The sequence below is a fragment of the Actinomadura rubrobrunea NBRC 15275 genome (assembly GCF_001552235.1).
Classification (GTDB): Bacteria; Actinomycetota; Actinomycetes; order Streptosporangiales; family Streptosporangiaceae; genus Spirillospora; species Spirillospora viridilutea.
The window spans coordinates 1-86,538 of the sequence record NZ_BCQU01000017.1; the positions used below are offsets into that span (position 1 = coordinate 1).

Here is an 86,538-nt window from a genome sequence, read left to right on the forward strand (position 1 = left end):
GGCCTCGCCCGGCGGCCGCGCCGCCGCGGCCCGCCGAGCGGGCGCCCGGACCCGCGGCCGGCGGATGCGGTCACCAGACGGCGCGGACGAGGCTCTCCTGCAGCATGGTCAGCCAGTCGTAGGCGGCGAACATGGGGGCCCGCGGGTCGCGCGGGTCCAGCTCGGCGGCCTCCTCGTACCACTCCTCGGTGATGTCGAGGCGGGTGCCGAGGGCCAGCCGCACGTCGTTGAGCGCCCGCAGCCAGATCTGCGCCTCCTCCTCGTCCAGGACCGCCTCCCGGCCCCGCTCGAGGGTCTTCAGCACCGTCCGGGCGGCCTCCCGCTTGCCGTCGCGCAGGCCCATCTCGGTGTAGCGGCGGAACTCCCCGGCCGCGCGCTCGTCCTCCTGGTAGGCGTCCGGGAACAGCCGCGCCAGCACCGGGTCGTCCGGCGGCGCGGTGCGGTCGGAGATCCCCACGGCGGCCAGCTCGTCGCCCGGCCCCGGCGCGTCCTGCCCCAGCAGCTCCAGCAGCTGCTCCATCAGCGCCCGGACCAGCGCCGCCTCCTCGGCTTCGAGCCGCACGCTCACGCCGCCGCGCACCTTCTTGACCGCACTCATGGATCTCGATTCTCGGTCGTGTCGCCCGCGGCCGCCGCCCCGCCGCGATCGTGTCGCTTCCTCGGGCGGCGCCGCGGTCAGTCGTCTCGCTTCACCGTCGCCCACAGGCCGTAGGAATGCAGGATCTCCACGTCCCGCTCCATCTCCTCGCGGGTGCCGTTCGCGACGACGGCCTTGCCCTTGTGGTGGACGTCCAGCATGAGCTTCTCGGCCTTGGGGCGCGGGTACCCGAACACCGTCTGGAACACGTACGTGACGTAGGACATGAGGTTGATCGGGTCGTTCCACACGATCGCCAGCCAGGGCCGGTCGGCGCTCTGGTCCTCGCCGACGTCCGGCCGTTCCAGCTCGACCGGTGCGGGTGCTGTGCTCATCGGCTCCTCACGTCTCCCTCGTTGCCTCGGAGTCGATTCCGCCCACCGTTGCCGATGCTATGCCCGATGCCGCCCGTCGCCCCCCGGACAGGCCCGGCGGACGAGGCCTGCATATCCATGGTGCACACACCGAGCCTTAAGGTTCCACTTGTGGACCTTGCAGACGGCACGGCACTGCTGACCGACCATTACGAGCTGACGATGCTGCAGGCGGCGCTGCGCGAGGGCACCGCGGGACGCCGCGCGGTGTTCGAGGTGTTCGCCCGCAGCCTGCCGAACGGGCGGCGCTACGGCGTGGTCGCCGGCACCGGACGGCTGCTGGACGCGATCGAGCGATTCGCCTTCGACGAGGACGCCCTGGAGTTCCTCACCTCCCGCGGCGTGGTCGACGAGCCGACCGCCGAATGGCTGGCGGACTACCGCTTCACGGGGAACGTGTGGGGCTACCCCGAGGGCGAGTGCTACTTCCCCGAGTCGCCGATCCTGACGGTGGAGGGCACGTTCGCCGAGGCCGTCCTGCTGGAGACGGTGGTGCTGTCGATCCTGAACCACGACTGCGCGATCGCCTCGGCGGCGTCCCGGATGGTGCAGGCCGCGGCGGGCCGCCCGCTGATCGAGATGGGGTCGCGCCGCACCCACGAGCAGGCCGCCGTGGCCGCCGCCCGCGCCGCCTACATCGCCGGCTTCGCCACCACGTCCAACCTGGAGGCGGGGCGGCGCTACGGGGTGCCGACCGCCGGCACGGCCGCGCACGCGTTCACCCTGCTGCACGACAGCGAGCGCCACGCCTTCAAGGCCCAGCTGGCCTCCCTGGGCGAGGGCACGACGCTGCTGGTCGACACCTACGACGTCGAACGGGCCGTGCGCACCGCCGTGGAGCTGGCCGGGCCGTCGCTGGGCGCGGTGCGCATCGACAGCGGCGACCTGGCCGTCATGGCGCGCCGCGTCCGCGAGCTGCTCGACTCCCTGGGCGCCGCCGACACCCGGATCGTGGTCACCGGGGACCTGGACGAGTACGGCATCGCCTCCCTCGGCACCGCGCCCGTCAACGGCTACGGCGTCGGCACGTCCCTGGTCACCGGGTCGGGCGCGCCCACCGCGTCCCTGGTCTACAAGCTGGTGGCGCGGGCCGACGGAACCGAGCCGGACGCCCCGATGCGCCCGGTGGCCAAGCGGTCCACGGGCAAGCCGACCCGCGGCGGCCGCAAGCGGGCGATCCGCCGCAGGGACGCCCGCGGCACCGCCACCTGCGAGCTGATCACCACCGGCGAGCCGACGCCGGGCCCGCGCGACCGGCTGCTGCAGGTCCCGCTCATCCGGGACGGCGAGGTGGTGGGACGCGAGCCCCTGGACGCGGCCCGCGAACGGCACGTCCGGGCCCTGCGGGAGCTTCCGCCGACCGCGCTCCAGCTGTCGCGCGGCCTGCCCGCCATCCCCACCGAAATCGTCGACGGCGGGCCGCGCCCCATGGAGTAGCGTTCGCGTTGTCTGGGGACATACCGGGGGAACTCACCGAGGAGCGCTCATGGGCAAGGCTCTGATCATCGTTGACGTCCAGAACGACTTCTGCGAGGGCGGGTCGCTGCCGGTCGCCGGCGGCGCGGACGTGGCCGCCGCGATCTCCGAGCACGTCGCCGCGCGCCGCGGCGAGTACGCCCATGTCGTCGCCACCCGCGACTTCCACCTCGACCCCGGCGACCACTTCGCGGACGAGCCGGACTTCGTCGACACCTGGCCGCCGCACTGCGTGATCGGCACCCCCGGCGCCGACTTCCACCCCAACCTGGACCTCGCGCCGATCGAGGTGGTGTTCAGCAAGGGCCGCGCCGACGCCGCCTACAGCGGCTTCGAGGGCGTGACGGACGACGACGTTCCGCTGGCCGAGTGGCTGCTCGCGCACGGCGTGGACGAGGTCGACATCGTCGGCATCGCCACCGACCACTGCGTGCGCGCCACGGCCGTGGACGCCGCGCGCGCCGGGCTGCGCACCCGCGTGCTGCTCGACCTGACCGCGGGCGTGGCCAAGGACACCGTCGACCGGGCCCTGGAGGAGCTGCGCCGCGAGGGCGTCGACCTGGTCGGCAGCCCCGTCACCCGCGCCTAGCGCCGGATCAGTACCGGCGCTTGGCGGCCCACTCGCGGATCTTGGCGATGCGGCGGCGGACGTCCTCGGCGCTGGCCTGCGCGACCGCGGGTCCGCCGCAGATGCGGCGCAGCTCGGCGTGGATCACGCCGTGCGGCTGGCCGGTGCGGTGGTTCCACGCGCCGACCAGGCTGTTGAGCTCCTTGCGCAGGGCGTGCAGGTCCTCGGCCGCGGTGCGGTCGTCGGCGCCGTCGTCGCGCGGGTCGCCGGTCTTCTTCTTGCGCCGGGCGCGCAGCTGCTCGGCCTGCCGCTTGCGCAGCAGCGCGCTGACCTGCTCGGGCTCCAGCAGCCCCGGGATGCCGAGGAACTCCTCCTCCTCGGCCGACCCGGGCGTGGCCTGCAGGCCGAACTCGCCGCCGTCGTACAGCACCCGGTCGAACGTGGCGGACGCCTCGACGGTCTCGAAGGTGAACTGCTCCCCCGCGGCGTCGGGGTTGTCCCGGCGCCGGTTGGCCTCGGCCAGCAGCTCGTCGTCCAGGCCGTCCTCGCGGAGGGGGCGGTCGAGCACGTGGTCGCGCTCGGCCTCCATCTCGGCGGCGTGGCTCATCAGCGTCGGCACCGACGGCAGGAACACCGAGGCGGTCTCGCCGCGCCGGCGGGCCCGCACGAAGCGGCCGATCGCCTGGGCGAAGAACAGCGGCGTGCTGGTGGAGGTGGCGTAGACGCCCACGCACAGCCGCGGGATGTCGACGCCCTCGGACACCATCCGGACCGCCACCATCCAGCGGTCGTCGGAGGCGGCGAACTGCTTGATCTTCTTGCTGGCGGTGGGGTCGTCCGACAGCACCACGGTGGCGCCCTGCCCGGTGACCGACCGCAGCAGCGCCGCGTACGCCCGGGCCGCCTCGTGGTCGGTGGCGATGACCAGGCCGCCCGCGTCGGGGATGGCGCGGCGCAGCTCGGTGAGCCGCTTGTCGGCGGCGACGAGCACCTGCCGGATCCAGTCGCCCTTCGGGTCGAGCGCGGCCCGCCACGCCTGCGCCATCTGGTCCTGCGTGAGCGGCTCGCCGAGGGTGGCGGTCAGCTCCTCGCCCGCGCGGGTGCGCCAGCGCATCTCGCCCGCGTACGCCAGGAACAGCACCGGGCGGACGACCCCGTCGGCCAGGGCCGGGCCGTAGCCGTAGGTGTAGTCGGCGCGGCTGCGCCGGACGCCGTCGGGGCCCTGCTCGTACTGCACGAACGGGATGGGGTTGACGTCGGTGCGGAACGGCGTGCCCGACAGGCACAGCCGCCGCGTGGCGGGCTCGAACGCCTCGCGCACCGCGTCGCCCCACGACAGGCCGTCGCCCGCGTGGTGCACCTCGTCGAAGATCACCAGGGTCTTGCGGGCCTCGGTGCGGTTGCGGTGCAGCGCCGGACGGGCCGCGACCGTGGCGTAGGTGACGGCGATGCCGTGGAAGTCCTTGCCGACGCGGCCCTGGGCGTTCTGGAACTCGGGGTCCAGCTTGATGCCGACGCGCCCGGCGGCCTCGGCCCACTGCCGCTTGAGGTGCTCGGTGGGGCACACGACGGTGACCCCGACCACCACGCGGCGGTCGAGCAGCTCGCGGGCGAGCCGCAGCGCGAAGGTGGTCTTTCCGGCGCCGGGGGTGGCGACGGCGAGGAAGTCGCGCGGGCCGGTGCCTCCGCCCGCCCGGAAGTACGTCTCCAGAGCCTGCTGCTGCCAGGCACGCAGGGACGAGGCGGTCCCCCAGGCGGCCCGCTCCGGAAAGGCGGGGGGCATGCTGGAAGCGGCGAAGGTGCTCACGGTTATCGAAGGCTACCGAGATCCACCGACAGATCACGCCTTACCGCGCGCCGACTTCGCTCGGCGCGGCTCGCGGTACGCCGCCCACGCGGCGCGCAGCCGCCGCCCCTGACCGGCGGTGAACTCGCGCATGCAGTCGTCCCATCCGTAGTTCATGAAGTTGCGCACAGGGTCGGCGCCGCGTTGGGGGCAGGTGTCCTTGTGCCGCGGGCACGCCTCGGCCGGCGTGCTCTCGTAGGGGGTGTCGGCCACGCCGTCGCCGGGGGTCTGGCACCCGTTCTCGAACGTGTGGAACAGCCCGAGCCAGTGCCCGACCTCGTGGACGATGGTGAAGCCGCGGTCGAAGTGCCGGTACGTGCCGCCGGTCACACTGCGGTAGTCGACGACGACGCCGTCATTGCGGGGGTCCTGCCGGTACCACTGCGGGAAGGTGGAGAAGCCGAGCACGTCGACGCCGACGGCGGCGGTGAACAGGTTGAGGGTGCCGGGCCCGCCCTTGCGCAGCCGCTTTTTGATGGCCCTCTCGTACACGTGCGGCCGGAGGAACCACGCGGGCTGGACGGTGACGCGGTAACTGGCGAGCCGGAACCTCAGGCCGGTGTCGGCGCCGCCCCACTTTCCGCCGTACGCCGCGTTCAGGGTGGCGATCTGCCGTTTGGCCTTGGCCTTGGACAGGCGTCCGTGCCTGCCGTCGGTCAGGACGTGGAAGCGGACCGGGACGACGATCCGCCGGGCGCGGCGCCATCGGGCCTCCAGCATCCGCTCGTCGTCGGTGCCGTACTCGGCGCGCAGAGTGCGGCGCAGGTCGTCGAGCATCGCCTGGACCTGGGAGCGCGAGAGGTCGGCGCGATCGTGCACGGGCGGCCCGCCGCTGCGGCGCAGGACGCCGCGCACCGGGCGGGCGTGTCCGGACGTGTCGCAGGCGGCGGTGTGCGACGTCGCCCGGACCACAACCGGGACATTACTGGAAGTAAGCGTGCAGACACAGACGGTAGTCACCAGAGAGCAGCAGAAAGCCTTGCCGAGCCGCTTCATCGGTCCCCCGAATCGGACGTTGTGATCTCGCGACCGGAAATTCCCCGCCGGTCGCGAGATCACGCACGCCGCCGCGCCACCGTGCCGGACGCCGCTCGGGTCACGGCGCCGCGACGCGGCCCGCGCTCACTGCTCCCCGTCGTCGCCCTTCTGCAGAGAGTCGTAAATCTCCTTGCATTCCGGGCATACCGGGTACTTCTTGGGGTCCCGGCTGGGCACCCAGACCTTGCCGCACAGCGCGACCACCGGAGTGCCGGTCACCGCGCTCTCGGTGATCTTGGCCTTCTTGACGTAGTGGGCGAAACGCTCGTGGTCGCCGTCGCCGTGCGAGAGGTCCGGCCGGACGTCGCCTTCCGGAAGGATCTTCGTGCTCACGTGGCCTCCTCGCCTAGCGGCTCCGAAGCCGCGTCCGCAGGGGTGCTGTGCTCATCGTGCCTCGATCGGACGAACCGTGCTCGATCCGACGGGACCGATCCGACCGGGCGGTCCGGCCGAATCGATCGGACTGGCTCGGCTCCGCGCCGCCGGACGGCCCGGCGCCTCGCTCAACCTCACCTTAATTGAGCGTCGGGTCGTCGGGGAAAGTGGAGACGAACGCCAGGTCGCCGCCCTGGCGGCGGAGCACCTCCCGCCACAGCCGCTTCGGGTCCCCGGCGAACACGTCGCCCGCCTCGGCCGGGACCACGTACCAGGCCCCCTCCTCGATCTCCGCGCGCAGCTGCCCGGCCGCCCACCCGGAGTACCCGGCGAACACGCGCAGCTGCAGCAGCTCGGGCGCCAGCAGACCGGGCGGGGCGTCCAGGTCCACCAGGCCCACCCGGGCCACCTCCGACCCGCCGTCCAGGGCCCGCCAGCCCAGCGGTTCCCCCTCGCCGGGCAGCCGGGCCAGCGCCAGGGCGTTGTCGAGCGCCACGGGGCCGCCCTGGAACACCACGGAGGGCCCGGTCACCAGCTCCGCCCACGGCGGCAGCACCCGGTCGACGGGCACCTCGGTCGGCCGGTTGAGGACGACGCCGAGCGTGCCGCCGTCGACGTCGTGCTCGACCACCAGGACGACGCTGCGCCGGAAGTTGGGATCGTCGAGCTGGGGGGTGGCCACGAGCAACTGCCCCACCCTGATGCCGTCTTCCATGGCAACCATGATGCGTTGCCCGCACCCCCGGCGGCACGCCCCCCGCGCCGTTAGCCTGTTACGCATCCCTATCGCGCGGGGTATTCGGCACAGCACGGGACCCGGTGAAGAATGATCTACTCCAGATCGTCGAGCGCCGGGGATGAGCCGACGGGCCGGGAGGAACGCGATGCAGCTGCCGAGAGTCCTCATCGCAGCGGTCTTCTTCGTGATCGGACTGCTGATCGCGCTGCCCTGGCTGTCCGACGTCACGGGCATCACCCGGTCGAGCGCGCCGGTGGGTTCGACGTCGTCGCCGACTCCGGGCGACTCCGGTTCGCCGAGCCCCTCGCCGACGGGCACGCGCACCGGCCGGGGCGAGGCGGGCCCGTCGCCGAGCCGCAGCGCCTCGCCGGATCCGACCCGCGCCACGGGCGTCCCGGCGCCGGCGGACGCGCCGCTGGCGGTGACGATCGGGGCGGTGGACTGCCCCGCCCGCACCGTGGACGTGACCGTCCGCAACACCGGCGAGGGCACCGAGGACTACGCCATCGAGCGCAACGACGGCTCGGCCGCCGTCGCCGGCCGGCTCGCCCCCGGCGCGTCCCGCACCACCGTGCTCACGCTGCGGGAGGACCGCCGCACCCGCGTCGAGGTCACCTGGCGCAACCGGCCGGTGCGCAAGCGGACGATCACCGCCGACTGCCGCCGCGCCGCCCCCGCGCCGAGCCCGACCGACGAGCTGCCGCACACCGGCTCGGACTCCGCGGTGCTGTGGGCGCGCGCCGCCACCGGGACCGCCGCCATGCTCACCGGCGCGATCATCTTCTGGTACGGCGGGATCTGGCCGCGGCGCCGCGAGCAGATCTTCGCCAAGAAGTCCGGCGGCGAGTGACCCCGCGCGCCGGGCGGACGCCCCGGCGGGCCGTCAGGCCTCGGTGCGGGGGCGGCCTCCGGCCGCCTCGCGGACGGCGCCCGCCACGCGGCTGCTGACCTCCGGGTGGAACACGCTCGGCACGATGTAGTTGGGGCCGAGCTCCTCGTCGGTGACCACCTCGGCCAGCGCCTGCGCGGCCGCCAGCAGCATGTCGTCGGTGACCCCGTTGGCCTGGGCGTCCAGCAGGCCCCGGAACACGCCGGGGAACGCCAGCACGTTGTTGATCTGGTTCGGGTAGTCGCTGCGTCCGGTGGCGACCACGGCGGCGTGCTCGCGCGCCTCGTCCGGGGACACCTCCGGCTCGGGATTGGCCAGCGCGAACACGATCGCGTTCTCGTTCATGGTCGCGATGTCGGCGCCGGTGAGGATGCCCGGGGCGGACACGCCGATGAACACGTCGGCGCCCTTGACCGCGCCGCGCAGGTCGCCGGCGTAGCCCTCGGCGTTGGTGTGCGTGGCGATCCAGCGCAGCGAGTCGTCCAGGTCGTCCCGGCCCAGGTGCACCGCGCCGCGGTAGTCGCACACCACCACGTTCTTCGCGCCCGCGTGCAGCAGCAGCCGCAGGATGGCGCTGCCCGCCGCGCCCGCGCCCGCCATGGCGATGCGGACGTCGCGCAGCTCCTTGCCGACCACGCGCAGCGCGTTCTTCAGCGCCGCCAGCACGCAGATCGCGGTGCCGTGCTGGTCGTCGTGGAAGACGGGGATGTCGAGCAGCTCGCGCAGCCGGGCCTCGACCTCGAAGCAGCGCGGCGCGGAGATGTCCTCCAGGTTGATGCCGCCGAACGCGGGGGCCAGGATCTGCACGGTCCGGACGATCTCGTCGGTGTCCTGGGTGTCCAGGCAGATGGGCCAGGCGTCGATGCCGGCGAACCGCTTGAACAGCGCGGCCTTGCCCTCCATGACCGGCAGCGCCGCCTCCGGGCCGATGTTGCCCAGCCCCAGCACGGCCGACCCGTCGGTCACCACGGCCACGCTGTTGCGTTTGACGGTCAGCCGGCGCACGTCCTCGGGGTTGCGGGCGATCGCCAGCGACACCCGCGCCACGCCCGGGGTGTAGGCCATGGACAGCTCGTCGCGGGTGCGCAGCGGCACCTTGGACTGCATCTCGATTTTGCCGCCCAGGTGCATGAGGAAGGTGCGGTCGGAGACCTTGTGGATCGCGACGCCGTCGATCCGCTCCAGGGCCGCGACGATCGACTCGGCGTGCTCGGTGTCGCGGGTGGCGATGGTGACGTCGATGCGCAGCGTCTCGTGCCCGGCGGTGTTGACGTCGAGCGCGGTGACGATGCCCCCGGCGTTCTCGACCACGTGCGTGATCTGGCTGACGGCCTTGCCGCCGGCCGGCACCTCCAGCCGGACGGTGATGGAGTACGACACGCTGGGCACGCTGGCCACGTCACTGCTCCCTCTGCTGTGGGGTCCCTCTTCGTCGGCACATCGTCCCACGTCAGGACGGTGTGCGCGGTTCGGCCGCCCCGGACTCGCGGTGTCCCGCGGGTACCGCCTCACAACGCCAGGGCCGCGGTCGCGACGAGCCCGACGACGGTCGGCTCGGGGATGCGGGTGCTGTCGATCACGAGGTGGTAGTGCCGCGGATCGGCGGGGTCGGCCCCGTAGAAGTGCTTCACGTAGGCCGCCCGGGCGCGGTCAGTGCCTTCGAGGATACGCTCAACATCGCGATCGGAGGGCGCGGTCGCGGCGCTCCGCCCCGCGTCTTCACCGGCGCCCTCACCGGCGCCCTCGCCGGCGCGCCGCGTCCCGGCGCGCAGCTCCGCCCTGGCCCTGGCCAGCCTGCGCGCGCGGGCGCCGTCCAGGCGGACGTGCAGCGCGTGCGGCTCCTCGGCGAGCACCAGCGCCCCGGCGCGGCCGAGCACCACGCCGCCCCGTCCGCGCGCGATCCGCCGGATGGCCTCCTCGGTGCGGGCCACGAACTCCTCGTCCGGGATCACGCCGCGGTCGGGCAGGTGGACGTCCATGCCGCCGAGCGAGACGCCGGGCAGGCGCGCGGCGCCGGCCAGGATGCGGGCGAGGCCCCGCTCGGCGCGGCCGTCGTGGGCGAGCGCCTCCTCCAGCGAGCAGCCGATCTCGGCGGCGACGGCGGCGGGGATGGCGCGGTCGACGAAGGGCAGCCCGAGGCGTTCGGCGACGGCGGAGCCGATGGCGGCGCCTCCCGCGCCGAACGCGGCGGAGATGGTGACCACGCGCGCGGCCATACCATCATCATTCCCATTTCGGACATTTCGCCCGCCGGGCGCTCCCCGACCCGGCCGCCGACGACCGAGCCGTCGGCGCGCCGGATCGCGTCCGAACGCCGGCCCGCCGCCGGACCGCCGCCGGGCCGCCGCCGGGCCGCGGACCGCCGGGCCGCCGAGACCGCGGAAACGTCAGAAGAGGGCCGTCTGCAGGCTCCGGCGGGCCTTGCCGACCCGGGGGTCGTCCGGCGGCAGCAGCTCGAACAGCTGCAGCAGGTGCTTGCGGAGGGTGTCGCGGTCGTCGCCCGCGGTGCGCCGCACCGCGCCCACCAGGCGGTCGAAGGCGGCCTCGGCCCGTCCCGCCACCATCTCCACGTCCGCGGCCACCAGCTGCGCCTGGACGTCGTCGGGCTTGGCGTCGGCGTCCCGCAGCGCCTGCTGGGCGTCGACGCCGCGCACGCGCATGCTCACCTCGACCAGCGCCAGGCCGCGCTTGGCACCGGCGTCGGCGGGGTTCTTGTCCAGCAGCCGCTGGAACGCCGCCTTGGCGCCGTCCAGGTCGCCCTTCTGCAGCGCCTCCTCCGCCTCCCCGTACACCTGGTCGGCGGCGGACTTGCCCTGCCCGGCGCCCGCGCCGCCCTCGGGGGCCTCCGGCAGAAGGCCCTCCCTGCGCAGCGCCTCGAAGAGCTGGTCGATGGCCTGGCGCACCTGCGGCTCGGGCGCGGCGCCGTTGAGGAACGGCAGCAGCTGGCCCGCGACCACCGCGGCCACGAACGGGATGCCGCGGATGCCCATCTGCTGCATGTAGGCCGCGAGCTGCGGGTTGGCGTCGATGTCGACCTTGGCCAGGACCCACTTGCCGGCCGCCTCGTTCGCCAGCTTCTCCAGGATCGGGCCGAGCTGCTTGCACGGCCCGCACCACTCGGCCCAGAAGTCGACCAGCACCGGGACGCTGCGCGAGCGTTCGACGACCTCTGTGTTGAAGGTCTGGTCGGTGACGTCCACGACGTACGGGCCGGCCGCGGCGCCGTTCGCGCCCCCGCCGCCGCCCGCGGCCTCGGCGGCCGCCTGACGCTCCCGCTGCCGCTTCGCGGCCGCCTGGACGGCTCCCAAGTCGATGGCCCCGTACAACGAAAAGTCCCGAGAAGGCATGGGTCCATCCTGCCCCATCGGGTGCCCTCTCCGTACGCCCGTCCGCCCGCAGCGGACCCGCCCGGCGCGGCGGCGCCGAGGATCTCCGCCGCCGTCCGCCGGCCGCGTCGCGGGCGCGCCGCCGCCGGACGGCGGGGCCGGCGGGCCGGCGCCATCCCGCGAATCCCGCCACGGGGATCCAGGCTTGGGGACCGCTCCGGCGCCTTTCCGCGGCTTTTCCGATATGTCGGCGGGCGCCCGGAGCGCGCTCCTCCCGCGCCGCTTTCGGACAGAGCGGAACAACGCCTCGAATTCCCGCCTTGGCGCACACGGCAAAGAATCCAGACCGTTCCGCGCGGCAGCAAAAAGACGGCTGACAGCTATCGCCAAGCGCGGTTATAGTCGCGATGTCGATGCATGGCGCGACGGCAAAGAGGCGCGCCGCCCGGGCCCGCGACGGGTTCGGAGAAGGCGCGGACGCGGCATCGGAGGAGACGCCGGCCGGCGTCGCGCGGCGGGGGCACGTCCCGCGCATCCGGCCGCACCGTCCGCCCGCGGGGAGCGTCCCGCAGTAACGGCACGACGCGACAACGGGGGGTAAGAGTTTGATCGCGGAGCATTCCGCGATCGTGGCCCGAGGGATGGGGGTCCGCCGCGGGGGGCGGTGGCTCCTGCGCCCGGCGGCCTTCGGCATCGCCGGGGGCGTGACCGGGCTGGCCGGACCGCCGGGTACCGGTAAATCCACTCTGCTGGCCACGTTCGCGACATTGCGCAGGCCTCAGGCCGGCGCGCTGCGGATTCTCGGCCGCGATATCGCCGATTCCGCGGATTTGCGCGCGGTCCGGGCGCGGATCGGTTATCTTCCGGGGCGATTCCGCGGGGCGGAGAATCTGACCGCCGCGGAGTTCGTCTCCTATGCCGCGTATTACAAAGGAATGCGCGGCGCCGACGCGCGGGCCGCGCTGCGGCGCTTCGACATCGCCGACGTCGCCGCCACCGAGCTGGGGCTGCTGCCGCCCGACGTGCGGCTGCGGGCCGGACTGGCCGCGACCTGCGTGCACGAGCCCGAGCTGGTGCTGCTGGACGACCCGCTGGGCGTCGCGTCCGCGCGGCGCGGCGCGGGGGCGCTGCGCAGAAGGGCCCTGCGGCGGGGCGGCGGGGCGCACGCGCGTGCGGCCGCGGCCGGTCCCGGCGCGGACCCGGCGGACGTCGCGGCCCTGGCCGAGCTCATGCCGCTGCTGCGCTCGCTGGCGCCCACGGTCGTGGTCACCGCTCCCGACCCGCAGCTTCTGACCGGGTGGTGCGACCGGCTGCTGGCGCTGTCCCGGGGACGCATCACCGACCTGCCCGCCCGTTCGTACCGTCCCGTCCCCAGCCTGAGCGCCCGGGACGCGGCGGCCGCGGCGGACGAGTCGCGGACGGGCCGGCCGGAGGTCCCGCACGACCGCGACCCGCGCGACCGGGCCCCGCGGATCGCTCTGGGGACGGGCGCCGGTGTCTGAGCTCGGCCGCGTGTCCGAGCTGGGCCGGGTGCTGCGCCTGGACGCCCGCCGTACGGCGCTGCTCGTCGCGGTGCCGGCGCTCACCGGCGTCGGGACGGTCACGGCGTGGCTGAGCCTGGGCCCCAACGTCGCCTATTGGGACAACGCCGTGGCGGCCCTGATCAACACGGTGCGCGTGCTGGGCCCGGCGGCGGCGTGCCTGGCCGCGTGGGCGGCGGTGCGCGAACGCAGGATCGACTACCTGCGCGACCTCACCGCCCGTTCCCCGGCCACCGGCCCGCTGCTGGACCTGATGTTGCTGACCGCCGCCGCGCTGGCCGCGTACGGGGCCGTCACGGTCGTCATCGTCGTGGAGACGCTGATGCGGGACGAGGCGGGCCGTCCCCACCCTCTGGGGGTGGCGGCGGGGGCGTCGGCGCTCGTCCTGCACGTGGTGTTCGGCTACCTCGGCGGGCGGGTGGTGCCCCACCCCGCGACGGTCACGGCCGTGGCCGTCGCGACGTGGCTGTGGGCCCTGCTGCGGTCACCGGGGTCGTCCTGGTGGAGCCTCCTGCCGCCCGCCGCCCTGCCCGAGGTGCAGTTGTTCACGGGCCTGCGCACTCGTGTGCTGGCCGAGCAGACGGCGTGGTCGCTGGGGCTGGCCGCCGCGCTGGTGCTGGCCTACGTGGGGTGGGCCACCAGGCGCGGCCTGGTCGCCGTGCCGGTGGCCGCCGCGATGGCGCTCACCGGGGCGGGCGCCGCCGGGCTGCGTTCCTCGCACGGGCAGGCCGCGGCGCCCGCACCCGTGACGCTCGCCTGCCGGGAGTGGCCCCTCACCGTCTGCGTCCACCCGGCGCTGCGCAGCGCCCTGCCCGCCCTGTCGAACGCGGCGACGCCGCTGGCGTCCCGCCTGGCGGGCACGCCGGTCGCGTTCACCCGAGTCGAGCAGCGCCCTGAGCAGGAGCCGCCGCGCGTCGCGCACGGCGTCGCCATCATCCATCTGAAGGACCTGTCCCCCGGGTTCGCGACGCGCGTGCTCCGGCAGATCCAGGACGCGCTCGTCGACGCCCGAGCGTGCGCGACCTCCCCCGACCCGATGGCCGCCGAGTACCGCTCGCTGGTCGACGCCTGGCTGCTGGGGGCCGAGCCGCCGGTCATCACCGACACCGAGGCCGCACGGCGCTTCAACGGATGGCGCGAGGAGACGCGCCGCGCCTGGCTGCGCCGCCACTACACCGACTACCGGCACTGCGCGCTCGGCCCCGGCCATTTCCGGCCGTCCTCCGCGCGGCCGCAGCGCCATACCGCCGCCCAGCTGCGGCGGCGCTCCCCCCGTCCCGCTCCCGACATCGCGCCCCGCCCCGCAGGGGCGCCCGGCGGCTGAGGTTCTCCGCGTGACCACGTCGAGCCCCCGAGCCCCGTCGTGGTCACGCGGAAGCCGGACGACGTCTCAGGCGGCCTCTTCCGCCGGCGCGCGGTCGCCGGCGGGCCGGATCCAGTACCGCTCGACCAGGAACGGGGCGACCGGCAGGACCGCGGCGATGAGCGCGACGACCGTGCGCTTGAGGGTCCAGCCGAGCTGGTCACGCGTCACGAACACCAGGCCCACGTAGGCCATGAACAGCACCCCGTGGATCGGCCCGACCACGGACACGCCCTGCGGCATGTCGCTCAGGTACTTGAGCGGCATGGCGACGAGCAGAAGCAGCAAGAACGACGCCGCCTCGGCGATCGAGACGGCTCGGAGAGCGCGCACGATGTCCACGTCCGGCCAACGTACCGGGACCGGGCCGGGTTTCTGCCGCGGCTATGGTCCTGATCACAACCCGCGCGGTCGGCCCGGAGGGCGATGCGCCCTTCCGGACGAGAGGAGCGGACGGGGGCGGCGGACAGGGTGACGGACGGGGCCGCCGGGAATGTCCTTCGCATGGCACGCTCGGACCCTCCCCCGACCGGCGACGCCCCTGAGCCGCGGCCGACGGGCGCCTCCCGGCGACCGTCCCGCCGCGGACTCGGCGCGGCCGTGCTGCTCGTCGCGGCGACCGTGGCGGTCGTGCTGGTCGCCCAGCAGGCGCTGCGCCTGCTGCCCGACTCGCTCAACCCCTTCGAAGAGGAGACCAGGGACCGCAGCGGCCCGGTCCTGCTGCAGTCCATCCGCGACCTGTCCCGCTACGAGGCCGCCAGCGGCAGCTTCCAGGTCATCGTGGACCTGGAGAAGGACGCCCGGTTCCTGCCCGACGCGGTGCGCGGGCGCCGCACGCTGTTCATCGGCCAGGGGTCGGTCGACGCCTACATCGACTTCTCCCGCATGGGTTCGGGCGCGATCGCCGTCAACGCCGACCGGACGGCCGCCACCGTGCGGCTGCCCCGCGCGCAGCTCGCCGCGCCCGCGCTCGACGTCGAACGCAGCCGCGTGTTCGCCGTCGAACGCGGGCTGCTCGACCGGGTCGGCGACTTCTTCAGCCGCAACCCGGCCGACCAGCGTCAGCTGTACGTCCTGGCCAGTCAGAAGATCCAGCAGGCGGCCGCGCAGAGCGGGCTGCGCGAACGCGCCGAGCAGAACGCCAGGCTCATGCTGGAGAACATGCTGCGCACCCTGGGCTTCACGACCGTCACCGTGCGGCTCGCCGCGCAGTGACGGGCCGTCCCCCGCCGGCGCGTCATGTGGGCGGCGGGACGCGGCGCCTCAGGAGGCGGGGACGCGCACGATGAGCGCGTCGCCCTGACCGCCGCCGCCGCACAGGCCCGCGGCGCCGACGCCGCCGCCGCGCCGCCTCAGCTCGAGCGCCAGGTGCAGCACGATGCGGGCGCCGGACATGCCGACCGGGTGGCCGAGCGCGATCGCGCCGCCGTTGACGTTGACCTTCTCCGGGCCGACGCCGAGCTCGCGCATGGACTGCACGGCGACCGACGCGAACGCCTCGTTGATCTCGACGAGGTCGAGGTCGGCGACGTCCAGCCCCTCCTTGGCCAGGGCGTGCTTGATCGCGTTGGCCGGCTGGGCGTGCAGCGAGTTGTCCGGCCCGGCGACGTTGCCGTGCGCGCCGATCTCGGCGAGCCACCGCAGGCCCAGCTCCTCGGCCTTGGCCTTCGACATCACCACGACCGCGCAGGCGCCGTCGGAGATCTGCGACGACGACCCGGCGGTGATGGTGCCGTCGGCGGAGAAGGCGGGGCGCAGCCGGGCCAGCGTCTCCACGGTGGTGTCGCCGCGCACGCCCTCGTCGGCCGAGAAGACGACCGGGTCGCCCTTGCGCTGCGGGACCTGCACCGGGACGATCTCCTCGTCGAAGATCCCGTTCTTGATCGCGTCGGCGGCGCGCTGGTGCGAGCGGGCGGCGAACTCGTCCTGCTCCTCGCGGGTGATGCCGTGCCGCGCGTTGTACCGGTCGGTCGACTCGCCCATCGAGATGTGGTCGAACGCGTCGGTGAGCGCGTCGTAGGCCATGTGGTCGAGGACCTCGACGGACCCGTACTTGTACCCGCCGCGCGACTTGGGCAGCAGGTGCGGCGCCTGCGTCATCGACTCCATGCCGCCGGCCACCACGATCTCGAACTCGCCCGCCCGGATGAGCTGGTCGGCCAGGGCGATCGCGTCCAGGCCGGACAGGCACACCTTGTTGACGGTGAGCGCGGGGACGGACATCGGGACGCCCGCCTTGACCGCGGCCTGGCGGGCCGGGATCTGCCCGGCGCCCGCCTGGAGCACCTGACCCATGATCACGTACTGCACCTGCTCGCCGGTGATCCCCGCGCGCTCCAGGGCCGCCTTGATGGCCAGGCCTCCCAGGTCGGCGGCGGAGAAGTCCTTGAGCGAGCCCATCAGGCGGCCGATGGGAGTGCGGGCTCCCGCAACGATCACGGACGAAACGGTCATGACAGGGGCCTCCCCAGACGTAGGCGGCGACGTTTGCCACCATACCCAGCAGGACTGTTTCGTCCTGGGGGCGGCCCCAGGCGTCCGTCCGCCGGACGGGGAGCGGAGGAGACACGCGCATGCTGACCCGGATCGACCACATCGGCATCGCCTGCCACGACCTGGACGCCACGGTGGAGTTCTACCGGTCCACCTACGGCTTCACCGACGTCCACTTCGAGGTGAACGAGGAGCAGGGCGTCCGCGAGGCCATGCTGAAGATCAACGACACGGGCGACGGCGCGGCCAGCTACCTGCAGCTCATCCAGCCGATCCGGGAGGACTCGCCGGTGGCCAAGTGGCTGGCGAAGAACGGCGAGGGCGTGCACCACATCGCGTTCGGCACCGACGGCGACGTCCAGGACGAGGCGGACGGCATCGCGGCCAAGGGGGTGCGCGTGCTGTACGAGGCCCCGCGGCGCGGCTCCATGGGCTCCCGGATCAACTTCCTGCACCCCAAGGACTGCCACGGCGTGCTCACCGAGCTCGTCGAGAAGAAGGCCTGAGCGGGCGGGCGGACGCGTTCGCGGCCGGCGCGCGGGCGGGGCGGTGCGGCGCGCGCCCGGGCCGGCGCGGTGTCCAGGGCGCGGCCCCGGGGTGGTCTTCGGCGCGCCCCGCAGATCGTGATGCGTTCGATACCACCGGCCGCGATCCGGCGGGACTCGGCTCGATCTGTAACGGTTCCGACACGTTTGGTCGTTTCCGAAGGAGACGCCCACGTATCGAGGGCCTCGCAGGGCTGAACGACAAAACCGACAAACTGCGCAGCGCGTCAAGATGAGCCCCCAACACGGCAGTGGCGGGAGTACGCTTCTTTCGCCGGATGAGGTCTGGGGCCAGCGGGCCCGTTCAGCCAGGCGATCAACCGGTCCCGGAACCCCACGTAGCCCCGTCACATCAGGATTGAGCCCTATGCAGTCCGACATCGACGCCCAGCTCAGCAACTTTTTCGAGGAAACGCCCCCGCGCGAGTTCGACGTGGTGCTTCGCGGCTACGACCGGCACCAGGTCGACGAGCACATCAAGGCGCTCGACAACGAGGTTCGCCAGGCCCGCGAACGAGAGCAGGCCCTGCAGCGGGAGTTGTCGGACGCGCATCGCCAGCTGCAGGAACAGGAGCGCCCCACGTACTCCGGCCTCGGCGCCCGCATCGAGCAGCTGCTGCGGCTCGCCGAGGAGCAGGCCACCGAGCTGGTGCAGGCCGCCCGCTCGGAGGCCAACGAGATCAAGGCCGCGGCCAAGGTGGACGCCGCCGAGCTGCGCGCCACCGCCGAGAACGAGGCCGCCGAGCTGCGCGCCACCGCCCAGCGCGAGTGCGAGGACATGCGCCAGGCCGCCGAGCGGGAGGCCGAGGAGGTGCGCACCGCGGCCCGCCGCGAAGCCGACGAGCTGACCTCCACCACCGAGCGCGAGGTGGCCAAGCTGCGCGCCACCGCCGACCACGAGGTCGCCGAGAAGCGCGCCGCCGCCGAGCGCGAGATCGCCAAGCTGCGCACCACCACCGAGCGCGAGGTGGCCCAGCTGCGGGCGTCCACCAAGCGGGAGCGCGACGAGATCCTCACCACCGCCAAGCGGCAGGCCGACGAGATGCGCGCCCAGGCGCAGCGGATCCTGGAGGAGAGCGAGGCGCAGCGCGCCCAGGCCGAGGCCGAGTTCGAAATCCAGCTGGCCGCCCGCCGCGAGGAGGCCGACCGGCAGGACGCCGAGCGGCACGCCGCCGCCCAGGCCGCCACCCAGAAGCTCGTCGCCGAGGCCGAGCAGCGCGCCGCCTCCGCCGAGCAGCGCGCCGCCAAGGCGACCCAGCAGGCCGAGCAGACCCGGCGCGAGGCCGACGCGCACGCCAAGCAGCTGCTGGCCAACGCGCGCAAGAACTCCGAGCAGATCATCGCGGAGGCCAAGGCGCAGGCCGAGCAGCTGCTGGCCGAGACCAAGGCCGAGGCCGACCGCATCCGCACCGCGGCCCAGCGCCAGGTGGACGAGCTGACCCGCCAGCGCGACAGCATCACCAGCCACCTCAACCAGCTGCGCCAGCTCATCGGCGGCGTGGCCCCGGCGATGGGCGGCATGGAGGAGATCTCCGCTCCGGCCTCCAAGCCCGAACTGTCGGAGCCGGCCAAGCCCGCCTCCTCCTCCCAGGGCCAGCAGTCCCAGGCCAAGCAGCAGCCCGCCAAGAGCCAGGCCAAGAAGTCCGACGAGGAGGACGAGGACTGGTGGCAGGAGTGACGGCCCGCTCCTGACCGTCCGCCGCGGCCGGGTCCGAATCGGCATCCGACGAAAAGCCTGGAGGCGTCGTCCTGCCTCTAGGCTTTTCGTCATGTCCACCGGCGAACGCGAGGGCCGCCGCCGCTCCGCGCGAACGGCCGCGGCCTTCGCGTACCGGCCCGACTGACCCAGAAGGAGAGCGGCGTGCCCGAGCAGACGCCCCACAACGACCGGACGGCGGCCCCGACCGACACGGGCGGGTCGAACGCCGAACCCTCGGTCGCCTCTCCTCGCACCGCCGCGCCCGTCGCCGTGGAAGGCGCCCCCGACGGGGCGGGCGCCGCCGACACACCGGGCGCCGCCGCCTCCGCGGCGGGCACGGCGTCCACGACGACCGCGACGGACCGGCCCGGCGACGACGCCGACGCCACGGCCGGCGACGGGGCCGGCGACGGGGCGGGGGCGCAGGCGGAGCCGCGGCCGGACCCGGTGACGGACGTGGACGCGCGCCGCCGCGAGGCGGGCGTGGACGAGACCGCCCCGTTCGGGCGGCTCGGACGGCCGCTGGCGCAGACCCATCCGTTCGTGTTCGGCTTCACCGGGGCGCTCGGGGTGCTGACGGCCTGGCTGCTGGTCCAGGCCGTCATCAGCGTGAGCCAGGTGATCGTGCTGATCGTCGTGTCGATGTTCCTGGCGGTCGGGCTGAACCCGGCCGTGGAGGCGCTGCAGCGGGCCAGGATCCCCCGCGGCGCGGCGGTCGGCCTGGTGTTCCTGGGCGTGGTGCTGGTGTTCGTCGGGGTGGGGTTCGCGGTCGTTCCGCCGGTCACCAAGGAGATCAGCAACTTCATCGACCACGTCCCCACCTACATCAGCCAGCTGCAGAGCAACCGGCAGATCCAGGAGTGGGACAAGCGGTACCGGCTGCTGGAGAAGCTGCAGGAGACGGTGACCAACCCCAGCTTCGGGCAGGGCGCGGCCGACGGTCTGCTCGGGGCGGGGCGCGTGGTGGTCAGCGGCGCGTTCAGCACGCTGACGGTGCTGATCCTGACCCTGTACTTCCTCGGCTCGCTCCCGACGATCAAGTCGTTCTTCTACCGGCTGGCGCCGCGGTCGCGCCGCGCCCGGGTGGCGCTGCTGGGCGACGAGATCCTCGGCCGGATCGGCGGCTACGTCGCCGGCACCGTCATGGTGGCGCTGATCGCGGGCACCGCGGCGTACATCTTCCTGATCATCGTCGGGGTGCCGTTCGCGCTGCCGCTGGCCATCACGGTGGCGTTCACCGCGCTGATCCCGCTGGTGGGCGCGACGATCGGCGCGGTGCTGGTGAGCGTGGTGGCGTTCTTCGACGGCCTCGGCACCGGCATCGCCTGCGTGGTCTTCTTCGTGGTCTACCAGCAGGTCGAGAACTACCTGATCCACCCGCGGGTGATGAAGCGGGCGGTGGACGTGCCGCCCGCGGTGACCATCATCGCCGCGCTGATCGGGGGGACGCTGCTGGGGTTCGTCGGCGCCCTGATCGCCATCCCGACGGCCGCCGCGGTGGCGCTGATCATCCGCGAGGTCGTGCTGCCGCGCCAGGAGAGCCTGTGACAGAGCCTGTGACAGGACCTGTGACAGAGCCTGTGACAGGGCCTGTGACGGAAACTGTGACGGGGCCTACGACGGGGCCCGTCACCGCGCCGCGCGGGTCAGCGCGGCGGCGAACTCGGCGACCGCGTCGTTGAACGCGTCGGGCCGCTCCACCGTGCACAGGTGGCCGGCGCCCGGGACGACCAGCAGCTCGGCGTCCGGCAGGGCGTCGGCCATGGCGCGCGCCTCGTCCTGGACGGCCAGGGCGTCCTCGTCGCCGACGACGACCAGCGCCGGGACGGTCAGCCCGCGCAGCGTGTCGAAGGCGGGGCCGCGCGCGGCCATGGCGCGCTGGGCCCAGGCGGCGGCGCGCGGCGGCGCCGCCTGCACCAGACCGCGCACCCGTCCGTAGACCAGGGGCCGCTGCCGCAGGGTGGTGGGTCCGACCAGGCGGGGCAGCACCTCGTCCACCAGCACCTGCACGCCGCCCTCGCGGTCGAGGCGCTCGGCCTGCCGCAGCCGCTCCCGGCGGACGGCGTCGGTGTCCGCCGCGGCGCGGGTGCCCGCCAGCACCAGCCCTTGGACGAGGTCGGGACGGCGGCGGCACAGCGCCATCGCCACGTACCCGCCCATCGACGCGCCGCCGATCACGGCCCGGGTCACGCCGAGGCGCCGCATCACGGCCGCGACGTCGTCGGCCATCGCGTCGATGGACGGCTCGTCGGTGCCGAGCAGCGAGCCGCCGAACCCGCGCAGGTCCGGGGTGATCACCCGGAACCGGTCGGCCAGGCCCTCGCGCTGGTCCAGCCACATCGCCGACGACAGCGGGAACGCGTGCAGCAGGACCAGCGGCGTCCCGGCGCCGACGTCTCGGGCGTAGAGCTGCACGGACATGGCCTCACCCCTCCCGTCTCCGACCGGGCCCGTGCCGTTCACACCATGGCCAGGCAATCCTCACCCCCGGGACGCGGCCCGCGAGAGGATGTGGCCGCCACTGGCCGCGCGTTTGTGCACTAATGCCGGTCCTGCCGGTGCGCGAGCGGAGTCAGTAGCGGGGGGCGCCTCGCCCGCGGTGCGGGCGGGGGCCGCGCCGGTCGCGGGCCTGCCAGCACGGCCGGTGCCAGTGCCGCCGGTCGTCGGCGCCGCCGCGCTCGTCGGCGGGCCAGGCGACCACGTGCGGCACGCCCGGCGGGATGAGCTGGTCGCACCCGGGGCAGCGGTACGACTTGACGGAGTTGGCGCCGGCGATGGCCTGCACGATCCAGTCGCCGTCGGGGCCCTCCTCGACGCGGCGGTTGAGCCCCCCGAAGGAACCGGCGCCGCTCCCTTTCCGACGAGGGGGTCCGGGAGCGGCGCGGCGGTTCCTCCGGGGGCTCATGGCGTCCAGGATAGGGGCGGGGACGGGACGCGGCTCCGGGTCAGCGCAGGGTCCGGCGCCCCGCCCGCACGTGCTCCTCCAGCAGCGGGGACGGCGCCAGCGCGGCCTCGCGGGTCTCGGCGTAGAGGGCGCGCAGCACCGTCACGGCGCGGTCGATGCCGAGCCGGTCCAGGTCGGCGACCGGACCGCTGGGGTAGCCGCAGCCGAGCGTCATCGCCGCGTCGATCGCGTCGGCGTCGGCGTACCCGGCCGCGAGCATGGCGGCCGCGTCGTTGAGGTAGGGGAAGCGCAGGGCGTCGACGATGAACCCGGCCCGGTCGCGGCAGCGCACCGCGGTGAGGCCCAGCGCGGCGAGCAGGGCGGCGGCGCGGTCGGCGACGCCGGGCGCGGTCAGCGCCGTCGTGGCGACCTCCGCCAGCGTGCCGCCGGTCTCGGGCAGGTGCAGGCCGACCGTGTCGCCGGGGCGTCCGGTGGCGGCGGCGTGCTCGATGACGGGTCCGGTGGCGGACGCGACGGCCAGCACGGCGTCCGGCCCGGCCGCCTCGCCCACGGCGCGCAGCGGCGCGGTCTCGTCCACGACGACCAGGTCGCAGTCGGCGAACGCGTCCGGCTCGGCGGTCTCGACGCGGGCGAGCGCGTCGTCTTCGCCCAGTTCGTCGCCCAGTTCGTCGCCCAGTTCGTCGCCCAGCAGCTCGCGCACGGCGTTCACGGCCTCGCCCGTGACGCGCACCCGGCCGCCCGCACGCGCGCACGCGGCCGCGACGGCGAGGGCGGACGGGTCGGTGCCCGCGACGCCCACGGTCGGCGGCGTCGGGGACGCCTCCTCCTTGTCCGTCGGCTTCGCGGCGGCGCCGTGGTCGTAGAAGCCGCGGCCGGTCTTGCGGCCCAGCAGCCCGGCCGCGACCAGTTCGCGCAGCAGCGGGGCGGGCGCGTGCCGCCGGTCGCGGGTCTCGGCGTGGATCGCCTCCAGCACCTCCAGGCACGTGTCGAGGCCGATGAGGTCCATCAGGGTGAACGGGCCCATCGGCAGTCCGGCGCCGACGGTCATCGCGGTGTCGATGTCGTCGCGCGTGGCGTGCCCGTTCTCCAGCATGGACGTCGCCTGGTTCAGGTAGCCGAACAGCAGGCGGTTGGCGACGAACCCGGCGCGGTCGCCGATCGTCACCGGCGTCTTGCCGAGCGCGGACGCCAGCTCGGCCACGCGCGCCACCGCCTCCGGGTCGCTGAGCACGGTGCGGATGACCTCGACGAGCTTCATCACCGGCGCCGGGTTGAAGAAGTGCACGCCGACGACCTGCGCGGGCCGCGCGGTGGACGCCGCGATCTCGGTGACCGACAGCGAGGAGGTGTTGGTGGCGAGCACCGCCTCCTGCTTGCACACGCGGTCCAGCTCGGCGAACACGCGGCGCTTGAGGTCGAGCCGCTCCGGGACGGCCTCGATGACCAGGTCGCAGTCGGCCAGGTCGGCGAACTGCGTGGAGAACGCGATCCGGTCGAGGATCTCCCGGCGCGCCTCCTCGGTGAGGCGGCCGCGCTTGACGGCCCGCCCGGTGGAGGATTCAAGATGGCCGCGTCCCCGTTCCAGGGCCTCCGGGCCCACCTCGATCCCGACGACCGACAGGCCGCCCCGGGCCAGGACCTCGGCGATGCCCGCGCCCATGGTGCCCAGCCCCACGACCCCGACCTTGCTGAACGAACCACCAGTCATGGCCCGCAGTCTCCCAGAGCCGTCCCGCCGCCCCGAGCCCGGGTGCGGTCCGAGCGTGCGCTTCGGCGTGTTCCTGCTCGCCGCCCGGTATCCCGGCCAGGACGACGCGGCGGCCCTCGCCCGCACGGTGGAGGCCGCCGTCGCCGCCGAGCGGGCCGGATTCGACGACGTGTGGCTGGCCGAGCACCACTTCATGTCGTACGGCGTGGTGCCGTCCGCGGTGACGCTGGCGGGTCATCTGCTGGGGCTGACGTCGCGGGTGCACGTGGGCACGGCGGTCAGCGTGCTGTCCACCCAGCATCCGGTGGCGTTGGCGGAGCAGGCCGCCCTGCTGTCGCTGGTGTCGGGAGGACGGTTCCGCCTGGGGGTGGGGCGCGGCGGCCCCTGGCGGGACCTGGAGGTGTTCGGCACGGGCCTGCCGCGCTACGAGACCGGGTTCGCCGAGGCGCTGGACCTGCTGCTGGCCTGGCTGCGGTCCGACCGGGTGGCCTGGGAGGGCGAGCAGTTCCGCTTCCGCGAGGTGCCGGTGGTGCCGCGGGCGCCCGAGCCTCCCCCGGTCGCCGTGGCGTGCACGTCGCCCGCCACCGAGGCGGTGGCGGCCGAGCGCGGCCTGCCCATGCTGCTGGGGATGCACGTCGGCGACGATGAGAAGGCGGCCGCCGTGGCGCGTCACGGCGACGCCGGCGCCGCCCACGTCTCCGCTCATCTCGCCCAGGTGGCCGATACGCGCGCGGCGGCGCTGGACACCCTGCTGCGGGAGATGCCGCGTTGGCTCGGCCCTGGGCTGGAGGGATACGTGCCGGTGGACGACCGTCCGCGTCCCCGGCGCGACGCTGCCGCCTACACGCGCCACCTGTGCGACCTGCACCCGGTCGGCTCCCCCGACGACTGCGTCGAGGCGATCGTCGCGACGGTGCGCCGCACCGGCATCCGTCACCTGATCCTGCTGGTGGAGGCGGCCGGTTCACGCGCGGCGACCCTGGAGAACATCGCCCGGCTGGGCGCGGAGGTCCTCCCCCGGGCCCGTGCCCTCCTGTCCGCACGTGAAGGCCCGGCCCGCGCGGCGGACGGGCCGGGCCTTCACGGCGGCGCGGTCAGCAGTCGCGCAGCTCCGGAGACTGGTTGAGGATCTGCTCGCGGGGCGTGATGAAGCGGCGGTAGGCCTCCGAGTCGGCGGTGGGGAAGACCGCGACCCGGTGGCAGTTCTGGAAGGCCAGCTTGACGCCGAAGTAGCGTTCCAAGGCGCCGCGCATGGCGTCGCTGGCCAGGACACGCAGCAGCTGGCCGCGGGCCTGCTCGTCGGGCGGAGGGGTCTGGTTGTCGGCGAAGTCCCCGCCGTCCACCTGCAGCCGGGCCACCAGCCCGCTGATCGTCTCCCAGGCGTACGGGAGGGACGTGCGCACGCAGTCGACGAACGCCTTGTCGTCGACCTCGCCGCGCCGCGCGGTCTCGAGAAGCTCGGGGGTCACGTCAAGGGACATGAGCGGTTTCCTTTCACCGCGTGTGCTGAGCCCACACCCGGCGACGCTAAACACGCCCGTCTGAGAATTCCAGCCCTTGACAGGACGCCCGGTTCGGTGAAGCGACCGCGGCGGACGCCGCCGGCCTGCGGGTTCCGGCCGGCGCGCCGGGGCTGTGGCTCGCGTCACCTCCCCGGCGCGGCGGCCGTCCCGCCGGGCCGGCGGGCCGCGCGGACCGGCATGTGCCGGCTCTGCCGCTCGTCCCAGCACTCCCGGGCCCTGCGGACCACGCCGGCCCTGCGCTCCGCCTCGCCCCGCTCCCGCAGCTCGCGCACGCGCTCGCGGGCGACCGACGCCATGATGTCGTGGTGGAACATCACCCCTCCTCGATGGCCGGACCACCGCGACGGCCCGGCACCATCGAGGTTCGTCCTAAGGCGGCCGCCTCCACATCGGGATGACGCCTTATCCGCCGGGCCCAGGGGCCTTAGATCGCCTCACTGCACCGTCCGGCCCATGAGGACGTCGTCGACGTAACGGCCGTCCAGGAAGAACTCCCCCGGCAGCACGCCTTCGACGGTGAACCCCGCCGCCTCGTACAGCCGCCGCGCCGGGGTGTTGCCGCCCAGCACGCGCAGGGTCACGCGCCGCGCGCCCTGCCGCACCGCCCAGTCGCAGGCGGCGTCGACCAACGCCCTGGCCACGCCGCGGCGCCGTTCGTCCGGATCCACGGCCAGGCCTTGGATCTGCCGCACGTGGGCGCCGGAGGCCAAGTCCCGGTAGGGGCGCACAAGCCGCACGTAGCCGATGACCCTGCCTTCGCGTTCGGCGACCAGCACGTCGTCCGCGGGGTGGGACTCGTCGAAGAAGGGTGCGTCGGGGGCGGGGGCGGGCACCACTTCGTGCACCGGGGACCAGGTGCGCCGGTTCAGGTCGGCCAGGGCGCGGTCGTCGGACGGCTCAGCCGGACGAATACGAATGTCGCTCATGAAAGGCGACTCTGCCACCGCTCGCGGACATGCCGCCCGATGAGACGCAAGCGGCGGCCGGGCCGCGAACGGCGGGCGGAGTCACTAAGGTTGGGCGGCGTGCGTCTGGTCATCGCCCGCTGCAGCGTCGATTACGTCGGCAAGCTCAACGCCCACCTGCCCATGGCGCCCCGCCTGGTGCTGATCAAGGCCGACGGGAGCGTCAGCGTCCACGCCGACGATCGCGCCTACAAGCCCCTCAACTGGATGAACCCGCCCTGCACCCTGCGCGAGGAGCCGTACGACGAGGGCGGCGCGATCGCCCGGTGGACCGTCACCCACGGCAAGTCCGGGGAGCGGCTCATCCTGACCATCGAGGAGATCCTGCACGACTCCAGCCACGAGCTCGGGGTGGACCCGGGGCTGCAGAAGGACGGCGTCGAGGCGCACCTGCAGGAGCTGCTGGCCGAGCACATCACCACGCTCGGCGAGGGCTGGACGCTGATCCGCCGCGAGTACCCGACCGCGATCGGCCCGGTGGACATCCTGTGCCGGGACGCCGACGGCGGCACCGTGGCCGTGGAGATCAAGCGGCGCGGCGAGATCGACGGGGTGGAGCAGCTCACCCGGTACCTGGAGCTGCTCAACCGCGACCCGCACCTGGCGCCGGTGCGCGGCGTGTTCGCCGCGCAGGAGATCAGGCCGCAGGCGCGGGTGCTGGCCACCGACCGCGGCATCGAGTGCGTGACGCTGGACTACGACGCGCTGCGCGGCATCCGGCACGAGGGCACCCTCTTCTGACCCGCGGCCCCGCGCCCCGCGACGCCGCCGCCCCGGCGGCCGTCCGGTTGGCCGCCCCGGCGCTCGTCCGGTTCCGCCGCCCGCCCGGCCGTCCGCGGGCATGATGGCGGACATGACCTCGCATGCGAGCGGCACCTTCGACATCGACGCCTGGGAGGCCGCCGAGCCGTACGCGCGGCAGGGCGGCACCGCGGTGACGCGGGTGCGGGTGCGCAAGACCTTCCACGGCGACCTGGTGGGCGCCGGCACCGCCGAGCTGATCACCGTGGAGACGGCCGCGGGGCCGGCCGCGTACGTGGGGATCGAGATCGTCACGGGCCTCCTGCACGGCCGGGAGGGCGCGTTCGTCCTGCAGCACAACGCGGGCAGCGAGGACGGCACGCCCGCCACGCAGTGGCTGCGCTGGCTGATCGTGCCGACCTCGGGCACCGGCGAGCTGGCCGGCATCCGGGGGCACGGGCAGATCTCCGTCCGGCCGGACGGCGGCCACGACTGGTCGCTCGAGTACACCCTCGACTGAGCCCGCCGGGCGCGGTCGCGGGGCGGGCGCGCCCGGCCGGTACCCTTCAGGGCATGCCCCCGCCGACCGCCGACGCCACGCGCGAGCGCATCATCGACGCGGCCGAGGAGTGCTTCGCGCGCTTCGGCGTCGCCAGGACGACGGTCGGGGACATCGCGACCGCGGCCGGGCTGAGCAGGGCGACGGTGTACCGCGGCGTCGCCGGCGGGCGGGACGAGCTGATCCTGGCCGTGCCGCTGCGCACGCTGCGGCGCTTCCTGGACGGTCTGGCCGAGCGGCTGCGGGGGCTGCGGTCGGTGCCCGAGGCGATCGTGGAGGGCGCGGTGGAGCTGCTGTTCCGCGTCATCGCCTCGCTGATCGTCATGGACCGCGGCCGCGACGACGCGGGAACCCGCCGGTTCCCGCGCACGTACGTGGTGCCGGCGATCACCGGCCCCTGAGGGCGGGGCCGCGCGCGGTCGAGGAGCAGCCAACGGGGCGCGGGGGCGCCCGCCGACACGGGAGGGACCCGGAGGATGGGGACGGTGCACCAGCGAGGACGCTCGGCGGTCCAGCCGAGCCCGGTGTTCCTCGCGATCGCGGCGGCGACCGTCATCTGCGGCCTGATCGCCTGGCGGTACGGCACGTCCATGGAGACGGCCGCGCGGTTCGCGGTGTTCGGGTTCGTGCTGGCGGGGTGGGTGCTGTCGCTGTGCCTGCACGAGTTCGGGCACGCCTACCTGGCGCACCGGTCCGGCGACCACGGCGTCGCCACCCGCGGCTACCTGACGCTCAACCCGTTCAAGTACGCCGACGTGACGCTGAGCTTCGCGATCCCGCTGCTGTTCATCCTGCTCGGCGGGATCGGCCTGCCCGGCGGCGCGGTGTGGATCGACCGCGGCGCCATCCGGGGGCGGCTGCGGCACAGCCTGATCTCGGCGGCGGGCCCGCTGGCCAACGCGCTGTTCGCCGGGGTGCTGGCGGTGGCGTTCGTCGCCCTGGCCGACCGCGGCCACGCGGTGTTCTGGTCGGCGCTGGCGTTCCTGGCGTTCCTGCAGGTGACGGCGGCGCTGCTGAACCTGCTGCCGATTCCCGGGCTGGACGGGTTCGGGATCGTGGAGCCGTACCTGCCGCGGGCGTGGGCGGAGCGCGTCGGCGCGTACGGCGGGTACGTGTTCCTGGCGCTGATCGCGCTGCTGTGGATCCCGGCGGTCAACCGGGAGTTCTTCGGCCTGATCTACCACATCACCGGCGCCATGGGCCTCGGCGAGTTCCCGTTCCGCGTGGCGATCCCGGTGGACAACTTCCCGATCAAGCTGGGCCACGACCTGTTCCAGGTCTGGCGCGGCTGACCGGCTGCGGCCGGGCGGCGGCGGACGTCCCCGGGGACGATTCTGTCAGTCACTGCCGCATACTGGACTCATGAGCGACGGCGCCCCCTCGGCCACCGCTGCCTCGCCCCCCGCCGCGGAGACCGACGGGCCGCACGCCTGGCAGCGCCTCCTGGTATGGGACGCCTACACGCTGCTCGTGCTCGCGGCGGCGAGCGCCGCCGCGTTCCTGATGCCGACGGCCTCCGACCACCCGTACGCGGCGGCGGCGCTGCTGACGGCGATCCTGCCGCTCTACCTGACGCTGGGGCACCGCGCCGTCCGGTCCTGCGCCGACGACGCCCCGTACGCCTACGGCTATCTGGCGGCGGCGCTGGCGCTGTTCGCCACCGCGTCGTTCCTGGCGGGGACGAGCTGGTACGCGGCGTTCGCGCTCGTCCCGCACTGCTTCCAGATGCTGTCGCTGCGGCGGGCGTGCACGGCGGCGGTCGTGGTCAACATGGTGCCGCTGGCCGCGCTGGTGCGGTACCGGCACGAGTCGTCGGTCCTCGTGCTGATGGCGGCGATCGGCGTGCTCGGCACGCTGGCCGCGGTGTTCTTCGGCTCCTGGATCAACCGGATCATCACCGAGAGCCGGGAGCGGGCCCGGCTGATCGAGAGGCTGCGGTCCAGCCGGGCCGAGGTGGCGCGGCTGTCGCACGCCGCCGGGGCCGCGGCCGAGCGCGAGCGGCTCACCGCCGAGATCCACGACACGCTCGCGCAGGGCTTCCTGACCATCCTGACGCTGCTGCAGGCCGCCGAGCGGCGGCTGGCCCCGGACGACCCGGTGCGCGCCGCGGTCGAGCCGGCGATCCGCATCGCGCGCGACAACCTGGCCGAGGCGCGGGCGCTGATCGCGGCCCGTCCGCCGGTGGCGCTGGACTCGGCGCCGGTCGCCGAGGCGCTGCGCCGGCTCACCGCCGCGTTCGGCGAGGAGACGGGCGTGGACGCGACGTACCGGGTCGACGGGGAGCCGCGTCCGCTGTCGCCCGCGGCCGACGTGGTGCTGCTGCGCGCCGCGCAGGAGGCCCTGGCCAACGTGCGCCGGCACGCGTCCGCGCGGACGGTCTGCGTCCGGCTGCGCTTCGACGAGGAGACGGCCCGGCTGACGGTCGCCGACGACGGCGTGGGCTTCGACCCGGACGACGCCGTCCAGCCCGATCTCGGCACCGGGGAGCACGTCGGCCTGCTGGGCCTGCGCCGCCGTGCCGCGGCGCTGGGCGGCACGGTGTCGATCCGCAGCGCGCCCGGGGCGGGCACCACGGTGTCCGTCGAGCTTCCGTCGAACGCCGACCCCGTCGACGGGGCGGGGCCGTCCGAGCCGTCCGACGCCCGCCCCGAAGCCTCCGTAGGTTGACGACCGAGGCCGATCGGGGCGAAGGAGAGCCCGAGGGCGCCGACGAGGCGCCGACACGGAGAAAGGCCCCGCGGGACGTCGTCCCGCGGGGCCTTCCCCACGTTGAAACCGGTGTGCGGGTCGCCTCTCGGCGAAAGGCACAACGCGGCTCCAAGCGAACGGCGACCCCGCGAGCGGGGAACACCGAACCGGTATTCCGCGAAGGCAATAGGTGAGGCCCGGGGACACCAGGCACACCGGCCACGAAGAGTGTAACCGCCCTCCGCCCGGGATTGTTCCCCCACACGCCCCGGGTGGGACCGCCGATGGATTCTCGGCGGCGGCGTCCGCGTGGTACCCGTATACCCGTCCGATGGTTCCGCGGGCTCCGCGCGGCACGCGATCCCGCCGGGGCGGTCTCGTCACGCCGATGGTTGACTATGGGTGAAAGCGGTCGCTTACGCGCCGCCGAGCCCTCGGGAGGTTCCGATGTCCGTGGCCACGCAAAGCAGCACGACGTTCGCCTCGCTCAATCCGGCGACCGGCGAGGTCATCGCCGAGCATCCCGTGCACGACCGCGCCGCGGTCGAGGAGGCGGTCCGCCGCGCCCGCGAGGCCGCCGACTGGTGGGCGGCGCTCGACCGCCGGGAACGCCGGATCCGGCTGCTCAACGTCAAGGGCGCGCTCACCCGCAACCTCAACCGGATGGCCGAGCTGATCCACAACGAGACCGGCAAGCCGCTGCAGGACGCCCAGCTGGAGACGATCCTGGCGATCACGCACCTGGACTGGGCCGCCCGCAACGCCGAGAAGGTCCTCGGACCGCGCTCGGTCTTCCCCGGCCTCATCGCGCTGAACCACAAGTGCGTGCTGGAGTACCAGCCGCTCGGCGTGGTCGGCGTCATCGGCCCGTGGAACTACCCGATCTTCACCCCGATGGGCTCGATCGCCTACGCCCTGGCGGCGGGCAACGCCGTGGTGTTCAAGCCGTCGGAGTACACCCCGGGCGTGGGGGTGCTGCTGGCCGAGCTGGTCGCCGCGGTGATCCCCGAGCAGCCGGTGCTGCAGACCGTCACCGGGATGGGCGAGACGGGCGCCGCGCTGGCCTCCTCCCCCGGCGTCGACAAGATCGCCTTCACCGGGTCCGCCCGCACCGCCAAGAAGGTGATGGCGGCCTGCGCGGAGAACCTCACCCCGATCGTCGCCGAGTGCGGCGGCAAGGACGCCTGCATCGTGGACGCCGACGCCGACCTGGACGCGGCCGCCGACGCCGCCCTGTGGGGCGCGATGTCCAACGCGGGGCAGACCTGCATCGGCGTGGAGCGCATCTACGTGGTCGACGCGGCCTACGACGCGTTCCTGGCCAAGCTCACCGAGAAGGCCCGCGACCTGCGTCCCGGCTTCGACCGCGAGGCCGCCTACGGCCCGATCACCATGCCCGCCCAGCTCGACGTCATCGAGGCCCACATCAAGGACGCCCTCGCCAAGGGGGGCCGGGCCGTCGTCGGCGGGCCGGAGTCGGTGCGCAAGCCGTACGTGGAGCCGGTCGTGCTGACCGACGTTCCGGAGGACTCCGCCGCCGTGTGCGAGGAGACGTTCGGCCCGACGATCACCGTGCACCGGGTGGCGGATCTGGAGGAGGCCCTGGAGAAGGCCGACCGCACCGGCTACGGCCTGGCCGGGACGATCTTCTCCCGGAACAAGCGCCGCGCCATGGAGCTGGCCCGGCGGATGCGCTCGGGCATGACCTCGATCAACGCGTACGCCGCGTTCGCGTCCGTGGCGGCGCTGCCGTTCGGGGGCGTCGGCGAGTCCGGCTTCGGGCGCATCCACGGCGCGGACGGTCTGCGCGAGTTCGCCCGCGCCAAGGCCATCACCCGCCAGCGCTTCACCCTTCCGGCGAACCTGACGTCGTTCACCCGGACGGACAAGGACATGGCGCGCATCCTGCAGCTGGTCACCCTGCTCCACGGCAGGCAGTACAAGCGCTGAACCCTCCCGGCCGCCGCCGCACGAAACGCCCTACGAAACGCCGCACAAAGCGCCGGACGAAACCGACCGAAGGGACCAGGAGCGGCAGACCAGACATAGCGCGGCTTATGCGGGCCGAGCCCGGCCAAGTACCGCAGGACAGGTACCTCGGACCAGGTGACGACATGGTGTGACCCAGGTCGCAGACGAGACATTTTTGACGGACGTCCCGACCGGGTGCTGCGCGAAGCGCTACCGTCACTGACGGTGCCGCCGGGTTCCGCTCACCCGAGGGAGGTTTCGTGGACATCATCAGCCGCGCCGAATGGGGAGCCCGTGCACCGCGCTCCCGGACGACCACCACCTGGTCGAAGCGCACCGAGTTCGTGGTGCACTACTCCGAAGGCCCCACCAGCCAGACCCCCCGCCAGATCCAGGACTACCACATGGACCACAACGGCTGGGCGGACATCGGCTACAACTTCCTGGTCGACGTCAAGGGCCGCATCTACGAGGGCCGCGGGTGGCTCACGGTGGGGGCGCACGCCACCGGCCACAACACCTCCGGCATCGGCGTGTGCTTCATCGGCCGCGACGGCGACGCCACCGACGCGGCCAAGAAGTCGATCCGGTGGCTGTACGACGAGGCGGTCCGCCGCAAGGGCAAGTCCCTGGCCAAGAAGGGCCACCGCGACGTCACCGCCACCTCCTGCCCGGGCGACGAGCTGTACCGCTGGGTCAAGGCCGGGATGCCCGCGCCGGGCGGCTCCACCCCGTCGCCCAAGCCGCCCACCGGCGGAACGAAGGCCCCCAAGTGGCCCGGCCGGTACCTCACCCAGCCGCCGATCATGCGCGGCGACGACGTGCGCACCTGGCAGGCCCAGATGCGCAAGCGCGGCTGGACCATCACCGTCGACGGCGCCTACGGGCCCCAGTCCGAGCGGGTGTGCCGGGCCTTCCAGAAGGAGAAGGGCCTCGTCGTCGACGGCATCGTCGGGCCGAAGACCTGGCGCGCCGCCTGGGAGGCGCCGATCACGTGACCGGCGGGCGCGTCCCGGCGCCTGTCGCGTAAGCGTCCCCGCGCCGCATAAGGCGCCCCAGCCGCCGACTAAGGCGGTGCCCGGGCCGCGAGATAAGGCGTCGTCCCGATGCGGGGGACCCGGCCTTAGCGCGAACCTCGAAGGTGCCGGACCGGGCAGGCCGGTCCGCGGAACCGAGGAGAGCGCAATGGTGCACCCTGACGTGGCCAGGGCCGTCGCCGCCGAGCGCATACGGCGTCTGCAGGCCGAGGCCAAGGCGGCCCGCCGCGCCGCCGAGGCGCGCAAGCGGTGAGCCGCACGCAGGCGCGGCCATCCGCACCGGGCGGCCGCCGCTCCGGCCGACGCCCCCGCCCGGGCCCCGAGGACCCCGGCGGGGGCGTTCTCACTTCTGCGCTCTCACTCTGCGCTCTCACTCCTGCGTCCCTGAGGACGTCGCCGCCGCGCGGACCGTCGGGGGCCCGACGGACTTCAAGGGCGTCCGGCCCCGGATGAGGTCGGCGGCGCGTTCGGCGATGGCGATGGTGGGGGCGTTGGTGTTCCCGCGCGGCACCGACGGCATGACGGAGGCGTCCACCACCCGCAGGCCCTCCACGCCGCGCACCCGCAGGTCGGGATCGCAGACGGCGTCGTCCCCGCCGCCCATGGCGCACGTGCTGGTCGGATGGAACAGCGTGGCGCACGTGCGCCGCGCGAACTCGGCCAGCGCCGCGTCGTCCGACGCCCGCTCGCCCGGGGCGAACTCGCCGCCGAGCAGCCCGGCCAGCGGCCCGGTGGCGGCGATCTCGCGGACCTGCCGGACGCCGGCCACCAGCACGTCCAGGTCGGCCTTGTCCGACAGGTACGCCGGGTCGATCAGCGGCTTGGCGTGGGGACGGGCCGACCGCAGCCGCAGCACGCCCCGGCTGCCCACCGCGATCGCGGCGACCAGCACCGACATCACCCGCTCCCGGGACTCGGTCAGGCCCTGGTCGACCAGCGGCGTCGGCAGCACGTGGTACTGCAGGTCCGGCGCGGGCAACCCGTCGACCGTGCGGACGAAACCGCCCGCCTCGGCGATGTTGGAGGCGTACGGGCCGCGGCCCAGCGCCTGCCAGAGCGCGAGGTTGCGCACCCCCGCCATCTCCCACAACGCCTTCTTCCGAGGGGCGGCGAACATGACGTTCACGCACGGGTGGTCCTGAAGGCCCTCCCCGACCGGCGCGTCGACCACCACGTCGATGCCGTGGTCCCGCAGGTGGTCGGCCGGTCCCACACCGGACAGCATCAGCAGCTGCGGACTGTTGATCGCGCCGCCCGACAGGATCACCTCCGCCTCCGCGCGGACGTCGACGAGCTCGCCGCGGCGTTCGTACCGCACCCCGACGGCGCGGCCGTTCTCGATGAGAACGCGGTGGACCAGCGCGTCCGTCACCACGGTGAGGTTGGGACGCTCCATGGCCGGGCGCAGATAGGCGTCGGCCGTGGACCAGCGGCGCCCCCGCCGGTGGGTGACCTGGTAGAAGCCGACGCCGTCCTGCTCGGGACCGTTGAAGTCGCTGTTGGCGGCCAGCCCGTACGCCTTGGCCGACTGCACCCACGCCTTGGTGAGCGGATGCTTGTACCGCAGGTCCTCCACGCGCAGCGGCCCGCCCACGCCGTGGAAGGGCGACTCCCCGCGCTGCTGGTCCTCGGCCTTCAGAAAGTACGGCAGGAGATCGGCGTACCCCCAGCCCTCGCAGCCGTAGGAGTCGCGCCAGGTGTCGTAGTCGTACCGGTGCCCGCGGATGTAGATCATCGCGTTGGTGGACGAGCAGCCGCCGAGCGTGCGCCCCCGAGGCCAGTACACGCTGCGTCCGGCGGCGTGCTCCTGCGGGACGGTGGCGAAGTCCCAGTCGTACGGCCCCTTGGCCATGGAGGCCACCGCCGCCGGTATGTGGATCTCCGGAGCGTCGTCGGGCGGCCCCGCCTCCAGCAGCAGCACCCGGCTGCCGGGGTCCTCGCTGAGCCGCGACGCCAACACACAGCCCGCGCTGCCCGCGCCCACGATGACGTAGTCGTACACCATTGCCGCCTCCGGAAGTGCGGGGGTCCGGCGGGGGTGTCCCGCTGAGACACCTCGACCCTACCGGCCGTTTGGCGACCGCCTAGGGTGAGGGCATGGCGAAGAACAGGGAGACCCCCGTCGTGCTGTCCCGCATCTACACGCGGACCGGGGACGACGGCACGACCGGGCTCGGCGACGGGTCGCGCACGCACAAGACCGATCCGCGGCTGGCGGCCTACGCCGACGTGGAGGAGGCCAACGCCGCCATCGGCGTGGCGCTGGCCATGGGCGACCTGCCCGAACCGATCACCAAGCTGCTGACCCGGGTGCAGAACGACCTGTTCGACGTCGGCGCCGACCTGTGCGCCCCCGTGACGCCGAACCCGCCGTACCCGGTGCTGCGGATCGACTCCTCCTACATCGACCGCCTCGAGGCCGCCTGCGACGAGCACAACGCCGGCCTGCCGCCGCTGCGCAGCTTCGTCCTGCCCGGGGGCGCGCCCGGCGCGGCGCTGCTGCACGTCGCCCGCACGGTGACGCGGCGCGCCGAACGCTCGGCGTGGGCGGCGATCGAGGCGCACGGCGCGGCGCCGGTCGGCGCGCCCGACGCGGTGGAGGGGGGCGTCAACCCGTTGACCGCCCGCTACCTCAACCGACTGTCGGACCTGCTGTTCATCCTCTGCCGCCTCGCCAACGCCGAACACGGCGACGTGCTGTGGAAGCCCGGCGGGGAGCGTTAGCCCGCTCCGCGTCCCCGCATGGTGGGGCTATCCCCACCATGCGGACGCCGGGCCGCCTCCTGGTCCGCGGCGCCGCCGCCGGGCGATGCTGGACTGGTCAGAGAGCCGATCATCGACGGGCGGGAGACGAGGAGTGAACTCCGCAACGGGCACGGCACTGGCGGCCGCCGGAGCCGCCGCGGCCGCGGCGCTCGCACTGGGCGGCTGCTCGGTGGACTTCGGCGTCCACACGGAGACCAGGAGCTACGACGTCCGCGAGGACGTCACCGCCGTCCGGCTGACCTCCGACGGCGGCCGGGTGGAGATCGTCGGCTCCGACGCGCCCGGGATCGCCGTGCAGGAACGGCTGCGCTGGTCCAACTCGCGGAACAAGCCCCGTCCCCGGCACTCGGTCGCCGACGGCACGCTCACGCTCAGCTCCTCCTGCGGCCACACGATCATCGGCGGCGGCGCCTGCGAGATCGCCTACCGGGTGCGGGTGCCGCGCGGCCTCGCCCTGCAGGTGACCACCGACGACGGAGCGATTTCGGCGAGCGGGCTGAACGGACGCCTCACCCTGCGCACCGGCAACGGGCCGATCACCGTCCGGCACCTGCGCGCCCCCGCCCTGTCCGCGCACACCGACAGCGGCGCCATCCGCGTCAGCGGCCGGGCCGAGACGGCCGACCTGCGGACCGACACCGGCACCATCCAGGCCGCCGCCCTGCAGGCCGCACGCCTCACCGCGCACACCCAAGACGGCCGCATCCACCTGACCGGCCGCGCCGACACCGCGGACCTGCAGACCGACTCGGGCGGGATCGACGCCACCGCGCTGGCGTCCCGCCGCCTCACCGCGCGCACCGCCGACGGCACCGTGCGGATCGCGCTGAGCACGCCGCCCGACAGCGTGCGGGCGCGCACCGACAGCGCGGCGGTCCGGCTGACGCTGCCGGCCTCGCACTCCTACGCGGTCACCCTGGAGTCGCAGGAAGGCTCGCGCCGGATCTCCCCCGCGGTGCACCAGGACAACCGCTCGCCCCGCACGGTGGTCGTGACGACGAACGACGGCTCCATCACCGTCGACGCCGCGTAGGAGCCCCTCTCCGCGCGGCGACGCCGCGCGCCGACCGCTGCCGCGACGTGCGCGAGGCCGCCGCCGGCCGCCTCACTCGGACTGGTGGATGTCCACCGGGAACCCCGGCGGCGCGGCCTCCAGCCAGGCCAGGAACCCCGTCATCGCCGAGGCGCTCATCGCCAGCTCCACGGTCAGATCCCCGTCCCGCACCTCGATGATGCTCGCGTCCGGCAGCAGCCCGTCGACCTCCCCCGGCTCGGGCTCGCGCCGATTGGACACGACAAGGCCCCGGCGGTGGATCACCTGCCGGGGCCTTGTCCGCAAGCCGAAGACGCGGTGCCAGTACAGCACGTCGCCGCGGTAGCGGCCGATGCCGAGCCGCCACGGGCCGGGGGCGCCCTCCGCCGGTATCACGCGCAGGCCGCACTCCACCGCGCCGCCGCCGCGCACGAACAGCCAGCGGCGCACGACCACCACGACGAACACCAGCGTGACCAGCAGCACGCCCGCTGCGAGCGCCACGCCCGCATCCAGTGCCAGCTGCCCGCCCAAGTACCCCCGCCGTTTCCGTGTCCGTCCCGGTCGGCCGTGCGCCGCCCGGCTCTCGTCCCGTCGCCGCTAGGCGTCCTGCCCCGCGGCCCGCAGCCGCGCCCGGGCCCGCCGCTCGGCCGTGGCGTCCGCCTGCCCGGCGGCCCGCGCCTCCTCCAGCGCCTTGCGGGCCTCCGCCACGTTGACCTCGGCGCCCAGCTCGGCCTGCTCGGCGAGGATGGACACCTCGTCGTTCGCGATGGAGAAGAAGCCGCTGCCCACCATGGCGGTCACCCACTCGCCGTCCTCGGCGGGCTGGATCTTCACCACGCTGCCGTCGAGCAGCACGCCCAGCACCGGGGCGTGCCCGGGCAGGATGCCGAGCTCGCCCTCGATGGTCTGCGCGACCACCATTTTGGCCTCGCCGGACCACACCTCGCGCTCCGGCGAGACGAGCCCGACCTTCAATGTCGCCACGTGTTCACCCTCCGCGTCGAGCGGCCCCGTGCCGGGGACCGGCTACTTGGCCAGCTCCTTGGCCTTGCGCTCGGCGTCCTCGATGCCGCCGCACATGAAGAACGCCTGCTCGGGCAGGTGGTCGTACTTGCCCTCGGCGATCCCCTTGAACGACTCGATCGTCTCCGACAGCGGCACCGTCTCGCCGGGCTGGCCGGTGAACTGCTCGGCCACGTACATCGGGTGCGACAGGAACCGCTCGATCCGCCGCGCCCGCTGGACCGTGACCTTGTCCTCCTCGGACAGCTCGTCGATGCCGAGGATGGCGATGATGTCCTGCAGCTCCTTGTACTTCTGCAGGATCCGCTTGACCTCCTGGGCCACCTCGTAGTGCTCCTGCCCCAGGATCTGCGGGTCCATGATCCGCGAGGTGGAGTCGAGCGGGTCCACCGCCGGGTAGATGCCCTTCTCGGCGATGGCACGCGAGAGCACCGTGGTGGCGTCCAGGTGGGCGAACGTGGTGTGCGGCGCCGGGTCGGTGATGTCGTCGGCGGGCACGTAGATCGCCTGCATCGAGGTGATCGAACGGCCCCGGGTCGAGGTGATCCGCTCCTGCAGCGCGCCCATCTCGTCGGCCAGGGTCGGCTGGTAGCCCACCGCCGACGGCATGCGGCCGAGCAGCGTCGACACCTCGGAACCGGCCTGGGTGAACCGGAAGATGTTGTCGATGAACAGCAGCACGTCCTGCTTCTGGACGTCGCGGAAGTACTCGGCCATGGTCAGGCCGGACAGCGCGACGCGCAGTCGGGTGCCCGGCGGCTCGTCCATCTGGCCGAACACCAGCGCGGTGTCCTTGAGCACGCCCGCCTCGGCCATCTCGACCCACAGGTCGTTGCCCTCACGGGTGCGCTCGCCGACGCCCGCGAACACCGACGTACCGCCGAAGTTCCGCGCCACCCGGGTGATCATCTCCTGGATGAGCACGGTCTTGCCCACGCCCGCGCCGCCGAACAGGCCGATCTTGCCGCCCTTGACGTACGGGGTGAGCAGGTCGATGACCTTGATGCCGGTCTCCAGGATCTCCGTCTTCGACTCCAGCTGGTCGAAGGACGGGGCCTTGCGGTGGATCGGCCACCGCTCGGTGATCTTCAGCGACGAGGTCGGCACGTCCAGGGAGTCACCGAGCGCGTTCCACACGTGGCCCTTGGTGACGTCGCCCACCGGCACCGCGATCGAGTCGCCGGTGTTGACCACCGGCGCCCCGCGCACCAGGCCGTCGGTCGGCTGCATGGAGATCGCGCGGACCATGTTGTCGCCCAGGTGCTGGGCGACCTCGAGGGTCAGCGTCTTGGTCTCCTCGCCGAGCGCGACCTCGACGTGCAGCGCGTTGTAGATCTCCGGGAGGGCGTCGGCGGGAAACTCCACGTCGACGACCGGACCGATGACGCGGGCGACGCGCCCGGTCGCGGTCGCCGTCTCTACCTGTGCAGTCATTCTCACTCCCCGCCAGAATCGGCCAGCGCCTCAGCGCCACCGACGATCTCGCTGATTTCCTGGGTGATCGCGGCCTGCCGCGCCTGGTTCATCTGGCGCGTGTAGACCCCGAGCAGTTCGTTGGCGTTGTCGGTGGCCGACTTCATCGCCCGGCGCACCGACGCGTGGTAGGACGCCGCCGACTGGAGCAGCATGTGGTAGATGCGGCTCTCGATGTAGTTCGGCAGCAGCAGGTCCAGCGCGGCCTCGGGGGACGGCTCGAAGTCGTAGGCCGGCGGCACCACGTCGGGCTCGGTGCTCTCCACGACCTCCACCGGGAGCAGCCGGCGCACCTGGGCCCGCTGGGTGAGCATCGAGACGAACTCGGTGTAGACCACGTGGATCTCCCCGACCCCGCCCTCGGCGTCCGACTTGAGGAAGTCCTCGGTCAGCCGCCGCCCGACCCGTTCGGCGCTGGCGAAGTCGGGGCGGTCGCTGATGCCCCGCCACTCGGCCGCCATCTCCCGGTTGCGGAACCGGTACCAGGTGATGCCCTTGTTGCCGATCACGTAGGGCACGGGCTCACGGCCCTGCTCGCGCAGGGCCGTGATCAGCGACTCGGCCTCGCGGATGACGTTGGCGTTGTAGCCGCCGGCGAACCCGCGGTCGCTGGTGATGACCAGGACCGCCGACCGCTTGTCCTCCGGCTGCTCGGTGAGCAGCGGGTGCTTGATCCCCACGTGGTGGCTGATCAGCGCGGACAGCGCCCGGGTGATCTGGTCGGCATACGGCTTGGACGCCTCCACCGCCTGCTGGGCCTTGACGATCCGCGAGGTCGCGATCATCTCCTGGGCACGCGTGATCTTGGCGGTCGACTTGACCGACCGGATCCGCTGCCGCAGTTGGCGAAGCTGTGCAGCCATCGGTGCGTCAGTCCTTCTTGGGGTTGCTGACGCGCTTGATGGTCTCCTGCTCCACGTCCTCCTCGGAGATCGCCTCCACCGGGGCCTCCTCGCCCAGCAGCGAGCCCGCGCTGGTCTCGAAGCCCTTCTTGAACTCGGTGATGGCGTCCTTGAGGGTGGTCAGCGCGTCGTCGGACAGCTCGCCGGTCTCGCGGATGCCGGCCAGCAGCCCGCCGTGCTCGCGCTCGAGGTACTCCAGGAACTCCGCCTCGAACCGGCGGATGTCCTCGACCGGCACGTCGTCCAGCTCGCCGGAGGTGCCCGCCCACACCGACACGACCTGCTTCTCGACCGGGAACGGTTTGCCCTGCGGCTGCTTGAGCAGCTCGACCAGGCGGGCGCCGCGCTCCAGCTGGGCGCGCGAGGCCGCGTCCAGGTCGGAGGCGAACGCGGCGAACGCCTCCAGGTCGCGGTACTGCGACAGCGCCAGACGCAGCGTGCTGGCGACCTTGCGCATCGCCTTGACCTGCGCCGAGGTGCCGACTCGGGAGACCGAGATACCGACGTTCATGGCCGGGCGCACGCCCTGGTTGAACAGGTCGGTCTCCAGGAAGCACTGCCCGTCGGTGATGGAGATGACGTTGGTCGGGATGTAGGCCGACACGTCATTGCCCTTGGTCTCGATGATCGGCAGGCCGGTCAGCGAGCCGCCGCCGAGGTCGTCGGACAGCTTGGCGCAGCGCTCCAGGAGACGCGAGTGCAGGTAGAACACGTCGCCCGGGTAGGCCTCGCGGCCCGGCGGGCGGCGCAGCAGCAGCGAGATGGCCCGGTACGCCTCGGCCTGCTTCGACAGGTCGTCGAAGATGATCAGGACGTGCTTGCCCTGGTACATCCAGTGCTGCCCGATCGCCGACCCGGTGTAGGGGGCGATGTACTTGAAGCCGGACGGCTCGGACGCCGGGGCCGCCACGATCGTGGTGTACTCCATGGCGCCGGCCTCCTCGAGGGTGCGGCGCACGTTGGCGATCGTGGAGCCCTTCTGGCCGACGGCGACGTAGATGCAGCGCACCTGCTTCTTCTCGTCGCCGGACGCCCAGTTGTCCTTCTGGTTGATGATCGTGTCGATGCCGATCGTGGTCTTGCCGGTCTGCCGGTCACCGATGATCAGCTGCCGCTGGCCCCGGCCGATCGGCGTCATCGCGTCGATCGCCTTGATGCCGGTCTGCAGCGGCTCCTTCACCGACTGCCGCTGAACCACCGAGGGGGCCTGCAGCTCCAGGGCGCGGCGCTCGGTCGCCTCGATCGGGCCCTTGCCGTCGATCGGGTTGCCCAGGGCGTCCACCACGCGGCCCAGGTACCCGTCGCCCACCGGCACCGACAGCACCTCGCCGGTGCGCCGGACCTTCTGGCCCTCTTCGATCTTGGAGAAGTCGCCCAGGACGACCACGCCGATCTCGCGCACGTCCAGGTTCAGCGCCAGCCCGCGCGTCCCGTCCTCGAACTCCAGGAGCTCGTTCGCCATGGTCGAAGGCAGGCCCTCGACGTGGGCGATACCGTCGCCGGAATCGACCACGGTGCCGACCTCTTCGCGCGCGGCTGCCTCGGGCTCATACGACTGGACGAAGCGCTCCAGCGCGTCCCGGATCTCGTCCGGACGGATCGTCAGCTCCGCCATGATTCCTCTCTTGCTCCCTGTGGTGGGGTGGTCAGCTCAGCTCGCGAGCCGCCGGCGCACGTCGTCCAGACGCCCGGCGATCGTGCCGTCGATGATCTCGTCCCCGATCTGGATCGACAGGCCGCCGATCGTTCCGGGGTCGATCTCGATGTTCAGGTGTACCTCGTGCCCGTACGCCGCGGCCAGAACCGCGGCGAGCCGGGTCCGCTGGTCCTCCGACAGCTCCGCCGGGGTGCGCACCAGCGCCACCAGGCGTTGCCGCCGCTGGGCGACGAGTCGGCCGTACTCGGCCAGCCCGCCTTCCAGGCTACGGCCTCGCGGGCGCAGCACCAGCTCGGTGATCAGCGCCAGCGCGGAGGCGGTGACCTTGCCTTCCAGCAGCGAGGCGACCAGCCCGCGCTTGCGGTCGTCGGGCAGCGCGGGGCTGGTCAGCGCGGCGCGCAGCTGCGGCTCGCCCTCGATGACCCGGGAGAAGCGGAACAGCTCGTCCTCCAGGTCGTCCAGGCGACCCTCGGCCTCGGCCCGCGCGGCCTCGGCGGTGACCGCCAGGACCTCGATGGCGTCGGACAGCTCCGCGGGGCTGGACCAGCGCAGCCGCACGGTGTCGGCCACCAGGTCCAGCGCCGCCGACGAGATCTTGCCCTCCAGCAGGACGTGCATGAGCCGGGCCTTGTCGGCCCCGTCGCGCGCCGGGTCGGACACGGCCCGGCGCAGCCCGTGCTCGCGGTCGATCAGGTGCAGCACGGCGAACAGGTCGCCGCCCAGCGCCGTCAGGTCCGCCCCGGGGATGACGGCCTCCAGCCGCTCGCGCACCTCGGCCAGCGAGGCCCTGCTCACCGCTCCGGTGATGGTCATGACGAGATCCGCTCCTGGGTGCGGGCGCGCTCCTCGAGCTCCTCGAGGAACCGGTCGACCACCCGGCTCTGCCGAGCGCTGTCCTGCAGGGACTCGCCGACCACGCGGCCGGCCAGCTCGACGGCCAGCGCCCCGATCTCAGCGCGCAGCTGCTGGAGCGCCTGCTGCCGGTCGGCCTCGATCTGGGCGTGCGCGGCCTCGATGATGCGGCGCGCCTCCTCCTGGGCCTGCTCCCGCATCTCGGCGATGATCTGCGCGCCCTGCTCCTTGGCCTCCTCGCGGAGCCGGGCGGCGTCGTGCCGGGCCTCGGCGAGCTGGCGCTTGTAGGCCTCCAGCGTCTCCTTGGCCTCCTCCTGCGCCGCCTCGGCGCGCTTGAGGCCGCCCTCGATGGCCTCGGTGCGCTCGGCGAGCGTCTTCTGGATCTGCGGGACCAGCTTCCAGCCGACCAGGATCAGCACGATCGCGAACGCGATCGAGCCGAACACCAGCTCCGAGGCGTGCGGAAGCAGCGGGTTGCCGTGCCCGCCCTCCTCGGCCGCCACGGCGGCCGCCAGCAGTTTGCTCATGAGGGTTCCGCCTTCCTGTCAGTGAATGGTGGAAGGACTACGGGTGCACGAACGGCACAACGAAACCGATGAGCGCCAGCGCCTCGGTGAGCGCGAAGCCCAGCAGCATGTTCTGCCGAATGGTGTTGTACAGCTCGGGCTGGCGGGCGATGGCCTGCACGCCCTGGCCGAAGATGATGCCCACGCCGATACCCGGGCCGATGGCGGCCAGACCGTACGCGACCGCGCCGAGGCTGCCGGTGATCCGGTCGTCGCCAGCGAGAACGTTGACGGCTTCAGCGAGCATGTGGCTCTTCCTTTTCCAGTCGGCCGGTGGGCTGCCCACCGGAGCTTGCTTGCGGTTACGAGTGCGAAGTCTGTCGGGTCCGGGGGTCCGTCAGTGGTCGGGGTGCAGGGCGCCGCCGATGTAGGAGGCGGCCAGCAGGGTGAAGATGAACGCCTGCAGCGCCTGCACGAAGATCTCGAAGGCCGTCATGATGATGGTCATCACGAAGCCGAGCAGGCCGAGGGAGGCGCCGAGCGGGGTGAGCTTCTCGAACAGGAACCAGTAGGCGACCGTCGCGAAGAACGCGATGATCAGGTGGCCGGCGAACATGTTGGCGAAGAGCCGGACCGCGTGGGTGAACGGCCGCAGGATGATGTTCGACAGCAGCTCGATCGGCGACAGGATGACGTACAGCCACGCGGGCAGGCCCGGCGGGAACATCATGTTCCGGAAGTAGCCGACCAGGCCCTGCTCCTTGATGCTCAGGAAGATCATCAGCACGTACACGACCGCCGCGGGGACGATCGCGAACGCGATGTGCGACGGCGCGGGCAGCTGCATGACCGGGACCACGCCCATCAGGTTCATCACGAGGATGAAGAAGAACGTGGACATCAGGAACGGCATCCACTTGTCGCCGTCCTTGCCGATCAGCGGCCGGGCCAGCTGGTCGCGGACGAACAGGTAGCCGACCTCGCCGACGTTCTGCACGCCGCGCGGGACCAGCTTGGGCTTGCTGAACGCCGCCCAGAAGAAGCCGCACACGATGATCACGGACAGTGCGACGATCAGTGTCGGCTTGGTCAGCCACGACGGGGCGCCGTGCCAGAGGGGACCCCATTCGAAGATCTCGGTGCCCGGGGCCTGGAACTCGTTTCCGCCCTCGGCGGCGAGGAGTTGTCGCGCGCTCACGCGGCAGTCCCTTCGTCAGTGACTCGCAGGTCGGTCAGTACTACACGTGCGTGCCCGAGGACGGTGCCATGCCCGTGGTGGACGTGGCCGCTGTCGGCCGGTCCACGGTCGGCAGGTCCACAGTCGGCGGCGGTCGACTCCGCCGTGGGCGCGGTCAGCGACCGTAGCGGTGGTAGACCAGGTAGAGCGCGAGAGCAAGGCCCACCACGACGCCGATGGGGAGCAGCGCCGAGGTGCCCAGCCAGCGATCCAGCAGCCAGCCGAGACCGCCGTAGACCGCCATCCCGCTCAGCAGGTAGCTGGGGATGGACCAGGCGGCGTTGGCGAAGGCTCGATGGTCCGCGTCGGACTCCGGATCGGGCCGTTGCCCCTCCTTGCTCATCGCAGGACGGACCATAGCAGGCGACCCCCCGGATGGTCATATTGGAGTAGGCCCTTACGGTCAAGATCGCCCGCTCCCGCATCATGGGCTCCGGTCACGGGTGACACCGGGGGCTCCGGCCGGGTCCAGGGACAGAGTCTTGATCTTCATGGTGGCGCGCGCCTCGGCCACGACCCACACCAGGGTCAGCGCGATGACCGACCAGGCGAAGGCCGCGGTGTTCCACAGCGTGACGCCGTCCAGCACCGCCACCAGGGCCAGCATCGCCACGACCTTGCCCAGGTAGCTGAAGATCGCGGCGGCGAACATCATCTGCGGCGAGATGCGGGCGGCGTACCCGACCGCCAGCACGCTGATGGAGAAGAAGGCGAGCACGACCACGGTGCCGAGCGCGGCGCCCAGCGCGCCCTTGGCCCCGGCCAGCGGCACGGCCGCCGCGACGGCGGCGAGGCCGGCGAGGCCGGACGGGATCGCGGCGCCGCGGAGGATCCGGGCGTCGGAAGAGTGCATGAGGGCTCCGGCTGGTCACGTAATGTGTTCGTCCCTTGCTCGTGAAAGGTATCACAAGCGTCCGGAACGTCCACAATTACCCTTGGCATAACGCCGCGCCGCGGCGCCGTGCCGTACGCCGAGGTCGCGCGCGCACCACGGACTGTAGCCCACGTCTCGCACTGGAACGTCCAAAAGCGGCCCCGCGCGGCAGATCGTCATCCCACCGCAACGGATCGGACCAACGGATCGGACCAACGGATCGGACGGAGCCGGACCGTCCCGGCCGTCCGCCATGCGGGCGGATGCCGCTCGGTGCTCCGCGGATCTCCCGCGACCGCGTTCGCGGCGCCGCCGCGCGGGATCAGGCGGGCTGGCGGGGCCGCGCCGCGGTCGCCTTCCCGGGAGCCCGGGACCGCCCGCGCATCCGCGGCATGCCGATCATCATCACCACCCCGGCGACCGCGACCACGCCGGTCACCGACACCACCAGCGGCACCGAGTTGGTGAACGACAGCGCCACCAGGCTGGAGGCCAGCAGGCCCACCCAGAAGTACATGATCAGCACGGCCCGGCGGTGCGAGTGGCCGAGCTCCAGCAGCCGGTGGTGCAGGTGCTGCTTGTCCGGGGCGAACGGCGACTTGCCCTGGTTGGTCCGCCGCCACACCGCCAGCAGCATGTCGATGAACGGCACCGCCGCCACCGCCGGGATGAGCAGGATCGGCACGTAGAAGGGGAACAGCCGGTAGGTGCCGATGACCGCCGGGTCGAAGTTGCCGGTCAGCATGATCGTGGAGGCGCTGAGCAGCAGCCCGATGAGCATCGACCCGGTGTCGCCCATGAAGATCCGGGCCGGGTTGAAGTTGTGCGGCAGGAAGCCCGCGCACATCCCCACCAGCACCGCCGCGGTCAGCGTGGCCGCGCTCAGCGTGATCAGCTTGAAGTCGATCGCCACCAGGTAGGCGTAGGAGAACAGCGCCAGCGCGGCGATCCCGACCACCCCGGCGGCCAGGCCGTCCAGCCCGTCGATGAAGTTCACCGCGTTGATCGTCGCGACGACCAGGAACACCGTGAGCGGCACGCCGTAGGCCGGGGGCAGCGACAGCGACGTGCCGTTGGGCAGCGGGATCACGTACAGCTGGATGCCCTGCATGATGAAGATCCCGGCGGCCGCGACCTGCCCGGCGAACTTGGTCAGCGCGTCCACGCCCCACCGGTCGTCGAAGATCCCGACCAGCACGATCAGCCCGCCCGACAGCAGCAGCGCCCGGTGCACGTTGACGTCGCCGTCGGCCAGCACCCGGCGCATCGCCGGCAGCCCTCCGGCCGCCGCCAGCGCGGCCACCATCCCGCCGAACATCGCCAGCCCGCCCAGCCGGGGCGTCGGGATGACGTGCACGTCGCGGTCCCGGGGCGCCGTCTGCGCGCCGAACCACACCGCGAACCGGCGGACGACGGGGGTGAGCAGGTAGGTGACGAGTGCGGCGATGAGAATCGTCAGCAGGTACTCCCGCACGCCGCACGCCTCCCCTCACCGGGCTGTTCCGCCGCCGCCCCACGGTACGCCGCGCGCACCGCCCGGGTTTCACGTCACACGGGACGGCGTCGACGGCGATGCGGCCGGACCTGACAACAAAACAGATGTCCGCCGGACGCGATCGGTTCGCACCGGCGGTTCACCGCCCCACTTTATTCCCCTCGCCCGGCCGCCGTCGTGTGATCCGCATCCGGAACCGGTGGAGGCAGACGACGGCGCTCCCCACGGCGGCCGCCCCGACCCCCGCCATGCTCGCGTCCCCGATCGAGACGGCCCACGCCCCGTGCGCCCTGACCTCGTCCGCCACGTCCGCCACCACCAGCGCGCCGCCGAGGACGGCGAGCAGGGCCCCTCGCTCCACCGGCACGGCCTGCGACCTGCCCGGCCCGGCCTCCAGCCCGATCGGCGCGGCCCTCGCGCCGCGGGCGGCCGCCGCGACGCCGGCCAGGGAGAGTGCGAGCAGCCCGGCCCCGGCCCAGGTGACCGCCCAGTGCGGCGGGGCGTGCCGCGGCGGCGGCACCGTGATCGCCCCCTTGGGCAGCCGCACCGTGATGAACATGCTCTCCCGCGGACGCAGCGCGCTCTGGGTGAACTCGATCGCGTAGGGGCCGTCGCGGTCCCGCAGGCACGGGGTGCCGGCGGCGCTCGTCCCGGCACGGCACCGCGCCTTGCGCAGCACCACCGGGGCCTCCACCCGCACGGCGGCCTCCCGGATCGGCACCTCCCACGCCCCGCCGAGAGCGTCCCAATTCAGCTCATCGTGAACATCTCCCGGCGTGAACGCCCCCGTCACCGTGTACTCGATCACGTACGCCTGCCGGCCCCGGACGGCGCGGTCCTCGTCCCCGACGCTGATCAGCAGGTCGTGCCACCACCGGCGGGTCCGCGGCCGCGCCGGGGCCCCGGTCGACGAACTGGCCCGCACGCCGCGGATCTCGTACAGCCGGTCGCCGATCCGGTACGGCAGCCGCCGGACGATCCCGTGCGCGCCGCCCGCGTCGAAGTCGTAGGTGATCGTCTCCCGCACGTGCAGATCGCCGTTCGTGGCGATCGTCAGGACGACGTCGTAGGCCGGGATGCTCTCGAACTCCTCCGGCCCGAGGTCCGCGCCCGCCGGATGCGCGTCGGCCCGGTCCGCGCCGTCCCCGCCCGGCTGCGACCGCGCGGCCGCCGCGCACGGCGGCGCCAGGAGGGTGAGCAGCACGAGACCGACGATCGTCGGAAGAACACCGAGAGCGACCGTCCGCGCCCGGCCCCGGCCACGCACGAGAGGCATACTGTCACCGCCCGACACGCACCATGGTCGTAATGACGCTATTACTCTCCGCAGTCGGCGGCCTCTCCCCGTCCAGGTTACGTCCCATGGTCGATGCGTGACCATGAGAAGGACGACACGACACCCCGCGGCGGACGCCCTGCACCGAAAGGAAGGTTCAGGCGGGCGGGTTCTCTAGGAATGCATGACGACCTTTCCTGGCGAACGTCTTCGTCTGCGCCGGCATCGAACTCTTCGCCTTCCCGGCGGCACCATGGCCGCGCATGGAATGCGACACGTCGCCAATGCAGTCGTCGTCAGACCGCCGTTATCAAGACTCGATTTCGCGGCCGCGGGCGCGCAGCCTGTTCGTGGACGACCAGTGGCGCCCGCAGCGTCAGGGGGGCCGACGGGACGTTCGCGCGAACCGCAGCGCGCATCACATCGCCGGGTCGACAGCCAGGCCCGGGAACCGATCTGCAGAGCGCGACCGTGCAGGTCCTGACCACCGGAAAGGACTGACCGCACACAGCGCGGTCCACATCTCCCATCGGCGGTAGGCCGACCGACCGGACCAATCAGAAGCGATACGACCGGTGCTTCAGCGCGGTTCTCACCGGCCATCCGGACGCACGCGAATGCAGCGTCGCTCCTGTCACAAAACGCACCATCCAGTGCGCACGCCGACAGAAAATCGTGCGATCGGACGCCTCGGCTGGCTTCTTCCGTGCCCTCTCCCAGGGCGGCGATTACGCGGCGGATTACTTCGTCTCGTCCTTCTTAAGGGACGATTCGACAGGAGACTCGGCCTTTTGCTCAGCCTTCTTCTCGGCGGATTCCTCGCCCTTTTCATCGGCCGGGGCGGACTTGTCCAAGGATACGGCGGCCGACTCCTTCGCAGGCGATTCGCCCGTCTCGTTCCCGTCGTCCACGTCGTCCTTGTCGTCCTCGTCGGTCAGCAGGACGCCCACCACGGCGCGGATCTTGTCCTCGGGGATCGCCCCGGGGCGCAGCAGCCGCGGGATCGACCCGGTGAGGTCCACGATCGTCGACGGCGGGCCCTCGCCCGCCGGGCCGTCGTCCAGGTACACCGACACCGCGTCGCCCAGCATCTTCTCGGCCTCCTCGACCGAGCGGGCCGCGGGACGGCCGCTGAGGTTGGCGCTGCTGACGGCCAGCGGGCCGGTCTCCTTGAGCAGCTCCACGGCCAGCTCGTGCATGGGCATCCGCACCGCGACGGTGCCCTTGGTGTCGCCCAGGTCCCACACCAGGTTCCGGTTGGCGCGGCAGACGAGCGTCAGGGCGCCGGGCCAGAACTCGTCGATGAGGTCCTGCCCGTACAGCCCGAGGTCCTCCACGAGCGCCGTGGCGGCCCGTACGGAGCCCACGAGCACCGGCGGGGGCATCTCCCTGCCGCGGCCCTTGGCGTTGAGCAGGGCGGTCACGGCGGCCGGGGTGAAGGCGTCGGCGCCGACGCCGTACACGGTGTCGGTGGGCAGCACGATCAGCTCTCCGCGCCGCACCGCCGAGACCGCCTCGGCGATCCCCCGGGTGCGCTCCATGGGGTCGGCGGCGCAGTCATAACGTCGGCTCACGGTGCTCATCCTTCCATGTCCGCACCGCCGCCCGGCCCCGCCCCGGACGCGGCGTCAGTCGCTGCCCAGGCGGGCGGTGACGAAGCGGTCGCGGTTGGTCAGGTCGCGGCGGTTGCGCACGTCGCGCCAGCCGTTCTCCTCGGCGAAGATCCAGTAGACGGCGTTGCCCTGCTGATCGCTGTGCTCGACCGCCGCGTACCCGCCGGGCCGCAGCAGCCGCCGCGCCGTCCGCTCCACCACGCGGATGGCGTCCAGGCCGTCGTCGCCCCCGCCCCACAGCGCCGCCGCCGGGTCGTGGTCGCGCACGTCCTTGGGCACGTGCTCCCACTCGGACATCGGGATGTACGGCGGATTGCTGATCACCAGGTCGACGGTGCCGTTCAGCTCGGCCAGCGCGGTGGCGAAGTCGTCCAGGTGCAGCCGGACCCGGCCCCGCTCGTCCAGCTCCTCGACGTTGCGGGTGGCGTGGACGAAGGCGGTGGGGTCCTTCTCCACCGCGTGCACGCGCGCCCGCGGCGCCTCCAGGGCGATGGACAGCGCGATCGCCCCCGAGCCGGTGCCGAGGTCGACCACCAGGGGGTCGCGCACGTCCATGTCGCGCAGCGTCTCCAGCGCCCAGCCGACCATGACCTCGGTCTCCGGACGCGGGATGAACACCCCCGGGCCGACCTTCAGCTCCAGGTAGCGGAAGTACGCGCGGCCGGTGATGTGCTGCAGCGGCTCGCCCGCCTCGCGCCGCGCCACGTACTCCCAGAAGCGGGCGTCGAACGCGGCGTCGGGCACGGTGTGCAGCTCGCCTCGGGGCACCCCGTGCACCGCGGCGGCCAGCTCCTCGGCGTCGGCGCGGGGCGAGGCGGCCCCGGCGTCGGCCAGCCGCGCGGTCGCCCGTGCGACCTCGTCGAGCAGCAGGTTCATGATGACGGTTGCGCCTCGTGGGCCTGTCCCGCCTCGGCCAGTCTGCGCTTCATGTCGGCGTCCACCAGCGCCTGCGTGACGTTGTGCAGATCGCCGTCCAGGACCTGGTCGAGGTTGTACGCCTTGTATCCGACGCGGTGGTCGGAGATGCGGTTCTCCGGAAAGTTGTACGTGCGCACCCGTTCGGACCGGTCGACGGTGCGCACCTGGCTCTTGCGCTCGGCCGCCGCCGCCGCGTCCGCCTCCTCCTGCGCCATGGCCAGCAGCCGGGAGCGCAGGATCCGCATCGCCTGCTCCTTGTTCTGCAGCTGGCTCTTCTCGTTCTGGCAGGAGACGACGACGCCGGTCGGGATGTGGGTGATCCGCACGGCCGAGTCGGTGGTGTTGACGCTCTGCCCGCCCGGCCCGGACGAGCGGTACACGTCGATGCGCAGGTCGTTCGGGTCGATCTCGACCTCGACCTCCTCGGCCTCCGGGGTGACGAGCACCCCGACGGCGCTGGTGTGGATGCGGCCCTGCGACTCGGTGACCGGCACCCGCTGCACGCGGTGCACGCCGCCCTCGTACTTCAGCCGCGTCCACACCCCCTCCTCCTGGCCCGGACGCGACTTCACCGCGACGGTCACGTCCTTGTAGCCGCCCAGGTCGGAGGGGTGCGCGTCGAGGATCTCGGTCTTCCAGCCGGAGCGCTCGGCGTAGCGCAAGTACATCCGCAGCAGATCCCCGGCGAACAGGGCCGACTCCTCGCCGCCCTCGCCCGCCTTGATCTCCAGGATGACGTCCTTGCCGTCGTTGGGGTCGCGCGGCAGCAGCAGGCGGCGCAGCCGCTCGGTCAGCTCGTCGCGGCGCCGCTCCAGCTCCTCGGCCTCGGCGGCGAACGCGGGGTCCTCCCCGGCCAGCTCGCGCGCGGCCGCCAGGTCGTCCTCGACGGCGGTGATCTCCCGCTGGGTCTCGACGATCGGCCGGAGCTCGGCGTAGCGGCGGCCCAGCCGGCGCGCCAGGGCCTGGTCGGCGTGCACACCCGGGTCGGCGAGCCTGGCCTCGATGTCGGCGTATTCGCGGATGAGATCGTCGATCTTCACGGTGTCGTCGTCTCCGGCCTGGTGGCGGCCTTCGAGCCGGCGGACCGGCGGCGCCCGCGGTACGGCCGGGGCCGGAACGTCGATCGGGGCCCGAGGGTCGGCCGGGGCCGGGAGGTCGGCCGGGGTGGGATGGTCGGTCGGACTACTGCGGCGGGGCGGCGGAGCCGGACTTCGAACGGCCCGGGAACACGCGTCGTCCCCGGGCCGGTCTCGGTCGCTCCGCTCACCCCTTCTTGCGGCCCGCCTTCTTGCCGAAGCGCTGCTCGAAGCGGGCGACGCGGCCGCCGGTGTCCAGGATCTTCTGCTTGCCCGTGTAGAACGGGTGGCAGCTGGAGCACACGTCGGCGTGGATGACGCCGTTCTCGGCGGTGCTTCGGGTCTCGAAGGTGTTGCCGCACGTGCACGTCACGGTCGTGACGACGTACTTAGGGTGAATATCGGGCTTCATGCTTCTCCTCGCCTCGGAGCGGTCGCCGGGCGCTCTCCCCGGTGCCCGTCAGGTTGATCTGGGAGGCGTGAACCGGTACCGCAGCGGTTGCACTCCAAGTGTGCCAGATCCCCGAACGTGCCGAGGTCATCGGGCATTCCCGAGCCGGGGTCGCCGCGCCGCGGCGTACCTGAGAATCCGCAGCCCATCGCACGCATCCGGGGGGGAAGTGTTCCCCGCGTGGGCCGCCCCAAGCGCCCGCAATGAGCGTGCGCGGGTGACATCTCCTGACATGCGCATGGACGGGACTGCAGGGCGCGGCATGGCGCAACGGGCACGCCCACGCTGTCAGTGCGGGCGCCCACCGCGCTCCGCGTCGCGCTCGCCCTCGACGGCCGGACGATCGCGATGCGCGGCCTCGCCGACGGCGGCCGTCCTCGAGCCGCCGGGCGTCTCCGGTCGCGGAGGGACGCCTCCGCCGCGCGGTCAGGACGCGTTGCGGCCCAGGTAGGTCAGCACCGCCATGACGCGGCGGTGGCCGCCCTGGGCGGGCTGCAGTCCCAGCTTCATGAAGATGTTGGAGATGTGCTTCTCCACGGCGCCCTCGGTGACGACGAGCTTCTCGGCGATCGCCGCGTTGGAGCGGCCCTCCGCCATCAGCGCCAGCACCTCGTGCTCGCGGGGGGTGAGGGCGGCCAGCGGGTCCCCGGTGCGGCGGCGGCCGAGCAGCTGGCCGATCACCTCCGGGTCGATCACGGTGCCGCCCGCGGCGATCCGGCGCACCGCGTCGATGAAGTCGGCCACGTCGGACACCCGCTCCTTCAGCAGGTAGCCCACGCCCTCGGCGCCGCCGCCGATCAGGTCGGTGGCGTAGCGCTCCTCCACGTACTGCGACAGCACCAGGATGGGCGTGCCGGGCCGGCGGGCCCGCACCTCCAGGGCGGCGCGCAGGCCCTCGTCGGTGAAGGAGGGCGGCATCCGCACGTCCACGATGGCCAGGTCGGGTCGGTGCTCCTCCACCGCCGCCAGCAGGCCCGGCCCGTCGCCGACCCCGGCCGCCGTCTCGATCCCGGCGTCCGCCAGCAGCCGGACGAGCCCTTCCCGCAGCAGCACCGAGTCTTCGGCGATCACCACCCGCATGCCATCGATTATCGTCGCGCCCGGCCCCCGCCGGGCGCGGCCTACCACGTGCAGGGCAGGTCCGCGCGGACGACCGTGGGGCCGCCGACGGGGCTGTCGACGGTCAGCAGCCCGTCGATCGTGGCGGCGCGATCGGCCAGCCCCGCCAGCCCGCCGCCCGGACGCGCCACCGCGCCGCCCACGCCGTTGTCGGTGACCTCGACGACCACCCAGCCGTCCTCCCGGGCGACCCGCACCGTGGCGAGGGTCGCCCGCGCGTACTTGGCGATGTTGGTCAGGCACTCGGCGACGATGAAGTAGGCGATGCTCTCCACCGCGGCGGGCGGACGCTCCGGCAGGTCCACCGCGACCTCGACGGGCACCGGCGCCCGCCCGGCCAGCCCGGAGATCGCCGCGTCCAGGCCCCGGTCGCTCAGGATCGCCGGGTAGATGCCGCGGGCCAGGTCGCGCAGCTCGGCGATGGCCTCCTTGGTGCCCTGGTGCGCCTGCTCGATGAGCGCCCGCGCGCCCTCGGGGTCGTCGTCGAGCTTGGCGCGGGCGCGGCCGATGTCCATGGCCACCGCCAGCAGCCGCTGCTGCGCGCCGTCGTGCAGGTCGCGCTCGATGCGGCGGCGTTCGAACTCGGCGGCGTCCACCCCGCGCGCCCGGCTGGCCTGCAGCCGCTCGGTGCGGGCCCGCAGCTCGCGGTTCTCGGCCTGCGAGGCGCTGGGGCCGAGCAGCACCCGCGCCAGCACCGCGTGCCCGATCGCCAGCCCGCGCACGGCGTACAGGGACAGCGCCAGCATCACGAGCCCCACCGGCACCGCCGGCAGCGCGCCCAGCGGGTTCTGCACCCAGAACGACACGACCGCGAAGTTGACCTCCACGCCCCCGCCCGAGAACGCCGTGATCACCGGCAGGAACAGCAGCACGCCGGTCGCCGACCACATCGCCACCGCGGCGGCGAACTCCACCAGCGACAGCGGAAACCGCAGGAACAGGTAGACCAGGTCCTTCCAGGTCGCCGGATCGGCGGCCATGACCTTCAGCTTGGCCAGCGGGTCGCGCCCCCTCGGCAGCGGCCGGTACGGCGTCGGGATCTCGATCCCGAACGCCAGCCGCGCCAGCGTCCGCTCCAGCACCGCGGCCACCCGCCACAGCACCATCATCGCGGCGAGCATCGGGATGCCCACCCAGATGAGGACCAGCGCGGTGGACAGGGTCAGCCCCACGACCAGGCCGACGAACCAGGTGAGCCCGAACGCCAGGCTGACCGCCTGGTACACCGCCGACCGCCAGACCAGCCCGGACCGCGCCATGGGCAGCGGACGCCATGGCAGGTCAACGATCGAGGCCCCGCCGCCCCTCATCTCGCCCACATCGACCTCCGTCCCGGGTTCGCCGTCACGAGCCAGCCTGCCCGCGCGCCGATCCCGGGACCATGGAGCGCTCCGCCAGATCCGGGGTGGGGCTATCCCCACCCCGGTTCGGACGCGAAGCGACCGTCATGCCGGACGGCGGACGTCCCGGCCCCGCGCACGGACGGTCGGGAAGGGGGTGGTCGTCGCGCGCACCGCGACGACCCCCGTCACGCACGGGTCGGTGACTTCGCGGTTTCGAGGGGGCGCGCACGCCCCCGCGGCCTTCGGAAGGTCAGCGGTCGTCGGCGACCGTGGTCTTCTGGACCTGCAGCAGGAACTCGGCGTTGGACTTGGTCTCCTTCATCTTCTCGATGAGGAGCTCCAGCGCCTGCTGGGTGTCCAGGGCGTGCAGCACGCGGCGCAGCTGCCACACCACGCGCAGCTCCTCCGGCGGCATGAGGATCTCCTCCTTGCGGGTGCCGGACGCCTCCACGTCCACCGCGGGGAAGATCCGCTTGTCGGCGAGCTGCCGGTTGAGCTTGAGCTCCATGTTGCCGGTGCCCTTGAACTCCTCGAAGATGACCTCGTCCATGCGGGACCCGGTCTCCACCAGCGCGGTGGCGAGGATGGTCAGCGAGCCGCCGTTCTCGATGTTGCGGGCCGCGCCGAAGAACCGCTTGGGCGGGTACAGCGCGGTGGAGTCCACACCACCGGACAGGATGCGGCCCGACGCGGGCGCGGCCAGGTTGTACGCGCGGCCCAGACGGGTGATCGAGTCGAGCAGCACGACCACGTCGTGGCCCAGCTCCACCAGCCGCTTGGCCCGCTCGATGGCCAGCTCGGCGACCGTGGTGTGGTCCTCGGCGGGACGGTCGAAGGTCGAGTGGATCACCTCGCCCTTCACCGACCGCTGCATGTCGGTGACCTCTTCGGGCCGCTCGTCCACCAGCACCACCATCAGGTGGCACTCGGGGTTGTTCTTGGTGATCGCGTTCGCGATCGCCTGGAGCACCATGGTCTTGCCGGCCTTGGGCGGCGAGACGATCAGACCGCGCTGGCCCTTGCCGATCGGCGACACCAGGTCGATGATCCGCGTGGTGAGCACGTTCGGCTCGGTCTCCAGGCGCAGCCGCTCCTGCGGGTACAGCGGCGTCAGCTTGGAGAACTCGACGCGGTTCTTGGCCTGCTCGGGCTCCATCCCGTTGATGGTGTCGACCCGGACCAGCGCGTTGAACTTCTCCCGCCGCTCGCCCTCGCGCGGCTGCCGCACGGCGCCGGTGATGACGTCGCCCTTGCGCATGCCGTTCTTGCGGACCTGGGCCAGGGAGACGTACACGTCGTTGGGCCCGGCCAGGTAGCCGGTGGTGCGGATGAAGGCGTAGTTGTCGAGGATGTCCAGGATCCCGGCGACCGGGATGAGGACGTCGTCCTCGTTGATCACCGGCTCCTCGTAGCGCTCGCCGCGGCCCCGGCCGCGGTTGCGCTCGCGGAACCGGCGGCCCCGCCGGCGGCCGCCGCCCTCGTTGTCGTCGTCGGACGACTGGCCCGAGCCCTGGCCGCCGCGCTGGCGGCCCTGCTGGTCGCGGCCGTTGCGGCCGCGCTGGCGGCCGCCCTCGCGAGCGCCGTCGCGGCCCCCGTCGCGCCCGCTCTGGGTCTCGCCGTCCTCGCCGTCGGCCTTGCCGCTGTGCGCCGCGGCGGGCCGCTCGGCGTCGCGCTCGCGGTCGCCCTTGCCGTCGGCCTTGCCGTCGCCCTTGGCGCCGCCCTGGTCGGCCTTCTCGGCGGACTGGTCGCCCTTGTCGGCCTTGTCCGAGGCCCTGTCGGCGGGCTTGTCCGACGGCGTGTCGGACGCCTTGTCCGCGGCCTTGGCGGCCCCGTCGTCGGAGGTCTTGTCCGACGCGGCGTCCGCGGCGCCGGCGGTCTCGGTGCTGATGGTGGTCTGGCCCTCGGCGGCGTCGCGCTTGGCGGCGGACGAGCGGCTGCGGCGCGGGCGCTCGGTCTTGGTGGCAGCGGCTCCCTGCTCGCCCCCGGCCGAGCCCTCCGCCTGGGCGCCGCCCTGCTTCTCCTGGATGGCGGCGATGAGCTGGCTCTTGCGCATCCCGGTCGTGCCGGTGATGCCGAGGCTGGACGCGAGCGCCTTCAGTTCAGGAAGCACCATGGCCGAAAGGCCGGTGCCGGACCGGCGACGCCGGGGGGTGGCACGCTCCGCGGGGGCCTCGGTGTTCTCGCCGGCCTCGGCGGCAGGTGCCTTGCTCGTTGCGTCCGTAAGGAGTTCGCTGGATTCGCTCACTAAGGGTCCTTCCCAGGGAGCGGGTGTAGGCCGATTGGCGGCCAGGCAACCCGGTGGTGCGGCCCGGCGGGGGCGCCGAGTCGGGCTCCGCGGATCACGATGGGGCCGCGATCTGCGTTTTCTGGGCACAGCCAGATGATGGTCGAAACGGTTCTCGCGTCGTCCCCGCTACCGCCACGTCCGTAGTATCGCTGGAACGGCTGACAACGGGATGTCACGGTGTCGGGAAGCCTAGTACGCGGGACCGACACGACCGAAGGGCCGAACAGGTGACGCGTGGCTGACAAGCGCACGGCCCCGAACGGGGCATCTGGTGCGGCAATCAGCCTAACATCACCAGGGCGCACTGCTATTCCCCAGAGGTCGATGTCTTCGCATTTTACCTAGCTGGATCGTTGCACCCCGCCGGAGCGCCGCACCAGCCCCCATCCCCCTCGCGCGGCGTCACGGCCGTCCGGACGTCGGGATCCAGGAACGTCCGCGCCCTCTCAGGGCCGGATGCCGGGACCGTCGGAACCATCGGGCTGAACGCGGGCACCTTGGGGGGCGACGTCCAGCGGGTGTTTGTGCCACCCATTACCCACTTCCGGGCCCATCGAATCAACTTGTGATGCGGTTGTGAAGGCCAGGACAGTAGGACCTGCCCCTGAAATCACCGCGGGAACGCCCTTGGCGCGGAGTGTTTCCACCAACGCGGCCGATTCCGGCATGGCGGGAGCCCGGTACGACTGATGCAGGCGGTCCTCGGTCGCGTCCAGCAGCACCTCGGGGCCGAGCCCCTGGGTGAGCGCGGCGATGAGCAGGGCGGCGCGCCCCGCGTTGGCGGCGGCGTCGGCGTGCGGCACGCTGTCGGGCAGCAGCCCCCTCGCGCGCTCGGTGGCCAGCCGCGTCTCCGGCACGAACGCCACGACCTGCTCGACCTTGGGGTCGAGCCGGACGAGGCGGGGCCCCGACGGGGTGGTCCACGCGACCGTGAGGCCGCCCGCCAGGCACGGCGCGACGTTGTCGGGATGCCCTTCGATCTCGGTGGCCAGCGCCAGCGCCGCGTCGTCGTCCAGCAGGTGCCCGTGGGGGTGCAGGCGACGGGCGGCGACGACGCCCGCGACGATCGCGGCGGACGACGAGCCCAGCCCTCGGCTGTGCGGGATGCGGTTGACGCAGCGCAGCCGGAGCCCCGCCCAGTCCGTCCCGACGGCGGCGGGCGCGCGCTCGTCGATCGCCTCGAACGCCCGGCGCAGGGTGCTGACGATCAGGTGCCTCTCCCCGCGCTCGGCCACCTCGGCGCCCTCGCCGTCCACCTCGATGGACAGGCCGGTGAAGCGCCGGCCGTCGACGTCGACGTCCACCTCGACGTCGTCGTACAGGCTCAAGGCCAACCCGAGCGAGTCGAACCCGGGGCCGAGATTGGCGCTGGTCGCCGGCACCCGCACCCGCACCGGCCCCCGGGCCGTCCCGGCGCGGCTCACGCCAGGCCCAGGGCGGACGCGGCGGCGTGCGCGTCCACCTTCACCGTCGTGGGGGCGGGCGCGCCGGAGATCGCCCAGTCGGGGTCCTTGAGGCCGTTGCCGGTCACGGTGCACACCACTCGGGAGCCGCGCGGCACGATCCCCTGCTCGGCGGCCTGCAGCACCCCCGCCACGCTCGCCGCCGACGCGGGCTCGACGAACACGCCCTCCTCGCGGGCCAGCAGCCGGTAGGCGGCCAGGATCTGCCGGTCGGTGACGGCGTCGATCGCGCCGCCCGACTCGTCGCGCGCCGCGACCGCCAGGTCCCACGACGCCGGGTTGCCGATGCGGATCGCGGTCGCGATCGTCGACGGGTTGGCCACCGGCCCGCCGCGGACGAACGGCGCGGCCCCGCTGGCCTGGAAGCCCAGCATGCGCGGGGTCTTGGACGCGACGCCGTCGGCGGCGTACTCCTTGTAGCCCATCCAGTAGGCGGAGATGTTGCCGGCGTTGCCGACCGGCAGGCAGTGGACGTCGGGCGCGTCGCCCAGCGCGTCCACGATCTCGAACGCGGCGGTCTTCTGCCCCTGCAGGCGGAAGGGGTTGACCGAGTTGACCAGCGCCACCGGGTAGTCCACGGCGAGCTTGCGCGCCAGCTCCAGGCAGTCGTCGAAGTTGCCGTCCACCTGCAGCAGCCGGGCGCCGTGCACCAGCGCCTGCGCGAGCTTGCCCATGGCGATCTTGCCTTGCGGGACGAGCACCGCGCAGGTCATGCCCGCCCGCACCGCGTACGCCGCGGCGGACGCGGACGTGTTCCCGGTGGACGCGCAGATCACCGCCTTGGCGCCGTCCTCGGCGGCCTTGCTGATCGCCACCGTCATGCCGCGGTCCTTGAACGACCCGGTGGGATTGGCGCCCTCCACCTTCAGATGGACGTCGCAGCCGGTCAGCTGGGAGATCCGCGGGGCGGGCACCAGCGGCGTGCCGCCCTCCCGCAAAGTGATCACCGGGGTCCGGTCCGTCACCGGGAGCCGGTCGCGGTACTCCTCGATCAAGCCGCGCCACGCGCGGGCGGTCCCGTTCACTGTCGCTCCTTGGATGACCTGCGGTCTTGCGCAAAGTCTAGAGCCCCGGCACGGCCCGGGGCCGCTTGACGTGCCCGTTCGCACGGGCCTGTCCGGTGTCCGCCGCCAGGCGCGTCACCGCCTCGAGCGCGTCCGCCCGCGCGGGCGAGGCCGCCGCCCCGCGGCGGCCGCCCGTCCACCGCCGCCGCGGACGCTACTCGTCGGCCTCGACGCGCATGACGCTGGACACCTTCCGGACGATGTCGAGGCGGCGCAGCCCGTCCACCGTCGCCGACAGCGCGGCGTCCGGCGCGCGGTGCGTCACCACGACGAGCTTGGCGTCGTCCCCGAGCCCGACCTGCCGCACCGCCTGGATCGACACGCCGTGCCGCGCGAACTCCTCGGCGACCGTGGCGAGCACGCCCGTCTGGTCGGCCACGTCGAGCTGGATGTAATAGCGGGTGACGGTCTCCCCCATCGGCAGCACCGGCAGCTCGGCGTAGGTCACCTCGACCGGGCCGGACGCGCCGCCCACCAGGTTGCGGGCCACCGCGACCAGGTCGCCGAGCACCGCCGACGCGGTGGGCGCGCCGCCCGCGCCGGCGCCGTAGAACATCAGCGAGCCCGCCGACTCGGCCTCGACGAACACCGCGTTGTACGCCTCGCGCACGCTGGCCAGCGGGTGCGACCGCGGGATCATCGCCGGATGCACCCGGACCGACACGCCGCGCCCGTGGCGGCCGGCGCCGCCGTCCTCCGCGGGCACCCGCTCGCAGATGGCCAGCAGTTTGACCACGCTGTCCATCTCCTTGGCCCCGGCCACGTCCGCGCTGGTGACCTCGGTGATGCCCTCGCGGTGCACGTCGGCGGCGCTCACCGGGGTGTGGAAGGCCAGCTGCGCCAGGATCGCCGCCTTGGCCGCCGCGTCGAACCCCTCCACGTCGGCGGTCGGGTCGGCCTCGGCGTACCCGAGCGCCTGCGCCTCCTCCAGCGCCTCGTTGAACCCGGCGCCGTGGGTGTCCATCTGGTCGAGGATGTAGTTGGTGGTGCCGTTGACGATGCCGAGCACCCGGTGCACGTGATCACCGACCAGCGACTCGCGCAGCGGCCGCAGCAGCGGGATCGCCCCCGCCACCGACGCCTCGTAGTACAGGTCCGTCCCGTACTCGCGGGCGGCGGCGAACAGCGTCGCGCCGTCCTCGGCCAGCAGCGCCTTGTTCGCGGTGATCACCGACTTGCCGGACTTCATCGCCTCCAGCAGCAGCGTGCGGGCGGGCTCGATGCCGCCGATCACCTCGATGACGATGTCCACGTCGTCCCGGGTGACCAGGGTGTGGGCGTCGGTGGTGAGCAGCGCGGGGTCCACGCCCTGGCGGACCCGGTCCGGCCGCCGCACCGCGATCCCGGCCAGCTCCAGCGGCACGCCGACCCGTGCGGCCAGGTCGTCGGCCTGGTCGCGCAGCAGCCGCACCACCTCGGTGCCGACGACGCCGCAGCCGAGCAGCGCCACCTTCAGCCGCCGAGGCGTCCCCCGCCCAGGTTTCACACTCCTACCTCCGCATCCAGCCGCAACAGGTCCTCGTCGGTCTCCCGGCGGACGATGACCCGCGCCTCCCCGTCGCGCACCGCCACCACGGCGGGTCGGGGCACGTAGTTGTAGTTGCTGGCCATCGAGCGACAGTACGCACCGGTGGCCGCCACGGCCACCAGGTCGCCCACCGAAAGATCTTTCGGCAACCACAGGTCGCGCACGACGATGTCGCCGCTCTCGCAGTGCTTGCCGACAAGTCTGCTGAGCATGGGGGCCGCGTCGGACTCGCGGCTGGCCAACACGCACGTGTACTCGGCGCCGTACAGGGCGGTGCGGATGTTGTCGCTCATCCCCCCGTCCACCGAGACGTAGGTGCGCAGGCCCTCCACGTCCTTGACGGTGCCGACCTGGTACAGGGTAACGCCGCCCGGCCCCACGATCGCCCGGCCGGGCTCCACGGTGAGTCGCGGCATGGCCAGCCCGTACGCGCGGCACTCGCGCCCCACGATCTCCCTCAGCGAGTCGGCGATCGCCTTGGGGTCGTGCGGCTCGTCCCCCGGGACGTAGGCGATACCGTAGCCGCCGCCCAGGTCGAGCTCGGGCAGCTCCAGACCGTGTTCATCGCGAATCTTTACCAGCAGCTCGGCCAGCCGGTGCGCCGCCACCTCGAAGCCGTCGGTGTCGAAGATCTGCGAGCCGATGTGGGAGTGCAGCCCCACGAGCTCCAGCTGGCTGAGCGCCAGCACCCTGCGGACGGCCTCCAGCGCGGCCCCCGAGCTGCGGGAGAACCCGAACTTCTGGTCGTCGTGGGCCGTGGCGATGAACTCGTGGGTGTGCGCCTCGACCCCGGTGGTGACCCGCACCATCACCTTGGGCCGGACGCCGCGCTCCTGGGCGAGATAGCCGAGCCGCGCGATCTCCTCGAAGGAGTCGACGACGATGCGTCCGACCCCGGCGTCCAGCGCCTTCTCCAACTCGGCGAGGGACTTGTTGTTCCCGTGAAAGGTGATGCGTTCGACCGGGAAGCCCGCCGCCAGGGCCACGGCCAGCTCGCCCCCCGAGCACACGTCCAGCCCCAGCCCCTCCTCGTGGAGCCAGCGCGCGACGGCCGTGCACAGGAACGCCTTGCCCGCGTAGTGCACCTCCCCGTCATGGAAGGCGGCCGCGTACTCCCGTGCGCGCGCCCGCACGTCTTCCTCGTCGTAGACGAACAGGGGCGTGCCGAACCTCTCCGCCAGCTCCCGCACGTCGACCCCGCCCACGTGCAGCACGCCGTTCTCCCGCTTGGCGCTGCGCGGCCAGATCCGGGGCTCCAGCGCGTTCAGATCGTCCGCCGGGGGCAGCGGGTGTTCTTCGGGCAGGACGTCGGCGTGCCTCGGTCCCGCGGGGTGCACTCTGCTCATATCCGCTCTCTAGGGGTCTCACCGATCACGTTCAGGCCGTTGCCGAGGGCGATGCGCGCGGCCTCCGCCAACGTCACCCGGGCCGCGTGCACCGCCCCGGGTTTCTCCTCGCCCTTCGGCAGCGCCGGGCACCGCTCGTGCACGTCGTGATAGGCACCGGCCAACCGTTCCAGATAACGCTTCAACGGCCGGGATCCTTGCCGGGCGCGCGCCGGCAGCTCGGCCAGCACCCCGATGAGCGCGAGCTCCTCCTCGGCGTCCAACCCCACGGGCTCCCCCGGATCCACCCCCAGATCCTTGGCCTGCCTCCGCACGGCCGCCGCACGCGCGTAGGCGTACCGCACGCAGAACCCGGGGTTGTCGAACGTCCGAGGCCACTCCGGCCACGGCGCGCCGCCGCCGACGGGCGGGGCGGCCCCGTACCGGGGCCCCTCCTCCACGATGCTGGTCAGCAGAGCCTCGGGCCTCGCCACACGGACCGTGACGAACCCCCGGTCGACGCCGATCTCGGCGATCCCCGGCGCGTCCTTGAGCCGCTCCGCCACGACCCGCGCCGGTATCCCCTTGCGCAGCGCGACCGGGCTGGCGTACCGGCCCGGCCCCACGCAGCGGAGCGCCACCTCGCCGGGGTCGGCCCCGGCGGCGGCCGCGAGGGCAGCGCACACATCGGCTGGAGTCACCCTCGTGAGACTATCTGACCACTATTTGGACACCGCGGCCAGCTTCCGCACCGTCTGGATCAGATGGTTGGGGTCGAACGGCTTGGTCACGTAGGCGTCCACGCCGATCTCCTCCCCCCGCCGCACGTCGTACTCCTGCGCCCGTGCTGTGATCATCACGACCTTGATGTGGCTCGTCGCCGGATCCTGCCGCAGCCGCACCGCGGTCACCCACCCGTCCAGCCGCGGCATCATCACGTCCAGCGTGATCACATCCGGCCCGACCTCGCGCACCTTGTCCAGGCAGTCCTGCCCGTCCACGGCCGTCGCGACCTCGAACCCCTCCAACTGCAGGTTCACGGCGATGAGCTGACGGATCACCTCATCGTCGTCCACGACCAGCACGCGTCCCAGTGGCTCGGTCACGGCCACGAAGGTAGTCGACTCCCCCCGTCCGCGCACGAAGAACGCTTAGGTGCGCGTCAGCCCGCCAATCCTGGTAGCCTTTACTCGCACCGAGCGCCCGCCCCCTTAGCTCAGGGGATAGAGCAACGGCCTCCGGAGCCGTGTGCGCAGGTTCGAATCCTGCAGGGGGCACCCAGAGGCGACCAGCCAGAACCCCGGTCGACCAGGCACAACGCCTGTCACCGGGGTTTCGTGCATCGGCGGCCGAGCGCCGCCGGAAGCCGCCGTGCGTCGGCGCCCCAGAGCATGCGCGGAACGGGGCAGGACCCCCTCCCACCAGCCCAAGTGATGGGGCCCGGCCCGAAACCCGACTCCTCCGCGCCAAGAGCGGCATTCATCCGCCCGCACCAGCGCCAGTCGTCAGCGTTGGATCTTTTGCAGCATCTTCCTGCCATCCCCCCGCCCGCTCGGCCACAACATCGGCGCAACCCCCAACTCCCCCCACACACAAGACCTCTACGTGACAGAGGTCATAGGGTCTGCGTGCGGGTAGCTGCACCGGTGCCGCCGTCAGCACCTTCGCTTGCGTCTTGTCTATGCCCTGCCGCAGCTTGGACGGCTGGCACTCGAGAACAACCGGCCAGTTTCCCGTGTTGTGGCCTGGGACAACTGGCAGAGCATGTCCGAGACAGGTGACACCGCAGGCGACCGTAGAGCGCCGCATACCGCGCCGCGTTCCATATGTGGTCCAGGCTGGATGCGGCGCGGGCACGGGGTCCCCGGCGCGCATCGCCGCATGGCCGGGCTTGCCGATCAGCGCCCCGGTCCGCTCGGGGACGGGCCGCCGCCCATGACGAGTGGGGCGTCGAGCCGGACGAGCTTCTCCTCCGGCGGCGGATCGGCGTCGGTCGGCGTGTGCACGGACGCGCGCAGGCGACCGAGGTGTGCAGGTTGCGCCCGACGACCATGGCGACCCGCGGCCGATAGCGGGATCGCGTCGAACCAGTCTCCGCCCGCGTGGGGGTGAAAGCTGGGCCGGTTCACGCCACGTGGCGGCCGGCGGATCCTAGACAGGTAATTAGCTAATTGCCATAATACCTTCGTGCTGGATGTCGAGCTGGTCAAGGCACTGGCCAACGACAAGCGTCTGCTGATCCTCGAGTGGCTGCGCGACCCCGAGCGGCACTTCCCGCCGCAGCGCGACGGCGACCTGGTGCGCGACGGGGTCTGCTCGCTGTTCATCGCCCAGAAGCTGGGGGTGTCCCAGCCGACCTGCGGCGAGCATCTGCGCGTGCTCGCCCAGGTCGGGCTGATACGCGGCAAGAAGATCAAGCAGTGGGTCTTCTACCGGCGCGACGAGGATCGGATCGCACAGGCCAAGGAGTTGCTGAGCGGTGAGTGGTGAACTGGACGGCACGATCGCGGCTCCCGCAGAGAGCCGGTCCGGTCTCTACGAGCGTTTGATCGCGGACCTGGACGGCGCCGGGGCGCGCTACCGGCTGATCGACCATCCGCCCGAGGGACGCACCGAGGCGGTCAGCGCCCTGCGCGGGAACGACGTGTCCCATGCCGCCAAGTGCCTCATCGTCATGGTCAAGATCGGCAAGAGGCAGACCCGGTACGTGCTGGCCGTGGTGCCCGGTGACGCCCGTCTGGATCTGCAAGTGGTCAAGGAGCTCTTCGCGGGGACTTACGCCGCCTTCGCCAGCCGTGAGAAGGCCGAGGAACTGGCCGGCAGCCCCAGCGGAACCGTGCTGCCCTTCAGCTACCACCCCGACCTGGAGGTCATCGCCGATCCGGCGTTGTTGAAGGCGCCGGAGCTGTTCTTCAACGCGGCCCGGCTGGACCGCTCGATCGCCCTGGCCACCGACGATTACGTCCGACTCGCCAACCCCCGCCTCGCTCCTATCACCCTCTCCTGATCTGGGTGCCCCGAGGGGCGCGAATTGCTGTGCACTGGGAGGAAGCCGTGCCGCAGGCCGACTATGTCATTCACTACGAACCGCTTTTCAACGTCCTGGAGACCATGGACGTGCAGGCTCTGATCGACCAGGTCGATGAGCCCTGGTACAACCAGACCCTCGTCCAGGTCGGGGACGTGTGGGTCCGGCTGGGTGTCATGCAGGGCGAGTTCCACTGGCACAAGCATGACGAGCAGGACGAGTTCTTCTTTGTTTTGGACGGCAAATTCCTCATCGAATTGGAGGGGGCCGACACCGTCGAACTCGGACCCCGCCAGGCGTTCACCGTCCCCGCCGGAATGTTGCACCGGCCCGTCGTCCCGGTCCGCAGCGCCGTCCTGATGATCGAGAAGGCGGGGGTCAAGGCAACCGGCGACTGACGCAACGGCCCTACCGGGTCGCATGCGCCCTGCGGGGTCAGGTGTCGTCGAAGAGGCGGAGGCGGTGGGCGGTGGCGGCGGCCTCGCCGCGGCCGGTGACGCCCAGCTTGGCCAGGATGTTGGACACGTGCACGCTCACCGTCTTCACGCTGATGAAGAGCTTCTCGCCGATCTGCCGGTTGGTGTATCCCGCGGCCAGCAGCCGCAGCACCTCCGTTTCGCGATCGGTCAGCTTCAGGCGGTCCAGGGCGCCGTCCTGGGACGGGGCGTCCGGACTGAGCGTGAGATGCGCGTTGCGCGCCAGCACCTGGGCCTCCTCGAGCAGCGGCGCGGCGCCGAGGCGTTCGGCGGTTTCGGCGACGGTCCGCAGCCGGTCCGCCGCGCCGTGACGGTCTTTGGACGCCAGACAGCGTTCCGCAGCTCGAAGACGAGCGCAGGCGGCGTCATACGGCCGCTCTAGGCGATCCCAGTCGTCCGCCACCTGATCCCAGGCGTCTCCGGTGAGTTCGGCGGTGACGTGTGCCGCGTACTGCGCGCGCAACGGGGAGTCCGTGGGGAGACGGGTCAGAGCGGCGCGCAGCTCGGCCGTAAGGCGATCCTGCTGGGACTCGGTGGTCACCGGGCGGAGCAGTGCGGCGATGCGGGCGGCGGTCATCAGGAGGGGCCAGGCCGCGGCATCGTCGGCGGCGGCCAGCGCCTCTACGAGGACATCGCAGGCGTGTTCGGGCCGGTCGTCGTGGACGGCCAGCCAGGCCTGGAGCGCGGCGGTCTGCGGGCGGGACGGTCCGCCGCGCATCAGGGCTTCCGCCGATGCGGTCTCGGCGCGAACAGTCTCCCACTGGCCGCGCACCAGGGCCGTTTCCGCCAGGAGATGGTGCAGATCGGCGGCCACGGCTCCTTGCAGGTCGAGTTCGAGGGCGGAACGGAGCACCGTCTCCGCGTCGTCCCACTCGCCCATTGCGATGAGCGCCGCGCCGCGGCGGGCCGTCAGCAGGGCGCCGATGGTGCGGTCCAGGCCGGCCCGGTGGGCGGCGGCGAGACCTTCCCGGGCGGCATCGCACGCGTCAGGGTGCCGGCCGAGGGTGTTGTGGGTCAGGGCGATGTTGAGGCAGGCGCGGGCGACGCCGACGAAGTCGTCGTGGTCGCGTGCCAGGTCGCGTGCGCGGCCGAGGACGCGCAACGCTTCGTCGTGGTCGCCGGTGCCGGTGAGGGCCCAGCCCAGGGTGATGCAGGCGTTGGTCTCCAGTGCGGTGTCGCCGTGCTCGGCGGCCAGCCGGGCGGCCTCCGCCGCGGCGTCGCGTCCGCGTTCGGCCGCACCGTGCATGGTGAGCACGGCCGCGCTCAGGTTGAGGACGTGGGCGCGCGCCGGCCCGGTCACGGCGGGCAGCAAGGCCTGCGCCTCGTGGACGGCGGTGAGCGCGCCGTCGCGGCCGAGGTTCTGCAGGGCCAGGCCGCGCTGGCCGTGCAGCACCGCGACCCGTGCGGGCTCGTGGACGGGGTCCGCCTCGGCGAGCGCGCGGTCGATCAACTCGAGTGCCCAGAGCGGTTCCCCGGCCCAGTTCGCGGCCGCGGCGGCCGACTCGTACAGGGTGAGCCGGTCGGTTCCGTACCGCTCGGCCTCGGGCACCCGGGGCCATAGTTCCAGGGCGCGTTCGAGCAGTTGCGCCTGTTCGGCGTGGGCGGAGAGCCGCTCGGCGACGCGTGCCGCCTCCAGCGTGGCCGCCAGCGCCTCCGCGGCGGCGCCCGCACCGTGCCAGTGGAAGGCGAGCTCCGCGGCGTACCGGTCGGGCGGGACGAGTCCGCTGTCGGCGCGGAGCGCCTCGGCGTACGCGCGGTGCAGGCGTTTGCGCTCGGCGGGCAGCAGTTCCCCGACGACCGCTTCCAGGATCAGCCCGTTCGGGAACGCGTAGTGATCGTCCTCGGGGATCAGGACGCGGGCCTGGGCGGCGGCGCGCAACGCGTCCAGCAGCTCGACCTCGGGCAGCCCGGACGCGGCCGCGAGCAGGCCGTGGGGCACGCGGCGACCTCCCACCGCGGCCACGTCCACCAGCCGCCGCGCCTGCTCGGGCAGCTCGTGGACGCGGGCCAGGAGCAGGTCGCGCAGCGAGTCCGGCAGGGCCCCGTCCGCGGCGTGCGCGAGTTCCAGCGCGTACAGGGGGTTGCCGCCCGAGCGCCGGTAGACCCGGTCGGCGAACGCCGCGTCCTTCGCCTGGATCAGTTCGGCCGTCTCGGTCCGCGACAGCGGCTCGAGCGTCGCCCGGTGCACCCGGTCCAGGCGGGCCCAGCGGGCGAGGAACCGGCGCACCGGGTGCCCGGCGTCCAGGTCCGCGTGGCAGGTGACCACGAGCAGCACCGGGGCGGGACGGGGCGCCCGGACCAGCACCTCCAGCAGGTCGCGGGTGGACCGGTCGGACCACTGCAGGTCGTCGATCAGCAGCGCCGTGGGACGCCGTGCGCCGAGCCCGCGCATCAGCGCGGTGAACAGGTCGAACAGCCGGGCCCGCGGGTCGGGGCCGCGCTGGTCGGGATCGAGCTCGGGCAGCAGCCGCAGCAGCCCGTCCACGCCGGGCAGCAGCCGCCGCAGCTCGCCGGGGCCGGGGTCCTCCACGAGCTGGCGGAGCACCGCGGTGACCGGCGCCAGCGGCAGGCCCTCGGCGCCCATCTCGACGCACGGGCCGTGCAGCACCCGCATTCCGGCGTCCCCGAGGTCCGCTCCGACCTGCTTCAGAAGGCGGGTCTTGCCCATCCCGGGCAGGCCGGTCACCAGCACCGCGTGCGGATCGCCGCGTCGCGCCTCCCCGGCGGCGCGCATGACGACCCCTAGGACGTCCCGGCGTCCCACGTACGCGGTCACGCCCGGAGTCTAAGGCACCTCAGCCCGGATCTAAGGCGGCGAATAGGACATCGCCCCGAAGTGCGGCGTCCCCGCTCAGCGCGAGGCTCGAAGCGTCGGTCATCCGGCCGCCGTTGGAAGGAGCAACGCCGTGACTGTGCAGAACGCCACCGTCCCCGGGCAGTCGGGGGCCGTGGATCCGCGCCGCTGGGGCGCGCTGGCCATCGTGCTGATGGCCGTGTTCATGGACTTGGTCGACATCACCGTCGTGATGGTGGCCGCCCCGGTCATCCAGGCCGACCTGGGCGCCGGCAACGCCGCCGTGCAGTGGATCATCGCCGCCTACGCGCTCGGCCTCGGGCTGCTGCTGATCACCGGCGGGCGGCTGGGGGACGTCTTCGGCCGCAAGCGCCTGTTCCTGGCCGGTGTCGCCGGCTTCACCGCGGCCTCCGCCGCCTGCGGGCTCGCCCAAAGCATCGGCATGCTGATCGCCGCGCGCGCCGTCCAGGGAGCCGCCGCGGCCATGATGGTGCCGCAGGTGCTCGCCACCATCCAGGTGGTGTTCCCGCGTGAGGAGCGCCCCAAGGCGCTGGGCCTGTACGGGATGGTGAACGGGCTCGCGGCCGCAGCCGCGCCGATCGTCGCGGGCCTGCTGGTCGGCAACGACGTGTTCGGTCTGGCGTGGCGCTCGGTGTTCTGGGTGAACGTGCCCATCGGCGCGGCCACCCTTGTAGGGGCCGCCGCGCTGATGCGCGAGTCCCGCTCGCCTCGGCCGCCCCGCCTCGACCTGCCGGGCGTGGTGCTGGTGACCGCCGCCCTGCTGCTGGTGCTGTACCCGCTGATCCAGGGGGCCGAGCTGGGCTGGCCGGTGTGGGTGTGGCCGGTCATGGGCGCCGCCGTGCCCGTCTTCGCCGTGTTCGCCTGGCTGCAGGCGCGCCGCGAGCGCGGCGGCGGTCAGCCGCTGGTCCCGATGTCGCTGTTCCGGAGCCGGTCGTTCGTGGCGGGGCTGGCCGTGACCGTCGCCATGTTCTCCTCGATCACCGCCCTGTTCCTGGTGCTCACCCTGCAGCTGCAGCAGGGCCACGGCTTCTCGGCGCTGCGGGTCGGGCTGACCTTCCTCGCCTGGCCGGTGGGCCTGGCCGTCACGTCCGGTCTGGCGGTGCGCCTGGCGGCCACGGCGGGCCGCCGTCTGCTGGCCGTCGGGGCGGTCGCGCTGACCGCCGCGATGCTCCTGCTGATCGGCGCGATCGCCATGGCGGGGGACGACCTGGGCGCCCCGCACCTGCTGCCCGGGCTGCTCCTCGGCGGCACCGGGTTCGGGCTGGTCGCCCCGATCCTGGTCGACATCGTGCTGTCGGCCGTGCCCGCCGAGGACGCCGGCGCCGCCTCCGGGGTCGTCAACACCGTCATCCAGGTCGCCGGGGCCACCGGGGTCGCCGTCGTCGGCGCCCTGTTCACCACGCTGCTGGCCGACAGCGGTGACATCGACCACGCCGCCCGGTGGGCGCTCGGCTACACCGTGGCCGCCTTCGCCGTCGGCCTCGCCCTCGTCCGCGCGCTGCCCTCGCGGGCCCGCCGGCAGTAGCGCCGGGCGATCGCGGCACCACCGCTTCCGTCACTTCGCGACTTCAAGGAAGGACGCATCATGGCCACCTTCGCCACCGCAGAGGGCGTCCGCGAAGAGCACGTCGTCGTGGCTCGGCCCACCGGGTGCCGGACCGCCCGGTTGAGCTTCGACAACGGTCTGGAGCGGGCCTCGCTCCGTTCCGACGCCTCCGCCGCCGGACTGATGGACGCGCGGTTCGGCAGCCCGCTGCCGACCGTGTGGGCGGCCGACGCCAATGTGCACGTGGTCTACCCGACCGGTGCGCGGCTGCTGCGCCGTCCCCGCCCGTCCGCCATCGTCCTCAGCCCGTCCGTGACGTGGGCGCTGGACTTCCACGGCGGCGTGTCCCACGTGGACGCCGACCTGCGCGGCCTCGACCTGCGCTCGGTCACGCTCCACTCCGGCGCCGCCCGCCTGCGCCTCGTCCTCGACGCTCCGGCCGAGACCCGCGTGATCCGCCTGGCCTCGGTCACGGACCTGCGGATCGAACGTCCCGCGCAGGTGCCCGTCCGCCTGGAGGCCGCCAAGGGCATCACCCGCGTCCGCCTCGACGACGAGTGGTACGGGGCGGTCGGCGGCGGGCTGACCCGGTCCACCCACGACTCCGACGCCCCCGGCTACCGGCTGATCATCGCGCGCGGGGCCGACAAGGTCACGGTGACGTCCTCGTGAACCGCCGCGCCTTCCTGAAAGCCGGGCTCGTCGCCGCGCCCACCGCCGCGGCCGCCGGCGCCGGCGGCGTCGGCCGGTGGTGGGCCGGCGCCGACCTGAACACCGCCGGCAGGATCCGCTTCGTGAACCGGCTGGCCGTCCCGCCGCTGGCACGTTCCCGCCGCGACGCCGCGGGCCGCCGCGTGTTCGACCTGCGCGCGGCGGCCGGGCGGCACCGCTTCCGCCCCGGCCGCCCGACGCCCACATGGGGGATCAACGGCCCGCACCTGGCGCCGACGCTGCGGGCCGTCCGCGGTGAGACCGTGCTGATCCGGTTCCGCAACGACCTGCCGGAGACCACCACCCTCCACTGGCACGGCATGCACCTGCCCGCCGCCATGGACGGCGGCCCGCACCAGCCGGTCGAACCGGGCGCCACCTGGTCGCCCACTTGGACGATCGACCAGCCCGCCGCCACCCTCTGGTACCACCCGCACCCCCACGGCCGCACCGCCGCGCACGTCTACCGCGGCCTGACGGGCGTGTTCATCCTGGACGAGCCGGAACCGCCGCAGCTGCCGCACCGGTACGGCATCGACGACATCCCCGTCATCGTCCGCGACATCAACCTCACCGGCGGAAACCGGTTGGACGAAGGGGAACGGTTCCAGGCCGGCGTCGGCATCGTCGGCGAGCTCGTCACCGTGAACGGCACGCTCGCGCCGTACCTGCCGGTGACCGCCCAGCGGATCCGGCTGCGCCTGCTCAACGCCTCCGCCTCGCGGATCTACCGGTTCGGCTTCGCCTCCGGGAGGCCCTTCACCCTGGTCGGGACGGACGGCGGCCTGCTGCCGGCACCGCACGGGACCACCCGAGTGCAGCTCAGCCCGGGCGAACGCGCCGAGATCGTCGTGGACATGCGGCCGGACGAACGGGACGTGCTGCGCAGCTTCCCGCCGCGCACCGGCCTCAACTTCTGGGACCGGCGCCTGACCGGCGGCGACGACACCCTCGACGTCCTCCAGCTGCGCGCCGCGCCGCGGCTCGACCCGTCACCGCCGATCCCGGCCCGCCTCGCCGAGGCGCCTCGGCCGGCCGCCCCGGACACGCCGCCGGACCGCACCTTCGAACTCGCCAAGTACACGATCAACGGCAAGACGATGGACATGAACCGCATCGACTTCGCCGTCGCCCACGGCAGCACCGAGGTGTGGGAGGTCACCGCCATCGACGGCAGCCCCCACAACTTCCACGTCCACGACGTGCAGTTCCAGGTCCTGTCGGTCGGAAACGAGCCGCCGCCCCCGGACTTGCGCGGCTGGAAGGACACGATTCACACGCCGCCGAACGTCCCGATCCGGATCGCCATGCGCTTCCGCAGCCACCCCGACCCCGCGGCGCCCTACATGTTCCACTGCCACATCCTCAACCACGAAGACCGAGGACTCATGGGCCAGTTCGTCGTCACGCCCCAAGGACAACCCCCGCGCGCCGCAGTGCTCTCCTCCCACCAGCACTGAAGTTGTGGTAGTGCCGGACCGCGTCGGGAACCTCCGGACGCGGGGAGTCGTAGAGGCCGACCAGCGCGATGAGCTGGAGGCCGGCCTCGGCGTCCTCCCGGCGCCGCGGCGCGTCGGCGCCGGGAGGCAGGTCGCGGACGCCGACGGCCCAGCGGGCTCCACCGCTCGTCGGATCAGCGAGCGGCTCGCCACACATTCCTGATGCGCTGCCGGCGGATAACCGGCTCGGTTTCCTCCTTCCCGGTCACAGGTGGTGGCGGAGGTGGAGGTCGTCCGGGAAGGGGGCGAGATAGGTCTGGTCGGCGAGGTAAGAGAAATGTTCACCTGCGGCGTGGTGGTGCAGAAGGGCGATCGGGACGCTCAGCGGCGCCGTCCCGTTCCGATAGGCCTCGATCGCGTTGAGGATGTCGTGACGCCGCACCGCGTCGAGGCGACCGCCGACAAAGCCCAGCGCATGCTGAAGGGCATTCACATGACGGCCCCGCCCCGCCCGAATGGCGAGCGTTGCAACGAACACACGGCGATAGTCGGCCTCCACTTCCGTGGGGTCGCGTTCTCCCGCGCGGGCGACGATGCGGCCGATCCGGCGGTAGCCGTCCGGGTGATGCGCAAGAAGCTGCAGTTTGTGGCGGCTGTGGAAGGCGACCAGATCGCGGGCGCACCAGTCCTCAGCGAAGAACGCGCGCAGCCGGGCGTGGGCGAACACGCGCTCGATGAAGTGCTCGCACAGGACCGGGTCGTGAAGCCGTCCGTCCTCCTCCACGGGCAGATCGGGCAAGGCCTCCCGGATCCGGGCGGCGAACACGCCACTGCCGTCGCGGTCGACCGGCTGCCCGTCGGTGCGCTCCCCCGGCCCTCCGGACGCGAAGCGGGGCAGCTTCAGCAGCCCGCAGCTGGGCGACCTGCCCTTGAACACGTAGCCGTCGACGTTCTCCAGGTCGAGGACACGCTGGTCGGCGAGAGCGTGCATGGCCGCCGTGTGATCGGCGGTGCCGTCCCTGGTACGGATGTGCCCGTCGGTGTGCAGGCGCATGGCGGGACGGGGCGCGCCGAGCCCGATCTCCATCTCGGGGCAGACGGGCACCCAATCGACGTGCCGGAAGAGCAGCCCGGTGAGGAAGCGGTCGCGGCTGTGCGCGCCGTTGTAGCGGACGGGGGCTCCGAGCAGGCAGCTGGAGACGGCGAGCCGCGGGCGCGGATGCTCCGCGGCGACACTCCCCGCCGCAACAGGCGCGTTCATGGCACTTCTCGCAGCCTCCGCATGGCGGCACACGACTGAGGTGTCTCCATGCGGGTGGCAAGTCCCCCCTTTCTCTCACGCTATGCCTGTCGTCCCGAGGGCGGACGCTGCGGGTCGTATCCGGGCGGCGGGCCGCCGACCGCTGCCGGCTTGCAGGCGCTTTCGCCGGGTATGGGGCGCCTCGGGGGACTGTGTATGGCTGAGACTGCTGGTCGTCTGTGCCTGGTGACGGGGGCAACCGGCTACATCGGTGGTCGACTGGTGCCCCGCTTGCTGGACGCCGGGTTCCGGGTGCGGTGCATGGCGCGATCAGCCAGGCGGTTGCGCGACTATCCGTGGGCCGCCGCGGTGGAGATCGCCGAAGCCGACGCCACGGACCCGGACTCCACCCGCCGGGCCCTGGACGGGGTGGACGTCGCGTACTACCTGATCCACGCGATCGGCGGCCGGGGCGGGTTCGCCGAGACCGACCGCCGCGCGGCCCGCACCTTCGCCGCGGCCGCCCGCGACGCCGGGGTGAAGCGGCTGATCTACCTGGGCGGCATGGAGCCGGAGGAGGGCGCGTCACCGCATCTGCGGTCACGCGCGGAGGTCGGCCGGATCCTGCTGGACTCGGGCGTGCCGACGGTGTGGCTGCGCGCCGCGGTGATCATCGGCTCGGGGTCGGCGTCGTTCGAGATGCTGCGCTACCTGACCGAACGGCTGCCGGTGATGGTCACCCCCCGCTGGGTGCACTCGCGGGTCCAGCCGATCGCCGTCCGCGACGTGCTGCACTACCTGATCGGGGTCGCCGACCTGCCCGCAGATGTCAACCGCGGCTTCGACATCGGCGGCCCGGACGTGCTGTCCTACGCCGACATGATGCGCCGCTACGCCGCCGTCGCCGGTCTCCGGCGGCGGATCATCATCCCGGTCCCGGTGCTCAGCCCGTGGCTGTCGAGCCTGTGGGTCGGCGGCATCACCCCGGTGCCGGGCCGCCTGGCGCGCCCGCTGGTGGAGTCGCTCCGCAACGAGGTGATCTGCCGCGAGCACGACATCGCCCGGTACGTCGCTCCGCCCCCGGAGGGCCTGACCGGTCTCGACCTGGCGGTGTCGCTGGCGCTGCGCCGCGTGCGGGAGGCCGACGTCGTCACGCGCTGGTCGTCGGCGAGCGTGCCCGGCGCCCCCAGCGACCCGCTGCCCACCGACCCGGACTGGGCCGGAGGCAGCCTCTACACCGACGAACGGTCCCGGGACGTGGCCGCCCCGCCCCGCTCGCTGTGGGAGATCATCGAGGGCGTCGGCGGCGAACGCGGCTGGTACTCCTTCCCGCTCGCCTGGCGTGTCCGCGGCTTCCTCGACCGGCTCGTGGGAGGCGTGGGCCTGCGCCGGGGCCGCCGCGATCCGCGCCGTCTGAGGGTCGGGGAGACGGTCGATTTCTGGCGGGTGGAGGAGATCGAGCCCGGACGGCTGCTCCGGCTGCGCGCCGAGATGCGGCTGCCCGGCCTGGCGTGGCTGGAGCTGGGCGTGTCCCAGCACGACGGCCGCACCCGCTACACCCAGCGGGCGCTGTTCCACCCGCGCGGCCTGCCCGGTCACCTGTACTGGTGGGCGTCCAAACCGTTCCACAACCTCGTCTTCGGCGGCATGCGCGACGGCATCGCCCAAGCAGCTGAGCAGGCCGCCGCGGCGTCCTTCGCCCGCTCGGAAAGGCGGAAGCCCGCCTCCCGCAGAGCGAGCCGCTCCGGATAGCGTCCTCGGTCGGGACGGATCGTCAGGGCTGGAGCCAGGGCGTTCAGTCCGGGCGCCCTTCGGTCAAGGAACCGAATGAGAATGCGCGGCGCGTTCCTCGGCTTCACCGGCCTGTGGAGGCCCGACTTCCACGCCCCACTTCACGCCCGCCGTCGAGATCGGCTGGCGGCTGGCCCGCCACGCCTGGGGCCGCGGCTACGCCACCGGGCCCCACAGTGCCCTCGCCCACGGCTTCACCGTCGCCGGTCTGAGCGAGATCGTGTCGTTCACCGCCGTCCCCAACCAGCGCTCCCAAGCTGACCAGGTCGATCAGGTCCCCTTTCGGGACGGCGCGCACGGGCGCCGAGGTCACGCAGGTGATGCCCCTCGCCCGGCGTGCGGTGCCAGCCGCACCGGCCGCGACCCTGGCGGTGGTCCGCGGGCTGTCCCGCACGGTTTCATGCGCGCATTCTTAGCCGTGAGGTTCTGGATCGCCCTGGTGATACGGCGTCTGGCGTAGCCAGGCGCGGATGCGACCGGTGGAGTGGCACTGATCCCGCTAGGAGGGCATTGGGGCGGGTGTCCGTTGGGAGGTGATCGCGGGCGTCCGCTGGTCACACCTGGTGTGCGACGGCGTTGTCCCCCGTGCGAGCTACCGGCGAATGTCCACTGTGCGGTGACGATCTGCGGGCGGTCGATTCCATAGCGTTCAGTCATCGCCGCGGCGCTTCGGGCGCATCCCCTCTCGCACCGCCGCGTGAATCAAGGGTCGGATTGTTCGTCGGAGGACATGATGCTGGGCAAGTTCAAGGCGTCCGCTGTGGCCGCGCTGTGCGTCACCGTGGTCGGTGCGGGACTCACCGGCTGCAGTGACGAGTCGCTGGAGAACTGGGACCCGCTCGCCTCCGAATCGCGGAAGGCCGAGGTCGACCGGTTCACCGGCACCAAGAAGATCGACGTCGGCGGGAAGTCGGTGAACGTCTCCTGCGCGGGCGGGTATGCGGACGGCACGCCGGTCGTCGTCCTGCTGCCCGGAGCGGGCGACGGCCTGGACAAGATGGCGCCCCTGCAGAAGACCTTGAGCGAGAAGCACCGGGTCTGCTCCTACGACCGGCTCGGCGCCGGCGCGAGCGACCAGCCGGACGGCCCGCAGGACTTCGCCGCCGTCGGCAAGACGCTGACCGGCGTGCTCGACCGGGTCGCCGGTGACGGTCCGGTCGTCCTGGTCGGTCACTCGCTCGGCGGGCTGATCGCCGCCAGGTACGCCCCCGACCACCAGGACAGGGTCAAGGGACTGGTCCTGTTGGACGCCACCCCTCCCACGATGGGCGGCGACATCAAGAAGGCGATCCCCGAGTCCGCCACGGGTCCCGCGGCCCAGCTGCGGGCGCAGAACCTCGCGATGGTCCAGGGGAACAACCCGGAGAAGCTCGTCATCGCCGACGGGGAGGTCCGTTCCGCCGGCGGCATCCCGGTGGAGGTGGTCAAGCATGGGAAGCCGTACCTCGCGGCCGTCCCTCAGTACGGGCAGCGCCTGGAGCACGCCTGGTCCGAAGGCCAGCGCAAGTGGCTCGCGCTGTCCAGCCGCAGCAAGCTGACCACGGCGGCCAAGAGCGAGCACTACATCTACGTCGACCAGCCCGATGTCGCCGTCCAGGCCGTCGAGCGCGTCGCCGCGCAGGCCGCCAAGTGACTGATCGGCGTAGCCGGGCTGAGACGCGGCCCCCCCGGATCACGTGCGTGGCAGCGGGGGGCCGCGTCTCGCCATACACCGCGGCACAGAAAATCGCCCTGCACCTCTCGTGGACCTCGGGCGGCGGCTCTCCTATCGGACGGCCTCGTCATCAGCGGCCGTGATGCGGCGCCATGCGACGGCCACGGTCAGCGTCCGTGGTGCTGAGCAGCGCTTCGGGACGTCGCGGTCCCCTTTCCTCGGTGTCGTCCTCCGTCACCGGTGGGCAGACGTCGGCTTTACGATCGGGCGGCGTCTTCAGGTCACCAGGCCCCTGCGGTAGGCGTAGACCACCGCCTGGACGCGGTCACGCAGGTCGAGCTTGGTGAGGATGCGCGACACGTACGTCTTGACGGTCTCCGGGCTGATCACCAACGTGGTGGCGATCTCGCTGTTAGACAGGCCGTCGGCGACGAGGCGCAGCACCTCCCGTTCGCGCGGTGTCAGCGGGATGTCGTCCGCGCTTCCCTCGGCGGGGCGGATCCGCTCCGCGTACCGGCCGATGAGCTGCCGCGTGACCTCGGGGGCCAGCAGCGCCGCGCCGGACGCGACGGTGCGGATGCCGTGCAGCAGCTGCGCCGGCGGGGCGTCCTTGAGCAGGAATCCGCTCGCCCCCGCGCGCAGCGCCCGGTACACGTACTCGTCCAGGTTGAACGTGGTCACCACGAGCACCTTGACGGGATGCTCGACGCCTGCCCCGGCCAACTGACGGGTGGCTTCGATGCCGTCGAGGACCGGCATCCGGACGTCCATCACCACGATGTCCGGGTTCAGCCGGCGGGCGAGGTCCACCGCCGTCTTCCCGTCCCCGCACTCGCCCACCACTTCGAGGTCGGGCTGCGCATCGATGATCGTGACGAATCCGGTGCGGACCAGCGCCTGGTCGTCGCAGACCAGGACCCGAACCGGTTCGCTCACGACCGGGCGCCCGTGGGGATGCGCGCCTTCACGACGAAGCCGCCGTCCTCCTGCGGGCCGGCGCTGAAGTCGCCGCCCAGGGCGGCGACCCGTTCGCGCAGCCCGGTGAGGCCCCGCCCGCTCCCGCCGGGCGACCCGGCCCGCGAGCCGGAACCGTCGGTGCTGATCTCCACGCTGATCTCCCTCTCGCCATAGCGGACGCCGACCACCGTACGGCTTCCGCGGGCGTATTTGAGGGCGTTCGTCAAAGCCTCCTGGACGACCCGGTAGGCCACGAACTCGGCGCCGCCGTCCGACTCCGCGCGCCTGCCGACTTCGGTGAGCTCCACCGTCTGCCCGGCCCGGCGCGTCTGTTCCACGAGCTCGCGGATGTCGCCGACGGACGGCGTCGCGGCGTCGGTCTCGTGGTCCGGGTTGAGCAGGTCGAGCAGGTGCCGCAGGTCGGTGATGGCCCGCCGACCGGTGTCGCTGACGGCGTTCAGGGCCTCGTCCAAGCGGTCGGGCGCGGCGGTCAGGTACCGCGCCGCCTCGGCCTGCACGACCATCGCCGTCACGTGGTGGGTCACGACGTCGTGGAGTTCGCGCGCGATGCGGGTGCGTTCGGCGACGCGGGTGGCCTCGGCGATGCGGCGGCGGCGTTCCGCCTCGGCGATCCGGGTGGAGCGCACCCAGGCCCCGATCCCCCACGCGACGACCAGCCCCACGTAGAACGTTGCGAATCCTTCGATGCGCTCGGGCGCCCCGAGCCGGTGGAGCGTGACCGCCAGCGCCACGTACCCCGCGGACAGGACGATCACGGTGAGACGGCGGCGGCGCTCCAGGTGGGCGCCCGCGCTGATCAGCGCGAAGGTCAGCCCGGTGCCCGCGACCATGTGGTAGCTGCGGAGCTCGGCGATGACGAAGCCGAGCACGACCAGGGCGAGGGATGCGGCGGGCCAGCGGCGGCGCACGGCGAGCGGGAGGGCCAGCAGGGCCAGCGCCGCCATGGCCAGGGCGTCGAAGGGGCGGGGAGGCAGGTCGCCGACCTGCGTCTCCTGGCCGCGGAAGGCCGGCAGGAGCGACGCGACCACCAGCAGCAGCGCGAGCGGGAGATCCCGGACCGTGACGTCGCACCGGCGCCACAGGTCCAGGACCCGCCGAAGATCGTTCACTGGGCGAGTGTAGCCGCGGCGCCGTGCCGGGCGGTGCGCCGCCGGCGGGGCACCATGGTGCCGCGCCGGCGGGCCAGCCACAGGAACACGATCGTCACCGCCACGCCGGTCAGGACCGCGTACAGGCTCGCCTCCGGCCCGAACTCGCCGCCGGTCAGCAGGGTCGGGCCCGAGGTCACGCCGTTCAGCAGCCCTTCCGACTCGCCGTTGCCGGAGACCGCGGCGCCGAAGACGCCGCCCTGCGCGAAGTTCCAGCCGAAGTGCAGCCCGATCGGCACCCACAGGTTGCGGGTGGCGGCGTACACCGCGGCGAACATGCCGCCGGCCTCGATCGCGATGGCGAGCGCGCCCCACAGGGTGGCGTCCGGGTTGAACAGGTGCGACAGGCCGAACAGCACGCCGGTCAGCACCAGCGCCGCCCACGTTCCGATGCGCCGCTCGATGATCCGGAACAGGACGCCGCGAAAGATCAGCTCCTCGGTGACGGCGGCGGCGGCCATGAAGCCGAACACGCCGGCCGCGCCTTCCACCGAGCCGAAGCCGTCGACCCGGTAGCCGCCGATGAAGGCGATGTTCGCGATGACGCACCCGAACATGGCGACGCCGATCAGCAGCCCCCGGCCGAGGGCGGGCACGGCGCCCTTCAGGGCCACCTCCGATACCGGGCGGCGCTCGCTCCACCGCACCACCCCGGCGTACACGAGCAACGCGAGCACTGCCGTGGCGAGACCGATCCCCAGGGTGGCGTACGCGTTCCCCTCCACCGCGGCGGCGGCCTGGCCGCCGGCGAACGCGACCGCCGCGACGGCCACAAGCTGCAACACCAATCGCATATCGGCTCCTTCGCGGATTTCGCGGCCGGAGCGCCGCGAACACAGCGAGAACGCTATGGATCGGGCCGCCTCCGAATCGTCACCGCACGGTGGACAGTTGCGGGTAGCTCGCACGGGGGACAAAGCGCTGCGCGGATCGGCTCATGGCCTCTCCAACGCGCGGCTGCCGGGTCGTTCGAGGTCGGTCGTTCTGGGGCGGCGCGCCGACGGGGCGTCCGGATGCGGGACGGGGCCTTTCGGTCAGTCGTCCTGTCGCCGCTGGGCGGCGAGCTCCTCGTTCAGTGCGATCAAGAACCGCATGACCGTTCTCAGTTCGGCCTCGTCGAAGCGGGCGCGGGCCGCGTCGGTGGCGCGGGCCAGCGGACGGAAGAATTCGCGGGCGACCGCGACGCCGTGCGGCGCGTAGTGCAGGTGGACGACGCGGCGGTCCGCGGAGTCGCGGGTGCGGCGGATGTGCCCGCTGCGCTCCAACCGGTCCAGGCAGGCGGTCACCGCGCCTGAGGTCAGGTTGAGGCGCTCGCGCAGCCGGCTCGGCGTCATCGGGGCGCCGCGCTCGTCGCCGTCCAGGATCGCGATGAGGGCCAGGATGTCGGTCTCGTGCAGGTTCTGGGTTCGGGCGAACTCCTGCGTGAAGCGGTTGAACTCGGCGTTCATGCGGCGCAGCTGGACCGCGAAGTCGTTCAGGCCGATGCCTTCGGGGCCGTTGCCGTCCAGGTGCGCTCCTCCGCGTGACCTCTGATATCTCAATGATAAAGATAACCTGTCATTGAAACATCGAGGGTTGGGAAGCCGGTGGCCGACAAGATTCGGGGCGCCCGCTGGGCGGTGCCCGTGCTGCTGCTCGTGGTCTGGCTCGGGATCGGCGGGGCGCTCGGACCGTACGCGGGCAGACTCGGCGAGGTCGCGACCAACGACCCGGCGTCGTTCCTGCCCGAGAGCGCCGAGTCCACCAAGGTGATCGAGGCGCAGCGGGTCTTCCAGCGGGAGAAGGCGCTGCCCGCGATCGTGGTCTGGCAGGTCCGGGACGGCGCGGTGACACCGCAGACGCAGGCCGCCGCGACCAGCGCGCTGGCCTCGCTGAACGGTTCCCCTGAGGTCGCGGGACAGGCGTCCCCGGCTCTTCCCTCCAAGGACGGCAGAGCGCTGCAGGGCGTCGTGCCGCTGCGGTCCGATCTCGGCGACCGGATGGGGCCGAGCGTGGAGAAGATCCGCGAGGCCGCGGCGCGGGTGCCCGGCACGGACGTCCACGTCGGCGGGCCCGCCGCGATCCAGGCCGACCTCAAGGACGCGTTCGCGGGCATCGACGGGCTGCTGCTCGGCGCGGCGCTCGGCGTCGTCCTGCTGATCCTGCTGCTGGTCTACCGCAGCGTCCTGCTCCCGCTGATCATCATCGTGGGCGCGGTGTTCGCGCTCGCGCTGGCCTGCGCGGTCGTGTACGTCCTGGCCGACCGGGGCGCGGTCATGGTGGACGGCCAGGTGCAGGGCATGCTGTCGATCCTGGTCATCGGCGCGGCGACCGACTACGCCCTGCTGCTCACCGCGCGTTTCCGGGAGGAGCTGGGCGTCCGGGGCGACCGGTTCGCCGCGATCCGGGCCGCGCTGCGCCGCTCCGCCGGAGCGATCGTCGCGAGCGCCGCCACCGTGGCGCTGGGGCTGCTCGCGCTGCTGCTCAGCGACCTGACCAACACCAAGGCGCTCGGACCCGTCGGCGCCATCGGCATCGCCTGCGCCGTGCTCGGCACGCTCACGTTCCTGCCCGCGATGCTGGTGGTCTTCGGCCGGGTCGCGTACTGGCCCGCCAAACCGCCGCGGCGGTCCGCCCAGGGGCACGCCGTCTGGCAGAAGATCGCCGCCGTGGTGGACCGGCACCCCCGCCGCATCTGGCTGCTCAGCCTGCTCCCGCTGCTGGTGCTCGCCGCGTTCATGCCGACGCTGCGGGCCGAGGGGCTCCCGACGGAGGAGACGTTCGTCAACGAGGTGCCGTCCGTCCAGGCGCAACGGGTGCTGAGCGAGCACTTCCCGGGCGGCTCCGGCGATCCCGCCGTCGTCATCGCGAACGCGCGGCGGGTGAACGAGGTCACGCGGGCCGCACAGGCCGTGCCCGGCGTCGCCTCCGCCGCGCCGGTGGGCCGGACGGGGCGGCCCGGCGGCCCGCCGCTGGTCGTGGACGGGCGGGTGCGCATCGACGTCACGCTCGCGAGCGCGTCCGACGGCGACGCCGCCAAGCGGACCGTCGAACGGCTCCGCGCTGCCGTGCACGCCGTCCCGGACGCCGAGGCGATGGTCGGCGGACGCACCGCCCAGCTGATCGACACTCAGGACACCGCGACCCGCGACCGCAATGTGATCGCGCCGGTGGTGCTGGCCGTCATCCTGGTCATCCTGTTCGCGCTGCTGCGCGCCGTGGTGCTGCCGTTGGTGCTGGTCGCGACGGTCGCGCTCGGCTACTTCGCCACGCTGGGCGTCACCGCGCTGGTGTTCCAGGGGCTGCTCGGGTTCAGCGGCACGGACGCGTCCGTCCCGCTGTACGGGTTCGTGTTCCTGGTGGCGCTCGGCGTGGACTACAACATCTTCCTCATGACCCGGGTGCGGGAGGAGACGCTGACGCACGGCGCCCGCGAGGGGATCCGGCGCGGCCTGACCGCGACCGGCGGTGTGATCACCTCCGCCGGGGTGGTGCTGGCCGCCACGTTCGCGGCGCTGGTGGTGATCCCGCTGGCGTTCCTGGCGCAGATCGCGTTCATCGTCGCGTTCGGCGTGCTGCTGGACACCCTGGTCATCCGCTCGCTGCTCGTGCCCGCCCTGGCCCGCGACATCGGCCCCGCCGTATGGTGGCCGACCCGCCGCCGATCGGCGTGATCCGGGAGGAGGGCCTGGACGCGCTGCCAACCCACGACGAGGGCGACCTTCAACGGTTCTAGGGGCCTGGACCGGCTGGACGACTTCAGCGAGGCGTCCGTCGTCCGGCGCACCGCGAACGAAGACGAACCGCAGGGAGGGAGCACTCGCAAACCCCCCACCCGGCACTGACAGCACCGCCGAGGCCGGACAAACAGCTGGGACGCTTTCTGAGGCCGCGCGCGAGCAGGTCGGCTTGTTCGCCTGAAGTGGCCGCGGATCATCCTGTACGGCGCCAGAGGTAGCCCGCCGTGGCGGCGTCGCAGGACGTGCCCGGCGCCGCCCCTCAGGCCGGACGCTTACGGCCCGTCCGCCCACACCGCCGACATGCGGTCAGGTCGCCCGCTTCGAAGGCCGCGTAGAACTCGGCGTCGACGCCGCGGGCGGCCGCGGCTGACCCGCGCGACCGCCCCGGCACCGACCTGACCGGCGCCGGGGCGGTGTGATGATGTGCCGCCGCCGACACCGGCGGCACGCTCGAAGGCCCCCGGGACCCGCCGTCGGTTCGACTGTCCCGGTATGGATCGCCGGCCGCTGCGGCGGACCGGCTGTTCACCGGATGCGGCCAGAAGGCGAAAGAAGAAGACCGGCAGTGCCGAAGCGATGCCTCCTCACCCCGGCCGTGCGGGGTGAGGAGGCATCGCTTTCAGTGCGTCACGAGCGGGCGCGGGACCCGCGAGTGAACGCGCGGGCCAGGCCGAGCGTCGCCGCGGCGGCGGCGAACGCGACCGCGCCCAGCACCGCGATCTCGATGGGACGGTGGTTGCGCGCCAGCCCGACGATCGCCAGGGTGACGGCGGACAGGGCCGTCACCAGGGCGACGAGGGTGTTGATCCGCCCCGCCTCCGAGTGCGGCCAGTCGGTGCCGTCCGTCGGCGGCGGGCCGGGCACCTGCCGGCGATGGCCGGCCAGCGCCCGGCTCCGCCACGGCGAGGTGTCCATCTTGCCGAGCCGGTGGAGCCCGCCCGCCGCACCGACCAGCACCAGCGCGTAGCAGGCGAGGAAGACCGCCTCGAACCGCATGGTCGAACCACCTTCCTGACTCAGACGTCCCGACCGCCCGAATCCGCGACCTCGGTGAACAGCGCCAGCTCCGGTTCCCGCGCGTCGGAGGCGTCCGCGGACTCGGCGGGCTCCGGCTGCGTGGCGAGGCCGCCGTTCTCACCCGCGCCGTCCCGGCGGCGGTGGACGACGGCGTTCCAGGCCAGCCACAGCAGCGGGGCCACCCCGCCGACGATGAACACCACGTCGCCCGGCAGCCGCAGCCACTCGAACACCGCGTTCGTCGGGTTGCCGACATAGGTGAGGCTGCGCGCGTCCCAATAGCCGACGTCGACCGCGTGGTATAGCTGCAGCAGCCCGATCGGCAACAGCGTGACGAACACCATCCACGCCAGTCCCGCGTTCAGCGACCAGAAGCTGATCGAGACCAGCCGGTCCGACCAGTACTTGCGGGGCACCAGATAGCGCAGCGCGAAGACCGCGAAACCGACCGCGAGCATGCCGTAGACGCCCATCATCGCCGCGTGCCCGTGGTTGGCGGTCAGGACCGTCCCCATCTCGTAGTAGGAGACGATCGGCAGGTTGATCAGGAAGCCGAACACGCCGGCGCCGAGGAAGTTCCAGAAGCCGACCGCGACCAGGAACATGACCGCCCACCGGTGCGGGAACGGCGTCGGGCTCGAGGACTCCCGCCGCGCGCCGAGCCGGATGAACGTCCACGCCTCCACGGTGAGGAAGGTCAGCGGGATGACCTCGAACGCCGAGAAGAAGGCGCCCAGGGCCAGCACCTCGGCCGGCTCGCCGTTGAAGTACCAGTGGTGGGCGGTGCCGATGACGCCGCCGACGCTGTAGAGGATGATGTCGAGGTACACCACGCGCAGCGCGACCTTCTCCCGGACCACGCCGAGCAGCACGAAGATGTAGGCCACCATCACCGTGGTGAACAGTTCGAGGAAGTCCTCGACCCACAGGTGCACCACCAGGAAACGCCAGAAGTCGGTGATGGTGTAGGTGTCCCCGTGATGGGTCAACAGCCCGGTCGCGTACACGATGGGCAGCGCCAGCGCCGCGAAGAAGAACAGCCACGGCAGGTTGCTCCGGTCCTCGCCGGCCAGCTTGTGCCGCATGCCGCGCCACAGCATCGCCACCCAGACGGCCATGCCGAGGGTCAGCAGGATCTGCCAGAACTTGCCGAGGTCGAGGTACTCGAACCCCTGCATGCCGAACCAGCTCCACAGCTTGCCGAACGCGCCGCGCATGCCCGCGAGCTCGCCGAGCAGCGACCCCAGCACCACGACGACCAGCGCGCCGAGCAGCAGGTAGGACAGCACGGACTGGCCCTTGGGATCCCGCCTGCGGGTGATCATCGGAACGAGGAAGATCCCGGCGGCCAGGTAGCTGACCGACACCCAGAACAGCGAGAGCTGGATGTGCCAGGTGCGCACCAGGTTGAACGGCAGCCAGCGCTCCAGCGGGATGCCGAAGAAGCTCTCCAGGTCGGCCCGGTAGTGCTGCCCCGCCGCCCCGACGAACGTCTGCACCAGGAACAGCCCCACCATGGCGAGGAAGAACCAGGCCGTCGCGCGCTGGCTCGGTGTCAAAGGCACCGACCGGGGTTCACGGAACCGCAGCTCCCGCTGGTCGCGACCGTGCCAGCCGAGCCAGTTCCACCGGCCGAACGCGGCGAACAGCGCCCCGGTGCCCCCGATCAGCGCCACGAGGCTGATCACGCTCCACACGACGGTGTCGGCGGTCGGCGTGTTGCCGGCCAGCGGCTCGGGCGGCCAGTTGTTGGTGTAGCTGTACTTCTTGCCCGGACGCTGCGTGGACGCCGCCCAGGCGCTCCAGGCGAAGTAGCTGGTGAGCTGCTTGATCTGGACCGGGTCGGTGATGGCCTTGGGGCGCAGCCCGGTCTTGCCCTCGGGCGCGGCGAAGAATTCCGCGTAGTGCCGCGTCAAGGCGGCGAAGGCCTGCGCCTGCGCGTCCGACACGGTGAGTGTGCCGGACTTCTCGTCGTAGGTGTTGCGCTTGAAGTCCTCCACCGTGCGCCGGGTGGCGGTGTCGGACCCGCCGTAGGACCTGTTGACGATCTCGGCGGAGCGGTGCAGGTAGTCGGCGGTGAAGTCGGGGCCGAGGTAGGCGCCGTGCCCGAAGATCGAGCCGTACTGCATCAGCCCGTTCTTGAGGAAGACGTCCTGGCCGGCCCTGACGTCGTCGCCGGTGTAGACGGTCTGACCGCCGGCGGTGACCGCGCGCTCCGGGATCGGCGGGCTGGATCGGTAGGTCTGGTACCCCATCAGCACCAGGACGAAGAAGCCGAAGAGTGTGATCAGGACGGCGGCCTGTACCCAGCCCCGGCCGATGAGCCGGTCACGTCTCCGAGGAGACGTCGCCGTTGACGGTGTCACGGGGGACCTCCAGGGAAGGGATCATTTTCACGAGTGCCGTAGTTTTTATATCAGCGACTGTGAAGAACCCTGCGCCCACCCCCGCCTTCACCGGATCCGACCAGGGGAGAAAACGCGATCTGCGGACACGCCGACGCCCACGCCAGACGCAGGCGCGCTATCGTCGACCACACGCCCCATGGATCTTGGCTCGTCGCGGCGCTGCCGACCGGACGGGCGCGGGACGACGTGTTGCTTGCGCAACGACCACCGACGAGAGGGGTCGCGCGTCGGCGAGACCGACACCCGGCCGCATGTCGCCCCTTTTTTACAAGTCAAAA

At 72.8% G+C, this 86,538-nt stretch carries 81 protein-coding genes and 1 tRNA gene; 30 read left to right on the forward strand and 52 right to left on the reverse strand.

Going from position 1 to position 86,538, the window contains the following annotated elements; translation table 11 throughout:
* Window positions 1-70: 70 nt before the first annotated feature.
* Together AR3_RS07420 and clpS are read right to left on the reverse strand one after the other, a co-directional pair.
* Window positions 71-598: a DUF2017 domain-containing protein gene (locus AR3_RS07420; protein WP_067910517.1), complete on the reverse strand. Its 528-nt coding sequence runs from the start codon at window positions 596-598 to the stop codon at window positions 71-73.
* 77 nt (window positions 599-675) lie between these two features.
* A complete protein-coding gene (gene clpS, locus AR3_RS07425) occupies window positions 676-972 on the reverse strand; it encodes an ATP-dependent Clp protease adapter ClpS (RefSeq protein WP_067910520.1) in 297 nt (98 codons plus the stop codon).
* Between the two features lie 117 nt (window positions 973-1,089).
* Here clpS and AR3_RS07430 point away from each other — a divergent pair, with 117 nt between their 5' ends.
* The gene (locus AR3_RS07430) at window positions 1,090-2,448 is read left to right on the forward strand and encodes a nicotinate phosphoribosyltransferase (protein WP_067910523.1); all 1,359 of its coding nucleotides are present in this window, start codon (window positions 1,090-1,092) and stop codon (window positions 2,446-2,448) included.
* Window positions 2,449-2,497: 49 nt separating this feature from the next.
* Window positions 2,498-3,076 (forward strand): isochorismatase family protein, encoded by a 579-nt coding sequence (locus tag AR3_RS07435; protein WP_067910526.1) that lies wholly within the window; start codon window positions 2,498-2,500, stop codon window positions 3,074-3,076.
* Window positions 3,077-3,083: 7 nt separating this feature from the next.
* Here the strand turns inward: AR3_RS07435 and AR3_RS07440 are convergent, their stop codons facing one another.
* The 4 genes from AR3_RS07440 to AR3_RS07455 form a co-directional block, all read right to left on the reverse strand.
* On the reverse strand, window positions 3,084-4,838 hold the full coding sequence (locus AR3_RS07440) for a DEAD/DEAH box helicase (protein ID WP_067910529.1): 1,755 nt from the start codon (window positions 4,836-4,838) through the stop codon (window positions 3,084-3,086).
* A 57-nt stretch (window positions 4,839-4,895) separates the two neighbouring features.
* A complete protein-coding gene (locus AR3_RS07445) occupies window positions 4,896-5,813 on the reverse strand; it encodes a zinc metalloprotease (RefSeq protein ID WP_227023087.1) in 918 nt (305 codons plus the stop codon).
* A 210-nt stretch (window positions 5,814-6,023) separates the two neighbouring features.
* Window positions 6,024-6,272 (reverse strand): DUF3039 domain-containing protein, encoded by a 249-nt coding sequence (locus AR3_RS07450; protein WP_067910532.1) that lies wholly within the window; start codon window positions 6,270-6,272, stop codon window positions 6,024-6,026.
* 181 nt (window positions 6,273-6,453) lie between these two features.
* The gene (locus AR3_RS07455) at window positions 6,454-7,029 is read right to left on the reverse strand and encodes a YqgE/AlgH family protein (RefSeq protein ID WP_067910535.1); all 576 of its coding nucleotides are present in this window, start codon (window positions 7,027-7,029) and stop codon (window positions 6,454-6,456) included.
* Window positions 7,030-7,198: 169 nt separating this feature from the next.
* Between AR3_RS07455 and AR3_RS07460 the strand changes: the two genes are divergently transcribed.
* On the forward strand, window positions 7,199-7,903 hold the full coding sequence (locus tag AR3_RS07460) for a hypothetical protein (protein ID WP_067910538.1): 705 nt from the start codon (window positions 7,199-7,201) through the stop codon (window positions 7,901-7,903).
* Window positions 7,904-7,936: 33 nt separating this feature from the next.
* Here the strand turns inward: AR3_RS07460 and AR3_RS07465 are convergent, their stop codons facing one another.
* From AR3_RS07465 to AR3_RS07475, 3 genes are all read right to left on the reverse strand, one after another.
* Complete coding sequence (locus AR3_RS07465; RefSeq protein ID WP_067910541.1) at window positions 7,937-9,340, reverse strand: NAD-dependent malic enzyme; 1,404 nt, start codon at window positions 9,338-9,340, stop codon at window positions 7,937-7,939.
* A gap of 110 nt (window positions 9,341-9,450) precedes the next feature.
* Window positions 9,451-10,158: a cytidylate kinase-like family protein gene (locus AR3_RS07470; RefSeq protein WP_067910544.1), complete on the reverse strand. Its 708-nt coding sequence runs from the start codon at window positions 10,156-10,158 to the stop codon at window positions 9,451-9,453.
* A gap of 171 nt (window positions 10,159-10,329) precedes the next feature.
* Entirely contained in the window at window positions 10,330-11,289 is a 960-nt protein-coding gene (locus AR3_RS07475; RefSeq protein WP_067910547.1) for a tetratricopeptide repeat protein, read from the reverse strand.
* A 620-nt stretch (window positions 11,290-11,909) separates the two neighbouring features.
* Here AR3_RS07475 and AR3_RS07480 point away from each other — a divergent pair.
* Window positions 11,910-12,770 carry an ATP-binding cassette domain-containing protein gene (locus tag AR3_RS07480; RefSeq protein ID WP_227023088.1) on the forward strand — a complete coding sequence of 287 codons (861 nt, stop codon included), beginning with the start codon at window positions 11,910-11,912 and terminating at the stop codon, window positions 12,768-12,770.
* On the forward strand, window positions 12,763-14,133 hold the full coding sequence (locus tag AR3_RS07485; protein ID WP_174545431.1) for a hypothetical protein: 1,371 nt from the start codon (window positions 12,763-12,765) through the stop codon (window positions 14,131-14,133). Before AR3_RS07480 ends, AR3_RS07485 begins: the two co-directional genes overlap by 8 nt.
* Window positions 14,134-14,199: 66 nt before the next feature.
* Here the strand turns inward: AR3_RS07485 and AR3_RS07490 are convergent, their stop codons facing one another.
* Window positions 14,200-14,514, reverse strand: a complete 315-nt coding sequence (locus AR3_RS07490) for a DUF3817 domain-containing protein (RefSeq protein WP_067910553.1) — start codon at window positions 14,512-14,514, stop codon at window positions 14,200-14,202.
* Window positions 14,515-14,676: 162 nt separating this feature from the next.
* Here AR3_RS07490 and AR3_RS07495 point away from each other — a divergent pair, with 162 nt between their 5' ends.
* On the forward strand, window positions 14,677-15,387 hold the full coding sequence (locus AR3_RS07495) for a DUF4230 domain-containing protein (protein WP_067910555.1): 711 nt from the start codon (window positions 14,677-14,679) through the stop codon (window positions 15,385-15,387).
* 48 nt (window positions 15,388-15,435) lie between these two features.
* Here the strand turns inward: AR3_RS07495 and AR3_RS07500 are convergent, their stop codons facing one another.
* Window positions 15,436-16,626, reverse strand: coding sequence for an acetyl-CoA C-acetyltransferase (locus tag AR3_RS07500; protein WP_217998483.1), 1,191 nt, complete (start codon window positions 16,624-16,626; stop codon window positions 15,436-15,438).
* A gap of 119 nt (window positions 16,627-16,745) precedes the next feature.
* Here AR3_RS07500 and mce point away from each other — a divergent pair, with 119 nt between their 5' ends.
* The 3 genes from mce to AR3_RS07515 all read left to right on the forward strand — a co-directional run bounded on the left by mce (window position 16,746) and on the right by AR3_RS07515 (window position 20,457).
* Window positions 16,746-17,171 (forward strand): methylmalonyl-CoA epimerase, encoded by a 426-nt coding sequence (mce, locus tag AR3_RS07505; protein WP_067910558.1) that lies wholly within the window; start codon window positions 16,746-16,748, stop codon window positions 17,169-17,171.
* A gap of 406 nt (window positions 17,172-17,577) precedes the next feature.
* Complete coding sequence (locus AR3_RS07510; RefSeq protein WP_067910561.1) at window positions 17,578-18,888, forward strand: DivIVA domain-containing protein; 1,311 nt, start codon at window positions 17,578-17,580, stop codon at window positions 18,886-18,888.
* A 183-nt stretch (window positions 18,889-19,071) separates the two neighbouring features.
* The gene (locus AR3_RS07515) at window positions 19,072-20,457 is read left to right on the forward strand and encodes an AI-2E family transporter (RefSeq protein ID WP_067910563.1); all 1,386 of its coding nucleotides are present in this window, start codon (window positions 19,072-19,074) and stop codon (window positions 20,455-20,457) included.
* 81 nt (window positions 20,458-20,538) lie between these two features.
* Here AR3_RS07515 and AR3_RS07520 read toward each other — a convergent pair whose 3' ends face one another.
* From AR3_RS07520 to AR3_RS07530, 3 genes are all read right to left on the reverse strand, one after another.
* Window positions 20,539-21,330 (reverse strand): alpha/beta fold hydrolase, encoded by a 792-nt coding sequence (locus AR3_RS07520; protein WP_067910566.1) that lies wholly within the window; start codon window positions 21,328-21,330, stop codon window positions 20,539-20,541.
* Window positions 21,331-21,481: 151 nt separating this feature from the next.
* Entirely contained in the window at window positions 21,482-21,814 is a 333-nt protein-coding gene (locus AR3_RS07525) for an Rv1322 family protein (RefSeq protein WP_067910569.1), read from the reverse strand.
* A 40-nt stretch (window positions 21,815-21,854) separates the two neighbouring features.
* Entirely contained in the window at window positions 21,855-23,522 is a 1,668-nt protein-coding gene (locus AR3_RS07530) for a 3-hydroxyacyl-CoA dehydrogenase family protein (protein WP_067910571.1), read from the reverse strand.
* Window positions 23,523-23,577: 55 nt separating this feature from the next.
* On the opposite strand from AR3_RS07530, the gene AR3_RS07535 reads away from it, so the two are divergent.
* Entirely contained in the window at window positions 23,578-24,648 is a 1,071-nt protein-coding gene (locus AR3_RS07535) for an LLM class flavin-dependent oxidoreductase (protein ID WP_083951047.1), read from the forward strand.
* Here AR3_RS07535 and AR3_RS07540 read toward each other — a convergent pair.
* The 3 genes from AR3_RS07540 to AR3_RS07550 form a co-directional block, all read right to left on the reverse strand.
* On the reverse strand, window positions 24,617-25,003 hold the full coding sequence (locus AR3_RS07540) for an SCO5389 family protein (RefSeq protein WP_067910574.1): 387 nt from the start codon (window positions 25,001-25,003) through the stop codon (window positions 24,617-24,619). The genes AR3_RS07535 and AR3_RS07540 overlap by 32 nt on opposite strands.
* Window positions 25,004-25,167: 164 nt before the next feature.
* On the reverse strand, window positions 25,168-25,359 hold the full coding sequence (locus AR3_RS07545; RefSeq protein WP_067910577.1) for a hypothetical protein: 192 nt from the start codon (window positions 25,357-25,359) through the stop codon (window positions 25,168-25,170).
* 120 nt (window positions 25,360-25,479) lie between these two features.
* Window positions 25,480-25,971, reverse strand: coding sequence for a GNAT family N-acetyltransferase (locus tag AR3_RS07550; RefSeq protein WP_067910580.1), 492 nt, complete (start codon window positions 25,969-25,971; stop codon window positions 25,480-25,482).
* Between the two features lie 99 nt (window positions 25,972-26,070).
* Between AR3_RS07550 and nucS the strand changes: the two genes are divergently transcribed.
* From nucS to AR3_RS07585, 7 genes are all read left to right on the forward strand, one after another.
* Entirely contained in the window at window positions 26,071-26,751 is a 681-nt protein-coding gene (nucS, locus tag AR3_RS07555; protein WP_067910582.1) for an endonuclease NucS, read from the forward strand.
* Window positions 26,752-26,863: 112 nt separating this feature from the next.
* Window positions 26,864-27,271: a DUF3224 domain-containing protein gene (locus AR3_RS07560; RefSeq protein WP_067910585.1), complete on the forward strand. Its 408-nt coding sequence runs from the start codon at window positions 26,864-26,866 to the stop codon at window positions 27,269-27,271.
* 53 nt (window positions 27,272-27,324) lie between these two features.
* Window positions 27,325-27,711 carry a TetR/AcrR family transcriptional regulator gene (locus AR3_RS07565; RefSeq protein ID WP_067910589.1) on the forward strand — a complete coding sequence of 129 codons (387 nt, stop codon included), beginning with the start codon at window positions 27,325-27,327 and terminating at the stop codon, window positions 27,709-27,711.
* 75 nt (window positions 27,712-27,786) lie between these two features.
* Window positions 27,787-28,602, forward strand: coding sequence for a site-2 protease family protein (locus AR3_RS07570; RefSeq protein WP_083951049.1), 816 nt, complete (start codon window positions 27,787-27,789; stop codon window positions 28,600-28,602).
* 70 nt (window positions 28,603-28,672) lie between these two features.
* Window positions 28,673-29,977, forward strand: coding sequence for a sensor histidine kinase (locus AR3_RS07575; RefSeq protein ID WP_067910592.1), 1,305 nt, complete (start codon window positions 28,673-28,675; stop codon window positions 29,975-29,977).
* Window positions 29,978-30,445: 468 nt separating this feature from the next.
* The gene (locus AR3_RS07580; protein WP_067910596.1) at window positions 30,446-31,948 is read left to right on the forward strand and encodes an aldehyde dehydrogenase family protein; all 1,503 of its coding nucleotides are present in this window, start codon (window positions 30,446-30,448) and stop codon (window positions 31,946-31,948) included.
* Between the two features lie 281 nt (window positions 31,949-32,229).
* Window positions 32,230-32,967 (forward strand): peptidoglycan recognition protein family protein, encoded by a 738-nt coding sequence (locus AR3_RS07585; RefSeq protein ID WP_083951051.1) that lies wholly within the window; start codon window positions 32,230-32,232, stop codon window positions 32,965-32,967.
* Between the two features lie 409 nt (window positions 32,968-33,376).
* On the opposite strand, the gene AR3_RS07590 is transcribed toward AR3_RS07585, so the two are convergent.
* A complete protein-coding gene (locus tag AR3_RS07590) occupies window positions 33,377-35,011 on the reverse strand; it encodes a GMC family oxidoreductase (protein WP_067910599.1) in 1,635 nt (544 codons plus the stop codon).
* A 92-nt stretch (window positions 35,012-35,103) separates the two neighbouring features.
* On the opposite strand from AR3_RS07590, the gene AR3_RS07595 reads away from it, so the two are divergent.
* Both AR3_RS07595 and AR3_RS07600 read left to right on the forward strand, forming a co-directional pair.
* Window positions 35,104-35,730 (forward strand): cob(I)yrinic acid a,c-diamide adenosyltransferase, encoded by a 627-nt coding sequence (locus AR3_RS07595; RefSeq protein ID WP_067910601.1) that lies wholly within the window; start codon window positions 35,104-35,106, stop codon window positions 35,728-35,730.
* Window positions 35,731-35,863: 133 nt separating this feature from the next.
* A complete protein-coding gene (locus AR3_RS07600) occupies window positions 35,864-36,805 on the forward strand; it encodes a DUF4097 family beta strand repeat-containing protein (RefSeq protein WP_067910604.1) in 942 nt (313 codons plus the stop codon).
* A gap of 72 nt (window positions 36,806-36,877) precedes the next feature.
* Here the strand turns inward: AR3_RS07600 and AR3_RS07605 are convergent, their stop codons facing one another.
* From AR3_RS07605 to AR3_RS07730, 26 genes are all read right to left on the reverse strand, one after another.
* A complete protein-coding gene (locus AR3_RS07605) occupies window positions 36,878-37,309 on the reverse strand; it encodes a DUF2550 domain-containing protein (RefSeq protein ID WP_227023089.1) in 432 nt (143 codons plus the stop codon).
* 96 nt (window positions 37,310-37,405) lie between these two features.
* Window positions 37,406-37,792: a F0F1 ATP synthase subunit epsilon gene (locus tag AR3_RS07610; protein ID WP_067910610.1), complete on the reverse strand. Its 387-nt coding sequence runs from the start codon at window positions 37,790-37,792 to the stop codon at window positions 37,406-37,408.
* 42 nt (window positions 37,793-37,834) lie between these two features.
* The gene (gene atpD, locus AR3_RS07615; protein ID WP_067910612.1) at window positions 37,835-39,265 is read right to left on the reverse strand and encodes a F0F1 ATP synthase subunit beta; all 1,431 of its coding nucleotides are present in this window, start codon (window positions 39,263-39,265) and stop codon (window positions 37,835-37,837) included.
* A gap of 2 nt (window positions 39,266-39,267) precedes the next feature.
* A complete protein-coding gene (locus tag AR3_RS07620) occupies window positions 39,268-40,167 on the reverse strand; it encodes a F0F1 ATP synthase subunit gamma (RefSeq protein ID WP_067910615.1) in 900 nt (299 codons plus the stop codon).
* 7 nt (window positions 40,168-40,174) lie between these two features.
* The gene (atpA, locus tag AR3_RS07625) at window positions 40,175-41,821 is read right to left on the reverse strand and encodes a F0F1 ATP synthase subunit alpha (protein WP_067910617.1); all 1,647 of its coding nucleotides are present in this window, start codon (window positions 41,819-41,821) and stop codon (window positions 40,175-40,177) included.
* A 36-nt stretch (window positions 41,822-41,857) separates the two neighbouring features.
* Entirely contained in the window at window positions 41,858-42,676 is an 819-nt protein-coding gene (locus tag AR3_RS07630) for a F0F1 ATP synthase subunit delta (protein ID WP_067910620.1), read from the reverse strand.
* Window positions 42,673-43,242 (reverse strand): F0F1 ATP synthase subunit B, encoded by a 570-nt coding sequence (locus AR3_RS07635; RefSeq protein ID WP_067910623.1) that lies wholly within the window; start codon window positions 43,240-43,242, stop codon window positions 42,673-42,675. Before AR3_RS07635 ends, AR3_RS07630 begins: the two co-directional genes overlap by 4 nt.
* Before the next feature lie 37 nt (window positions 43,243-43,279).
* Window positions 43,280-43,528, reverse strand: a complete 249-nt coding sequence (atpE, locus tag AR3_RS07640) for an ATP synthase F0 subunit C (protein WP_067910626.1) — start codon at window positions 43,526-43,528, stop codon at window positions 43,280-43,282.
* A 90-nt stretch (window positions 43,529-43,618) separates the two neighbouring features.
* On the reverse strand, window positions 43,619-44,419 hold the full coding sequence (atpB, locus tag AR3_RS07645; protein ID WP_067910628.1) for a F0F1 ATP synthase subunit A: 801 nt from the start codon (window positions 44,417-44,419) through the stop codon (window positions 43,619-43,621).
* 154 nt (window positions 44,420-44,573) lie between these two features.
* On the reverse strand, window positions 44,574-44,801 hold the full coding sequence (locus tag AR3_RS07650; RefSeq protein WP_067910631.1) for an AtpZ/AtpI family protein: 228 nt from the start codon (window positions 44,799-44,801) through the stop codon (window positions 44,574-44,576).
* An 81-nt stretch (window positions 44,802-44,882) separates the two neighbouring features.
* Window positions 44,883-45,311, reverse strand: coding sequence for a Cg1360 family ATP-synthase-associated protein (locus tag AR3_RS07655; RefSeq protein WP_067910634.1), 429 nt, complete (start codon window positions 45,309-45,311; stop codon window positions 44,883-44,885).
* A 343-nt stretch (window positions 45,312-45,654) separates the two neighbouring features.
* Window positions 45,655-46,806 (reverse strand): glycosyltransferase family 4 protein, encoded by a 1,152-nt coding sequence (locus AR3_RS07660; protein ID WP_067910637.1) that lies wholly within the window; start codon window positions 46,804-46,806, stop codon window positions 45,655-45,657.
* A 160-nt stretch (window positions 46,807-46,966) separates the two neighbouring features.
* Window positions 46,967-48,031: a DUF2207 domain-containing protein gene (locus AR3_RS07665; protein ID WP_067910640.1), complete on the reverse strand. Its 1,065-nt coding sequence runs from the start codon at window positions 48,029-48,031 to the stop codon at window positions 46,967-46,969.
* An 812-nt stretch (window positions 48,032-48,843) separates the two neighbouring features.
* Window positions 48,844-49,677 carry an L-threonylcarbamoyladenylate synthase gene (locus tag AR3_RS07670; protein WP_083951065.1) on the reverse strand — a complete coding sequence of 278 codons (834 nt, stop codon included), beginning with the start codon at window positions 49,675-49,677 and terminating at the stop codon, window positions 48,844-48,846.
* Window positions 49,678-49,731: 54 nt separating this feature from the next.
* The gene (gene prmC, locus AR3_RS07675) at window positions 49,732-50,592 is read right to left on the reverse strand and encodes a peptide chain release factor N(5)-glutamine methyltransferase (protein ID WP_067910646.1); all 861 of its coding nucleotides are present in this window, start codon (window positions 50,590-50,592) and stop codon (window positions 49,732-49,734) included.
* Window positions 50,589-51,674: a peptide chain release factor 1 gene (gene prfA / locus AR3_RS07680; RefSeq protein ID WP_067910649.1), complete on the reverse strand. Its 1,086-nt coding sequence runs from the start codon at window positions 51,672-51,674 to the stop codon at window positions 50,589-50,591. The genes prmC and prfA overlap by 4 nt, the downstream gene beginning before the upstream one ends.
* A gap of 223 nt (window positions 51,675-51,897) precedes the next feature.
* On the reverse strand, window positions 51,898-52,122 hold the full coding sequence (gene rpmE, locus AR3_RS07685) for a 50S ribosomal protein L31 (RefSeq protein WP_067910651.1): 225 nt from the start codon (window positions 52,120-52,122) through the stop codon (window positions 51,898-51,900).
* 465 nt (window positions 52,123-52,587) lie between these two features.
* Window positions 52,588-53,241, reverse strand: coding sequence for a response regulator transcription factor (locus AR3_RS07690; protein ID WP_067910654.1), 654 nt, complete (start codon window positions 53,239-53,241; stop codon window positions 52,588-52,590).
* Window positions 53,242-53,282: 41 nt separating this feature from the next.
* A complete protein-coding gene (locus AR3_RS07695) occupies window positions 53,283-54,590 on the reverse strand; it encodes a sensor histidine kinase (RefSeq protein ID WP_067910726.1) in 1,308 nt (435 codons plus the stop codon).
* Window positions 54,591-54,873: 283 nt separating this feature from the next.
* On the reverse strand, window positions 54,874-56,868 hold the full coding sequence (gene rho, locus AR3_RS07700; RefSeq protein ID WP_067910657.1) for a transcription termination factor Rho: 1,995 nt from the start codon (window positions 56,866-56,868) through the stop codon (window positions 54,874-54,876).
* Window positions 56,869-57,356: 488 nt separating this feature from the next.
* On the reverse strand, window positions 57,357-58,334 hold the full coding sequence (gene thrB / locus AR3_RS07705) for a homoserine kinase (protein WP_067910660.1): 978 nt from the start codon (window positions 58,332-58,334) through the stop codon (window positions 57,357-57,359).
* Window positions 58,331-59,398 carry a threonine synthase gene (gene thrC, locus AR3_RS07710; protein ID WP_067910663.1) on the reverse strand — a complete coding sequence of 356 codons (1,068 nt, stop codon included), beginning with the start codon at window positions 59,396-59,398 and terminating at the stop codon, window positions 58,331-58,333. Before thrC ends, thrB begins: the two co-directional genes overlap by 4 nt.
* Before the next feature lie 193 nt (window positions 59,399-59,591).
* Window positions 59,592-60,887: a homoserine dehydrogenase gene (locus tag AR3_RS07715; protein ID WP_067910666.1), complete on the reverse strand. Its 1,296-nt coding sequence runs from the start codon at window positions 60,885-60,887 to the stop codon at window positions 59,592-59,594.
* A 32-nt stretch (window positions 60,888-60,919) separates the two neighbouring features.
* The gene (lysA, locus tag AR3_RS07720; RefSeq protein WP_067910669.1) at window positions 60,920-62,311 is read right to left on the reverse strand and encodes a diaminopimelate decarboxylase; all 1,392 of its coding nucleotides are present in this window, start codon (window positions 62,309-62,311) and stop codon (window positions 60,920-60,922) included.
* The gene (locus tag AR3_RS07725) at window positions 62,308-62,991 is read right to left on the reverse strand and encodes a DALR anticodon-binding domain-containing protein (RefSeq protein ID WP_083951059.1); all 684 of its coding nucleotides are present in this window, start codon (window positions 62,989-62,991) and stop codon (window positions 62,308-62,310) included. Before AR3_RS07725 ends, lysA begins: the two co-directional genes overlap by 4 nt.
* Window positions 62,992-63,012: 21 nt before the next feature.
* Window positions 63,013-63,396 (reverse strand): response regulator transcription factor, encoded by a 384-nt coding sequence (locus AR3_RS07730; protein ID WP_390098246.1) that lies wholly within the window; start codon window positions 63,394-63,396, stop codon window positions 63,013-63,015.
* A gap of 99 nt (window positions 63,397-63,495) precedes the next feature.
* Between AR3_RS07730 and AR3_RS07735 the strand changes: the two genes are divergently transcribed.
* The 4 genes from AR3_RS07735 to AR3_RS07750 all read left to right on the forward strand — a co-directional run bounded on the left by AR3_RS07735 (window position 63,496) and on the right by AR3_RS07750 (window position 65,716).
* Window positions 63,496-63,567, forward strand: a tRNA-Arg gene (locus AR3_RS07735).
* Window positions 63,568-64,477: 910 nt separating this feature from the next.
* Window positions 64,478-64,780, forward strand: a complete 303-nt coding sequence (locus tag AR3_RS07740; RefSeq protein ID WP_067910676.1) for an ArsR/SmtB family transcription factor — start codon at window positions 64,478-64,480, stop codon at window positions 64,778-64,780.
* Window positions 64,770-65,297, forward strand: a complete 528-nt coding sequence (locus AR3_RS07745; protein WP_067910679.1) for a YbaK/EbsC family protein — start codon at window positions 64,770-64,772, stop codon at window positions 65,295-65,297. The genes AR3_RS07740 and AR3_RS07745 overlap by 11 nt, the downstream gene beginning before the upstream one ends.
* 47 nt (window positions 65,298-65,344) lie before the next feature.
* Window positions 65,345-65,716: a cupin domain-containing protein gene (locus tag AR3_RS07750; RefSeq protein ID WP_217998484.1), complete on the forward strand. Its 372-nt coding sequence runs from the start codon at window positions 65,345-65,347 to the stop codon at window positions 65,714-65,716.
* 37 nt (window positions 65,717-65,753) lie between these two features.
* Here AR3_RS07750 and AR3_RS32565 read toward each other — a convergent pair whose 3' ends face one another.
* Entirely contained in the window at window positions 65,754-68,570 is a 2,817-nt protein-coding gene (locus AR3_RS32565) for an ATP-binding protein (RefSeq protein WP_067910685.1), read from the reverse strand.
* A gap of 130 nt (window positions 68,571-68,700) precedes the next feature.
* Between AR3_RS32565 and AR3_RS07760 the strand changes: the two genes are divergently transcribed.
* Genes AR3_RS07760 through AR3_RS07770 form a run of 3 tightly spaced genes read left to right on the forward strand, consistent with a single transcriptional unit; the run spans window position 68,701 to window position 72,326 of the window.
* On the forward strand, window positions 68,701-70,134 hold the full coding sequence (locus tag AR3_RS07760; protein WP_146150237.1) for an MFS transporter: 1,434 nt from the start codon (window positions 68,701-68,703) through the stop codon (window positions 70,132-70,134).
* Window positions 70,135-70,194: 60 nt separating this feature from the next.
* Window positions 70,195-70,827: a hypothetical protein gene (locus AR3_RS07765; RefSeq protein WP_067910691.1), complete on the forward strand. Its 633-nt coding sequence runs from the start codon at window positions 70,195-70,197 to the stop codon at window positions 70,825-70,827.
* Complete coding sequence (locus AR3_RS07770) at window positions 70,824-72,326, forward strand: multicopper oxidase family protein (RefSeq protein ID WP_217998485.1); 1,503 nt, start codon at window positions 70,824-70,826, stop codon at window positions 72,324-72,326. Before AR3_RS07765 ends, AR3_RS07770 begins: the two co-directional genes overlap by 4 nt.
* 244 nt (window positions 72,327-72,570) lie before the next feature.
* Here AR3_RS07770 and AR3_RS07780 read toward each other — a convergent pair whose 3' ends face one another.
* Complete coding sequence (locus AR3_RS07780; RefSeq protein ID WP_067910697.1) at window positions 72,571-73,566, reverse strand: YbgA family protein; 996 nt, start codon at window positions 73,564-73,566, stop codon at window positions 72,571-72,573.
* Window positions 73,567-73,761: 195 nt separating this feature from the next.
* Here AR3_RS07780 and AR3_RS07785 point away from each other — a divergent pair, with 195 nt between their 5' ends.
* From AR3_RS07785 to AR3_RS07790, 3 genes are all read left to right on the forward strand, one after another.
* Window positions 73,762-75,297: an SDR family oxidoreductase gene (locus tag AR3_RS07785; protein WP_067910700.1), complete on the forward strand. Its 1,536-nt coding sequence runs from the start codon at window positions 73,762-73,764 to the stop codon at window positions 75,295-75,297.
* Window positions 75,298-75,466: 169 nt separating this feature from the next.
* Window positions 75,467-75,796 (forward strand): GNAT family protein, encoded by a 330-nt coding sequence (locus AR3_RS30355; RefSeq protein ID WP_245637864.1) that lies wholly within the window; start codon window positions 75,467-75,469, stop codon window positions 75,794-75,796.
* A 270-nt stretch (window positions 75,797-76,066) separates the two neighbouring features.
* Window positions 76,067-76,969, forward strand: coding sequence for an alpha/beta fold hydrolase (locus AR3_RS07790; RefSeq protein ID WP_313819602.1), 903 nt, complete (start codon window positions 76,067-76,069; stop codon window positions 76,967-76,969).
* A 297-nt stretch (window positions 76,970-77,266) separates the two neighbouring features.
* Here the strand turns inward: AR3_RS07790 and AR3_RS07795 are convergent, their stop codons facing one another.
* From AR3_RS07795 to AR3_RS07810, 4 genes are all read right to left on the reverse strand, one after another.
* Window positions 77,267-77,926 carry a response regulator gene (locus tag AR3_RS07795; RefSeq protein ID WP_067910704.1) on the reverse strand — a complete coding sequence of 220 codons (660 nt, stop codon included), beginning with the start codon at window positions 77,924-77,926 and terminating at the stop codon, window positions 77,267-77,269.
* A complete protein-coding gene (locus AR3_RS07800) occupies window positions 77,923-79,077 on the reverse strand; it encodes a sensor histidine kinase (RefSeq protein ID WP_067910707.1) in 1,155 nt (384 codons plus the stop codon). Before AR3_RS07800 ends, AR3_RS07795 begins: the two co-directional genes overlap by 4 nt.
* The gene (locus AR3_RS07805; protein ID WP_083951061.1) at window positions 79,074-79,910 is read right to left on the reverse strand and encodes a CPBP family intramembrane glutamic endopeptidase; all 837 of its coding nucleotides are present in this window, start codon (window positions 79,908-79,910) and stop codon (window positions 79,074-79,076) included. The genes AR3_RS07800 and AR3_RS07805 overlap by 4 nt, the downstream gene beginning before the upstream one ends.
* A gap of 240 nt (window positions 79,911-80,150) precedes the next feature.
* Window positions 80,151-80,657, reverse strand: a complete 507-nt coding sequence (locus AR3_RS07810; RefSeq protein ID WP_227023090.1) for a MarR family winged helix-turn-helix transcriptional regulator — start codon at window positions 80,655-80,657, stop codon at window positions 80,151-80,153.
* Between the two features lie 45 nt (window positions 80,658-80,702).
* On the opposite strand from AR3_RS07810, the gene AR3_RS07815 reads away from it, so the two are divergent.
* On the forward strand, window positions 80,703-82,769 hold the full coding sequence (locus AR3_RS07815; protein WP_067910710.1) for an MMPL family transporter: 2,067 nt from the start codon (window positions 80,703-80,705) through the stop codon (window positions 82,767-82,769).
* A 693-nt stretch (window positions 82,770-83,462) separates the two neighbouring features.
* On the opposite strand, the gene AR3_RS07820 is transcribed toward AR3_RS07815, so the two are convergent.
* Together AR3_RS07820 and AR3_RS07825 are read right to left on the reverse strand one after the other, a co-directional pair.
* Complete coding sequence (locus AR3_RS07820; protein WP_067910713.1) at window positions 83,463-83,831, reverse strand: hypothetical protein; 369 nt, start codon at window positions 83,829-83,831, stop codon at window positions 83,463-83,465.
* A 20-nt stretch (window positions 83,832-83,851) separates the two neighbouring features.
* A complete protein-coding gene (locus AR3_RS07825) occupies window positions 83,852-86,218 on the reverse strand; it encodes a nitric-oxide reductase large subunit (protein ID WP_067910716.1) in 2,367 nt (788 codons plus the stop codon).
* Between the last annotated feature and the right edge of the window lie 320 nt (window positions 86,219-86,538).

What these genes read in the sequence shown, in the direction of transcription:
- AR3_RS07820 (WP_067910713.1), bottom strand. Translation starts at nt 83,831, where the DNA reads ATGCGGTTCGAGGCGGTCTTCCTCGCCTGCTACGCGCTGGTGCTGGTC.
- AR3_RS07540 (WP_067910574.1), bottom strand. Translation starts at nt 25,003, where the DNA reads ATGTCCCTTGACGTGACCCCCGAGCTTCTCGAGACCGCGCGGCGCGGC.
- AR3_RS07805 (WP_083951061.1), bottom strand. Translation starts at nt 79,910, where the DNA reads ATGCGATTGGTGTTGCAGCTTGTGGCCGTCGCGGCGGTCGCGTTCGCC.
- lysA (WP_067910669.1), bottom strand. Translation starts at nt 62,311, where the DNA reads ATGAGCAGAGTGCACCCCGCGGGACCGAGGCACGCCGACGTCCTGCCC.
- prmC (WP_067910646.1), bottom strand. Translation starts at nt 50,592, where the DNA reads ATGAACCTGCTGCTCGACGAGGTCGCACGGGCGACCGCGCGGCTGGCC.
- AR3_RS07435 (WP_067910526.1), top strand. Translation starts at nt 2,498, where the DNA reads ATGGGCAAGGCTCTGATCATCGTTGACGTCCAGAACGACTTCTGCGAG.
- AR3_RS07460 (WP_067910538.1), top strand. Translation starts at nt 7,199, where the DNA reads ATGCAGCTGCCGAGAGTCCTCATCGCAGCGGTCTTCTTCGTGATCGGA.
- AR3_RS07550 (WP_067910580.1), bottom strand. Translation starts at nt 25,971, where the DNA reads ATGAGCGACATTCGTATTCGTCCGGCTGAGCCGTCCGACGACCGCGCC.
- AR3_RS07470 (WP_067910544.1), bottom strand. Translation starts at nt 10,158, where the DNA reads ATGGCCGCGCGCGTGGTCACCATCTCCGCCGCGTTCGGCGCGGGAGGC.
- AR3_RS07455 (WP_067910535.1), bottom strand. Translation starts at nt 7,029, where the DNA reads ATGGAAGACGGCATCAGGGTGGGGCAGTTGCTCGTGGCCACCCCCCAG.
- mce (WP_067910558.1), top strand. Translation starts at nt 16,746, where the DNA reads ATGCTGACCCGGATCGACCACATCGGCATCGCCTGCCACGACCTGGAC.
- AR3_RS07420 (WP_067910517.1), bottom strand. Translation starts at nt 598, where the DNA reads ATGAGTGCGGTCAAGAAGGTGCGCGGCGGCGTGAGCGTGCGGCTCGAA.
- AR3_RS07580 (WP_067910596.1), top strand. Translation starts at nt 30,446, where the DNA reads ATGTCCGTGGCCACGCAAAGCAGCACGACGTTCGCCTCGCTCAATCCG.
- AR3_RS07780 (WP_067910697.1), bottom strand. Translation starts at nt 73,566, where the DNA reads ATGAACGCGCCTGTTGCGGCGGGGAGTGTCGCCGCGGAGCATCCGCGC.
- AR3_RS07620 (WP_067910615.1), bottom strand. Translation starts at nt 40,167, where the DNA reads ATGGCTGCACAGCTTCGCCAACTGCGGCAGCGGATCCGGTCGGTCAAG.
- atpA (WP_067910617.1), bottom strand. Translation starts at nt 41,821, where the DNA reads ATGGCGGAGCTGACGATCCGTCCGGACGAGATCCGGGACGCGCTGGAG.
- AR3_RS07560 (WP_067910585.1), top strand. Translation starts at nt 26,864, where the DNA reads ATGACCTCGCATGCGAGCGGCACCTTCGACATCGACGCCTGGGAGGCC.
- AR3_RS07595 (WP_067910601.1), top strand. Translation starts at nt 35,104, where the DNA reads ATGGCGAAGAACAGGGAGACCCCCGTCGTGCTGTCCCGCATCTACACG.
- AR3_RS07520 (WP_067910566.1), bottom strand. Translation starts at nt 21,330, where the DNA reads ATGTCCGTGCAGCTCTACGCCCGAGACGTCGGCGCCGGGACGCCGCTG.
- AR3_RS07575 (WP_067910592.1), top strand. Translation starts at nt 28,673, where the DNA reads ATGAGCGACGGCGCCCCCTCGGCCACCGCTGCCTCGCCCCCCGCCGCG.
- clpS (WP_067910520.1), bottom strand. Translation starts at nt 972, where the DNA reads ATGAGCACAGCACCCGCACCGGTCGAGCTGGAACGGCCGGACGTCGGC.
- AR3_RS07695 (WP_067910726.1), bottom strand. Translation starts at nt 54,590, where the DNA reads ATGAGGGGCGGCGGGGCCTCGATCGTTGACCTGCCATGGCGTCCGCTG.
- AR3_RS07440 (WP_067910529.1), bottom strand. Translation starts at nt 4,838, where the DNA reads ATGCCCCCCGCCTTTCCGGAGCGGGCCGCCTGGGGGACCGCCTCGTCC.
- AR3_RS07790 (WP_313819602.1), top strand. Translation starts at nt 76,067, where the DNA reads ATGATGCTGGGCAAGTTCAAGGCGTCCGCTGTGGCCGCGCTGTGCGTC.
- AR3_RS07650 (WP_067910631.1), bottom strand. Translation starts at nt 44,801, where the DNA reads ATGAGCAAGGAGGGGCAACGGCCCGATCCGGAGTCCGACGCGGACCAT.
- AR3_RS07480 (WP_227023088.1), top strand. Translation starts at nt 11,910, where the DNA reads ATGGGGGTCCGCCGCGGGGGGCGGTGGCTCCTGCGCCCGGCGGCCTTC.
- AR3_RS07630 (WP_067910620.1), bottom strand. Translation starts at nt 42,676, where the DNA reads ATGACCATCACCGGAGCGGTGAGCAGGGCCTCGCTGGCCGAGGTGCGC.
- AR3_RS07510 (WP_067910561.1), top strand. Translation starts at nt 17,578, where the DNA reads ATGCAGTCCGACATCGACGCCCAGCTCAGCAACTTTTTCGAGGAAACG.
- AR3_RS07545 (WP_067910577.1), bottom strand. Translation starts at nt 25,359, where the DNA reads ATGTTCCACCACGACATCATGGCGTCGGTCGCCCGCGAGCGCGTGCGC.
- AR3_RS07570 (WP_083951049.1), top strand. Translation starts at nt 27,787, where the DNA reads ATGGGGACGGTGCACCAGCGAGGACGCTCGGCGGTCCAGCCGAGCCCG.
- rpmE (WP_067910651.1), bottom strand. Translation starts at nt 52,122, where the DNA reads ATGAAGCCCGATATTCACCCTAAGTACGTCGTCACGACCGTGACGTGC.
- AR3_RS07500 (WP_217998483.1), bottom strand. Translation starts at nt 16,626, where the DNA reads ATGACCGTTTCGTCCGTGATCGTTGCGGGAGCCCGCACTCCCATCGGC.
- AR3_RS07785 (WP_067910700.1), top strand. Translation starts at nt 73,762, where the DNA reads ATGGCTGAGACTGCTGGTCGTCTGTGCCTGGTGACGGGGGCAACCGGC.
- AR3_RS07430 (WP_067910523.1), top strand. Translation starts at nt 1,090, where the DNA reads ATGGTGCACACACCGAGCCTTAAGGTTCCACTTGTGGACCTTGCAGAC.
- AR3_RS07525 (WP_067910569.1), bottom strand. Translation starts at nt 21,814, where the DNA reads ATGAGCCCCCGGAGGAACCGCCGCGCCGCTCCCGGACCCCCTCGTCGG.
- AR3_RS07565 (WP_067910589.1), top strand. Translation starts at nt 27,325, where the DNA reads ATGCCCCCGCCGACCGCCGACGCCACGCGCGAGCGCATCATCGACGCG.
- AR3_RS07690 (WP_067910654.1), bottom strand. Translation starts at nt 53,241, where the DNA reads ATGCGGGTGGTGATCGCCGAAGACTCGGTGCTGCTGCGGGAAGGGCTC.
- AR3_RS07635 (WP_067910623.1), bottom strand. Translation starts at nt 43,242, where the DNA reads ATGAGCAAACTGCTGGCGGCCGCCGTGGCGGCCGAGGAGGGCGGGCAC.
- AR3_RS07590 (WP_067910599.1), bottom strand. Translation starts at nt 35,011, where the DNA reads ATGGTGTACGACTACGTCATCGTGGGCGCGGGCAGCGCGGGCTGTGTG.
- AR3_RS07765 (WP_067910691.1), top strand. Translation starts at nt 70,195, where the DNA reads ATGGCCACCTTCGCCACCGCAGAGGGCGTCCGCGAAGAGCACGTCGTC.
- AR3_RS07475 (WP_067910547.1), bottom strand. Translation starts at nt 11,289, where the DNA reads ATGCCTTCTCGGGACTTTTCGTTGTACGGGGCCATCGACTTGGGAGCC.
- AR3_RS07495 (WP_067910555.1), top strand. Translation starts at nt 14,677, where the DNA reads ATGGCACGCTCGGACCCTCCCCCGACCGGCGACGCCCCTGAGCCGCGG.
- atpE (WP_067910626.1), bottom strand. Translation starts at nt 43,528, where the DNA reads ATGCTCGCTGAAGCCGTCAACGTTCTCGCTGGCGACGACCGGATCACC.
- AR3_RS07655 (WP_067910634.1), bottom strand. Translation starts at nt 45,311, where the DNA reads ATGCACTCTTCCGACGCCCGGATCCTCCGCGGCGCCGCGATCCCGTCC.
- atpD (WP_067910612.1), bottom strand. Translation starts at nt 39,265, where the DNA reads ATGACTGCACAGGTAGAGACGGCGACCGCGACCGGGCGCGTCGCCCGC.
- AR3_RS07530 (WP_067910571.1), bottom strand. Translation starts at nt 23,522, where the DNA reads ATGACTGGTGGTTCGTTCAGCAAGGTCGGGGTCGTGGGGCTGGGCACC.